We start from the raw sequence: 115,343 nt of genomic DNA on the forward strand, positions 1-115,343 counted from the left end.
AATCGGGAACGCCAATCCTGACTGTACGTGATGATTATGATGCGGAAAAACAGCAATATCATCTGCATGTGAGCCAGAAAACATTACCAACGGCCGACCAGCCGGAAAAACTGCCCTTGCATATCCCATTGGATATTGAGTTATATGACAACAAAGGCAATGTTATTGCGTTACAGAGAAATGGCTTGCCGGTTCATCATGTCCTGAATGTGACAGAAGCGGAACAGACTTTTACCTTTGATAATGTTGAACATACGCCGATCCCGTCTCTGCTGCGTGAGTTCTCTGCACCGGTTAAATTGGATTACACCTACAGTGATCAGCAACTGACTTTCCTGATGCAGCATGCGCGCAATGAATTCTCCCGTTGGGATGCGGCACAAAGTTTGTTGGCCACCTATATCAAGCTTAATGTTGCCAAATACCAACAGAAACAGCCGCTGAGTTTACCTAATCATGTGGCTGATGCTTTCCGCGCAATATTGCTTGATGAAAATCTTGATCCGGCTTTAGCCGCACAGATTCTGACATTGCCGTCAGAAAATGAAATTGCAGAGCTGTTTACCACTATTGATCCACAGGCGATCAGTGCGGTGCATGAGGCGATTACTCGTTGCCTGGCCCAAGAACTGTCTGATGAACTGTTGGCTGTCTATGTGGCGAATATCACCCCAGTCTATCGTATTGAGCACAGTGATATCGCTAAACGGGCATTGCGCAATACCTGCTTGAATTATCTGGCGTTTGGTGATGCCGAGTTTGCTAATAAACTGGTCTCTTCGCAATATCACCAAGCCGATAATATGACCGACTCGCTGGCCGCATTAGCCGCATCAGTGGCGGCACAACTGCCATGCCGGGATGAGTTACTGGCAGCCTTTGATGTACGCTGGAATCATGATGGTCTGGTAATGGATAAATGGTTTGCTCTGCAAGCAACCAGTCCGGCTGCAGATGTTTTGGCACAAGTCCGCGGGTTGCTTAAACACCCAGCGTTTAGCTTGAGCAATCCAAACCGCACTCGTTCATTGATTGGTAGTTTTGCTTCCGGCAACCCAGCGGCATTCCATGCCATTGATGGCAGCGGTTATCAATTTTTGGTGGAAATACTCAGTGACTTGAATACCCGTAACCCACAGGTTGCGGCCCGCTTGATTGAGCCACTGATTCGTTTGAAACGCTATGATTCAGGGCGTCAAGCGCTGATGCGCCAAGCATTGGAACAGTTGAAAATGCTGGAAAATTTATCGGGTGACCTGTACGAGAAGATAACCAAGGCATTAGCCGCATAAGTCGTTTTGTATCATCAATAGAGGACAGCATGCCCTCTATTGATGACTAACCTCGATCGGTAATACCACCATTCTTTCTATGGCTTTACTTCGCAAACGTTTACTTTCCTGAAAGATGAATTTACCATTCCCGCATCAACGGCTTGTCATCGCTCGCTCAGGAGATTACATGTACTATCCTCTCGTCAAAAAAGCACTCTTTCAGCTTGATCCAGAACGTGCCCATGAGTTTACTTTCCGCCAGTTAAAACGAATTACCGGCTCACCGCTTGAATTTTTGGTCCGTCAGTCTGTGCCAACCAAACCGGTAAGTTGTATGGGATTGTCTTTCAAAAACCCACTCGGCCTGGCTGCAGGTCTGGATAAAGACGGTGAGTGTATTGATGCTCTGGGGGCAATGGGGTTTGGTTTTATCGAAGTAGGGACGGTGACCCCACGGCCGCAGCCAGGTAATGATAAACCCAGACTCTTTAGGATCGTTGAAGCCGAAGGTTTGATCAACCGTATGGGATTTAATAACCACGGTGTTGATAACTTAATTGAAAACGTTAAGAAATCATATTTTGGCGGTATTTTAGGTATTAATATTGGTAAGAATAAAGATACGCCAGTAGAACAAGGTAAAGACGATTACTTGATTTGTATGGATAAAATTTATCCTTACGCTGGATATATTGCGATTAATATCTCTTCACCAAATACACCTGGGTTACGAGCTTTGCAGTATGGTGAGGCATTAGATGATCTGTTAGCCGCAATTAAAAATAAACAAACTGAATTACATCAGCGGCATCATAAGTATGTTCCTGTAGCTGTAAAGATCGCGCCGGATCTTACCGAAGAGGAATTGATCCAAATAGCTGACAGTTTGGTTCGCCATAATATAGATGGTGTTATTGCCACTAATACAACTTTAGATCGTTCCCTCATTCAGGGATTAAATTATTGCGAACAAGCCGGTGGTTTAAGTGGCCGCCCATTACAATTACGTAGTACAGAAGTGATTCGTCGTTTATCGCAAGAGTTGCAAGGACGTCTGCCTATTATCGGTGTGGGTGGAATTGATTCTGTCACGGCTGCTCGTGAAAAAATGGCAGCGGGTGCTTCATTGATTCAAATTTATTCCGGATTTATCTTCCGTGGACCAGGTTTGATTAAAAATATCGTTACTCATATCTAATTATTTATCTTCTTTACTTGCCTGGGGGTTTATTTATTCCCCCAGCTCGTCTATATTTTGTTCCTATAGATTAAATATACATCAAAGACCTTATATGAATTTAGTCTCATTTGGCGGATGAAAATCTTGCTCATTGAGTTAATGATGTTGGCGGCAAAGTGGGAAGGATAAAATATGCGGATTAAACCAGACGATAAATGGCGTTGGTATTTTGATACCGAACATGACCGCCTCATGTTGGATTTAGCTAATGGTATGATCTTTCGCTCGCGTTTCCCGTCAAAAATGTTAACCCCAGATGCTTTTGCTGACTCCGCATTTTGTGTTGATGATGCCGCGCTTTATTTTGAATTTGAAGATCAATGTCGCCAAATTAAAATGGGCCATGAGCAACGTTCAGAATTGATATTAAATGCTTTGGTCGCGTTTCGTTTTCTAAAACCTTTAATGCCTAAAAGCTGGTATTTTGCACAACAGCCAAAAGCTTGGTTGCCACAGAATGCTGAACTGGCGACAGTAAAAGTATTGGATAGCGGTGAAGATATTAGTTTGTTGGTGGTTGAATCAGGTGACTCTGCCAGCTTATGTTTATTGGCACAATCTCAGGTGGTATTAGCAGGACGTCAGTTAGTATTGGGTGATGCAATAAAGATAATGAATGACCGTTTGTTGCCGCTGGTGATTGAACAGACCTACACCGCGCCAGCTTACGACCGGGCGATGTAATATCCATTATCTTTCAAGCTACAGTCGTGGTGACTACCTTACTGAAGTAAGTTAGTCGTGGTTCTCTTATTTACCGCTGAGTGTAATATCCCCTTTAGGGATACAACTGCAACAAAGAATCGTCCCGTCATTACCGATAGCACTCTGTTTTAAAGGTGCGACATCGCCATTGATTAATGTAATTCGACAGCTGCCACATATCCCCGCCCGACAAGAGTAAGGTATACGGATATTTTGTTGTTCCAATTGCTCTAATAATACCTGTTGATTATTACCATTAAAGCGGATGCCATTATATTCAATAGACAGCGTTTTGGATTGATCCTGTGGCGCGGCTAAACTTTCAACCACAGTACCGGCACTATAGGGACGTGGAGGTTTGGTTGAAAGAATTTCGACTTCATCCCCAACCCGAATAATCCCACTGTTTCTGGCCACCATATTTTGGCCAAAGTCGATATCACCATTTTCAGCGGTTCGGAATGTCTGCAGTGTCTGCAAAGGTTCGCCTGTGGGATGCTTGCGACCACGTTCAACGCTGACCGTGGTTAATACACAGCGGCTGCATGGCTTAACCAAATCAAAGGTAATATCACCCACTCGGATAACCTGCCAACTGTCTTCAGCAAAGGCACTGGCTCCGGTGACCACTAAATTGGGGCGGAACTGTTCCAGCTTAATACTGCCAGGGCAGCGCTGCTGTAATTCTTTAAATGATGCTTCATTAATGAGCAAATAAGGGAAGCCATCAGCAAAGGAGAGTGGAATTTCCGGCATCGGTTTTACCCGGCGGGTTAATTCTGCTCCGAGCCAACGCAATTGTACTTCACGCTGAAAATAGTCGCTGAGCCAGTTGTTGATAGCGGCTGGGGCAATTAGCGCGGTAAAATGGTTGCCCCAAACTTCGGTGGGTTCCGCATTGGCTAAAAAATCATTAAAGCGGATACTGGCACTCTCGCCATCGGGGGCAGTGAGGTATAACCCGTCTGGCATTAATGCCGGGGTAAACATGACCATCTTCGGATATTGGCGTGCAGTAATAAAAGTGCCATCCGGTTCGGTAATCATAAATACGCGGTCAAAGGCCAGTCCGCTGCTGCTAACTTGAGCATGAGAAAGCTGCAAGCCGCGCATGGATTTCACCGGATGAACGTAAAGTCGGGAGAGGGTAATCACCATTGCCTCCGTGCGAGTATTAAATTAGAGGGAGCAACTTTATGACAAGCTGCTGGGATTAGCTATAATGCGCAACAATTTTCTTTTTGGTGATAGTGCGATATGAACTCTCTGTTTGCCAGCACGGCGCGTGGACTGGAAGAACTGTTAAAAAGCGAACTCGAAGCGCTGGGCGCTCACGACTGTAAAATAGTACAGGGTGGGGTACATTTTCAGGGCGACGATCGACTCATGTACCAAAGCCTGTTGTGGAGCCGGTTGGCTTCACGCATTTTGCTACCGCTCAACGAATTCAAAGTTTACAGTGACTTAGATTTGTACCTTGGGGTACAAGCCATTGACTGGCCGTCAATCTTTGGTGTGGACAAAACATTTGCCGTCCATTTTAGCGGCGTAAATGACGAAATCCGTAATAGTCAGTATGGCGCATTAAAAGTAAAAGATGCCATCGTCGATAGCTTTACCCGCAAATTGGAGCAGCGCCCGACGGTTGCCAAGCAACAACCGGATATTCGGGTCAATGTGTTCCTGCAACGGGATATGGCCAGCGTGGCGTTAGATCTTAGTGGTGAAGGTTTGCATCAGCGCGGTTATCGTGATCTGACGGGGCAGGCACCATTGAAAGAAAACCTGGCAGCGGCCATTATTCAGCGCTCAGGCTGGCAATTAGGCACACCAATGGTCGATCCAATGTGTGGTTCCGGTACGTTGCTGATTGAAGCCGCCATGATGGCCTCTGATCGTGCACCGGGTTTGCATCGGGCACATTGGGGCTTTACGGCCTGGAGCGCATTTAACGAAGAGCTTTGGCGCGAGTTAACCACCGAAGCACAAGTGCGTGCTCGTCGTGGCTTGCAAGAAACAACGTCTCGTTTCTTTGGCTCAGATATTGACCGGCGTGTCATTGAGATGGCGCGAGCCAACGCTCGCCGTGCCGGGGTATCAGAATTGATTACCTTTAATGCTAATGATGTCAGTAAGCTTGTGAATCCCTTGCCCGAAGGGCCGGTAGGTACGGTTATCAGTAACCCACCTTATGGTGAGCGGTTGGAAAGCGAACCGGCATTGATTGCCTTGCATAATATGCTCGGCCGCATCATGAAAAGTGCATTCGGTGGCTGGCGTTTGTCACTGTTCAGTGCATCGCCGGAATTGCTGAGCTGTTTGCAGTTACGTGCCGAGCGTGAATTTAAAGCTAAAAATGGCCCGTTGGATTGTGTACAGAAAAACTACCAGTTGGCCGCAAATCCACAGGGTACTGCCGGTGTGCAAGTGGCCGAGGATTATGCCAACCGCCTACGCAAGAATGTGAAGAAACTGGATAAGTGGGCGAAACAGCAGGGTATCGAATGCTATCGCTTGTATGATGCCGACTTGCCAGATTACAACGTGGCGGTCGATCGTTATGGTAGCAAAGTTGTGGTGCAGGAGTATGCGCCACCGAAAACCATTGATGCACAAAAAGCGCGCCAGCGCCTGTTTGATGTGATTAATGCCACTCTGGCAGTGTTGGATTTGCCGTCAAATCAGTTGGTGTTAAAAACACGCGAACGGCAGAAAGGTAAAAACCAATACGAAAAATTGGCACAGAAGGGCGAATTCCTGCTGGTGAATGAATATAACGCCAAGCTATGGGTAAATCTGACTGATTACCTTGATACTGGCTTATTCCTTGACCACCGCATTGCCCGTCAGATGCTGGGTAAAATGAGTCAGGGTAAAGATTTCCTTAATCTGTTCGCTTATACCGGCACGGCAAGTGTTCATGCCGGGCTGGGCGGTGCGCGTAGTACGACCACGGTCGATATGTCGCGTACTTATTTGGAATGGGCTGAGAAGAACTTGCGTGTCAATGGCCTAACGGGTCAGCAGCACCGCTTGATTCAAGCTGACTGTCTCTCTTGGCTCAGTAATACCGATGAGCAATTCGATGTGATCTTCATTGATCCACCGACGTTCTCCAACTCCAAGCGTATGGAGACCACCTTTGATGTTCAGCGCGACCACTTAGTGCTGATGAAAGAACTTAAACGGTTACTGCGCCGTAAGGGGACAATCATGTTCTCTAACAATAAGCGCGGTTTCCAGATGGATTTGGCCGGTATAGCAGCGTTGGGGCTGGAAGCGAAAGAAATCACAGCGCAGACGCAATCTGAAGACTTTGCCCGTAATCGTCAGATCCACAACTGTTGGCTGGTTACTCACGGCCACGAGGAAAAGTAAAAACTATGTCGTTAATTAGCATGTCCGGTGCCTGGCTGTCGTTCAGTGATGCACCTTTATTAGACAATACTGAATTACATATCGAGGCAAACGAGCGCGTTTGTCTGGTGGGTCGTAATGGCGCGGGCAAATCCACCCTGCTGAAAATTTTGAGCAAAGAAGTTCCCTTAGATGATGGCCGCATCATTTATGAACAGGATTTGATTGTCGCGCGTCTGCAACAAGATCCACCGCGCAATGTGGCCGGTACAGTGTTTGATTTTGTGGCTGAGGGTGTGCAAGAACAGGCCGAGCATTTGAAAGCTTATCATGCCGCATTGCACCAGGTTGAGCTTGATCCGAGTGAGAAAAACCTCAATCAACTGGCGGCATTACAGGAAATTTTGGACCATCAGGGCTTATGGCAATTAGACAGCCGTATTCAGGATGTACTGGTCCAGTTGGGCTTATCGGCAGATGCCGAGCTTTCATCGCTGTCTGGTGGTTGGTTGCGTAAAGCGGCATTAGGTCGCGCACTGGTGAGCTCACCAAAAGTGCTGTTGCTGGATGAACCGACTAACCACTTGGATATTGAAACCATTAATTGGCTGGAAGGCTTCCTGAAAGAATTTCAGGGCAGCATTGTCTTTATCTCCCATGACCGTTCCTTTATCCGCGCAATGGCCACGCGTATTGTCGATCTGGATCGCGGTAAGTTGGTGTCATGGCCGGGTAACTACGAGCTGTATCTTGCCAGCAAAGAAGAAGCACTGCGGGTTGAAGAGCTACAAAATGCCGAGTTTGACCGCAAGTTGGCGCAAGAAGAAGTCTGGATTCGTCAAGGCATCAAAGCACGGCGCACTCGTAATGAGGGCCGTGTTCGCGCCCTGAAAGCCTTGCGAATGGAACGTTCACAGCGTCGTGAAGTGATGGGTACGGCCAAGATGCAAGTGGAAGAGACTGTGCGTTCAGGCAAAATTGTCTTTGATCTGGAAAATGTTAATTATCAGGTTGATGGCAAAGTGCTGGTGAAAGATTTCACCGCTCAAGTACAGCGTGGCGATAAAATTGCGCTGGTGGGCCCGAACGGTTGCGGTAAAACCACCTTGCTGAAACTGATGCTCGGTCAGCTTAAAGCGGACAGCGGCAAAGTGCATTGCGGTACCAAGCTGGAAGTCGCCTATTTTGACCAGCATCGTGCAGAACTTGATCCAGAACGCACGGTGATGGATAACCTGGCAGAAGGTAAGCAAGAAGTGATGGTCAATGGTCGTTCACGCCATGTACTGGGCTATCTGCAAGATTTCTTGTTCCACCCGAAACGTGCTATGACACCCGTGAAAGCCTTGTCTGGTGGTGAGCGTAACCGCTTGTTATTGGCTAAATTATTCCTTAAGCCAAGTAACTTGCTGATCCTCGATGAACCGACCAACGACCTGGATGTTGAAACTCTGGAACTGTTGGAAGAAATGGTGGATAGCTATCAGGGCACCGTCTTACTGGTGAGCCATGACCGCCAATTCGTTGATAACTCAGTGACAGAATGCTGGATCTTTGAAGGTAATGGGCAAATCAGCAGCTTTGTGGGGGGGTATTATGATGCTCACCAACAACGTGCTGAGGCAAAACCTATTCGTCAGGTTGCAGCTAAAGCGGAAGAAACCAAAGTGACTGCACCCGTAAAAAACGCGGCAACCGCGGCCAAACGCCCCGGTAAACTGAGCTATAACCTGCAACGTGAGTTGGATCAATTGCCGCAGCAATTGGAAAAACTGGAAAATGAAATCAGTGAGTTACAGGCCCAGGTCAGTCATGCTGATTTTTTCTCCCGTCCACATGAAGAGACACAGCAGGTGTTGAAAGCCTTAGCAGATGCTGAACAGGCATTAGAGGTAGCATTTAGTCGTTGGGAAGAGCTGGAAGCTCAGAAAAACGGCTAAAATATGTCATTGCCGTTCTGTCAGATAAGGTGATATACGATATTATGTCTATCGTTATATTAAGCCCCTGACAAAACGGCACTCAGGAATACAGCCGTAAGGAATGAGATATTGTGTTCTGTAATTCAGCCTGAGCACTCCGGACAGTCAGGGAATGTGATCCTGTGCCGGCAGTGTGATATGTCAGTGGTCTTACCCTCCCTGCCTTATGGCACCAAAGCGGTATGTCCGCGTTGTAAAACAACCCTGACAGCGCGGTGGGATGAGCCACGTAAGCGTCCAGTCGGTTACGCGTTTAGTGCACTGTTTATGTTATTGCTGGCGAATATGTTCCCCTTCGTCAATATGCGGGTGGCGGGGATCACCAGCGAAATAACGCTGATCCAAATACCCCAAGTGATGGTGGCAGATGACTATGTCAGCATGGCAACCTTATTTATGGTGCTGGTGCAGCTGATTCCGGCGTTCTGCATGGTAGCCATCATTTTGCTTTGCCTGCGGGTGCGAATGCCAACTCGTTGGAAAGCATTCATCGCGAAAATATTATTCCAATTTAAAACCTGGTGCATGGTTGAGATATTCCTCGCCGGTGTACTGGTTAGTTTTGTCAAACTGATGGCCTATGGCGACATCGGTATTGGCAGCAGTTTTATCCCTTATTGTTTATTCTGTTTGCTACAGGTACGTGCTTTCCAGTGTGTTGATCGCCATTGGATGTGGCAGGATATTGCGCCCGCCCCAGCACTACCTTATCCACTCGTTGTGGGCCGTACAGGGTTGCGCCAAGGTCTACGCTCCTGTTCGTGCTGCACGGCGATTTTACCGCAATCCCAAGAGCAATGCCCGCGCTGCCATACTTATGGCTATGTCCGCCGTCGTAATAGCTTGCAGTGGACAATGGCATTATTAATCACGTCAATACTGCTCTATATCCCAGCCAATCTGATGCCTATTATGATTACCGAAAGCTTGGGCAGTCAGATGGGATCTACCATTATGTCTGGGGTGATTTTCTTGTGGAGTGAAGGCTCCTACCCAGTAGCGTTGGTGATTTTTATTGCCAGTATTATGGTGCCATCATTGAAAATGTTGGCGATCGGTTGGTTATGTTGGGATGCAAAAGGTAAAGGCAAAACTGACACTGAACGGATGCATTTTATTTACGAAGTTGTGGAGTTTGTTGGCCGCTGGTCAATGATTGATGTGTTTGTTATTGCAGTGCTTTCATCATTAGTCCGTATTGGGCAATTGATGAGCATCTATCCGGCGATTGGTGCGCTGCTCTTTGCGATGGTGGTGATCCTGACAATGTTTTCTGCATTAACCTTTGATCCCCGACTAACCTGGGATCGGATAAGTGAAACAACCGAAGAAGGAGCCGCAAGGTGACGGACAATAATCCCAGCCAGGGTGTGGCGGAAATTGAAAAAATCAAACGGTGGTCCCCAGTGTGGATCATCCCTATCGTCACCGTGCTGATTGGTGCATGGATACTGTTTTATCATTTTAGTCATCAAGGGCCAGAAGTGGTTATGACCACTTTGAATGCTGAAGGCATTGAAGCCGGTAAAACGAAAATAAAAAGCCGTAGCGTGGATGTTGGCATTGTTGAGCAAGTCACTCTGAGTGAAGACCTCAACCATGTTATCGTGCAAGCTCGCTTGAATTCTGGCATGAAGAATTTACTGCATAGCGACACGGTTTTCTGGGTGGTCAAACCCCAGATAGGTCGCGAAGGTGTTTCCGGTTTAGGGACACTGCTTTCTGGGGCTTATATTGAACTGCAACCCGGCGGCAAAGGTAAGGCATTAGATACATTCACCTTGCTCGACTCCCCGCCGCTGGCGGCACCTGATGCCAAAGGGGTGCGCATCATACTCGATAGCGAACGAGCAGGGCAGTTGAATGCCGGGGATCCGGTTCTGTTCCGTGGTTATCGCGTTGGTTCAGTGGAGACCAGCACTTTCGACGCTAAATTACGTCTGATGCGTTATCAACTCTTTATTGGCGCACCTTATGACAGTCTGGTGACGACCAATGTCCGTTTCTGGAAAGACAGTGGTGTGGCGGTTGACCTCTCCTCGCAAGGGATGCGGGTGGAAATGGCCTCTTTGGCGACGTTGTTCAGTGGTGGCGTGAGCTTCGATGTTCCAGATGGCCTGGATCTGGGTCAGCCAATCACGCAAGAGAAGCCCGAATTTAAACTGTTTGATGACCGCAGTAGCATTCAAAATTCACTGTACACTGAACATGAAGATTTCTTGTTGTTTTTCTCTGATTCTGTTCGTGGCTTGCAGGCGGGCGCGCCAGTTGAGTTCCGTGGGATCCGCGTGGGGACTGTCGGTGAAGTACCTTTCTTTGCCATGGGTATGAAACAGCGTGTTGATAATGACTTCCGTATCCCAGTGCTTATTCGTATTGAGCCAGGTCGTTTCCGTAATGATTTAGGCCCGGATGCGAACTTTGAACAAACACTGAAACAGGCCAAAGAGCGCGGTCTGCGAGCATCCTTGAAATCAGGAAACCTATTGACCGGTGCACTGTTTGTCGATTTGGATTTCTATCCCGATGCCAAACCGTGGAAAGGGCCGCTGGAAGTCGTGGGTTATCCATTGTTGCCGACCGTCAGTGGTGGTTTAGCGCAAATTCAGCAGAAACTGACACAAACGCTGGATAAGATTAATCATCTGCCGCTAGAGCCAATGATTAATGAAGCGACCAAAACACTGGCCGAAAGCCAGAAAACCATGCGTGACACTCAGAAAACCTTGGAGTCACTAACCGCAATCACCTCGAGCCCGGCCATGCAGAGCTTGCCGAAAGATCTGCAAAAAACGTTGGATGAGCTCAATCGCAGCATGAAAGGCTTCCAGCCAGGATCACCGGCATACAATAAAATGGTGGGTGATATGCAGCGGCTAGACCAGGTCTTGCGCGAATTACAACCAGTATTGCGCACGTTGAATGAGAAGAGTAACGCGCTGGTATTTGAAGCGGCAGGAAGTCAGGACCCTCAGCCTAAGAAGGCCAAAAAATGATGAAATGGATGGCAGTAATCGCCGCGCTGTTACTCAGCGCTTGCAGTAGCGAACCAAGCAAGACGTATTATCAGTTACCGGCCCTCAGTGCACCTGCAACGACCAGTAGCAGCGTGGCATCACGGCAGCTGTGGATTGAGCATGTTGGTGTCGCTGATTACCTGGCTGCGGCTGGTGTGGTGTATCAGACCAATGATGTGCAGTATGTGATTGCCAGTAATAACCTGTGGGCCAGCCCATTGGACCAGCAATTGCAGCAAACTTTGGTGACGAATCTGAGTAATGCGTTGCCGGGTTGGCTGGTATCCTCACAGCCACTGGACAGCAATCAGGATGTCCTCAACGTCACTGTAACCGGGTTCCATGGCCGCTATGATGGTCGTGCCATCATCCGCGGTGTTTGGATACTGAAACATCAGGGACAACTTATTAAGCAACCATTCGATCTTGAACTTAAACAGAGTGAAGATGGCTATGATGCTCTCATTCGTACCTTGGCAGAGGGTTGGCAGCAAGAAGCTAAGACGATTGCAGCGCAGTTGCAGCGAGTTAAATAATATTTTGTTCTAAATCAGTCTAACCCTCTTTCATTGGTAATAATGAATTTACTGTGAAAGAGGGTTATCAATAAATATCAATAAGTTACAACCAATCACTTCAAATCAATTAGTTAGACAATTCAGCGGGCATAGCTCACAAATATGACATTGGCGTGAATTTTGCGCATTGCTTTTCTGTTTCCTAAGGTCTATCACTTAACTGTGACCGCACATAAAGTAGTCACTGTTTTCTTTCCACCAGACCGAAAGATGAGGGAAACGAGGCATGAAGAGACAGAAAAGAGATCGCCTGGAAAGGGCGTTGTCACGTGGGTACCAAGCAGGTATTTCAGGGCGTTCAAGGGAAATTTGCCCTTACCAAGCTTTAGACGCCAGATCACATTGGTTAGGAGGTTGGCGACAAGCCATGGAGGACAGGGCTGTGACCGCCTAAGCGGCTCTCTGTCAGACTAAGGGAACACCTCCGCTTTATGCGCATATCGCGGAGGTTTTTGAAAGACTCTCGTACTTGCTGCCGCAGCTTTGTTGGCTGCTCTCATAAACCCGAATCATTGACTGGAGTCAACTCATCGGGATTTAATCGCTTACCGCCTGGCTGCAACACCAATTACTTTGAGTTATCTCTTCGTACTTGCTATCGCAGCGTTGTTGGCTGCTCTCATAAACCCGAATTATTGACTGGAGTCACTCATCGGGATTTAATCGTTTACCGCCTAGCTGTATTGAGCCATGTTCGTGCTTACCAGCGTTTCAGTAAAATACTCGCGTTGACCCCGCCGAAACCAAAGCCATTTGAAAGGGCATATGTCATTTCATGTGCTTGAGCTTTGCCCGCAATCACGTTAAGTCCTGAGGCCGCAGGATCCAGATTTTCCAGATTTAGTGTGGCGGGAACGATTTGATCCCGCAATGCCAACACCGTAAAGATGGTTTCCAATCCACCAGCAGCACCGAGCAAATGGCCCGTGGCTGATTTTGTTGATGTAATGGCTAAAGTATTGCTCTCGCCAAACAGGTGTTTAATTGCATTGATCTCACCCAGATCACCCACCGGCGTTGAGGTTGCATGTGCATTCAGATGCTGAACTTGCTCCGGTTTAATTCCTGCCTGGCGTAATGCAATTTTCATTGCACGATATGCGCCGTCGCCATCTTCCGCGCCCGAGGTCATATGATAAGCATCGGCGCTGGTGCCGTAACCGACAATCTCAGCCAATGGTTGTGCACCACGGGACAGAGCATGCTCCAGCTCTTCGATAATCAGCAGGCCAGCACCTTCGCCCATCACAAAACCATCACGGGCGCTATCGAATGGGCGAGAGGCTTTCTCTGGCGCGTCATTAGAGCCGGTTGATAATGCGCGGGCTGCAGCAAAACCGGCCAGACTGACTTTATCAATTGCGGCTTCAGCCCCGCCACACAGAGCAATATCAGCTTCATCGTTGCGGATCATGCGCACGGCATCGCCAATAGCTTGAACACCTGCCGCACAGGCAGTGACCGGAGCACCAATTGGCCCTTTAAAATGATGCTTGATAGAAACGTGGCCCGCAGCCAGATTCACTAAGAATGAGGGAATGGTGAAAGGGGACAGACGCTTGGGCCCACGGTTATCGGTCGTGCGTACTGCATGCGCAATGGATGGGAAACCGCCAATACCGGAACCGATAATCGTTGCGGTTCGCTCTTGTTGCTCTAAATTATCGGCTTGCCAACCTGCATGGGCAATAGCCTCATCAGCTGCAGCCATCGCAAATTCAATAAAGCGATCCATTTTCTTTTGATCTTTGGGCGCAACAGCTTTATCAGGATCAAAACCCGCCTCAGGATCTGCGGCAAGAGTTGGCACTTGTCCGCCAATTTTTGCCGGTAGATCGCCGACAATCTCATCTGGCAGAATGCGGATTCCAGATTGCCCCGCCAACAGACGTTGCCAGACAGTTTCGATACCACAGCCTAATGGGGAAACTACACCCATCCCGGTAATTACGACACGGCGCGTATTCATCATTTTTCCTTTCTAGACTCAATTGAATGTAGTGGGTGTCTGGCATCGACGGCTTGTTTGTCATGCATCAGCGCCAGCCGTTTATTAATTATATCGCTCCTGACAGAGCCTGCCGTGAGGGTGACATCTTGTGCACGGATAGGTTGTCGAGTGGCATTGTCCAGTAAGATAGGTTCCACCGGTGTACCGGTGCGGCGATCGGTGAGAATCACTGCGGGGCCATCTGGTGCAAAGTGTTGATTACCCCATTGAAATAGGGCGGCAATAACAGGGAAGAAATCCGTGCCACGCTTGGTCAATAAATACTCATAGCGAGCAGGGCGGGAGTGATAGAGCCGCTTTTCAAGGATGCCACTTTCTACCAGATATTTTAAGCGTCGGGTCAGGATAGTAGGGGAAAGCGACAAACTTTGCTGAAATTCATCGAATCGTGTTAGCCCCTGAAAAGCATCACGCAGAATCAGTATACTCCACCATTCACCTACTCGTTCAAGGGCGCGGGCAACCGGGCAGGGCATATCTTGCAGGCGAGTTCTTTGCATACCACTCCTTGTGTATTTCCTGTGAATAGCGCTGACTACGGACTGATATTAATTAGCGACTACATTTATTGTAGTTACTAAGGTTTAAAAAAAATGCCATTGGCATACTGATAACAATGCAGGGGATTTAACGGCCCCTGCATCAGGTCACGGCTAAAGATATTAGAAAGCAGCGGTGTCTTTAAACAGGCCAACTTTCAGGTCGGTGGCGGTGTAAATCACTTTACCATCGACTAATACCTCTCCATCAGCGACACCCATGATCAATTTACGCATGATCACGCGTTTAAAATGAATACGGTATGTCACTTTCTTGGCATCAGGCAGTACTTGACCTGTGAATTTAACTTCACCGACGCCCAGTGCGCGGCCTTTGCCTTCGCCACCTAACCAGCCAAGATAGAAACCAACCAACTGCCACATGGCATCAAGGCCCAAACAGCCAGGCATTACCGGATCACCGATGAAGTGGCAACCGAAGAACCATAGATCCGGATTAATATCCAGTTCCGCTTCCACATAACCCTTGTTATAGAGGCCGCCGTCTTCTGTCATTTTGATGACACGGTCCATCATTAACATATTGCCTGCTGGCAATGGTGGCCCACCAGCGCCAAACAGTTCGCCACGGCCAGATGCTTCAAGGTCTTCTTTTGTATAGGATTCGCGTTTATCTACCATGTTCTCAGTAAGCCTTATTTTATTGAAGTGCGCAGAATAGCGTACAGCTGTACGCTGAGCAAGTCCGATCAGCCCTGGTTGAACCAGTTCAGCCAACGTAATGGCCATGGCCAACGATGCCTGTCCTGCGGATTTACTTGTGAGATTCGTTCTTGAATTATACCTAACAAGCTCGGTTGCTGCTCATCGGCATAAACCACACCGGTTAATAATGGCAATGCTTCTGCGGCGCTATCTACAGCCCATAAATGGAACTGACCATTTTGTACTGCCTCGATCACTGACTGGTTCAAGCACAAATGACGGACATTGGTCGCGGGTAAAATTACCCCCTGATTACCCGTCAGCCCACGGCGTTGGCAAGCTTCAAAGAAGCCTTCGATCTTTTCATTGACGCCCCCAATAGGTTGTACATTACCAAATTGGTCAACTGAACCGGTCACGGCAATTTGCTGATTGATAGGCTGCTGTGACAGGGCACTGATCAAGGCACAAAGTTCGGCCAGTGATGCACTGTCGCCATCAACCTCACCATAGGATTGCTCAAAAACAATGGAAGCGGAGAAGGGAAGCGGCTGATCAAGCTCCAATTCTGAAATCAAGAAAGCTTGCATAATCATCATGCCTTTAGCATGGATATTGCCGCCCAACTCTGCTTTACGTTCAACATCAACAAATTCGCCATCGCCTAAGTGGACGACACAACTGATTCGAGCTGGCTCACCAAAGGCATAAGGATGGCCGGGATATTCCAAGACTGACAGCCCATTAATTTGACCGACAACTTGCCCTTCGGTCTCAACCAGAATTTGCCCCAGTTCTATCTCATCTTGCATCCGTTCAGCAAGGTAGCTATTGCGCCAATCACGGGCATTTAGCGCAACCTCCAGCGCGTTGGCTGTAATTGTATCTTCTTCGGCATAAAGTGCCGCCTCCGCCAGCACGCGAGTCAGCCATTGTGGGCACAGTGGCAGACTGCCTTGGTCGCCGCTATAGCGCACCGCTTGACGGAACAGAACCGGCCAGGCATCGGCAGACAGCGCAGGGAGTTGTTTTTGCTGCAATAGTGTATTGATATAACCGCACCACAAGGTCATACCATCAATATCGACCAGCGGCAGCTCTACTTCGAACTCGCCATAAATAGCCAATTCACCCAGTTCAGGTTCCATATCATGGAAATCACCTAACCCCAGACGATCGCCAACCAGAATCAGACGTAAATCCAGTGGCATTGATGGGATATGTACTGGCAAAGGACGCGTTTCATCCGGCGATAACCAATCGAAGCGCTGCTGAACAATCATCTGCTTCAGCCGTAACCACATCAAAGGCTGCGCCTGTAATGCGCGCACCGACAAGATCAAGACGCCGCCATTGGCTTGATGAACCAAACCGGGCTGTAAACTTATTTGATCTTTATGCCATCTGACACAGCCAAACAGCTGTTCGGGCTCGACCCACTCTTGATAGAGACAACGTGAGAGGGCCGCAAAGGGCTCATCACCGCGTTGTGCTGGTTGCCAAGTGACTTGGTGACCGTGTACCAGATAATCTCCACCAAACAGGGCAGAGGCCTCAGGTTGCAGCTCTTTAACAGCTTGAGCGATCAATGCCAAATACTCAGTACTTTCCTGTGCTTTGATCAGCATAAAACGCGGCTGAGATTGTGGATGACAGAATAACGTCATGCCATTTTCTAACCGGGGCTGAATCGCGGCGAAAGAAACAGGCTCCAACTGGGAGGCAGTAGCAAATAACGCTTCATATGGCGTTGTGTTCGGCAGCAGTGACTGCCATTCAAGTCTGTTATTGGTCAAAGTGATAGATGCAATCGTCAAAAAGGGAAAGTGCGATTATACAAGAATAAAGCAGACTGCATATACGTAGAGTGGTAGTTGATGGCAAGGAGTAAGAGATCGGCAGTATTCCGTACAAAAAACAAACTAATCATGTGCTTTTAGGAGGGTGAAATTCTGTGTAAAACTGTTATGCTTGAGTTAAGTTACACGGTCACTAAAGAGCTCACGATGAAATATCAGCAACTGGAAAATCTGGAAAGCGGTTGGAAATGGGCGTATTTGGTAAAAAAACACCGTGAAGGTGAGGCTATTACCCGCCATATTGAAAACAGTGCTGCACTGGAAGCAGTAGAGCAACTGATGAAACTGGAAAGTGAGCCAGTGAAAGTGCTGGAGTGGATTGATACTCACATGAATAGGCAACTGGCTAACCGGATGAAGCAGACTATCCGCGCCAGACGTAAGCGGCATTTTAATGCTGAGCATCAGCACACTCGCAAGAAATCAATCGATTTGGAATTCTTGGTCTGGCAACGATTGGCCGCGCTGGCCAGGCGTCGGGGTATTACTCTGTCAGAGACGGTTGTTCAGTTGATTGAAGATGCTGAGCGTAAAGAGAGGTATGAAAGTCAGATGTCATCCTTAAAGCAGGATTTACAGGATATTCTGGGTAAAGAGATTTAATCTATTTGAATCCGCATTGACATTAAGGTCACTATAATACGGTTTAAGTTAATGCGATATGACCTGAGTTTTGCTGAGCGAGATAATAAAAAAGACTTCATGAAAAAGAGATAAAAAAAACCCCGCAAAGCGGGGTTTTTTACGAAAGGAGTAAACTTAAGCCTGTGGCTGAGTTACAACTTCTTTGTAGCCTTTAACTTCGATCTCTACGCGACGATCTGGTGCCAGGCAATCGATCAGAGCAGCACGTGGTTTCACGTTGTCACAGGTATTGCCTGTAACTGGGTTTGCTTGACCTTCACCGCGAGCGGTGATTTTTTCAGCAGGGATACCTTTAGAAACCAGGTAATCACGCACGCTGTCAGCACGACGCTGAGACAGAGCTAAGTTAGGAGCTGGTTGACCGATACGGTCAGCAAAGCCCAGAACAACTACAGAACCGTCTTTAGGATCGATAGAGCTCAGCTGTGAATACAGTTGGTCCAGAGCTTGCTGGCCTTCTGGTTTCAGAGTTGATTTGTTGAAAGCGAACAACACGTCAGATTTCAGAGTGAAACGCTTAGTGTCAACAACTGGAGCTGGTGCTGGAGCCGGAGCTACAGGAGCTACAGCGTCATCTTGACCGAAACGGTAAGAAACGCCAACGCTCAGCATGCCGTTGTCTGGACGAGCACCAACGGTAGCTTTATCACCGATGTTGCTAACCCATTGGTATTCCATACGGGTTGCCCAGTTTTTGGTCCATGCGTATTCAGCACCCAGAGCTACCAATGGAGAAACACCGGTGTCATGGTTGTTTGAACGCAAGCCAGAAGTTGCGTCAAACGCGCTTGAATCTGCACGCCAAACCATACCACCCAGACGGGTGTACAGGTCCAGGTCCTGAGCAATAGGGTAGCTCAGTTTAGCAGCCAGTTGAACGCCCTGTGCTTTAAAGTCGCCGTTACGAACGTCGCCTTTGTAAGGCATACGGCCAAGCCAGTCGTATCCCATTTCAAAGCCCAGGTATTGGTTTGCTTGGTAACCCAAGAATGCACCAGCGCCCAGTTGGTTTTTATGGGTAGGACCGTCGTTGCCAACGTCGCCATAGATACCGCCAGTGCCAGTATCTTGATACTGGGACCAACCCAATTTACCACCGGTGTACCAGGTGTTATCTTTCGGTGCGGCTTGCGCTACTGTAGCGAAACCTGCCAGTGCCACTGCTAATGCGATAGCTGTCTTTTTCATTTTACGCCTCGTTATCATCCAAATAGGCAATGAGCTTTAAAGCCAAGCCCTTGGTTAAAATTCTTCGTCAAGGTATTCGCGCTCCCGTTAATCACGCTGCCAGTATAATTTGGCGTTTTAGAGCAACCTTGGCGATGTAAAGTCTACAACGTGGCGAGAAAGTTACAAGTGTGATGTGATAAACCGCCTGAAAAAAAACCGAAATTGTGCATAATCTTTAACGATTTAGCCGGAAATAACAGCTTTTTCTAGACGTTATTTTCTGCTGCAAGCCGCATTCTGACTCGCTTTATGCTGGTTACACAGGAGTAAGCGCTAAATATTGTAAAAATTCATGGGATAAATCCTAAATTTACTTAATGATACAAAGAAGAATGAATTTTTAACGTTGCGCACTGTCCTTGAGTCGATTTTGTGTCATCCACAGGATGCATCACAAACCCATAAGCATTTCCTAACTTTGCTGCCAAACGTAATCGACTACGATCATTTTCTGACAATTCAGGCAGCCAGCCAAGGACAACACTATAATTTCCCGTCAACAAGGCTTTTTCCATAGCATCAATCGTTGATAATGGGCTGATCTGCCTTACCTGCACAACTTTACTGATTGGCAAACCTGATTGCTGTAGCCATGAACGGCTCAATCTCTGCTGTGGTGCTAACCATAATAGCCAGCGCGATTGCTTACCAAGTTGCTGTAATAGAGGAAGCAATAGCTGGGTCACCGCAGGCTGGTTTTCACTGTACATAAGTTCACTGATAAGGCCACTATCTGTTGGAGCATCAACTCTTTCCTGTGTATCACGGGTAACAAGAGAATGATAATTAGCATGATAAGGTTTTAGTGATTGAGTATGCATTATGAACCTCGCCTGTAGTGTGCTGTATGCATATACAGTAGTCACTGTTTATTCGAAGATCAACTAAATTTTTACAAGACGCTTCGCATTATTGTGATGTAGATGGGCGTCAAACACATTTTTTGTTTGGCTCAGTTATCTATATTGCGTATTTTCTAATTAGTTGTTCCTCTTACACTTATTGCAACTGAATAGGGACGTTGGATCGGATTTTTGCTAAAGGAGTAGTCATGAAAAACGTATCAGAAAGGATGATATTGCGGGCTCAGTCTCATTTCGATTTTTTAGGTCAAATCACAGTTCGCTCACAATTTGGCGGCTATGGTTTGCTTGCCAGCGGCATTATGTTTGCTGTGGTTTCAGAGGGAGAGTTGTATTTACGTGGTAATGATCAAGTTGAAAATTTATTCCGTACCAGAGAAATGACCAATCTTGTTTATGCTAAACGTGGGCTTCCTGTTTTGCTGCGTTACTACTGGGTGGACTCTCTATTATGGGACGATGACCTTGCACTGCGCCATTTTGCTAAGTTGGCCTACCAAGGCGCTAAAGCCGAGGCATTGAGTAAGAAAGGCCCCACGGTTCGCTTAAAAGATTTACCAAATCTTAGCGCCAGTCTAGAGCGGTTATTGTGGAAAGTGGGCATCAAGAGTGCGGCGGAGTTGCGCCTTGAAGGGGCTAAGTGCTGCTATCTTAAATTGCGAGCATTGAGACGATCGCTTGGGGTGAATGTTTTGTTGTCCCTGGCTGGCGCTATCAGCGGTCACCACTATGCGGCATTGCCTCTAATGATGCGTAGCGAGCTTATAGAATGGTTTGAAATTCACATTCGCTCGCCCAAAATTGCACAATGTGAACCCGCCTAGTCGCGGGCCACTGAGAGAACGCGCCCGAGCATTAATTAGCTTGCTTGACTGATGCGCTTATTGAGCTCGCTAAGCTCAGGTAACAATTCAAGTAATAAGCCAATTTGTTGTAAAACCAATTGGTCTATACTGTCCGGATCAGGATTAGAGTCCTGTAGCCGGGCAGATAAACCGATTAGCACTCGTGCCATTTGGCTACTGTCAGGTTGTTCCTGCTCAAGCAAGCCCTCGATATAACAAATTGCGTCATTGAGTAAACTCAGTGTGGTGGCATTACTTAGTTTTTCACGATGAGCGCCTAGCGCAGATATGTAACTCAACATCGTGTGGTTCAGGCAGAGTAAACGGAATGCCGCTTCCTGAGTTTCTTTGTTGCTGTTGGGCTCTGCAGACATATTTGAGATAACTGATGCCAGCTCAGCATCGCAATTATGTGCATCGCGGCGCGCAATGCGGTAGGGCAGGCTATTATCCTTACCTTGATAATATTGCACTAAAATAGCGTCAAGATAGCGGCAGTTTGCATTCAGTGTTTTATTAACTACTGCGGGGAGATGACGGAATTTCCAATCAGGCCAGATAAAACTCACGGCAACCCAGGCAATGGCACAGCCGAGCAATGTGTCAAATACTCGTGGAACGGCGACTTCAAATCCTTCACCTAATAGGTTAAAACATAATAAAACCAGCAAGGTAATGAACATTGTTGCATGAGCATACTGAACATTGCGGAAAGCAAAAAATAGCACGCCGCTAATGACGATTAAGATCAGTTGCCCTTCAACTGAAGGCACGAAATAAAGGATAGGTAGCCCGATAAGTATCCCGGCGAGTGTACCGATGATACGCCGAGTAAGGCGGCTACGTGTCGCGTTGTAGTTGGGTTGGCAGACAAAAAGACTGGTTAATAAAATCCAATAGCCATGGCGCATACCGGTAAGCTGAATAAACGCATAACCCACACAAAGCACCACCGACATACGGATAGCATGGCGAAATAGGGCAGATTGTGGGGTCAGATGGCGGCTGATACGTAGCTTAATATCACTCCATCCGGTGAGACGGTCATCAGATAAGCGATTTTCAGGTTGTGAACCTTCTGCTAACACCTGCTCAGACTCAATACCTGCCAGTTGTGCATCAATAGCTCGCAAATTTTTAAGCAAAAGCGACAGCGCTTTTACTTGCGGCACATTCTCATTTTGAGCCATTTCTCTGGCTAGTGCGGCATCTAAATAGGTAAAAGCGCGCTCGAAACGTGGGTCATGTTGATATTTTTGCCGCATTAAAATGGATTGAGAAAGTTGCATACAGGCTCTGGCTTGCATGCTGAGTAAGCGCTGAAAGCGGAACAAAACATCGCTGTAGCGAAATTTCTCTCGAAGCAATTGATACTGAACATGTGATGAACTGGCGCGTTCATGGATATCTTGTGCCACGAAATAGTAATGAAGAGTTCGCCGAGTCTCGCGTTGCCCTCGATCACCTTTAAGTCGTGAAACCAGTGAGATTCTGGCTTGGTTCAATGTCGTTAGTAATATGCCGTTAGCCATTGCCACATCAATAAGCGGCTGATCAACATCAGACTCAATATCTGGGTCAAATAGATAGGCTTTTGCGTCCAAATAGTGAGAAAGCTGCTGATAGCAACGGGCCAGATTATCCTGCAAAGGGCGAATAGGGAAAATCAGGTGCCCACATAGGGTCAGAACGTTGTACCAAACGGCACCAATTATCAGTAACAGCGGTTGCTGGTACCAAATATGGTACATCGAGGTACCCAGCATGGTGTAGATGGCGATGAGTAATGCACCAAAGGCGATGGTGGCATAACGTTGGCCTAAAGCGCCGAGCAAAATAAAGCCGCAAGTGGATAAGGTTAGCCCAAGGGCAAAAAACCATGGATAAGGAAATAACAGTTCAATAGAGGTTGATGCGACAAAAAAGCAAATCAGTGTAATGAATAAATTACGTAACCGCCCAGCCAGGCGGTCATCAAGATCAGTCAGTGCTGCTGCGACGACACCGAGAGTTAAGGGGATGGTCAGTTTAGGCTGATCAATCCACCATGGCACCGCCGTTACTCCTGCTAATGCGATAAAAATTCGAACATGGTAGAGCAGGTTGCTGTTATAGACGTAACGACGTAAACCAGTGACGAAAGTGAGCACAAAAACCTCTAAAAACGAAAAAGTCAGCGTTGCTGATACTGGCGTTGGGCGTTGGCTATTCTTGCTTGTTGTGCCATTTCGACAGACACAACACGTCGGCCCACTGGCCATAACGCGATAGCGGCAATTTTAAAATTGGCAATCCCAACCGGAATACCAATTATGGTTATACATTGCACAATGCCGGTCGCAATATGCGATAAACACAACCACCAGCCAAACAAAATAAACCAGACAATATTCAGTAAAGAACCGCCTGCGGATAACAGAGGATTACTTTTTTCTGGGTATAATTCATTGACATGGATCGCCTCATTACCATAAGGCAGAAATGATAACTTAGTAATCTCCCAGCAAGAGCGAGTTAGTGGTAAGGTAAAAATCAAGATAACACTGACCACGGTTGCGAGTAGCCAGCCCAATGTTGTGAAGAAACCACCTAAAACAAAGTTCAAAATATTCAGTACAGTACGCATAGTAATTAATCTGCCTCGCTGAATAAAAAACCGCATTGCGGATGAATAAAAACAGGTGCCCTCTATCCTATAGGGATAGTTTCCTTAATCAACTATCGGATACCTGTTGTTTAAACTCAATTATTTTATTTACACTCTTCGATGTTACTTCAATTCACTTAATACGAGTTATGGCGCGCAGATATGGAACTTAAAGCGACATCCTTTGGCAAGCATCTGGCTCAGCACCCTTATAACCGGGTTCGCTTGCTCAATGCGGGCATCGAAGTATGCGGTGATAAACATCAATACCTGATTCCTTTTAACCAGTTGGTTAGCATTCAATGTAAGCGCGGTATTGTCTGGGGCGAAATGGAGTTTGAATTGCCAAATCAGCAAGTTGTGCGTTTGCATGGCACTGAATGGCAGGAAACTCAGCGTTTTTATCATCACTTATTGGGCATCTGGCAGCAATGGAGTGAGGAGATGAGCCTGGTTTGTGTTGAGGTTTTGCACAAACAAGTTGAATCAATTAAGCGAATTGAACAGCAGGATAAATGGTTTAAACGCAGCGAATTAGGTCAAGTGCAGGCCGCCATTCGTGAGGCTTTTGCATCACTGCCAATGCCGGTTCAGCGCCTGACCGAGTTTGAATCGTGCCGCGCAGATTATGAGCTCTGTCTGCGCTGGTTACAGCAAGGCAGCCGCAGTGTTGATCATCGTAATCAGCAGTGGACTCACCGCATGCTGGAAGAGCATCAAGACTTTTTCCAAAGTGTTGAATCGTCTCCTTTGAATGAATCGCAATGCCGGGCGGTGGTCAATGGTGAAGATTCGGTCTTGGTGTTGGCGGGCGCCGGGAGTGGCAAAACATCAGTGTTGGTGGCGCGTGCAGGTTGGCTATTACGTCGCAATGAAGCATTGCCGGAGCAAATTTTATTGCTGGCTTTTGGCCGTCAAGCAGCGGATGAAATGAATAGCCGCATTAAGCAACGGCTGGCGGTGGATGATATTCAAGCCAAAACCTTCCATGCTCTTGCATTGCAGATAATCCAGCAAGGTAGCCGCAAGACGCCAGTGATCAGTAAGCTTGAATCTGATAGCAAGGCCAGAAGGTCATTATTGATTCAGCATTGGCAGCAGCAATGCAGTGAGAAAAAAGCCCAAGCTAAAGGGTGGCGCGAATGGTTAACTGACGAGCTGGAGTGGGACGTCGCCGAAGGCGAGTTTTGGCAAGATAAACGGTTGGCCGCCCGGCTCGCTGGGCGGCTGGAACGCTGGTTAGGATTAATGCGGATGCACGGTGGTAGTCAGGCTGAAATGATAGAGCAGGCTGATGAAGAAGTGCGAGATCTCTTCCAAAAACGTGTACGGCTAATGGCTCCCTTACTCAAAACCTGGAAAGCCGCGCTGAAGGAAGAGGGCGCTGTCGATTTTTCCGGGCTTATCCATCAAGCCGTTAACTTGTTGGATAAAGGACGTTTTGTCAGCCCGTGGAAACATATATTGGTTGATGAATTTCAAGATATTTCGCCACAACGCGCCATGTTGCTGACTGCTTTGCGCAAGCAAAATAAACAAACCTGCCTATTTGCTGTTGGTGATGATTGGCAGGCTATTTATCGATTCAGTGGTGCAGAGCTTTCTCTCACCACCGCTTTTCACCAGAGTTTTGGTGAAGGAGCTGAATGCGCGTTAGATACCACTTATCGTTTTAATGACCGTATCGGCGAGATCGCTAACCGTTTTATTCAGCAGAATCCATACCAGCTCAAAAAGCCACTAAACAGCTTGAGTAAAGGCAATAAAAAGTCAGTGGTTATCTTGCCAAGTGAGCAACTCGAAACACTGCTGGATAAATGCAGTGGCTTTGTAAAGGATGATGAACGCATCCTCGTTTTGGCTCGTTATCATCATCTGCGACCAGATATTTTACAAAAAGCGGCGACCCGTTGGCCAAAGTTAGCGATTGATTTTATGACTATCCATGCCAGTAAAGGGCAGCAGGCAGACTACGTAATTATCGTTGGTTTGCATGAAGGGAATGATGGTTTCCCAGCCGTCGCGCGCGAATCTCTTCTTGAAGATGTGCTGCTACCCGCTCCAGAGGATTTCCCTGATGCGGAAGAACGGCGTTTACTTTATGTCGCGATGACCAGGGCGAAACATCAAGTTTGGTTACTGCAAGATACTACCAACCCGTCAATCTTTATAAGCCAACTCAGTGAGTTAGGTGTACCAACTCAGCGTAAGCCTTAATTCAGGTTTACGAAGCGACTCTCGATAGATGAAGCCCGGTGATTTTAACGCACCGGGCTTCATGCTTATTTCAGGCGTTGCTTTAAATAGTGATCATAATCAGGGATGGCGATGGTCACTTCACCGCTAAATAATGCCGAACCAATTAAGAAGTCTGCAGTTGAGCGATTAGTAGCTACCGGAATATTCCATACCGTTGCCAGGCGCAGCAAGGCTTTGACATCGGGGTCATGGGGGACGGCATTGAGTGGGTCCCAGAAGAAAATCAAAATATCAATTTTCTTTTCGGATATCAGAGCGCCTACTTCCTGGTCTCCGCCCATTGGGCCACTAAGCAAACAGTGGACATCAATACCTGTTGCGTTCTGTACCAAGTTCCCTGTGGTGCCGGTTGCATAAAGTTCGTGCTGCGATAAAAGGTCTCGATTTTCCATCACCCATTCGAGCAGTGATTTTTTGCAGTGGTCGTGAGAAACCAGAGCAATATGCTTACGTGCCGCAATAGTGCGGGTAGTGAGTTCCATCAAAGTATCCTTCAATAAGTGCCGACGGTTTGCAGACAGATTACTGAAATGACGATTTTGTGCATAGTAGTAGCGCAAAGAAATGCGAGGAAACAAGCATAACCTGATGTTTAAACACAGCCTTAGCACTGCCTGGATTATTTAGTTGGTGGTTTTTTTGCCCATAATAAGAACCGTTGCTGTGTTTCTTTGTCAGCTTGCAGGAACCAATATTGCAGCATTTGTTCTGCGACATTCTCACCTTGCAAGTTAGTGGTTTTCTGTGTGGTATTGGTACCGGCCACGGCAATTGTAGTACCGGGTACTGCCGTTACTGAGGAGGGAGGGATAGTGGCAAAAGAGGGGACTGAAGCACTAAATTGCCCGACATTATAGGTTGCCATGGCCGTTTCAAGTGTTGCGGCGGAATTAAGATTGTCCTGATGCAATACGTCATGGCGTACAGACAATGGGCGGCCATTATCCCCAATAAGTTGATATGCCGGGTTTTTAGAGAATTTATAACCATCTCGTTCGGTATCGATAGTTGGTAATTTTATGGCAACTGAACGAATGTTACGGGTGTTAAACACCACGACTAATGGCGGAGAGGTGTACAAGATTTTCGGGTCGGTAGGAAGCGCCTTCGCCACTTTGAACAGGATTTGGTGCTGCCCGCTATTTAACTCCAAGCTATCAGCTCCCTTCAGCAAGGAGCCCGACATATTTTTTCCATCGACCACCAACAGGTCAATTTCCGGTGCAAGTTTTAAGGTCGTGGCTATAGCTGAAGCACTACAGCAAACGGCCAAAATCCCTGCGACCACCAGACCAAATTTCATGTGCTACTCCTGAAGGCGATATCTGTTTATTTTGTCAGATCAGCTAGATTATGTGTCAAAGTCTTTCCGGTTGCCCATATTTATTTACGTTTTGAAATATTCAGTATAAATATGGCCTTTTTATCGTGATGAATTCTAAAGATAAAACAGACAATCTAACAGTTAATACTTCTCGAACTATTAAACCAAATCAATTAGGCAGCATTTATCATCGTTTTTCATCATGATGTACACTTAAGACGTCGTTCATATGTGTCAATCCATCCGGAAGCAAATGGATTGGAACATTCTTTAGCGCATCAGAGGAACTGAAAAATGCACGATAAAGACATTGCTGACATTCTTCAGCAGGTAAAAACAATTGCATTGGTTGGCGCGAGTGATAAGCCTTCACGTCCAAGCTACGGTGTCATGGCTTACCTATTACAGCAGGGATATCAGGTGATACCAGTCAGCCCTAAACTGGCTGGGACGTCATTGCTGGGTCAACAGGTTTATGCTGAATTAGCCGATATTCCTCATCCGATCGATATGGTGGATGTATTTCGTAATGCCGAGGCTGCATATGGCGTCGCACAGGAGGCTATTGCTATCGGTGCTAAGGTTTTGTGGCTGCAAATTGGGGTTATTAATGAATTGGCGGCAACGTTGGCGGCTGATGCTGGGCTGAAGGTGGTGATGGACCGCTGCCCGAAGATTGAAATACCGCGATTGGGATTAGAAAAAGCGTGATATTTTCGCTATTCATGTGATAACTATTTGATAATAAAAAACCCGGCAAAATGAGCCGGGCTTTATTGATCAGTCTCAAGACTTAGTTGCGCAGACGCGGAGCTTGTAGCTGATGGCGAATAGACGCCGCTAGCTCGTCTAATGAAGGTTGCTCCGGATGAGCATCCATATCTTCATAAGTCAGCTGTGCTTCAGCCAGGTAGGTGTGTACCGGTTGCCCCTCATCATCCTCTATGACCACATGATACCAAGGTGATGAACGCAAAATATCGTTGTTTGCGACTTCATCAGGTTCCGGTGGCTCAAGAGAATATTCAGGATCGATATCAATCACCACACCCAAATAGCCATGTAGGCTATGGCGAACCTGCTGCCCAATACCAAATTTGCTGGCGATCATGATAACCTCCTGAGAAACATACTCCGCCCTCTATATGAGGGCAGTGTAGGGCATTTCAAGTCACATTATCCGACACGCAAATCCTTTCAGGTACAAACCTTCTGGATATGTCGCGATAACAGGGTGATCCGCTGCCTGACGGAACTGTTCTATAAATTGTATATCATGACCTGCATCTAACGCAGCATCAGCCAAAATTTTCTGGAATAAATCTGTTGGCATTAGACCTGAGCAGGAGAAACTTAACAAGATCCCGCCTGGGCGTAATAGCTGTATGGCTAACATATTGATATCTTTATAACCACGACAGGCACTGGCGAGCTGGCTTTTGTTTTCTACAAATTTCGGTGGGTCCATGATAATCATGTCGAACTTTTCCCCTTGCGCGCGGTAGTTGCGCAGCAATTGGAATACGTCATCACGAATAAACTCAGCTTTACTCAAATCTAATTGGTTGAGTTCAACGTTTTGTCTGGCGATATCCAACACTGATTGTGATGTATCAACACTGATAACCTGTTGGCAATTCCCCATCAGTGCGGCAACAGCGAAAGCCCCAGTATAAGAGAAACAGTTCAAGACACGGCGGCCATTGGCGTAATTACGTGCTGCGAGGCGGCTATCTCGTTGGTCTAAATAAAAGCCGGTTTTATGGCCTTGCTGGATATCAACCAGTAATTGCATACCGTTTTCAGTGATTGGCAACAGGGCCGGAGGCATTTCGCCAAACACCGTCCCCTGAGTCAGTGGTAAGCCTTCTTTTTTACGCACTGAAACATCGGAGCGATCATAAATAGAGCATTCCGGGTAGCACTTTTGCAAGGCACTGACCAACGCAGTTCGTTGATATTCGGCACCCGCTGACAGCAGTTGCAATACCAGGAAGTTTTGGAAACGATCAATGGTGATGCCGGGCAAACCGTCAGATTCACCAGCAATCAGCCGATAGCCATTCAAGCCATCTCGTTGCGCCAACCAATCCCGCCAGCTTTGTGCTTGCTGAAGACGACGAACAAAGAATTCGCTATCAATCACTTCATCTTGTTGGAATGTCCAGACGCGTGCCAGAATTTGTGATTCTGGGGAGTAGGCGCCACGAGCCAGCCATTTACCCTGACTATCAAGAATATCGATGGTTTCACCGGGAAGTGCATTGCCTTCAATGCGTTGAACAGCCCCAGAGAAAATCCATGGATGGCGACGAAGTAAGGATTTTTCACGTCCTTTGGCAAGAATCAAGCGTACGGTCATAATTAGGTTGCTGCCAGCTAGGTAAAAAAGAGCGGTATTGTCGGAGTATGAGCCGTAAAATGCAAATTATCACGTAGATAAGGAGTCGATATGTCACAAGTATGCACTGCTGCCTATGTTTATGGTGTCGTCCAAGGTGTCGGTTTTCGCTATAGCACACAACGTCAGGCGCAAGAACTGGGGCTGACGGGGTATGCCAGGAATTGTGATGATGGCAGCGTGGAGGTAGTTGCTTGTGGCGAGCAGCAAGCCGTGGAACGTTTGATGGAGTGGATCAAGCAGGGCGGGCCGCGTGGGGCGCGAGTCGAGCGCCTACTGACCGAACCTTACCCGCCCACGCAGTTTGAGACTTTTAAAATTCGATATTAATCTGTGTACTGCGCTATAACAACTATTACCCGCAGCAGTTTGTTAAATACACTTTACCGGCTTGGGTAATCCCGCAATCTTAGTGGCTTGTTTTGCTGGCCCTTTGGGGAATAAACGATATAGATAGCGGCTACTGCCTTTTTCTTCACCATATTTCTTCGCCATCGCCTTTACTAGCATACGGATCGCGGGTGACGTGTTGAACTCTTGATAAAACGCACGCACAAAACGCACCACTTCCCAATGAGGCTCGGTAAGTGTAATACCTTCCTGCTCGGCAAGTATGGCAGCCAAAGCCTCGCTCCAGTCCGCACTGTTTTTTAGATACCCTTGTGCGTCGGTTTCAATTGCCCGACCTTCAAACTCCAACATACAACCTCAGATTCAATTAATGAAACGGTGGTTAATTTAGCAAATATTTGTCCGTTACCCAAAGAATCCGTGTTTTTACTGGGTCAGACTTCACTGATATAAAGCAAGGTCAGAGGGCTGTACAGTGAATCATCAGTCAGTATTGCGGATGACGATTAATTCAGCATTCGACAATCGAATGACGGCTTTTTAGGCGATTAAACGCAAACAAGCTTTACAAGCGGCAGTGCTCTGTTTATAGTTCGGCTCGTTGCGGAGGGGTGGCCGAGTGGCTGAAGGCAACGGTCTTGAAAACCGTCGACGGGAAACCGTTCGAGAGTTCGAATCTCTCCTCCTCCGCCATCATTTCTCTTTATCCCGCTATTTTATAAGTAATTTCCCCAATCTCTCAAAATGACGTTCTTTTATAAAGACGATATTGTGGCTGCCAGAAATTCTTGGTGATAGTTTCTCTCAGCATATCATCTGGGATCTCGATTGCGACACCGGCTAACTGAGCTTCTTTTGCAACGTTATAAGCGATGGCCTGTGTAACTTGCTGGATATCTTTAATATCGGGTAGCAGTGAGCCATACCCATCACGCGCCAGTGGCGAGAAATCGGCCAGTGTTCGACTGGCTGCCATCAACATACTTTCTGTGACACGTCGAGCCTGGCTGGCAAGAACACCAAGCCCTATACCCGGGAAAATATAGACATTATTACATTGGGCAATAGGGTAGGCATTATCCTGATAAATAATCGGCTCGAATGGGCTGCCAGTGGCGATAATGGCATGGCCCTCAGTCCAGCGCAGAATATCCTCCGGGCGAGCTTCCATACGCGAGGTTGGATTGGAAAGCGGCATAACAATAGGCTTTGGGCAGTGGCAATACATGGTACGGATCACTTCTTCACTGAATAACCCCGGCTGGCCTGTGACCCCAATCAGTACTGTAGGTTTGACGTTCTGAATAACCTCTATCAATGAGAATGTTTCATTCAGACTATCCCAGCCTGCCAGGCTTGAACGTGGTTGTGCCAGATGTTGCTGGAAAGGCGCAAGATTGGTTTGGTCGTCAGTTAGCAGGCCAAACCGGTCAACCATATAAATATTGGTGCGCGCTTGGGCGTCAGTTAAGCCCTCGGATACCATCTGTGCCACGATATGCTCAGCAATACCACACCCGGCAGAACCGGCACCAAGGAATACCACACGTTGATCCCGTAGCTGATTATTCGCGGCGCGACTTGCGGCCATTAAGGTGCCCAACGTGACGGCGGCGGTACCTTGAATATCATCGTTAAAGCAGCAGAGCTCATCCCGATAGCGGTTTAGCAGTGGTATGGCCGTATGCTGGGCAAAATCTTCAAACTGTAATAATACATGGGGCCAGCGGCGTTTGACTGCGCTGATAAACATATCGACGAACTCAAAATACTCGTCACCGCTAATCCGAGGATGGCGCCATCCCATATAGAGTGGGTCATTAAGCAGCTGAGAATTGTTCGTTCCCACATCAAGTAAAATAGGCAGTGTCTGAGCTGGGCTGATGCCACCACACACGGTATATAAAGAAAGTTTGCCTATTGGGATCCCCATACCGCCAATACCTTGGTCTCCAAGACCAAGAATGCGCTCACCGTCAGTCACAACTATCACTTTGATATTTTGCTTAGTCGCATTATGCAAAATATCATCAATCATGTGTCTGTCAGGCCAGGAGATAAAAAGCCCCCGAGCCCGGCGATAAATATCAGAAAAGTGCTCACAAGCATGGCCGACAACCGGGGTATAAATGATCGGCATCATTTCTGAAATATGCTTGCCGACCATATGGTAAAACAGTGTCTCGTTAGTATCTTGGATATTGCGCAGGTAAATATGGCGAGCAATATCGGACTTAATGTCGAGAAACTGTTGATAGGTCCGCTGCGATTGTTCTTCAATAGTTTCTACCGCAGCGGGCAACAGCCCACTTAAATTAAACGTTTCCCGCTCATAACTGGTAAAACCACTCCCCTTATTTAGCAGGGGAGAGTCCATCAATAATGTGCCCGTATAGGGGATATACAGTGATTCTTGGCTATCTTCATGAAACATATTAAATATCCAAATACTCAACAATAATGAAATGTTCTGAATCTAAAACAGCAGGTAATTGGCTATCATCATGGTGATGATGCCACCGACCGCCGGAATTAGCGTTCGTCTTACAATCATAAACGGAGAGCATTCACCGGCCTTACTGACGGCGATGATGATACCGGCTACCGGAGAAATAGAGCGGCCCATACCGGCCATTAACTGCATCGGCAGAATCATGCTAACCGCTTCTTGACCGAATTTACTGGCGATAGAGGGGGCCATACCTGAGAAGGAGAAAAAGGCAGCGACACCAGAACCCGTTAATACTGCAGTTACACCGACCAGCAGCGTCATGAGAATAGTCATGCTGGCGAAACCAAAACCGGCGTTTTGGACTGACACCAGTAAATAGTCTATCGCCCCAATTTTCTGCATCCCTTGGGCATAAATATCAGCACAAACCAGTAAAGAAACGATGCTGGTAAACATGCTTCCCATGCCTTTGAAGAAAACTTGAACCCCTTTACAACAGCTACGGAAATCACGTTTCACCAAGAGGTCACAAACAAATGCCGTCAACGTGCCGATAATCATGGCGGTGACCACATCTATTTTTATGCTATCAATAAATAACGGACTGAATATCAGAACCAGAGCAACCGGGAAGATAGGTAATAATGCGTAGAAGGTAGGTACACGTTCTTCTTCTGTGTTTTCGGCGTGACTAATATCTTGAACAACAACAGAATGGCCATCTTTTTTATCGTAATATTTGGCGGTAAAGAAGACTAACACGGACACCACTAACATCACGGCAATAGCAATCGGCATCTGATAATGGACAAAATAGATTGCGGTTTCCATACCTGCGTGTTTTGCCGCAAGGTTAGCGGTGCCCACTGCAGGACCGAGATCCATAAAAGCACAAAGGCCAATCATTGAGGCTGCCGCAGCTTTACTCACACCTAAGCGCACCAGTACCGGGAAGAAAGTCACCAACAACAGCATGGCTAACCCGGCAGCACTGGAAATTGCCACGTGCAACAACTGCGCGCAAATATAGCCAATTGCCAGAATAAGGTAGGGGGCTTTAATCAGTTGTAGAGGGCGGATACAGGCATTAACCATGGCATTGGATGCTTTGATATGATCCATGTAACTGGCAAAACCGCCGGCAGCCATAATGATCAAACCAATGCCAGCAACCTGAGTAGAGAGTGAGTTTTTTGCAAAGGCAAAAATATCAATCCAAACTGAGCCTGTCGATTTTGCTTTATCGTATAAGATATTGTGTTCTGGATAAAAAATAGCGGTGATAGTCAGCAATGAAATACCGGCTAGCAACAGCACGGTTTGCGGTTGGTAATTTTTGATGATTAACCATGCAGCAATGATAGTAATCACTATTGCGATTATAAATGCAATCATGAGATGAGCCCTTTTTATTTGTTTTCCCGAGTGAAAAACCACAGTTAAATAAATCTTTTCAGATATATCTCAGGCGGAAACGGTTAATCTGTGTGCCTGTTTGCAATGAAGCTATACTAGAAGTAAGCAATCATTGGCAGAATGAGAAAATAGTTTTCTCACAGTAATTTGTGCGCGGCGTCTCATTCCTTGAAATTCTTTGTTACATCAATTAATGATTTCATTTTACCTATGCTTTGCGTGATCATTAACAAGATATTTTTTCGAGAATATATTTATATGTTAGCTCGTCAATTTGAATGTGAAGAGGCAATAATGGATGGAAATTAATAATTTGTTGACACTTGAGAAATATATTTCACAAACTATACAATTAAGTTCATTGACAGAATCAGAATGTCGCCTTGATGCATATATCCAAGGGCATTTTAACGAACTGCCCTTTCATGGCATTGTCGATCTCGCACGTAATGCAATGGTGAGTAAAGCCACTGTTGGGCGTTTTTTAAATAAATTAGGATTTACCGGTTATTCGGCTTTCAGACGTGAGCTGGAGAAAGGACTGTCACAGCAGAAATTGGTACCGCCATTTGAGCTGGTATCACGGGCTCAAGAGAAAGCGAAGGTCACCACGGCAGAGATAGTCTCTGAATTTAATAAGAATGTGACCATGCTGTTTGAGAGCTTCAAAGATAATATTGATATCGAGAGTCTGGACGAGTTTATCAGTCTTATTTTGGATACTGACAGACATCTGTATGTTATTGGCCCTTCTTCGTCACACGCTATGGCGAAGCACTTCACTACTTTGGTTAAATACTTTAGGGACAAAGTGACGCTTCTCTCGGTGGATGTTGGTGATTTGCCGAAAGATTTGCTCAACATATCCAGTAAAGATGTTCTGATCACCTTCTCTTATTACCGGTTTAATCGAGTGGTAATTCGAGTCACTGAGTGGTTTCGCAAGAAGGACGCGGTAGTGGTGCTGATAACCAATTCAGAATCTAATCCCTATGGCAAATTTTGTAATCTACAGTTTGTCTTGCCAAGCGACGTCCAATCGGTATTTAAAAGCAGAATTATCAGTTTCTTTTTTGTTGAATTAGTCCTGCATCTGGCCTATGAAAAAGGGGAAGGAGAGGGGAACTTTGAGCAGTTGGAAGAGCTATTTGTATTTTTTGAACTTTTTTCACCACTCCCTAAATAGATGAGTCAAGATTCCCCCAAGGGCCATGCTTAGGGGAGTCTTGACTCTATCAACCGACTAAATTCTTTTCTGTGGCATCAAAGAATGCCAGCGTTTCCTCAATCAGTGCATCATTACAGCCAAGATAGGATGATGGGTCACAAGCCGTCATAATCTCCTCTTCGGTTAAGAATTCACGAATCTGAGCATTATGGAGTACTAACTGTTGTAGATCTTGGGTGCCATCAGCCTCTTTTAATAGATTTTTCATGATGTTGTAGCCTTGATCTCGGCCAATTTTATCAGCCAATCTCATTGATACCGACTCCGACATAATGAAATATTTCGAGGTATTGAAATTGTCTGCCATGCGCTGTTTATCGACCACCAAATGGGTGATAAGGCGGCAAGCACGATCAAGGCTGGTAGAGAGGCTTAACGCCGACTCAGGTAATAGAGTCCAGTTTAGTACGCGCATCGAAGCGGCTCGCACATCCTGCTGATCCAGTAGGTTGGTGGCACCAGAGGCATACATCCAACCCATACGGGACAGTGTTTGGATCATGTTACTGGCGCGAGGATTCGTTTTGTGCGGCATGGTACTGGAGCCTCCTCCCCCTTCACCCTCTCTGACTTCCCCAAGGGAGGGCCTGCCCATGGTTTCGACATCATTGGCTATCCGACATAAGGTACCGTGTACCAGGGCAAAAAACTGGACCACTTGCACCACGTTATCCTGACTGGCATTCATCATTCCGATGGGTGAGGATAAACCTAACAATTTCATTAGGTTATTTCTCGTTGCCATGCCGTCATGCCCCACGGAGGCAAGGTTACCTACCGCCCCGCCAAATAGCCCGGTAATGGCTGTTGGGTAGAGATTATCAAGACGATGAATATGTCGGGTCAACTCACTCAGATAGCTGCTGGCCTGTAACCCCCAAGTGGTGGCTGAAGCATCCACGGAATTGGTTCTAGCGACCATCACGGTAGTTTTATGTTCTTGCACCATGATTTTTAGGCACTCGCCCAGCTCAATAAGTTGGCGACGCAGCAACAGCAATGTTTGCTTTATTCTCATCGCCAGTGCGGAATCCAATAAATCTTGAGTGGTGCAACCCCAATGCAGATATTTTTTCACCAGTGGCGTACCGGCATCGGTTATTTGGTCTACCAGTGGCTTTATCGCCATGCCAACAGAACGTGTTTCGGCGGCCAGTCGCGGCCAATCAATATTTAACGATTGGCAAGTCGCGACAATTTCTTCAGCGGCCGGTACCGGAATTATATCTAATTCTGCCTGCACGCGAGCTACCGCCATTTCAAACTCCAGCCAGCAGTGAATTAAATTTTCATCAGACCAAACCTGTTTCATTTCAGGGTGAGTGAACAAGGATGAATACAGTTCTGAATCAAATACTGAACTATGACTACCCCGCATTATTGACTCCAAAATAAGTAGATGAACGATATCAGTGAGTTGTTTCTATTTATATCCGTTTGATAGCCAAAAGTCTGATCTAAATTTCTGATCATAAAAATGAGAATATGAATTTCCCTGCGACTCACCCCGTTTTATTCCTAAAAACGTGACAAACTTAACACAAAATACTTATTACAACCTTTTTATGGCGTGCGACGGGAGGATTATTACTTAACTTTTATTTATCACTTATTAAATTTAATGAAGAAATAGTGATTTAAATCCTATTTAAATAATTTTTTGCGCGGATTATCACGTTTTAAAGTGAGAAAGAAATATTCCCATATCTCACATTATTCTTTGATCTTAATAATACTCACGATAAAAATGATTTTTATCTTCTTATCAGTTGAGATCTTCTGACTGGGGTGCTTTATACGCTTTTAATTATAGGTAAATTATGAAAATTAAAATAATGCCGATTATTCTTTTAACTTGTATGAGTTCATCAACCTTCGCGATGAATGTTTACAAGGATAAAGAAACAACTCTAGATATTTATGGACGTTTGGAATATCAATTTGCTCATGGAGACTCTTCATTTGCTGGGGATGATGTACGAAATCAATTAGGTGGGCGCTTAGGTATCTATGTGACTCGCGATCTTTCGCTACTTGAAGAGACTAAAATTATCGGCCGCCTGGAGTGGCAATTACGTACCGAGAAAAACGACAATAAAACTAAAGATAGAGATCTGGATGCACGTTATGCCTGGCTCGGCTTATCTCACGCACGTTACGGTGAATTAATTGGTGGTCGTACTCAGAACCCGCTTTATCAGGTAATGAGAATGACGGATAAATATAAAAACTTTACACCAAATGTTTATAACTACGGTATTAGCACAATTGATACATCCTATCAATATAACCGTCAGGACGGTACGCTCCAGTGGAATGGCCAATTTGATGGGCATCAGATACAAGCCGCTTATGTCGCCGGTAATGCTAACAGTGATAATGAAGGGCTCGATAATGGCATGATGATTAGTTATCGAAAAATGATTAAATTTGGTGACTTGAAAATAACGCCAGCCCTTGCTGCCAGTGAGTTTAACCGTAAAGATAACCCGCAGAAAAATACTACTGATGGACGTAAGAAACACCAGCAGGTCATGGGCGGATTGCAGCTTGACTATAATGCTATGTCTTTGGCGATCACGGCAGGAAAGCTCTCCATCGAGCGTGATAATAAATCTGATAATGATTATTTCAGCTTCGATTCATTGGCTTCATATCAGTTCAAACATATTAAAATTCTAGGTGGATATAGCTTCTTAGATGAGGATGGTAAGGACATATACGAAAAAGAGGGTTGGAGAGCAGAAGCTCAGTTAACTGTGGCGAAGAATGCTTATCTCTCGCTGACCTATGACAAAGTGCTGGCGAATAACAACCTCAAAATTAACGACGATGCCATTATTCTGGGATTACGTTACGACTTCTAAGGGTAAATATAATGAAAAAGCTAATGTTATTGCTGGCATGTGGGCTAATCACGCTAGCCAGTGCCCGGGCAGATACGATTATTGCGCCACAGCCTCAGGCTAAAATGGATGGAGAAAGGAAAACATTCGCGCTCTACGGAAATTCATATATGCATTACAACAATCATGTGAATACCCGACTGCGTGATTTAAGCCGTTCACTGTTATCTGATGAGGCTAAAGGATATGCCTTCCGTGGGATAACTATTTCCAGCGGACAATTAGGCTGGCATATCCCTAATTTGAGTTTCCAGAACTCTCTTCAGACGTGGGATGTTGTTATTCTGCAGGGCAACTCGATGGAGCCTATTTCGGCTAAAGCAGACTCACGCCAATATTTTACTGACTCAGCCACCACTATGGCGGATACCGCGCATAAAGCTGGGTCTAAAGTTGTTTATTTCATGACGTGGGCCAATAAAGATAAACAAGAGCAAACAGATAAACTGGCCAAAGCCTATATCGATATTGCCAGTAAAACCGGCGGATATGTGGCTCCGATAGGTTTGGCATTTAGCCGTGCAATCAAAACCCATCCAGAGATAGATTTGTATCACAGCGATGGTAATCATCCCTCTTTAGCAGGGACTTATCTGGCCGCCAGTGTGCTATTTGCTACGATTTACGACCAATCCCCAGTTGGTGGTGCGTTGCCAGTCGATAGTGACATGACAGAACAGACCGCCCGCGCACTACAACAGGTTGCTTGGGATACCGTAACGGAGTTTCGCCAGCAAGGAAAATAAGCCCTGCAGGCCAATACCTTCTTAAAATATCCCCCTTATCTTTCATAGCTAAGGGGGATATTTTGTTTGAAAGTTGCAACGTCTCATTGGGATAGACAGAGTGTGTACCAGCGAATATTTAGACTATTTCGCTAGGAATAACCTTACGTATACAGCGAACTAAGGCCGAAACCGCAGGGGAGAGCAGGTTCCCTGACGAAAAGTCAGGCCAATTTCACGCCGGGTTGCCACCAGGTTGATACACAGTGCTATGGCTAGATTGGTGAGTCTCATTGGTGTAAGGAGGCTACTGCGGCCATATTAACCCCAACAGTATGCTCGCACCACCGAAGCTGGCTGGTGACAATGGTGCAGGGCTTCGTGTAGTGGTCATGACTGGGGTTGGTTAGAAAGTGGTGTGAGCTTAAATAATGGGTAAAAAAAACCCTTACCAATCTCATTTGGTAAGGGATGCCAATTCGGCCAACACCAGGGAAATATTATAACCGTTTATTTATCATACGATTAATTTGAGTTAATGACATGACTTAAGTCAAGTTTACCAAGATTACATTAATATGTTTAATGTTTATTAAGCCATTAAAGGTTTTTTTTTCGATCTGAGGTTACTGATAGTGTTGCGCAGGTGTGTTAATGCGTCTAATTAGCCGTACGAGGAACATAATAATGAGGTAAAAATCATGCGGTGGCAGTGGATTAAGATCAGTCGCCGTGTGACATCATTTGTTAACTAGAGGTTAAATTGACAGGATTACGATGAGAGGTAAGGTTCAGAGTTCAGAAGGATAGTCGCCATCTGAATGTAAAGCCATCCAGATGGCAGGGTAAAACCTGGTGTTGGTGGACAAAAGTCCCCTGGTGTTGGCGAAAATATATTCTTTGCAGTCTAACTTTCTTAGCATTAGTGCGCTAAGATATTAGCTCTATTATATTTAAAACTAATTCTGTAAAGCAAAAACAGTTTAATTAACATAGAGCTATAATAATAGCTAGCCTTAAGTCTAGCTTACAAAACTATCCTTTGGTCTAGGTTTTTATTGATTCAAGCGGTTAGCTGATGTCATATAAGAACTGTTTGTAGGGATATCTTATACAGTATTTTCTATTGAAAACAATGTGATAAAATTGTATTGTTGTTCTACGTATTGGGTAAATTTGGTTTGTTATGATAATTGATTATTTTGATAATGAAAGTATTAATGAAGACATCAGAAACTATATTCAAAGAAGAATAAAGTCTTATGGTGATCTTCGTTATTCTTATTTAGTAATGAATAAGCAAACACCGTTACATCCAACAATTATCTCTAATTACCCATTAGATTGGGTGAAAAAATACAAAAAAAATAGTTATCATCTTATTGATCCAGTTATTTTGACGGCGAAAGATAAAGTCGCCCCCTTTGCATGGGATGACAATTCTGTCATCAATAAGAAATCAACGGATTCGGCAGTATTTAAGTTGGCCAGAGAATATAATATTGTTAATGGCTATACTTTTGTCCTCCATGATAATAGTAACAATATGGCGACGCTTAACATCTCGAATGGTAGCGACGATAGCATTTATTTTGATGAAAGCATTGAAATAAATAAAGAAAAAATCCAAATGTTACTCATTCTAACCCATGAAAAAATGTTAGGTCTTTATCACAACAGTGCTGAAAAGAATGAGTCAGGTACTAATAAAATAGAGCGAGATATATTCTCTCCTAGAGAAAATGAAATATTATATTGGGCGAGTGTTGGTAAAACTTACTCTGAAATATCAATTATCCTGGGAATAAAAAGAAGTACAGTTAAGTTCCATATTGGTAATGTTGTTAGAAAGCTGGGTGTGTTAAATGCCAAGCATGCAATAAGGCTTGGCATTGAGTTGAAATTAATTAAATCTATTTTATGATATTGGGTACTATCAGTGGCCAGTTTTCAAGAATACCGGGCTCAACTTGATGTATTCGGCATATTTTATTTATTAACTTTTGTTGGCTATCAACATCGACACCAAGATGTAAAAGGTAAATAACCTCATTTTTCTCTGATTCACCTTGGTTCACTACTGTGATATTCCAGCCGGAACGTTTAAGAAGCACAAACATGCCGCGACTTACGACGGTTAATATTCCTTTATATCCATGATCTTTTGCGTAATTAACCATGGCTAAAAAAAGTATTAAGCTAAGAGAACTATTATTGCCTACCATATCTCTGACTAATGCTTTCTCTACAAAAAATCGGCTGGACTCAATAAATCCATCAATCGGCAAATCAACATCAGCAAAGTAAGGTGAGAATGGCCCGGTGATCATTGTCGGATATTTCATCTCAACAAACCGAACACTGCAAACAATCGTGTCGTCTATGGTGCCCAATATATAATTGGTATTCTCATCATCATATTGGTCGCTTTCTTTGCCATCAATACACGTTACCTTCCAGTCGAGTCGATCTTTAAATGTTATTTTTCTGAGCGAAAAGACCTCGTCTAACTTTCTTTCAGGCATATTATTAAAGTTTACGTTAAAGAGTTTTAACATAATAAAAACCAAAGTTATTTAATTAAAACAACATCGTACACGATCTTCGCCTGTCAGTGCAAACATTGAACGATGCTAAATCCTCAGGTAAATGGTAAATAAAAATCCACATCACTGTACGATTATTCAGCAAGTTACTCAATCACAGCAAGTTTTTGGGCTTGATATGGGCTATTGGTGCGATGTAATTATATTGCTTCAATCTTTTTAGAGAAAAAGTGACATCAGACAGGACTTTTTTGCTAGAAATGGTTATAACGAAACAATGTTTCATTTCTTTATCGAAAAGGATGTTGACGTGGACAGTAGTCCTCCGCTTTTTACCAATAAAAAATTTGTTTTTCTTGTTGCAACCTTCTGTTGTCTACTTTGGGGTAGTGCCTATCCTGCGATAAAAAATGGTTATGCGCTATTTCATATCGCGCCAGATGATATTCCGAGCAAAATGGTGTTTGCAGGTTATCGTTTTTTATTAGCTGGCATTGTATTACTTCTTTTTGCTGTTGCTAGTGGTAAAGCTATTGGTCGTCTTAAAAAAAACCAATATAAGCAGATTGCTATTCTGGGGCTAACACAGACAACTTTACAGTATGTGTTTTTCTACATTGGTTTGGCATACACCACGGGAGTAAAAGGTTCGATAATGAATGCAACAGGCACATTTTTTAGTGTGCTACTGGCGCATTACATTTATAAGAATGACCGGCTGACATTCAATAAAATCATTGGTTGTGCATTGGGTTTTGTCGGTGTCATGGTGGTCAATTTCGGCTCCGACTTGATGGATTTCAATTTTTCCCTGATGGGGGAAGGTTGTGTCGTATTGGCTGCATTTATTCTTTCGGCGGCCAGTATTTATGGTAAGCGGATCTCGCAAACCATGGATACCACGGTGATGACCGGTTACCAACTGGCTATTGGTGGGCTGGTCTTGACGATCGGTGGCTACCTGTTTGGCGGTAATTTGAGTGAGTTTGGCTGGCAAGCACTATTATTGCTGGCATATTTGGTGTTGTTGTCGTCGGCTGCTTTTGCTTTATGGAGCTTATTGCTCAAATATAACCGGGTCGGCATGGTGGCTCCATTCAATTTCCTCATTCCGGTTTCTGGCGCGGTTCTGTCGGCCATTTTCCTGAATGAAAGTATTTTAGAATGGAAAAATGCTATTGCATTGGTACTGGTGTGTGTGGGGATTATCTTGGTTAATCGGATTAAACAGAGCAAAACCTAATTTTTCACCTTGAATAACAAGACTATTCTTTAAAGTACATACATTATTTGCCTCTTTATTCTGCTCAGAACTACACTAATAAGTCACTGCCAGCAATTATTGCTAGTGATAACTATCTGGCCCACACACTACAATGATTGCGGTGTGTGGGCATCTCAAGAGGGCAAAATCATGCTGATTCAGCCTTATCTATTTTTTAATGGCAACTGCGAAGAAGCGGTTAACTTTTATGCCCAGCAATTGGGGGGCGATGTGGTTGCCATGATGCGTTATAAAGAAATTCCTAACCCTGAGAGTTGTCCTCCCAACACTGATCCTGAGTCCATCATGCATGCCCGCCTGCAAATCGGTAGCAATGTTATTATGGCCTCTGATGGTTGTCCTGATGAGGGCGGCAGCCCACATAAAGGCTACTCACTCTCAATCAATGTGGCCGATATGGCGAAAGGTGAAGATTTGTTCAAGCGTCTATCTGATGGTGGGCAGGTGATTATGCCTTTTGGTGCGACATTCTGGGCCAAAGGTTTTGGGATGTTGACCGACAAATTTGGTGTGGGCTGGATGATTAATGTCGAGTGACAGTAATTGATAAACCATATGGACATGCCGCCGTGGGTTGCGGCATGTCCAAAATAATCAGGGAGAGTCAGGCTTTATCGGTCACGATTTTAACCCCAACGCGACTGACACGATCAGATTCCATTTCGGCAATTGTCCAAGTCAGGCCATCCCACTCAATTTGGTCACCAATAACCGGTTCGCCCCCAAAGAGATAGAGCACGAATTGGCCCAGAGTTTGCTGCTTATCGACACCTGGCTCCAGATTGAGGCCATAAATCTGGGAGATATCATGAAGCTTTGCATCAGCATCAAGAATAAAATCACCAAAGAAACGCTCATCCAACTGGATGCTGGGTGACTGACTAAACAGTTTCCCCAATGCCGGTAAGTCATGCTCCTGACCAATGACACACAAGATATCGCCTTCTTTCAGGCGGGTGCTGCCGGTTGGGTGCAACAAATCCTTCCCGCGAAACAGTGCGGCAATTCGGGTTTCTTGCGGCATTTTCAAATCGCGCAAGGCAGCTCCGATGCACCATTTGTCGGAGCTCAGTTGGTATATGAATTGCTCCCACTGGTTATTCTTATCAATGTCTAAACCAATACGTGCAACCGGCGCTAGGGCAGGGGGGACCACGAGCTTTGTCTTGCGCGCGGCAAATGACAAACTGGTCCCTTGCAGTAGTAGCGAGACTAGCACGACAAAAAAGGCAACATTGAAGAACAGATTTGCATTAGGTATTCCCGCCATCATTGGGAATACGGCCAGAATAACCGGCACCGCACCACGTAAGCCAACCCACGAAATAAAGATACGCTCGCGCAGATTAAAGCTTGGGAATGGCAGCAAACCAATGAATACCGACAGCGGACGGGCAAACAGAATCATCCACAATGAGAGGATCAGTGCCGGGATGGCAATTGGTAACAACTCACTTGGGTTAAGCAGCAGCCCTAAGACCACGAACATCCCAATCTGGCTGAGCCATGCCAAGCCGTCAAAGGTTTGTAAAATACCAGCCCGGTTGCGGATTGGGCGGTTACCGAGCAACAGACCACAAAGATAGACGGCCAGAATACCGCTGCCATTCATTGCGGTGGCGAGTGAAAAGACGAGAATCCCGCCGCTAACCGCCAGCAGTGGATATAAACCATTCGGTAATTCTATCCGGTTGATCAGCAATAACAGCAAGCCGCCGCCACTTAATCCGATGAAAATCCCCAGACCAAATTGCTGAATTAAGTGCACTAAAAACATCCAGCTGAGGCTGTTTTCACCTGCCGAAATCATAGCTATCAAGGTTATGGTCAAAAATACGGCCATCGGGTCATTGCTGCCCGACTCTATTTCCAGCGTTGCACTGACACGCTCGTTGAGACCTTTCCCACCTAATAATGAGAATACGGCTGCCGCATCAGTGGAACCTATGATGGCACCGATTAATAAGCCCTGAATAATATCTAGATTGAATAGCCAGGCCGCCGCCAAGCCAGTCAGGCCGGCGGTGATTAATACACCAAACGTGGCCAAAGAGAGCGCAGGCCAGAGTGCGACACGGAAGGATGAAGCCCGGGTGCGCATACCGCCATCAAGCAGAATCACGGCTAACGCCAGGTTACTGACCAGATAGGCGGCGGGATAGTTATTGAAAGCAATGCCACCAATACCATCGGTCCCTGCCAACATACCAATGCCAAGGAAGATAACCAGGATAGGAATACCTAACCGAGAAGAGAGCGAACTTAGTAAAATACTGGCCCCCACCAGCACAGCGCCGATCAAAAAAAGGCTATTAATAGTGATGGCGTCCAAGGCGGGAGGTCTCCTGATGTAAACATTAATGAATGAAGAGTGAGCAAAATTATTATACACAGATTTGCTGGCATCAATGGGAAGATATGACCTAATTCAATGTGTTATTAACACCGTAATGGCAATGATTTTGGGGAAGAAAAGAGAAAAAGGGTAAAATCGTGCAGATAATAGACAGGTCGCTCACCTTTAATCGCCCAGCGGGGAATCAAGGGTGAGCGTTGGTTTATAAACTAGTCACGTTTTAACGTTGCTAAAGCTCTGCGTAGGGCTTCGGCGGTGACTATTTTTTCCTGTTCAGGAAGGTTATCGGCAGAAAGTTGTGAAAGCTCGTGGACTAATACACTGCGATCTTTGCCCGTGATCGCGCTATCTAATGCACCGCTAAGACGGTTCACCAAGGCCAGCAGGACGCTGAATTCGGTGGTGGGCGTGGTATCAGATGCGAGATTATTCTCAATGGATTCTTGCTTATTCATCACAATTCCTCTTTTTGTTGTCACTGTAAGTGAAACAAATCCCGCTAAGGAATCAACAGGATAGGTGCTCTTAAAATAGAGCGCACAGTGAGGCACTTGCCATCCCGCATCTACATGATGGTCGCACAGTGTAGCGGTTTTATGACCAAAACGGTATGCGGATGTATAGATTGCTTAGCAATAACATTATTCGTTTGGATAATACTTTGATTACGCCGTTTGCTGCTGTGGCTTACCCGAAAACAAGAATTTCAGCATAGGAATACGGCGATGAACCTCATATAACACAAACGAAATCAGGCAAACGAAGACCATTCCAAGTATGAAACCCAGGCCATTATTGTCAATTTTCGGCGTAATAAATGCACCATATAGTAGAGTTAATGGGTGATGCACCAGATAGATGAAGAGGGAGGCGTTAACCAGATAAGTGATACGTGATGAAGGATAATTGAGCAATCGATGTCCAAGAGAGTAAACAACGTTAGTCATGGTTACGCCCATTAATGCCTTGATAATAAGATCTAACTCAAAGGCAAAAAACTCAGAAGTATTAATATGTTGGTTTAGGTAATAAGCAAAGAACAAGAGTACTGAGGCCACTAACGCAGTGGGCGAAAACGTGAGAAATACTTGTTTAAGTGGCGGATAGATAAAACTGTAGGCACCCAATAAAAAGAAAGGTAGATAAAACAGAGTCTCCATAACAAAGAAATTGAAGACGCTATTAAAGAGTATTTCTGGGTTAAGGAGAAATATAGCTCGCCGTATCACTGAATAAATGAATACAAATAGAAACAATAATAGTGAGATTTTTCCTATATTATTCATTCCCTTTATCACTACAGGAACTGAGTGTTTTTTATTCTTTATTTTCTGAAATAGATAGAAACAGATACCGGTCAGTAATGCGAGGGTTAACAAAAACCATAAGTGTGAAACAACCTCCCAAATAGCAATATTTATTTTTTGATAAATTGTAAATGAATTCCAATCCTGCAATTTATTGGTGTAATTTTTGAGTAAGAAGAACTGTGGTAATGTAATGAGTGGGATGGCGGTGAGCAATGGGATAACCACACGTTCCAGGCGGACCTGAAGCCAGCGCTGGCGCTCATAACGCTGATATAACATGAACGAAAAATAGCCGGAAATAACAAAAAAAACCTGCATGCGAAAGGCATGAATGAAATCATTCAGTAAGGTAAATAGCAACGACGGATGGCTGCTGTTAACGGCCCAATGATTGCTTGAGTATATAAGAGAAAGATGAAAAGGAATGCCGAGTAACATCAAATAGGCGCGTATCGCGTCTAAAAAGTACTCCCGTTGGTTAGTGTTTTTTTTCATACTTATTCGCTATTTGTGATCGTAATTAGAATAACGCATCTGATCTTACTCGAGGTTTTTTCTTTATAATAAATGTTCGTTGATAACTATATACGTTATCAATGGATCAGTACGACGAGAAACACTACTATATGGGTTAATAATTTTCCATAGCGTATTTTAGCCGAGCAGGCTAGGCTTGTGGCTTAGCCACGGGTTGACACCATGAGCGAGTAGTTTAACTCTGGGCATAACAATAACCTGGACTTATCTGCTTGCCTTGCGGGATAAACCGTCAATAATTTGGCTGTTGTGATTTAGGGGGAGATGTGCAAGTTAATATTTTGTCGAACGTCAATAGAATGTCAAAAGGGTCATGCGCGACTCGTGTCAAATGGTTGGGGGTCACTCTCCTGCTATCAATATTCACTTCTCAAGCAATGGCTTTCTCATTAGATGATGTGGCTAAACAGGCACAGTCTCTGGCGGGTAAAAGCTTTGAAGCACCAAAAAGTAATCTTCCATCGCAATTTCGAGAAATGAAATTTGCCGACTACCAGCAGATTCAGTTCAACCATGACAAATCATATTGGACCAAACTGGATACGCCATTTAAGTTAGAGTTTTATCATCAGGGGATGTATTTCGATACCCCGGTGCAGATTAATGAAGTGACCGCCACCAGTGTAAAACCTATCAGTTATAGCCCGGATTATTTTAACTTCGGTTCGGTTAAACACGACCCTGAGTCAGTGAAGAATTTGGGCTTTGCCGGTTTTAAAGTACTTTATCCGATTAACAAAGCGGATAAAAAAGATGAAATCGTCAGTATGCTGGGTGCCAGCTATTTCCGCGTGATTGGTAAAGGCCAGGTATATGGTCTTTCTGCTCGCGGGTTGGCCATTGATACGGCATTGGCCTCTGGTGAGGAATTCCCGCGTTTTCGCGAGTTCTGGATTGAAAGGCCAAAACCTAATGATAAACATTTGGTGATTTTTGCCTTACTGGATTCCCCGCGCGCCACAGGTGCTTACCGTTTTGTGATTTATCCGGGCCGCGATACCACCATTGATGTGCAAGCCAAAGTCTTCCTGCGCGATAAAGTTGAGAAGTTGGGGATTGCACCATTAACCAGTATGTTCTTGTTTGGTCCGAGCCAGCCCTCTGCGGTGCTGAACTATCGTCCGGCATTGCATGATTCGAATGGTCTTTCTATTCATGCGGGCAATGGTGAATGGATCTGGCGACCACTGAATAATCCGAAACACTTGTCGGTCAGTACCTATACGGTGGAAAATCCTAAAGGGTTTGGCCTGCTGCAACGTGGCCGTGAATTCTCGCAATATGAGGATTTAGATGACCGCTATGATCTGCGCCCAAGTGCTTGGGTGGAGCCGCGCGGTGACTGGGGCAAAGGTAAAGTCGAGCTGGTGGAAATCCCAACGGCGGATGAAACCAACGACAATATCGTCGCGTTCTGGACACCTGACGTGTTGCCGGATGCGAAGAACTCATTGGATCTGAACTACCGCCTGCATTTCACCCGTGATGAAGAGAAATTACATTCACCGGAAATGGCCTATGTGAAACAGACTCTGCGTTCAACCGGGGATGTGAAACAGTCAAATCTGATTCGTCAACCTGATGGCAGTGTGGCTTTCCTGATTGATTTTGTTGGCCCAGTGCTGAAATCACTTGATGAAAAGGCACCACTGACCTCGCAGGTGAGTATCGACGAAAACGGTGAATTGATTGAAAATTCTATTCGCTACAACCCAGTCACTAAAGGCTGGCGTTTGACACTGCGGCTAAAAGTTAAGGATGCTAAAAAACCGATAGAGATGCGCGCCGCGCTGGTTAATGGCGATAAAATCCTGACTGAAACCTGGAGCTATCAGCTACCTGCCGATGAATAAGTCAAATCAATCTCCTGTACAGGATTACATTGCGGATTTGCCCCTGACTGCGCAGCAGCAAGGGGCGCTACGTGATGCTTTACCTGAGGATGTGCTACTTGATAGCACACCGGATGCCATCCCTCGGGTGCATCAGCAACTGGCAGCTAGCATATCTGAGTCTGAACTCACTTTTAGTGAGCAAGACAGTGCGTTGGCATCCGTCAATGCACGTTTGCAAGCCGCATGGCCAGATGCACTCAATGATGGCAAGTTATTGGCGCAAGATGCAGAAGGGCGCACGGTTATTCATGCTATGCCGCCGATCAAACGCACCAGTATGGCACCGCAAGCATGGCGCACCAATCCGGTAGGGCGTTTTTGGGATTCATTACTGGGTCGCAGCTCAGTTTCACGGGTACAGACCCATGAAGAAGCCGCGGCTGAGAAAAAGTGGCGTAGCGTAGGCTCGCTGCGTCGCTATATCTTGCTGATACTGATTGTGCTGCAAACGACTATCGCGACCAGCTATATGAAGACCATTCTGCCTTATCAGGGCTGGGCATTAATCGATCCTTTCGAGATCTGGCAACAGAATTGGCAGGTGTCGGTGATGCAATTGCTGCCTTATTTGCTGCAAACCGGCATCCTTATTCTGTTTGCCATTCTGTTCTGCTGGGTCTCTGCCGGTTTCTGGACCGCGCTGATGGGGTTCCTGCAATTACTGATTGGCAAAGATAAATACAGCATTTCCTCCACCATTAAAGGGGATGAGGCATTAAATCCTGCGCACCGAACTGCGCTGATTATGCCAATCTGTAATGAGGACGTAGAGCGAGTATTCGCCGGACTGCGGGCAACCTATGAGTCTGTGGCCGCGACGGGGCAGCTTGAGCACTTTGATATTTATGTGTTGAGCGACAGCTATGACCCTGATATCTGTGTGGCAGAGCAGAAAGCCTGGCTGGAACTGTGTCGCGATGTTGATGGTCATGGCCGCATTTTCTATCGCCGTCGTCGCCGTCGGGTTAAACGTAAAAGTGGCAATATTGACGATTTTTGCCGTCGTTGGGGCAGCCAGTATAGCTATATGGTGATTCTGGATGCCGATAGCGTGATGAGCGGTGGCTGTTTGACTGGTTTGGTACGGCTAATGGAAGCCAATCCAAATGCCGGGATCATTCAATCTGCGCCGAAAGCATCTGGTATGGATACGTTGTATGCCCGCGTCCAGCAATTTGCCACCCGAGTTTATGGCCCGCTGTTCACTGCCGGCTTACATTACTGGCAGTTGGGTGAATCTCATTATTGGGGCCATAACGCCATCATTCGGGTGAAACCTTTTATTGAGCACTGCGCACTGGCACCTTTGCCCGGTGAAGGCTCATTCGCTGGTGCTATCTTGTCCCATGACTTTGTGGAAGCGGCATTAATGCGCCGTGCCGGATGGGGAGTGTGGATTGCTTATGACTTACCGGGCAGCTATGAAGAATTGCCGCCTAACTTGCTGGATGAGCTAAAACGCGACCGCCGGTGGTGCCACGGCAACTTGATGAATTTTAGGTTGTTCTTGGTTAAAGGCATGCACCCAGTGCATCGGGCGGTATTCCTTACTGGCGTGATGTCATATCTGTCAGCACCGCTGTGGTTTATGTTCCTGGTGCTGTGTACTGCACTGCAAGCGGTACATACCCTGATGGAGCCGCAATACTTCCTGCAACCACGCCAACTGTTCCCGGTTTGGCCTCAGTGGCGGCCAGAATTGGCCATCGGGTTGTTCTCCACCACCTTGGTTTTGCTGTTCTTGCCTAAGTTACTCAGCATCATTTTGATCTGGGCGAAAGGGGCGAAAGAGTATGGTGGGGCAATCCGCCTGCTGGTGTCGATGTTGTCTGAAATGCTGTTCTCAGTATTGCTGGCACCGGTCAGGATGTTATTCCATACCGTATTTGTGGTCAGCGCTTTTCTCGGGTGGTCAGTGCAATGGAATTCACCGCAGCGTGATGATGATGCCACTCCCTGGAGTGAAGCGATGGTGCGTCATGGGCCACAGCTATTATTGGGTTTAGTCTGGGCGGGTGGTGTAGCCTGGCTGGATCTGCGCTTCTTGTGGTGGCTATCGCCGATTGTCTTCTCGCTGATTCTCTCTCCCGTGGTCTCGGTTCTGTCTAGCCGTCGCACTTTGGGGCTTGCCAGTAAACGGGCTAAATTGTTCCTGATCCCGGAAGAATATAGTCCGCCACGAGAATTGGTGGCGACGGAAGAGTATCTGAAGCTTAACCATCAACGTGCGCTCAGTAATGGCTTCTTCCATGCAGTGATGAATCCGTCGTATAACGCGTTGGTCAGTGCTATGGCAACTGCCCGCCATCACACTCGCGCGATTATCGAACAGGTTCGTACCGAGCGGGTAGCACAGGCGCTGGAAGCTGGGCCAGATAAACTGGCTAAATTGCAGCGGCTGGAACTGCTCAGTGATCCGGTGCTGATTACGCGTTTGCATCAGCAAGTGTGGCAGCAGCCGGAGCAATATCGGGTCTGGAACGGATATTATCGCCAGCTGGCGCATAATATGAAGGCATTCCCGGCAGCTAAGTCGCTAATCCTGTAATCAATCACCATAATCTTAAAATAGAAAACGGGCCTACAGCATGTATTGCCCGTTTTTTTTTGCAGCTAATCAGGCCGCCTCTTAACACTCGCTGTACGGCCTCTTAACACACCACTATGATAAACTACATTCAGTCCTGAATATGAAAGCGTTCATTATCTGAATGGCAAATTGTGTGAGTCCCATGTTTAAACCAATCAATCGTCGGTCTGGTACGATACCAATCTTACTGCTGGGAACAAGTATGATGCTGTTGTCCGGTTGCGGGAGCATTATCAGCCGTACAGTGCCGGGGCAGGGGCATGGACACCAATATTATCCCGGTGTGCAATGGGATATGCGTGAGGGGCCATGGAAATATGTCACGGTGATTGATGTCCCCCTATCAATGATTGTTGATACTTTTATGCTACCCATTGATGCCCGCCACGGCCCCTACGAATAACAGCAGGAGTGACATAGATGCCAATCAAACCGACTTTCTCCCATCCGCCGGTATTAGCGCCAAGCGCTGTGATGCGAATTGCCAGACCGACGGATAACCTGGCAATGGTCAGTGAGATGTACTGCTGTGGTTTGGGGTTCAGCCCATTGGGCCACTTTACTGATCACCAAGGATTCGATGGGGTCATTCTCGGCCACCCACATCACGCTTATCATCTAGAGTTTACTCATCACCGTGGTGTTGAGGTAGGGGCGGCACCCACGCAGGATAACTTATTAGTGTTCTATATCCCGGACGAGAAGCTGTGGACCAGTCAATGCCAACAAATGTTAGTTGCCGGTTTTAACGCCGTTGCATCATATAATCCGTATTGGGATGTGAGCGGAAAAACCTTTGAAGATACTGATGGTTATCGCGTGGTATTGCAGCAACGAGAGTGGACGCTATAGCTATTTCGATAGTATAAATTTGCCATAAAGAAACCCGCCACAAGGACGGGTTTTTGCATCGCGCTTGGTTAAACAATCACTATCAGGCGGCTTGCTGGCCCTGAGTATTGTTCATTAAGCGGCGGATAGGCACGATAAGCAATATCAAGACTGCAGCACAGATAACCAAAGCAATTGAGCAACGTGCAAACAGGGTTGGCAACATATCAAGCTGGTCAGCTTTAACATGACCGCCAATCAAGCCCGCCGCCAGATTACCCAGTGAGCTGGCACAGAACCACAGCCCCATGACCTGGCCGCGCATTCTGTCCGGTGCCAGTAACGTCATAGTCGCCAGCCCAATAGGACTCAAGCATAATTCACCCAGGGTTAGCAGCAGAATACTCATCACTAGCCATAATGGCGAAACACCGGCCCCACCACTGCTGAGCACATGTTGTGCGGCATACATCATTACGGCGAAGCCCGCAGCGGCACATAAGATACCAATGACGAATTTAGTGATACTGCTCGGCTGAATGTTCTTCTTAGCCAGCGCAGGCCATGCCCAGCTGAATACCGGTGCCAACAGAATGATAAATAATGCGTTTATCGATTGGAACCAGACTGTTGGGATCTCAAAGCCCATAACAGTACGGTTGGTATAATCATTAGCAAACAAGTTAAATGAGGTTGGCTTCTGTTCAAAAGCTGACCAGAAGAATGCCGCCGACACCAACAGAATAAAGCACACCAGCAGACGGGCGCGGTCTTTACGGCTCATATTGGCAAAAGCAAACAGATAAACAAAATAGAGGGTGACGGAGGCGGCGATAACATACACCAGTAAGCTGGCAATCAACACCGGGTTAATCGGGATAACACCCTGAGAAATCAACACGATAATTACCACAACCACTGCCATGATGGCGGTAACCCACTTGCCCACTCCCTGACGTTGAACGGTTGGTTTATTCCAGCTTGAGTCGAGGCCAACTTCTGCGTCATAGCGCTTCATGGCCGGGATGGCAAAACCACGAAAGATAAGTAATGCCACCAGCATACCAATCCCACCGATACCAAAGCCCCAGTGCCAGCCATGGGTGCGCAGCAACCAACCGGAGAGCAGTGGCGCAATAAACGACCCCATATTGATGCCCATATAGAACAGTGAAAAACCACCGTCACGACGGGCATCACCCGGCTTATACAGCGTCCCGACCATCACTGAGATACAGGTTTTGAACAGGCCAGTACCCAGCACAATAAATACTAAGCCAATAAAGAACAGGTCGTTACCAAAGAAGGCTGATAGGGCAATTGACAGGTGGCCTAGTGCAATCAGAATAGAGCCGTACCAAACCGCTCGCTGCTGTCCGAGCCAATTGTCAGCCAGCCAACCACCGGGTAATGCCGCCAAATACATGCTACCAGCAAAAATCCCGACAATAGCCGAGGCTTGTTCACGCGGCAGACCCATACCGCCATCGAATACAGTGGCGGCCATAAATAGAATTAAGAGGGGGCGGATGCCGTAAAACGAGAAACGCTCCCACATTTCGGAAAGAAACAGCCCGCTGAGCGGATAAGGATGGCCAAAGAAGGTACGACCGCTTTGGTTGTTAACAGAGGTTTGCATAAAGTCTTCCCATAGAATCGCCGTAAAATGAGCGAATAAACCATCATCGAATGTTACCCTTTTGGCACTACGGCCGGTTCTCAGGCTTAACACTCGTTACAGTAGAATTTAACGCAATAATAACGTCATTTTTTAGTGTCCATCGGGGTTATATCGTATTTTTAGATGAAAAGTCGACACGCATCGCATTTATCAGGGTTATGTTTCTGGCTTTAACCTGTTTTCGCTACAAAAATGTATGATATTCTCTAATGAAATATAAAATATTAATTATATTAATCAATTAGTTAAAATAAAAACTGAAAATTTTATTGGTTCAATGACTAATTATTTAACTGTCTTGTGGTTGTTGAACTTCACGTTGCCGTGCTTTTAAGGGTTGGCGCTGCAAACACCAGTAAGAATAAATCGCGTTAAACAGCACGACGACCGCCGTGACACAGAACACTGCACGGAAGCCATAACTGGCGGAAACCGCAGCACCTAATAGCGGGCCACTGACGTTACCGACATCACGAAATGATTGGTTGTAGCTAAAAATCCTACCAGCCACTTGATTAGTACAGTTATAAATTAATAACGTCTGCACCGCGGGCAGCAAGGCTCCATCCGTTGCACCCAATAAAAAGCGCAGAATCCCCAGTTGCAGCGGCGTTTGAACAAAAGCCATCGGGATCAGAATCAAGATTGATAGTGCCAGCATGGCAATCAAAATACGCTCCGGGCCGATTTTATCGCCCAACCTCCCCAAGCGAGGTGCACTCATCAGTGCAGCAACACCCGGCACCGAGGCAATCAGACCGCTGACAAATGCCAGATTATGAATATCACCCGCCAGTTCACGCACATATAACGTCAGGATCGGCGCAATAGAACCGGTCGCAATTTGGATAATCATGGTGGTGACAAACAGGCTGAGAATCAGCTTAGGATTTTTTAGCGAGTTAAAAACCTGCCGTCCATTGAGCATGTCTTTTTTCAGTACTGGCGAAAATTGCTCTTTAACAGACAACCATGTCATGGCAAAACAGGCGAACAAGACCCCCGCCGTAATAAAGAACACCGGTCGCAAGCCATAGTTATCAGCCAGTAGCCCACCAATCAATGGACCAATTAGTGCACCGCTGACCCCACCGGTTGACAGGGTACCCAATGCCCAGCCACTTCTGTTACGCGGGACTTGAGTGGCAATGAGAGCATTGGCATTAGGAATAAAGCCACCCAATAGCCCTAAGAGAGCTCGCAGTGCTAAGAACTGCCAGATGTTCTGCGCCATCCCCATCAACACCATCACTATCCCCATACCGAGTGCTGAGCGCAACAGCATGATTTTGCGACCTTTACGGTCGGCAAGGCTGCCCCAGAATGGCGCTGCAATAGCAGAAAAAAGGAAAGTGATGCTGAAGACCAAACCAGACCACATGTTTAATGACTGGTGGCCGCTCACACCGAGTTCCTCCACATAGAGTGGTAGGAAAGGCATGATTAAACTAAACGCCGCGCCGGTTAGAAAACAACCTAACCAGGTGACAAATAGATTTCTTTTCCAGTTAATAGGTTGCGGGGCCGAGGTCATAAATTACCGATTAAGCAAGTGATTGCTTTGCGTCTCTTTATTCGTCGATAGGGGCGTTTGAAGGGGCAACAAAGCACAAGAAGAAAACAGTTAGCAAGGTAAGTATGCGCCCATAGTTCATTTACATCAATGAGATGAATGTTAGTTTTTATTAAAATGAAAAGGTGGTTTGAAACTGAGAGATAAGCTTATTCTATTGAGGAATAACAGATTCGTACTCATCTGTTTTAATGTTATATTCAATATGAGTTTTATCAAAACAGAGGGAGTAAAAAACCACTCTGATAATGCTAGAGTGGCTCAGTATTGCCTTAGCCATTAACAAAGATTGCTAGCGATAAGCTTCGTTTTTGGTAATGGAATAACGACCACTACCCAGCAACATGATGGCAATGCCGCCCAAGAAATACATGGCTTCGTTTTCCAGACCCCAAGCACCTACCTGAGTCAGGGTAAAGAATTTACTGGTACCTACCATCAGTACAGCCACCAATAAATTAACCGCGTAAATAAAAGCTGCTGGGCGAGTAAATAGGCCCAGAATAATCAGCAGTGGGGTGACAATTTCGCCAATGTAAACGCCATAAGCGACAAAGCCCGGGATCCCTTGAGTTTGTAACGACGCAGCTATCCAGCTAGTACCGTGCTGAATTTTTGCCACACCATGAAATAACATTAAAATACCGAAAGTAAGGCGCAATAATAGTCTGCCGCCGTCCGGGTGGTTAGTTAACCGTGTGAACCAGAGATTGAGAGCTGCTAGCATGTGTATATCCTTATCAAGAAAAAAATAACCAGATAATAACTAGGATTAATTATTTGCATTATCAGTCAGATAAATACTATCTTTCTAGCGGATAAAACTGACAGATTGTATCAAAAAAACTGATATAAACTAATTCTCATTATCATCTTTAATATCTTTTTCTACTATAGTATTCCCGCCACATATTGGAGATATTTCGGGCAATTACTCATACAGTGACGGCGTGCCTTCTGGCCGGGTTTTAAAGCGGCGGTGCAGCCACATATATTGGTCTGTGGCCCGCATAATCTCTTTTTCCACCACTTTGTTCATAAAGGCCGCAGCCTCGACTTCACTATCCAGCGGGAAGTTATCAACCGCGGGCTGCAAAATCAGTTGATAGCCTTTGCCATCAGGCAATCGGCGTGGGGTGAACGGGATAATGGCGGGTTTACTCATGCGTACCAGCAGGTAAGTCCCGGTGGTGGTAGCGGCTTGATCGACGGCGAATAATGGCACGAAAACACTGCTGCGTGGACCATAATCATGGTCTGGGGCATACCAGATAATCTCGCCTTGCTTAAGGCTGCGAATCATTCCTTTCAGATCCTTGCGATCCAACATCGCTTTGTTTGACCGCATCCGGCCCCATGTTTGCATCCAATCCATGGCTTTATTGTCATGAGGACGATAAACACCGATACCCGGATTGTAGATACCAAAAATACGCGCACCCAGCTCCAGCGTAAGGAAATGCAAGCCAATCAATAACACACCTTTCCCTTCGTCACGCGCTTGTTGGATATGCTCCAGCCCGCTAACACTGCACCAGCGCTGAATGCGCCAGTTGGGCCAAAACCACGCCATACCGGTTTCAAATAGCCCCATACCGACGGATTCAAAATTTTTAACTAGCAGCTCTTCACGCTCCGCATGGGGCATATCAGGAAAACATAGCTCCAGGTTGCGTCGTGTTATGCGCTTGCGCCGTTTGAGAAAACGCATGGAAAAACGGCCAAGCGAAGTACCCATGGTGTAGATAACTGGGTAGGGGAGAAGCACCAGCAGGTAGAGAATACCGAGGCCGAGCCAGGTCAGCCAATAACGTGGGTGCAGTAGTGAACGATCAAAAGAAGGAACTTGCATATCTGTTCTCAGCGTCATTGTAATTCATTCGGACAGTTAACTAGCTACTATTGATGGCGGACATGATTCAGCCCTGTACCAACCTGTTCATCTGTCGTTTTAAGGTAGACTATTCTGGCATTTTTAGGGGCTTACAGGAAAAAAGACCGCACCAAAAAGCCTTTTTTATGCTTTTTTGTTGAAGTTTTCGTCAGATAAATCACACATTTGATGGTTATTTAGCCAGCACTCACGCCGCTATTTTATCGGATTGAGGATGCTGACCAGTTCAGCCAAACTGCTGACCGCCATTTTTTCCATCACTTTCGCCCGGTGCACTTCGACGGTTCTGACGGAGACAAAAGCTTTGTCGGCAATATCGCGGTTAATCAATCCCTGCATAACCCATTGAGCAATCATCTGTTCCCTGGGAGTTAGCGAGGCATAGCGCTGTTGTACTTGCCAGCGGCTCAGCAGTTGCTCTGATTGCAGCAAGCCTTGCTGTAACGCCGCTATCAATGGCGCAGTGGCGACCGGTTTTTGCAAGAAATCGACCGCCCCAAGTTTCATCTGTTCCACCGCTTGCGGCACTTCGCCATGCGCAGTAAGAAATATCACCGCCAATGTGCTGCTTAACTGGCGCATGCGGGCATAAACCTGTGTGCCATCAAGTAATGGCATACGAATATCCAGCAATAATACACCAGGCTGATGTAAGTCAGCCTGGGCGAGAAATTGTTCACCGTCATGCCACACCTTCACTTTATAGCCAAGGCTTTCCAGTAAAAAACGGCAGGCATCAGTGACGGCAATATCGTCATCAACCAGATGAATCAGAGACAAAAGTTAGCTCCTTGCTTAGGGTAAGTGGAAAGGTTAGCGTCACTTGCAACCCCATATTACCATTGGGGGCAATATGGTTACGTAATGATAGATTCCCGCCCTGACTGCTGAGCAGTCGTTGGCAAATAACCAATCCCAGGCCGAGGCCGTCACTCTTTGTGGAGTGAAACGGCGTAAAGGGTTGGTTGAGTTGTTCAGCAGTTAAGCCGCCAGCATCATCTTGCAAGGCCAGTACCGTGTCGTCGGCTTGTTGCTGGGCACTAAACCACAACTGACGGGCACCGGCCTGCAAACTGTTGGTTATCAGATTACACAAAATCTGATCCAGCAGTGTGGGAGGTAAATGCAGGTTTATATGGGGTTCGATATGGGTGTGTAACTGGCAAGGTGGCTGATGCTGCTCTGCCCCTAATAACTGCCAGAGGTGCAGCAGCAGTTCATGCAACGGCGGGTTTACCTTGAGGTTGTGGGAGGCGGGTGATGGTGCTTTTCCTGCCCATAGGCGCAGGTTGGCAATGGTATCGGCACCGCGCTGGGCCTGTTTGCTAATTTGCGCCATAACCGGCAGCAATGGATGGTCGGCTTGTTCCCTTTGCAGGCGAATGGCACAGCCATCGGCATAGTGCTGAATGGCACTGAGCGGTTGATTCAGTTCATGGGCAAATCCTGAGGCCATTTCCCCCAGAATACTCAGGCGTTGAGCCTGTTCCAAGGCACCTTCTCTAATACGCAGTTGTTGATGTAATTGCTCTAACTGGCGGCTGCGGCGACGCACCAAATAAGCGACCCAAATATGATTGGCTCCCAGCAACAATAAAGCCAGAGTGATAGCGGCAATCAATAGCCGATGTTGTTGTGCCCAGTCGATAATTTGCTGCCAAACGTGTGGCTGCTGTGGGTGTTGATTCACTGCGCGCAACAGACTTTCCACCTGACTGGTCGATGAGGCCGCTCCCCATTGTGGGGCTTGGCGATTCACAGGATTGAGTAAAACCCGCGTCACATTATCGGCGAGTTGATCAGGGATGTGTGCTAGCGCAGCAAATGACCAATTTGGATATAATTCCGTGCTGGTAAGGCAGGGGATAGTTGACTGCTTTGCCAGTAATGGCCGAAAGTCGCTGGCATGGACTAGCCCTTCGGCTTGCATATCTTCCAGTAAGCAGGTGGGGATGATGGCGGCAGAAATTGCGCGGTCGCGCAGGAGATAGACCAAAGCATCAACCGGGAAACCGGTAAAATGTAACTGAAAGTCTTGATCGGGTTGTAGCCCCACATCACGTAACGCTTTGTATCCCAATAAATAACCGCCGAACGCTTCGGGGGAAACGGCACCAACGCGCTTGCCGATAAGCGCCTGCGGCGAATGAATATCACTGTCTTTACGTACCAAAATCACACTGCCAATCACATTGCGGCTGGTGCCATCCGGTTCATGACTTGAGCGCAAAGAGACCAGCCAGCGTAGAGGATAGTGATTATCAATCTGCACATATTGCGCCGGGTTGGTGAGCAGAAAATCAATTTGATGCTGCGCTACAGCGCTCTTCATCGCAGATAAGTCCAGTGGCAATAACTGAAAATGCTGCTGCGGTAATTGCTGATTCAGACTATCGACAAGCGGCTGCCAATGGGCTTGTGCCTGTGCATCTCCGCGTAATGCCAAAACGCCAATCGTCCAATCACGGGCATGAGCGGTAGAAGCACACAACCACAGCATTATCGCCAGCACTCTGAAGTTCATGCATGTTCCTTTTTATGATCCCGATCGCGGTGCGCAATTGTCCTGGATCAAGTCCCTAAAGGGAATGTGGAAAACCACAATAGGGCTTCTGTTTATCAATTTCTACAATCCCTTTACCAAGAAGATTCTTATTAGAAAGATGAGAAGAAAATGGATCAAGGGAAAAGAGCATTTCTACAGAAACTGGGCGTATTAACTGCAGGAGCGGCGCTGGTACCACTGGCAGATGCTGGCTGGCAGATGGAGCCGGTGCGAAAACACGGTGATATCACACGGCGCTATGCCATGTTGATTGATTTGCGCCGTTGCATTGGTTGCCAAGCCTGTACAGTCAGTTGCGCCATTGAAAACCAACTGCCGCAAGGTCAGTTCCGTACCACAGTCAATCAGTATCAAATAGCACTGTCTGGTGCTGAAAGTGTGACTAACGTACTGCTACCTCGCCTGTGCAATCACTGTGATAACCCACCTTGTGTGCCAGTTTGCCCGGTGCAAGCCACCTATCAGAGGCAAGATGGCATTGTGGTTATCGACAATACCCGCTGCGTGGGCTGTGCCTATTGTGTGCAGGCTTGCCCTTATGAAGCGCGATTTATCAACCACAGCACCCAAACTGCGGATAAATGCACTTTTTGTGTTCATCGTCTTGATGCCGGGCTATTACCTGCTTGTGTGGAGTCCTGCGTCGGCGGGGCGAGAATTATTGGTGACTTACGTGATGGCAACAGCACATTACGTAAAATGCTGCTAGAGCATGCTGTTGATATCAAAGTGTTGAAACCGGAACAAGGTACCCTGCCGCAGGTGTTTTACCTCGGATTAGATGAGGTATTTACCCGCCCATTACAGGGCCAACCCGCACTCTGGCAGGAGGTCCACCTATGATCCGCGAAATTTTAGCTCGCCCACAAGATATCGCCTGGCTGCCGTGGGCGGTACAGTATTTCTTCTTTATTGGCTTAGCCTGCGGGGCGGTATTATTTGCCGGGGGGCAGCGGATGCTTGCACTCCGGGGAGCATTATCCGCGCAACAAAGCCAACTGGAGTTCGCCGCGCTGATGCTGGCAGTCACTGCGGTGGTGGTTGCGCCATTGGCACTTAATGCGGACCTTCACCAACCCGCTCGTGTCTGGCATTTTTATGCCCACTTTACCCCATGGTCGTGGATGTCATGGGGTTCCCTCTTTTTGCCGCTGTTTAGCCTCTGTGTCGTGGGTTATTTTCTGGCACTGATTTACAGCCGGCTGAAAGCAAAACCGTTGCCAGGGTTACTCAACGGATTGGCGCTGCTTTGCGCGCTTTCTGCTATCAGTATTTTGCTTTATACCGGCCGCGAGGTATCGATATTACGCGCCCAGCCACTGTGGTTCAGTTTGTGGCTACCTGTGTTTATTTTCCTGACGGCTTGTCAGGCCATCCCGCCCTTGTTGGCAATGTGGTTATGGCGTGAGCCGCAATATCAACCCTCACTGGCAGGTTGGCAATTCACAAACTTAGCGCTACTGGCGCTGGTCACTCTGCTGTGGGCCAGTGGTGATAATCCTTCAGCACAAGCTTTACGTCATTGGGCAATTCAGTCCCCACTTATCGCCGCATTCCCACTCATATTGTGGCTGGCATTGTTCGGGCTGGCCTTATTGATGTGGACCAAGAGATTACCGGTCTCCGTGGTGGCGATACAGGTCGTAGCCGCCTTGACGTTGTGCTGGTCGGTACGCTGGTTGTTGCTGATGCAGACGCAGACATTGCCTAAATACAACGTGTTAGCCAATCCTTATTCCTTGCCGTTTGGCAGCGAAGGATTGCTGGCAATTATCGGCACTTTCGGATTATGGATCGCAGCAATCATTGCTATCCGTGAAGGTGTCAGATGGCTTGAGCAAAAAGTATCAGGCACAAACCGAGCTGAAGAGGAAATACATCATGGCTAAGTCCACACGGCGTCAATGGTTAAAAGGCAGTCTGGCTTTGGGAGGCGTGGTGGCCTTCGGGGCCAGCTACCATGCAGTGGCGCGTAAGACACTGGCCGGATTGGTGGACGGTAGTGCTGGAAAGCTCACTCTTGACCCGATCAGTGCTAATGCCTTGCCGCCTGAAGGAATAATTGGCCAGCAATGGCAAGCCAACCCGCAACAGGCGGTTTCGATGACTCAGTGTTTCGGCTGCTGGACACTGTGCGGCTTGCGAGTGCGCGTTGATACTCAACAGAATAAAATCTTGCGCATTGCTGGTAACCCTTATCATCCATTATCTCATGATCATCATTTCCCTTATCAGTTACCCCTGAGTGAGGCACTGCAACGTTTGGGTGGCGAGCAAGGTCTGGCTGGGCGTTCAACCGCCTGTGCCAGAGGTGCTACTTTGCTGGAGGGGGTCGATAGCCCGTATCGCATCACTGAGCCGATGAAGCGGGTTGGGCCACGGGGCAGTGGTCAATGGCAGCGCATTAGCTTTGAGCAATTAGTTGCCGAGGTCACTGAAGGCGGTGATTTATTCGGCGAGGGGCCAGTGGAGGGGCTGCGGGCGATCCGCGATTTAGTCACCCCCATAGATGTGAAACAGCCATCGCTCGGGCCGAAAGCGAATCAGTTGCTGGTAACCAATGCCGGTGATGATGGGCGCGATGCTTTTATCAAGCGCTTTGCCAATCAGGCATTCGGTACCAAAAACCTTGGCAGCCACGGTGCCTATTGCGGGTTGGCTTATCGCGCCGGTTCTGGCGCGCTGATGGGGGATTTAGACAAAAATGCGCATGTTAAGCCCGATTGGGATAACGTGCGTTTTGCGCTATTTCTTGGCACGTCACCGGCACAATCGGGTAACCCATTTAAACGTCAGGGGCGCCAGTTAGCTAATGCCCGCCAGCGCGATGATTTTAATTATGTCGTCGTCGCGCCTGCTTTGCCGCTCACCACTACTCTGGCTAATCAGCATAACCGTTGGGTGCCAGTACTGCCCGGCACTGATGCGGCGCTGGCGATGGGGATGATCCACTGGATTATCGAACAAAATCGTTTTAATCACGATTATCTGGCACTGTCCGGCGAGGCTGCGATGCAAGCCGCTGGTGAGCGCAGTTGGACCAATGCCAGTCACTTGGTTATCACCACCGAAACGCATCCACTGGCAGGGCAGTTTCTGCGAGCCAGCCAACTGAGTGGCGAGCCAGTGGCGGAGGGAGAAGAAAGCCCAATATTAGTCCAAGTGGCTGATGGTACCTTACAACCGGCAGCACAAACGCTACAGGCGGATCTGTTTGTCACGCGGCAAGTCACTTTGCATGATGGGCAAAGTGTTGATGTGCAATCGGGCATGGCATGCTTGCAGCAAGCCGCCGACCGTTTTTCACTGGCGCAATACAGTCAACAATGCGGAGTACCGGAGGCCACGATTATCGGCTTGGCGCGTGAGTTTACCGCTTATCAGCGTCAGGCTGCGGTGATTTCTCATGGCGGCATGATGGGCGGCAATGGGTTTTACACCACTTGGGCTGTCATGATGCTGAATGCAATGATTGGCAACCTGAACCTGAAGGGCGGAGTCTCTGTCGGCGGGGGTAAATTTGATGGCTTTGCTGACGGGCCGCGCTATCAACTGGCAACCTTCAGCGGCATGGTGAAGCCAAAAGGTTTGCCGTTATCGCGCAGTAAGCAGCCTTATGAACAATCAGAGGAGTATCAGCAAAAAATTCGGCAAGGCCAGCCGGGTTATCCCGCTCGTGGGCCGTGGTATCCCTTTGTCGGCGGGCAATTGACTGAACAGTTAGCCCCAGCACTGGCCGATTACCCTTATCCATTGAAAGCCTGGATAAGCCATATGACTAATCCGCTATATGGGGTCGCGGGGCTGCGTAATTTGATTGAGGAAAAACTGCAAGACCCACGTCAGTTACCCCTGTTTGTCGCCATTGATGCTTTTATGAATGAAACCACCGCCTTGGCGGACTACATCGTGCCGGATACCCACAATTTCGAGAGCTGGGGATTCAGTGCACCATGGGCTGGTGTGTTAGTAAAAGCCAGTACCGCTCGTTGGCCGGTAGTGGAGTCGCGCACAGCCCGTACCGCGCAAGGCGAGCCGGTGGCAATGGAAAGCTTCTTGATTGCGGTCGCTAAAGCTTTGCAATTACCGGGGTTTGGTGCCAATGCGATGCAAGATAGTCAGGGTCAGTATTTGCCACTGGATCGGGCAGAAGATTATTACTTACGGGCGGCGGCGAATATTGCTTATGGTGGTGAAAAACCATTGCCACCGGCGGCGGATGATGAGCTGCGGCTAACGGGGGTGGATCGTTTATGGCCCGCGTTGCAACAGAGTTTACATGCTGATGAGCAGCGCCGGGTGGCATATTTGCTGGCCCGTGGCGGGCGCTTTGCCCCTTACGAGAAAAGTTGGAATGGCGATGCCACTGGGCCGCAGTGGAAGAAACCACTGCAAATCTGGAATGAGAATGTGGCGAAACATCACCATGCCATTACCGGAGAGCGCTATAGCGGCTGCCCGACTTGGTATCCTCCTCGTTTGGCTGATGGCTCGGATGTATTTGAACATTACCCGGCAAAGGACTGGCCACTGCGCTTGATGTCGTTTAAATCCCATCTGATGAGCAGTTCTACCGCGATGATCGAGCGCTTACGTGCAGTCAAAGCGACTAATTTGGTGGCGATCAATCCGTCTGATGCCAGTCGCTATGGGATTCAACATGGTGATGTGGTGCAACTGATGACACCGGGGGGCCAGATGGAGGTTCAGGTCAGTGTATTGGATGGCGTTATGCCGGGGGTTGTTGCTATTGAGCATGGTTATGGACATCGTGAAATGGGGGCCAGAATTCATACACTGGATGGGGTAAAAATGGCGGCAGACCCGCGCATTGGTCAGGGAACCAATTTGAATGATTTAGGTTTTACCGATCCTACGCGCCAAGTTCCTAACACTTGGCTAGATTGGGTGAGTGGCGCGGCGGTTCGGCAGGGGTTACCGGCCAAATTACAACTGATAAGCTAATGCATATAAGCCTCTAGTCGGGCGGCGGCATCGAGTGGTGGTTTTGTCATAAATGTGTATAAATCCCTCGCGGTTAAAGAGGGATTTATTATTTCTAAATCAGGATGTTTTCAGTGTATAAATTAGCGATGCTAATAATTATGGGAAAACAGCCAATGTCAGTGGCAAAACTCAGTGCAAGTTTGCTGGCGCTTGGCGGTCTGTTAGGCTATATCGGTGCCAATTGGCAGAGCAAATCGTTACTGATTGCTGCCGCAATTGCCCTGTTTGCAGGGGTTATTGCCTCCGGTTTTACTGATCGCGCTCCTCGTGGCAAATAGTCCCTGAGGCTTTAAAAACCGCTCGGTGGCCAATGAACGGTGCGATACTGTGCACAATCATTCCCACCATCACTAACCCTATTCCTAGCAGCGATAACCCCGTCGGCAGTGGGGCTGCCAGCCAAAGCATCTCACCAAGCAAAGCAAACAGAACTTCACCGGATTGGGTGGCTTCCACCGCCGCCAGTTTAGAATAATCTTTTTTAACCAGATTGGTGGCGGCAAAAAATAGCAAAGTGGCGATAACACCAGAGAACAGCGCGACCAACAAGGATTGGTTGATTTGTGCCGATGACGGCCAACCGACCTGTGACCAACCGTAATACGACAACAACAACCAGAAAGGCAAACTAGCGAGTGTCATGTTAAGCACCCGCTGTAAGGTATCCACATCACCTTGGCAGATATCCATCATTTTGCGATTACCTAATGGATACATAAATGCCGCCAATGTTACTGGCAAAATGCACCATAAAGCCTGTTGTAGACTGAGTGTTTGTGCATGTTGCCACTGCATTAATGCGACACCGAGGAGAATTAATAGTGACCAGCGCAGGTGCTTAAAGGGGATTCTTCCCCGCACCCGTTGTAGACCATCAGGGGTAGAGATTGATTGCTTAAAGAATGGAATCAGTAAAGAGCCCGCAATAATGGTCATTTGCCAGGAGCCGGCAACTAACCAGCCTTCGCCATAAGATCCTGCCAGACTAAGTGGGGCATAAAACAGCCCGAAACCGACCGTGCTCCACAGCAGATAGCCCGGCCAATATTGGTATAAATGGCGCAGACTTGGTACTAGCTGGCCGCGCAGCAATACCAATAACAACAGCATGGGAGCCATAAAAATAAAACGTAGTGCGGCGCTCCAAACCCAACTCCCACCGCCGAGATCCATGGCGCGATTAAGAATAAAAGTAAAAGCAAAAAACAACGAAGCGGCAAGGCCATAACAAATCGCGCGCATTATTTTCACTCATTAGCGCTGAAAGGAATAAAACAGGAATATCGGTAATTACCATTGGCGTCAAGTTTTGCCCCACAGCAAAAAACGTCAAAGATGTGCCATGGCGTTGTTTCGGGTATTATATGCGCCGCACGGGGTGACCGGTGCCAAAATATCAATTCTATTGCGCGATGATTTACCGTGGTTAGCTGTTTACGTAGTTACGTAACCCATTGAGCAGTAATAAACTATTATCAGTAACCTCTCTGAAAAACAGGAACGTACACCATGCCAGTGTTACATAACCGAATTTCTAATGAGGAACTTAAAGCGCGCATGTTGGCTGAAACCGAACCGCGTACCACAGTTTCTTTTTATAAATATTTCACATTGGAAGATGCGAAAACCTTCCGTGATAACCTCTATAGCCAATTCGTTAAACTCGGTGTCTTTGGCCGGGTTTATGTGGCCAAAGAGGGGATCAATGCACAAATTAGCGTACCGGCTAATCGCTACGACGAATTTAAAGTTGCACTATTTGCGTCACACCCAGCATTGGATCAAGTGCGGCTGAATGTTGCTCATGAAGATGACGGTAAGTCATTTTGGGTGCTGCGGATGAAAGTTCGCGAACGTATTGTGGCTGATGGTATCGATGATGATAGTTTCGATCCCAGTAATGTCGGGCATTATCTGAAGGCCGATCAGGTTAATCAGATGATTGATGATCCTGATACCTTGTTTGTAGACATGCGCAATCATTATGAATACGAAGTGGGCCATTTCGAAAACGCGATAGAAGTGCCTTCAGATACCTTCCGTGAGCAGCTGCCTATGGCAGTTGATATGCTCCAACATGACAAAGATAAGAATATTGTTATGTATTGCACCGGAGGTATTCGCTGCGAAAAAGCCAGCGCGTATATGCTGCATAATGGCTTTAAAAATGTCTATCACGTTGAAGGTGGGATTATTGAATATGCCCGCAAAGCCAAAGAACAGGGGTTGCCGCTAAAGTTTATTGGTAAAAACTTTGTGTTTGATGAGCGTATGGGAGAGCGGATCTCTGAGGATGTGATTGCGCATTGCCATCAGTGTGGAACTGCATGTGATGCGCACACTAACTGTAAGAATGATGGTTGCCACTTACTGTTTATTCAGTGCCCAAATTGTGCGGTAAAATTTGAAGGTTGTTGTAGCCAGATTTGCCAGGAAGAATTGAAGCTACCACAGGAAGAACAACGTTCTCGCCGGGCTGGTCGTGAAAATGGTATTAAGATTTTTAATAAATCGAAGGGATTACTGCAAACAACAATGCATATTCCAATGCCAGATAGCAGTTCAGATAAAAAATAATCATAGCGAAAGTTCTCTGTATTGTAGCTAACACTGCTGCAACTTCAAATTGAAAGGGGATACATCACTTAACCTGCTGGTGGTGCTATTAAAATAAGACGTTGTCGGTTATTTTATCCGGTAGCGTCTTTTTTTTGCCATTGTGAGCGGTGGCAGTTTCAATGCAAGGATTGATAATGACAACACCGGTGGTAAGTAACCAAGGTTTGCGGTTAGTTGCAATGTTGGCAATGCTGGTAGTGATTATGGCAGGGGTCAAGGCCGCATCACCTATCGTAGTGCCGTTTTTATTGGCGATTTTTCTCGCTATCGTCTTGAATCCTTTGGTGAAATTATTACAGAGAATAAAGATCCCCCGCACATTGGCGATTGTCTTATTGGTCACCATTATTGTGTTACTGATGGCATTACTATTTAGCCGCTTAGGTTCTTCATTAAATGAATTCGCCCGTTCACTACCGCAATATCGCGGTATGATGCTGGAGAAAATGCGCGATCTGCAAGAATTCTCGATGCGCTTTAATATTGAGTTCTCGGTGGATGACATTATGAAACATGTCGATCCCAGCACTGCCATGAACTTTATTACCCGTCTGCTTAGTCACTTGTCTGGTGCCATGGCCAGCACGTTCTTGCTGCTAATGACGGTGGTCTTTATGTTATTTGAAGTGGAACGCCTGCCTTATAAAATGCAGTTGATGTTTGACAATCCGGAACAAGGCAATGCGATTCTTAAACGCGCACTGAATGGTGTGACACATTATCTGGTCATTAAAACTATTATTAGCATTGCAACGGGGATTGTTATTTGGTTATTCCTGGCAGCAATGGGGGTGAGATTTGCTTTCCTGTGGGGGTTACTGGCTTTTGTTTTGAATTACATCCCTAATATCGGGTCAGTATTAGCAGCTGTTCCGCCGATCATTCAAGCCTTACTCTTTAATGGTTTTGCTGACGCTTTTGCTGTCACTTGCGGTTATATTCTCATTAACCTGATTGGCGGTAACATCATTGATCCACGGATGATGGGGCGGGGGTTGGGTCTCTCGACGCTGGTGGTGTTCCTGTCATTAATTTTCTGGGGATGGCTATTGGGGCCGATAGGTATGTTGCTTTCGGTACCATTGACCATTATTGCCAAGATTGCTCTTGAGTTAACACCCGCCGGTTATAAATTTGCGGTGTTACTGAGTGATGGTAAACCCATTAAAGTTGAGTCGGATAAGGTTAGCTGATAAAGCGTCCTAAAGCTGCAAAGGGCCACAGATAGATTGATATCTGCTGGCCCTGACTAAAAATCTAGAAAGATGTAGGAAAGCGTAAATTAATAGAAGAAGAAATAAATATCGAGCGCTAGTAGAATCAGCCATAAGCAGATATAGAGCACCAGATGCTGCCGTACATTATTGATAACTATTGAGAGCAATTTATTTAACATACGACTGCCTGCGGCTGAAATCATTCCCCATTATATACTCATAGAACCTGAAATTGCAGGGGGTTAGCTACATTCACTCACTAACGTTATGTATCAATTAATCCTGACCTATTTTTTATAGCGGGCTCTCTATTTATATAAACAATCTCAGTATAAATACTTAAAGACATTATAAATAAAACACAGTTCCAGACGGTTTCTAACTTTTATTTTCTCGGTAATATGACGTTTGTGTGAGTAAACAGTACTGTCGCTAATATTCAGCTTTCGAGCTATGCGATAATTAGGCATTTCCGTCATCCAATAGCACATGACTTTATGTTCTTGTGGACTGAACAGCGATGAGGAGCATGAGGGGAGTTGCTCACAGACATCGTCTGAGAAGCTGGATAACATTTTTAATAGTTCAGGCAAATGCCTTTTAGCCAAGATTGAGACTGAGTCAGTGAGAGGTATAGGTGTGTTGCTAAATGGGTATGATGCATCCAGATAAATATAAACCTTTGCCCGATTACAGCAATTGAGAAACTTCTCTAATAAAGGGCAATGTCCACCGAATCGACAATATTGCGTAAGATTAACAATTATTATCTCAGGATTAAAATCGTGAATCGCCAATGTTGCCTGTGCAACGGTAGGCACATCCATTAAATTAAGAGATATTGAGTTATTTAAATAAGTATTTACCCCTGAACGGGTATAAAAGCATTCGTCGATAATTAATATTTTCATGTGACATACATCCTTGTCTAACAGCAACCATACCTGACTGCATACAAGGATAAGGTAATCCTCTGACGACTAAGACGTCAATTCGGGATTTACGAGGTTTATTTACGGATATAACGAATAAACTACCTTATAATAATTCAAATGGCAGTATTTCATACTGAAAAGGAAATGTCAGCAAATTGAATGAAATACCGATGACTCATTTGAAATAGAAATGGTCATCGGCGATATTATGCGCGTTATTTTTGCGATCTAATATTACGAATTTGCAAAACGAGACAAGGAAAATGCTGAAATATCAATAGGTGAAACTTTGTCTTGGGCAAATAGAGCCGCGACTTCACCCAGAGCAGTGGCAAACTTAAATCCATGGCCACTTAAGCCAGTCACCACCATGATATTAGGGTTATCTGGCAAGGTATCGATGATGAAATCCTCATCAGGGCTCATATCATAACTGCATGCGGCCCCATGGAGGCAAACGCCAACGCCGGGTAAAAAGTTGCGTAAAAAACCAAATACTTCAGTGCCATCTTCAGCATAACTGCCGAAAGGTTTTCGCTGTGCGGCAGACTCAATGGGCTGCCCTCCATTATGTTTACCGAGTTTCAGCTCATCATTTTGCGAGGGGAAACCGTAATAGTGGATATTATCCGGTGTTTCGACGGTGAATGCGGGGAAATGGTTATTTTCACTGTAGCGTCCATCGGCATGATGCCAGGAAAAGACTTTGCGTACTGCCGTCACGGGCAACTCTGGAAGTAGTTCTTTGACCCAGGTTCCGGCGGTAACAACCACCTTACGGGCACTGTAGGTACCATCTATGGTCACAACATCGACACCGTCATCCAGTGGCTCAATCGCGGTGACAGGGCAGTTGAAAAGGATGCCACAACCGGCTTCAGTGACTGCTTTGATCAGTGTTTTTATGGCTAACTCGGAACGCAAGAAACCTGCTTGTGGTTCGAACACACCAATATAATTGTCTGGCACAGTAAACACGGGCCATTTCTCGCGAACCTGCGCCGCATTTAAGGTTTCTACTGGCAAATTATATTGTTGGGCGCTGTACTGGGCATTTTGCAGGAAAAGTGAATCAGCAGGCCCCAAATTAAGCACACCACTGGCCTGGAATAACGTCTCCCCGGTTTGGGACGATAGCTGATTCCACAAGGCTTGAGCACGTAATACTAAGGGAACATACTTCTCACCTTCACCATAAGCATGGCGAATGATTCTGGTATCACCATGATGACTCCCCGCTTGGTGTGGTGGCATTGCACTGTCAATCATCAGTACCTTTAAACCGGCTTGTGAGGCGTAGTAACCTGCGGCAGAGCCGACAGAACCGCTACCGATGACAATCAAATCGTAATCCATATTTTTCACCTTGGGGAATATCACTGTAGGCCTATTTAACACTCTCTGATGAGTAGCTCATAGTTATCGTGGTAATGACCAGAAATATTAAAATTAAAGCTAGCGGCTAGCGATAAAAATTAAAACGATAGTAATAGCACGGGAGTTAGAGGAGAAAAAGAGATGTTAGCTATATTAGGGGAGAGCGGTTAATAAAAAGGCACCAAGTGATATTCACGGGTGCCTTTTTATCGATTTGAAAATGAACTGGTATAAAGAATTAATGCTTACGATAATCCAAGTCTTGATATTCTGATGACTCAATTTTAGCAATGCCTGCTTCTAAGATATTTATTAATTGGCGTGCAACATCAGTCGTCAGCCAGAGTGTTCTATCAACGAGTGCATCTTCTGGCGGTTGATCCATGGAAGACAGGTAATGAAGACGTATCATCATCGCGTCATATACATCTACAGTGCTGATATCCCAACCTACGAGTGGGTGAGTCTGGATAACTTCATCATTTCTGTCCATAAAGACCCCTTATATAGTAGTTACTGACTGGAGTGACTAACGAGGATCCATGCGGCTCAATACTGGGTGAGCTTTTTTAGTATACGCAACCGTTGCTGAATTTGGAGATTATCCACAGATCTTTACAAATTATTTATTTTATGATGATTAATTAAGCGAACAGAGAGAGTGATAAGAAAAAATTAATAACGTGCAATTTAAACATGTCTATAAAAAAGCCGAGGAGCGACTCCCCGGCAAAACAGCATTAGTGTGGGTTACTCCGCATCAAACCAATCGTCAGCGCTTTCCCATATTTCTTGTAATATTTCAGAGATCAGATCTTTATCTGTTTTGGCTCCGCCTAAAACAGACAGATTATTAGCACCAGCATAACGTACTTGTACTGCAGTCGTGGTGTCCGGAAATTTGCTATTCAGTCGTTTACTCAATTCATGAGTGAGTGCTTCGATAGCACCTGCGGGTAACGGGTTTTTTTTATCAATACTGACTTCAACACGCATATTTGGCCCTCCGAATATTTATACTGTTTATTTATACAGTATAAATATTCAGGCCGCAACTAGCAGAGATAAAAATTTCACTGTAGAGAAAGATGCTTCCCGACAGTGAACGTTATCAGGCTTTCACTGACCAATTAAGAGTTTGGCCCGCGAGGAAAGGAATGACCGATTCCTTTCCTAATGGGATTTCTTCCGGTTGTTGGAACGGAGTCCGAACCAATTCAACAAAATCCTCGTTAACAGGCAGGTTATAGAAGCGTGGGCCATTTAAGGAACAGAAAGCTTCCAGATGTTGCAATGCATGCATCTCTTCAAATACGGTGGCATAAGCAGGTAATGCAGATGGCGCGTTGAAGACACCAGCACAGCCACAAGATGACTCTTTGCGATGCTTGGCATGAGGTGCAGAGTCAGTTCCGAGGAAGAAACGGTCAGAGCCGCTGGCGACTGCCTGACGTAACGCTTCCTGATGAGTACCTCGTTTCAATATAGGCAAGCAGAATAGATGAGGGCGAATCCCACCTACCAGCATGTGATTACGGTTAAACATCAAATGCTGTGGGGTAATGGTCGCCCCAAGGAAACGATTGCCTGCCAGCACATAATCAGCAGCGTCTTTGGTTGTAATATGCTCAAAGACAATTTTCAACTCAGGGAAGTTGCGGCGAATCGGTTCCAGGATTATTTCAATAAAACGTGCTTCGCGATCAAAGATATCCACTGCAGCCTCGGTAACTTCACCGTGGATCAACAGTGGCATACCTATCTTCTGCATTTGTTCAAACAGAGGATAAATTGCTGGAATATCCGATACACCGTGAGTCGAGTTAGTGGTGGCATTGGCAGGGTATAACTTGGCTGCGGTAAATACACCTTCTGCAAAACCGCGAGTCAGTTCGTTGATATCCAGCGTATTGGTCAGGTAGCAGGTCATCAGTGGTGTGAATTTATGGCCTGTTGGTGTTGCAGCCAAAATACGTTCCCGGTAAGCAATCGCGCTATCGACTGTGGTAATCGGTGGCGTCAGATTTGGCATAACGATGGCTCGAGCGAACACCTCGGAAGTATAGGGCAGCACGGTACTGAGCATTTCGTCATCACGTAAGTGAATATGCCAGTCATCTGGGCGGCGAATTTTCAGGGTGTTAGATTGTGCAGTCATTCAACGGGCTCCGCAGTCATGATGAAATATCGGGGTTTTTATGCTGTTTCTGGCGGGGTCTAAGGATAAGCGGAAAGTGCTCAGGATGCATCTGATTGTTAGGGTTAGGTTGAAAACAATATAAAAAGGGCATCTTATAGAGGGGCTCGGGGTAAAATTTGCCCAACAGGGTGAGCGATTAATTAGCCATCAAATACGCTAATTGAATGTATAACATGGGAGAATAACTATGGAAGTCCGTGTCATCGCCAGTTTAGTGGCAAAACCTGAATTTACTGCTGCGGTTAAAGCTGCGGTTCATCAAGTGATTGAACCCAGCCGTGAGGAACAAGGAAATCTGCAATATGATCTCCATGCCGAAAGCGATAAACCAGGTTCTTTTGTGTTTTTCGAGCGCTGGGAATCTGATGAAGCATTGGAAAAACATAATAAAACTGGGCACTTCAAAGAGTTTGTCAAATCGATAGAAGGCAAGCTTGAGAGCATTGAGATAAAAAAAGTGAAGCAAATTGCTTGAGCATTTTATCGAAATAAAAAACCCGCCTGCTGGCGGGTTTTTGTAGGGTTCGAACTAAACAATATGGTTGTTAGTCGACCGATTGTGGTTTGGTTGCTGGTGCTGTGGCCTGAGTTACCGCAGCATGACCACCTGCAGAACCTTTACCAGCAAAATCAAAGGCCGGGCGTTCCCAATGACCTTGACTCGTTGATGCTGGAGCATAATCAGGCGCCGGAGCTTTAGTCATCGGTGCTGAAGCATAGTGTTTGAATAACACCCCTTCAGGCTGAGCAACTACCGGCTGTTGAGACACGATAACTGTCGCTGCATCGGTTAGTGGCTCAGTAACACTCGCATCTTCAGTCACATTCTCAACCACAGTTTCACTTGTGACTTGTTGTTCAGCAATAGCCTCTTCAACAACCGTTTCGGCGGCAGCGGCTGTTTCAGCAATAACTTCTGGTGCTGCTGCTTCCACAACTGTTTCTTCGACTACAGCCTCTTCAACGACTGTCTCTTCAACGACAATGTCTTCAGCGATCGTTTCTGTAATCACAGCTTCTGGCACGATGGTTTCTTCAACCACAGCTTCTGGCACGATGGTTTCTTCAACCACAGTTTCAGTAGCAACAACCTCTTCAACTACTGGTTTGACAATGACTGGAGCCTGTTCAATTGCGGCCAAGGTTTCAGCTACCGGTGTCGCATCTGCAACAGCAATGTTTGCCGTCGTCGGAGTTTCAACAACCGCGGCTACCATTGCTGGCTCGACAACGTCAGGTGTCGGTGCCACAACAGGTGCACGGCCAGGTACGGCTGCAGCTGAAGATGAAGAACCGCCTGGTTTATGTTGTGGCGCAGGCGTTGGTGCAGGAGCGGCAATTTCTGCAACAGCGGCAACAACAACAGGGGCTGCAATAATCGGAGCAGCAACGGCTACGACTGCAGCTTCTGGCACTTGTTCTACAGGTAGTTGTTCTTCAACCGGATTCTCCACAAAAGCTCGTTCAATCGGTTGAGCAACCGGGTAACGAACCCATACTTTGCCAGAAGCCATTTCTGGCGAGGCAAAAGCACCTGCCAACGGCATAGCAGACTGTGCTGGATAACGCTCATCACGGTAGCGACGGCGACGTTGACCACTGACACGCAAATGGCGAGGTGAACGGCGAGAGCGACGTGGCATGCCATTTTCATTATTGGCGTTGCGGTCGTTAGTCACTTCATCATCAGCTTGGTTGCTTGGCTGTGGCAATAACTTCACTTCTTCCTGTACAGCTGGCGCGGCAATGTGAGTTACCGGTTCGCTGGCAGGATTTTCCACAACATTCAGCTCATCATTGGCCGATTGAATACGGACTTTCTGACTCAACTGACGACGTTGACGGCGCTGCATCACCTGCTGACGTTCTTCCTGCTCAGGCTGCTGTACGTCTTCTACAACACTGACCTCGGCAACATCAACTTTCGCTTTAACGTCTTGTGGAGCTTGGCGTTTGTCATCTTGACGGCGACGTTGACGATCACCACGACGCGGCTGCTGCTCTTCACGCTGTACTTTATCCGCATCAACGACATCAGTCTGTGCTTGTGGTGCAGTAGCTTGTTGAGTAGGGCGCTTATTACGACGTTGATCTTCACGGCCTTCGCGATTGGAATTATCACGATTCGTGTTATCACGGCCTGAACTATCACGAGAGCCATTGTTCTCACCACGACCTGAGTTATCGCGGCCTTCACGTGGTGTGCGGTCATTGCGATCTTTACGGCCATTGTTCTGACGGCGAGGATTACGGCGGTCATTACGGCGATTCTCGTTGGTTTCAGTTTTTTCAACTTCAACCGGTTTGACTTCAGCTTCTGTCGAACCACCGAAAATACCCTTCAGGCCACTGAACAGACGACTAAAGAAGCCTGGTTGTTCAGGGGCTGCGGATGCCTCAGCCTGTGGTGCGACTGCTGGCTTAACCGCGGTAGCAGCTGGAGCTGATTCTGGTGGAACTTCAGTTGGCAGAGAGAAAGTTGCCAGCGCCGGTTGTTCTGGGCGTTTACGCTCCATCGTCGCTTCTTCCAGCGGTTGCGCCATTTCTGCTTCATGCAGCTGTGGCAACAAATAACTGAGAGAAGGAACTTCTTCACCTTTACGTACGCGCAGCACCGAGTAATGTGGGGTTTGCATCTGATCGTTTGGCACGATCACCGCACGCACACCGCCTTGGCGTTTTTCGATGGCATTAACTGATTCACGTTTTTCGTTCAGCAGATACGAGGCAATTTGTACCGGCACAATCGCGTGAACTTCATGGGTATTTTCTTTCAGCGCTTCTTCTTCAATCAAACGCAGAATAGAAAGTGACAGGGATTCGTTGTCACGCACGGTACCGGTGCCGCTACAACGTGGGCACACATGGTGGCTCGACTCACCCAGTGACGGACTGAGGCGCTGACGGGACATTTCCAGTAAACCAAAGCGCGAGATGCGGCCAATCTGGATCCGCGCGCGGTCTTGACGGACGGCATCACGTAAACGGTTTTCCACTTCACGCTGGTGGCGCACGGGGGTCATATCGATAAAGTCGATAACAATCAGGCCACCCAAGTCACGTAAACGCAACTGACGGGCAATTTCATCTGCCGCTTCAAGGTTGGTATTGAAAGCAGTTTCTTCGATATCACCACCACGAGTTGCTCGTGCGGAGTTGATATCAATCGCGGTCAAGGCTTCAGTGGTATCGATAACGATAGAGCCACCGGAAGGCAGACGAACTTCACGTTGGAATGCAGATTCAATCTGTGACTCAATCTGGTAGTGGCTGAATAATGGAATTTCACCACTGTACAATTTGATTTTACTACTGAAATCCGGGCGGCCCAGTGCAGCGATATGCTCTTTAGCCAGTTCGAGAACTTTAGGGTTATCGATCAGGATTTCGCCGATGTCCGGGCGCAGATAATCACGGAAAGCACGGACAATCACGTTACTTTCCTGATGAATCAAGAACGGCGCAGGGCGACCTTCAGCGGCTTTTTTAATCGCATCCCAGTGCTTAAGACGGAATGATAAGTCCCATTGCAGCGCATCAGCAGATTTACCTACACCCGCGGTACGCACAATCAGACCCATGCCATCAGGCAATTGCAGGGAGGATAAGGCTTCTTTCAGTTCAGTACGGTCATCCCCTTCGATACGGCGAGAAATGCCACCGGCACGTGGGTTGTTTGGCATCAGAACTAAATAACTACCGGCCAGACTGATAAAAGTCGTCAGTGCGGCACCTTTATTACCGCGTTCTTCTTTATCAACCTGAACAATAACTTCCTGGCCTTCGCGCAGCACATCTTTGATGTTTGGGCGGCCATGAGAGGAATAATTACTAGGGAAATATTCGCGAGAAATTTCTTTTAGTGGGAGGAAACCATGCCGTTCAGCGCCGTAATCAACAAAAGCGGCTTCCAGGCTGGGTTCGATTCGGGTGATTTTACCTTTGTAAATATTCGCTTTTTTCTGTTCATGACCTGGACTTTCAATATCCAAATCATACAGCCGCTGTCCATCTACAAGGGCAACACGCAACTCTTCTTGCTGAGTTGCGTTAATCAACATTCTTTTCATCTTTAACTTACTCGTTATTTTTACATTGTCATTAGAACTGCGGGCAAAATAACCTCATGGTCGGGTAAACCGATGACCCCGAGTCTTCTCGCAAAGCCGTCAACCTCACGGTTGTCGCCTGCATAGGGGCGCATTATTTCGGTAAGCCTGTGTTTCTTTCTGAAAAACAGCGCTTTTATATAAAGGGCAGCTTCTGAATATAAGACAACAGAGCTTTACCCACTTGCCGACCAAGCTGCAACCCGCAGCCCGCTAATTGCTTGATTTCACATTACGTCTTACGCCATTGCTGCGTTTTTGTGTGACCAGGCAAAGTTTATTATTCCACTAGTCTCTTGGTCTAACGAGAATCAACGCAGAATTAATCACATTATTCCATTGCTGACACTGATATAGCAAGATGACTTTACCTACCTACGTAAAGATTCTTTTACTGTTTTCGCAGTGTTGGCGGCTATCGTTGTCTTATTAAACAATAAATGCACGCAAACGTTATCTTTAAATAGCTAGATTCACAGTTAAGCACATAAAAAGGGGTGGCGCTAATTCCTCGGTGTATTTAGAATCGCGCCCCATGAAAACGAATAATCCAGCAGTACAATTAATCACCATTTCTGCCGACGAAGCGGGTCAGCGGATCGATAACTTTTTGCTCACTAAATTGAAAGGTGTGCCAAAGAGTATGATCTACCGAATCGTTCGTAAAGGTGAGGTCCGTGTTAATAAAGGGCGCATTAAGCCAGAATATAAACTGCTTGATGGTGATGTGGTGCGGGTACCACCGGTACGAGTTGCTGAGCGCGAAGAGATTCAGGTATCAGCTAAACTTGATAAAGTTGCCGCACTGGCCGATTGCATTTTATTTGAAGATGACTATCTGTTAGTACTGAACAAACCTTCAGGCACGGCAGTGCATGGTGGCAGCGGTTTGAGTTTTGGTGTCATTGAAGCATTGCGGGCACTGCGTCCTGAGGCGCGCTTTCTGGAATTGGTTCACCGCCTTGACCGTGATACCTCCGGTGTTCTCCTGGTCGCCAAAAAACGCTCGGCATTACGCTCGTTGCATGAGCAGTTGCGTTTGAAAGGAATGCAGAAAGACTATTTAGCGTTAGTGCGTGGTCAATGGCAATCTCATTGCAAAGCTGTACAGGCACCGTTGCTTAAAAATATTATGCAGAGTGGCGAGCGTATGGTGAAAGTCAGCAGCGAAGGCAAGCCATCAGAAACGCGCTTTAAAATAGAAGAGCGTTTTGAACATGCCACTTTGGTCAAGGCCAGCCCAATTACTGGCCGGACACACCAAATTCGTGTTCATGCATTGCATGCCGGGCACCCGATTGCATTTGATGATCGTTACGGCGACCGTGAATTTGATCAGCAATTGCAAGGGACAGGCTTACACCGTTTGTTCCTGCATGCGGCGGCTTTGCGTTTTGAACACCCAAATACTGGTGAGACCATGCGCATTGAAGCACCATTAGATAATCAGTTGCGCCATTGCCTGTCGGTATTACGTAAAAAAGCCGCAGTTTAAACACAGTTATTTTACCAGCAATGGATTCACCCCTTGCTCAATCAACATTTGGGTGAGGGCGATTAATGGCAGGCCGATGAGTGTATTGGGATCACGGCCTGATAATTTATCAAATAATGCAATACCCAAACCCTCACTTTTAAAACTGCCCGCACAATTCCACGGTTGTTCCCGAACTAAATAGCCCTCTATTTCTGCTTTGCTTAAAGAGCGGAAATAAACATCAAATGTCTCGCAAAGACAATTATGACTCTCTGTTGCTGTATTTAGCAGTGCCAGCCCAGTATAAAAAGTGACGCATTGGCCGCTGGCTTGTTCTAATTGTTTGACTGCATTTTCATGGTTGTGCGGTTTTCCGACGATATTTCCGTTAATAACACAGACTTGATCAGAGCCAATAATTAAATGTTGCGGATAACGTGCTGCTAGCGCTTTGGCTTTTGCCAGCGCTAACCGTTGCACCAACTCACTGGCTGTTTCGGTGGGTAATGGGGTCTCATCAGCTTCTGGTGCATCAGTAATAAAGGGTAATTGCAGCTTTTCCAGTAGTGCGCGGCGATAAGATGAGGTAGAGGCAAGAACCAGTTGTGGCATAATATTTTCCATAAATCGTAGCGTAATTTAATCAGGCATTTTAAACTGTCTTCCGCTTCGGAAGCGAATATTGGTGAAAGGTGCGGTAAAAAGGCCTTTTTCTTTGACTCTCTGTCGTTACAAAGTTAATATGCGCGCCCTATGCAAAAGGTAAAATTACCCCTGACCATTGATGCGGTTCGTACCGCTCAGAAACGTTTAGATTACGCAGGTATCTATTCACCTGAGCAGGTTACACGTGTAGCCGACTCAGTGGTAAGTGTGGACAGCGATGTCGTGGCCTCATTATCGTTTAATATCGATAATCAGCGCCTGGCGGTTATTACAGGTCATGCAGACGTCGATGTAACGTTGATGTGTCAGCGCTGTGGTAACACGTTTGCACACCATGTTCATACAACGTATTGTTTTAGCCCGATCGTCAATGATGAGCAGGCTGAAGCATTACCGGAAGCGTACGAGCCGATCGAAGTCGACGAATTTGGCGAAGTTGATCTGCTGGCAATGATTGAAGACGAAATTATTCTTTCACTGCCTGTCGTTCCGGTACATGATTCTGAACACTGTGAAGTGTCCGAGGCGGACATGGTATTTGGCAAACTGCCTGAAGAGGCGGAGAAACCTAATCCATTTGCCGTATTAGCCAGTTTAAAGAAAGTAATTAAGGAGTAAGGTCAATGGCCGTACAACAGAACAAACCAACTCGTTCCAAACGTGGCATGCGCCGTTCACACGATGCGCTGACCACTGCCACTCTGTCTGTGGACAAAACTTCCGGTGAAACTCACCTGCGTCACCACATCACAGCCGACGGTTTCTACCGCGGCCGCAAGGTTATCGGCTGAGTAGTACTTGCTAATCTTTAGCAAGGCGATACCTTGACTTGTCTAACCCTAGCGTTAGATGCAATGGGTGGGGACTTCGGTCCCTGCGTCACAGTGCCTGCTTCATTGCAGGCACTGGCCTCTAATCCACAGCTTAAACTCCTGCTGGTCGGGAACCCCGACACCATCACTCCGTTACTTGTTAATGCCGATCCTTTGTTGCTGGAAAGGTTACAGGTAATCCCCGCTGAGCATGTTATTGCCAGCGATGCTAAACCCTCGCAAGCTATCCGTGCCAGCCGTGGTACTTCCATGCGTATAGCATTGGAACTGGTTAAAAACGGCGATGCCGAAGCTTGCGTGAGTGCAGGGAATACTGGGGCACTGATGGGGTTGGCGAAGATGACTATCAAGCCATTGGATGGGATAGAGCGCCCGGCGTTGATGACCGTTATACCCAATCAACAGCGTAGTAAGACTGTGGTGCTGGATTTAGGGGCCAACGTTGAATGTGATAGCACGATGCTAGTGCAATTTGCTGTCATGGGTTCGGTGATGGCAGAAGAAGTTGTCGGGATAGTAAACCCCCGTGTTGCTTTACTGAATATCGGTGAAGAGGAAACCAAGGGGCTAGATAATATCCGCGAAGCCGCCGCAGTATTAAAAAATACACCGGCGATCAACTATATTGGTTACCTGGAAGGCAATGATCTGCTGACAGGGAAGACTGATGTAATGGTTTGTGACGGCTTCGTGGGTAACGTCACTCTAAAGACCATGGAAGGTGTGATAAGAATGTTCTTGTCACTGCTCAAATCATCGGGCGATGGCGGTAAACAGTCCTGGTGGCTTAAGCTCATTGGGCGTTGGCTGCAAAAACGCGTGGCAAAGCGGTTCGGTCATTTGAACCCCGACCAGTATAATGGCGCATGTCTGTTAGGATTACGGGGCATCGTAATCAAGAGCCACGGCGCGGCGAATCAACGAGCATTTGCCGTCGCAATCGAACAGGCTGTGCAGGCGGTGCAGCGGCAAGTCCCACAGCGGATTGCCGCGCGCCTTGAAGCGGTATTACCCAAGAGTGACTGATCGTACATGTATACTAAGATTCTCGGTACGGGGAGTTATCTGCCCGTACAAGTGCGCAGTAATGCTGATTTAGAAAAAATGGTGGATACCTCAGACGAGTGGATTGTGACTCGGACAGGTATTCGTGAGCGGCGTATTGCTGGTTTGGATGAAACAGTCGCAACCATGGGTTTCCATGCAGCTGAAAAAGCGCTGGAGATGGCCGGTATTGATAAGGACGATATCGGACTGATTATCGTTGCTACCACCTCCTCAAGTCATGCTTTCCCAAGCTCGGCTTGTCAGGTGCAGCAAATGCTGGGCATTAAAGATTCGGCCTCTTTTGATTTAGCGGCAGCCTGTGCGGGTTTTACCTATGCACTGAGTGTGGCTGATCAGTACGTCAAAAGTGGTGCGGTGAAATATGCCATCGTTATTGGTTCAGATGTGTTGTCTCGTGCACTGAATCCTGAAGACCGTGGCACGATTATCCTGTTTGGTGATGGCGCGGGTGCTGTTGTATTAGGCGCATCTGAAGAACAAGGTATTATTTCGACCCATTTGCATGCTGATGGTCGTTATGGTGATTTGCTGGCGTTACCGTATCAGGATCGCCAACAACAAGACCAACCCGCCTATGTCACGATGGCAGGGAATGAAGTCTTTAAAGTTGCGGTGACGGAACTTGCCCACATTGTGGATGAGACCTTGCAGGCCAATAACCTGGATCGTTCAGCGCTGGATTGGCTGGTACCGCATCAGGCTAACCTGCGTATCATCAGCGCAACGGCTAAAAAATTAGGCATGGGGATGGATAAAGTGGTGATCACTCTTGATCGTCATGGCAACACCTCTGCGGCATCTGTACCTGCTGCGCTCGACGAAGCGGTAAGAGATGGGCGTATTCAACGTGGGCAGTTAGTGCTGCTAGAAGCGTTTGGCGGCGGCTTTACCTGGGGCTCTGCGCTGGTTCGTTTTTGATTTAACAGAAAGTCTTTTGATTTAACAGGAAAGCAAAATGTCAAAATTTGCAATGGTATTTCCAGGCCAGGGCTCTCAATCCCTTGGCATGCTGGCTGATTTGGCCGCACAATTTCCGATAGTTGAAGAGACCTTCAGTGAAGCCTCATCAGTTCTGGGCTACTCACTCTGGCAGTTGGTGCAACAAGGCCCAGCTGAAGAATTGAACAAAACGTGGCAGACACAGCCAGCATTGCTGACAGCCTCAGTTGCTATCTGGCGTGTGTGGCAACATCAGGGTGGCAAATTGCCAGCGATGATGGCAGGCCACAGTCTGGGGGAATATTCAGCGCTGGTTTGTGCTGGCGTTCTGGATTTCAAGCAGGCAGTTCGTTTGGTTGAATTACGTGGCAAGCTGATGCAGGAAGCGGTACCGGAAGGTACTGGCGCAATGTACGCGATTATTGGTTTAGATAACGATGCCATTGCTAAAGCTTGTGCCGAGTCAGCACAAGGGCAGGTTGTCTCGCCAGTAAACTTTAACTCACCGGGTCAGGTTGTCATTGCGGGTAATAAAGATGCGGTAGAACGTGCGGGTGCTGCTTGTAAAGCCGCCGGTGCGAAACGTGCATTACCGCTGCCAGTGAGTGTGCCATCTCATTGTGCGTTGATGAAACCCGCTGCGGACAAATTGGCCATTGCACTGGAAGAGATCGAATTCCAGGCGCCCTTGTTCCCTGTTATTAACAACGTAGATGTGAAAATTGAAGTGTCACCAGAAGCTATCCGTAGCGCGCTGGTGCGTCAATTATATAATCCGGTACGTTGGACTGAGAGTGTTGAATGTATTGCAGCAGAAGGTGTTGAGCTGCTGTTAGAAGTTGGGCCGGGTAAAGTCTTGACTGGCTTGACCAAGCGTATCGTTGATACTTTAGCTGCAGCACCGGTAAACGATGTTGCTACGCTGACCAGCGCGCTTGAAAACTAAGAAAGAGGATAACATGAGCTTCGAAGGAAAAGTTGCGCTGGTAACCGGCGCTAGTCGCGGTATTGGCCGTGCGATTGCAGAATTATTGGCTGAACGTGGTGCCCGTGTTATTGGTACGGCGACCAGTGAAAAGGGCGCAGAAGCCATTAGCGCCTACCTGGGCGAGCATGGCAAAGGTTTAATGCTGAATGTCGTAGATCCCGCGTCAATCGAGTCAGTTCTGGCAACGATTCGTGCGGAATTTGGAGAAGTCGACATTTTAGTGAATAATGCAGGTATTACGCGTGATAACCTGCTGATGCGTATGAAGGATGAAGAGTGGCAGGATATTATTGACACCGATCTGACTTCCGTATTCCGTCTGTCAAAAGCGGTAATGCGCGCTATGATGAAAAAGCGGTTTGGGCGTATCATCACCATCGGGTCTGTGGTTGGGACAATGGGCAATGCGGGGCAGGTTAACTACGCGGCAGCTAAAGCGGGTCTGATCGGTTTTAGCAAGTCTTTGGCGCGTGAGGTTGCTTCACGTGGCATTACTGTCAACGTTGTGGCACCTGGCTTTATTGAGACAGACATGACGACGGCGTTGACAGATGATCAACGCGCAGGCATTTTAGCCCAAGTACCAGCTAACCGGCTTGGGCAAGCAAAAGAAATCGCCAGCGCTGTTGCATTTTTAGCCTCTGACGAGGCCAGCTACATCTCTGGTGAAACGTTACATGTCAATGGCGGCATGTATATGATTTAAAAATCACGAAAGTATTTGCGTTATTTGAGGTAAAAACCGCAAAATAGCGTAAAATCGTGGTTTGACCAGCCGAGATTTAGTTGCATCTTTTTCAACATTTTATACACTACGAAAACCATCGCGAAAGCGAGTTTTGATAGGAAATTTAAGAGTATGAGCACTATCGAAGAACGCGTTAAGAAAATCATCGTTGAACAACTGGGTGTTAAAGAAGACGAAGTGAAGAACAGCGCTTCTTTCGTTGAAGATCTTGGCGCGGATTCTCTGGACACCGTTGAGCTGGTAATGGCTCTGGAAGAAGAGTTTGATACTGAGATTCCAGACGAAGAAGCAGAGAAAATCACTACTGTTCAGGCAGCTATTGATTTTATCAACGCTAACCAGCAGTAAGCGAACATGCTTTAAATTTAGATAGTTAGGCGGTCACTCGACCGCCTAAGTTTTTTTTGTCCTAAGTGTTATTTTCCCTCCTTGGAGGACAACCGTGTCTAAGCGTCGAGTTGTTGTGACTGGACTGGGCATGTTGTCTCCTGTCGGTAATACAGTCGAATCCACATGGAAAGCTGTTCTTGCCGGGCAGAGTGGCATCAGCCTGATCGACCATTTCGATACTAGTGCCTATGCAACGCGATTTGCTGGCTTAGTAAAAGATTTTAATTGTGAAGATTACATTTCGCGTAAAGATGCACGCAAAATGGATGCCTTCATACAGTACGGTGTCGCAGCTGGCATGCAAGCCATGCAAGATTCCGGGCTTGAAGTAACAGAAGCCAATGCTTCACGTATCGGTGCCGCGATTGGTTCTGGTATTGGTGGCTTGGGTCTGATTGAAGAAAACCACACCTCGCTGGTGAACGGTGGGCCACGTAAAATCAGCCCATTCTTCGTGCCTTCAACCATTGTTAATATGATTGCCGGCCACTTGACCATTATGTATGGTCTGCGTGGGCCAAGCATCTCCATTGCGACAGCCTGTACTTCTGGTGTGCACAACATCGGTCACGCAGCTCGTATCATTGCTTACAATGATGCTGATGTTATGGTGGCAGGTGGGGCTGAAAAAGCCAGTACACCACTCGGTGTTGGTGGCTTTGGCGCTGCTCGAGCATTATCAACTCGCAACGATAACCCACAGGCAGCAAGTCGCCCATGGGATAAAGACCGTGACGGTTTCGTGCTGGGTGATGGTGCAGGCATGATGGTGCTAGAAGAGTACGAACACGCGAAGCAACGTGGCGCGAAAATCTATGCGGAAGTTGTTGGGTTTGGTATGAGCAGTGATGCATATCATATGACCTCGCCACCGGAAGACGGTTCTGGCGCAGCTCTGGCAATGGTGAATGCTTTACGTGATGCGGGTGTGAGCACGTCTCAAATCGGCTATATCAATGCCCACGGTACATCAACTCCTGCTGGCGATAAAGCCGAAACGCAGGCGGTTAAGTCTGTATTTGGTGAAGATGCCTATAAAGTGATGGTCAGTTCCACCAAATCCATGACTGGGCACTTGTTAGGTGCGGCAGGTGCAGTTGAGTCTATCTTTACTGTGTTAGCTTTGCGTGATCAGGCCATTCCGCCAACCATTAACCTGGATAACCCAGATGAAGGTTGTGATTTGGACTTTGTTCCGCATGATGCTCGTCAGGTAAAAGATATGGAGTACACCCTGTGTAACTCCTTCGGCTTCGGCGGCACTAACGGTTCTTTGGTTTTCCGTAAGGTATAACCTTAGCTGTTAAGCGCCAACGGCTAAAAGGCCCGGTTTTCCGGGTCTTTTATTAAGTCCACCACGCGTTCTTCAAACATCCCGCCATAAAAATTGTCTTAAAATAGCTATTGGCTTAAATCTGATACTGTACCCATTCCATTTAAAGAGAATCTGAATGTTCTGGATTAATGGTGTTGAACAAAGTTTGATTTCAGCTTCAGACCGCTCTGTGCAGTTTGGTGACGGCTGTTTTACTACCGCAAGAGTCTCTCACGGCCGAGTCGTGTGGCTTGATAAACACATATTGCGCTTACAGCAGGCCACTGAGCGGCTACTGATGCCCACTGTCAATTGGAATGCATTGACTAAGGAAATGGTTGAGGCAGCAAATCACACTGAAGACGGAGTGCTAAAGGTCATTATCAGCCGGGGAACCGGCGGACGGGGCTACAGTGGCGCAGCATGTCAGCATCCGACCAGAATTATTTCCCTCAGTGATTATCCGGTTCAATACGATAGCTGGCGAGAACGAGGCATCGTATTAGCACTCAGCCCTATCCCTTTAGCGCGTAGCCCTTTATTGGCTGGCATTAAGCATTTGAATCGGCTAGAGCAAGTGTTAATTCGTGCGCATCTTGAACACTCAGAGGCTGATGAGGCGCTGGTACTTGACACTGAAGGCCTGCTGGTGGAATGCTGTGCGGCTAATTTATTCTGGCGCAAAGGTGATGAAGTTTTTACCCCGGACCTGCGTCAATCAGGTGTTGATGGCATTATGCGCCAGAGAATTATTGCGTGTCTGGCGGCTGTTGGCAGGCCCGTGGCGATTGTCGCGCAGCCTCCTGCGGTGCTGGTAGATGCCGATGAAGTTATCCTGTGCAATGCACTGATGCCGATACTGCCAGTGAGTCGCAGCCATGAGAAGGTGTATCACTCGCGGCAACTGTTTGATTTTCTCAGTCAGCATTGCTGTGATGTCTGAGTCATGGTTTACAAAAGTTCTGACTCTTTGTGTTTATGACTACCTTTAATTTGAAGATGGCCGCCCGATGAAAATAAAAAGCACCAGAGCACTCATCCTGTTTGTTGTGATCGGTTTGGGATTACTGCTGTTGGGTTACCAAAGAGTGCAAGACTTTGCCGACCAGCCACTGGCTATTCAGCAAGAGACCCTATTCAAGCTCCCTGCGGGGACTGGCCGGGTTGGATTAGAGAATTTACTGCAACGTGACCATCTGATTAAGAATACCCGTTGGTTCCCATGGTTACTGCGCATTGAGCCAGAATTGGCCAATTTTAAAGCAGGAACATACCGCTTTCCCCCCGGAATGACTGTGCGCGGCATGTTAGAACTGCTCGCCAGCGGCAAGGAAGCACAATTTACGGTGCGCTTTGTGGAAGGTAAGCGGCTGCGTGATTGGCTGGATGAATTACAGCAATCAAAGTATATAAAACATGTATTGGCAGGTAAGAGCGATGCGGAAATCGCAATCTTGCTGGGCTTGAAAGACACTGAACATCCTGAAGGTTGGCTCTACCCGGATACCTACTCCTATACTGCCGGCACCACTGACTTGGCATTACTCAAACGTGCTCATGTGAAGATGGAAAAAACGGTCGATGAAATTTGGCAAGGGCGTGATAAATCGTTGCCTTATAAAACACCGGGTGAATTGGTCACCATGGCGTCAATTATCGAAAAGGAGACGGCGGTCAATGAAGAAAGAACCAAGGTCGCGTCGGTATTTATCAACCGCTTGCGTATTGGTATGCGCCTACAAACTGATCCGACGGTAATTTATGGTATGGGTGATAAGTATAATGGCAACATTAGCCGTAAAGACTTAGATACTCCGACGCCTTATAATACCTATACCATTTCCGGTTTGCCGCCAACGCCGATCGCCATGCCGGGCCTGGCATCGTTAACCGCTGCCGCTCATCCGGCTAAAACGGCTTATCTCTACTTTGTGGCAGACGGTAAGGGTGGTCACACTTTCACTACCAATTTAGCCAGCCATAACCAAGCGGTTCGGGTTTATCGTCAATCGCTAAAGGATAAAAATGAACAGTAAATTTATCGTTATTGAAGGGCTTGAAGGGGCAGGGAAAACCACCGCCAGAGACACCGTGGTTGCCACGCTACGTGCCCAGGGGATTAACGATATTGTCTTTACCCGCGAGCCGGGGGGGACTCCGCTGGCAGAAAAACTGCGTGATTTGATTAAGCAAGGTATCGACGGTGAGGTTCTGACTGATAAAGCCGAAGTGTTAATGCTGTATGCCGCCAGGGTGCAATTGGTTGAAAATGTTATCAAACCTGCACTGGCCCGTGGCAGTTGGGTGGTTGGTGATCGCCATGATTTATCATCACAGGCCTATCAGGGCGGAGGCCGTGGGATTGATAGCAAGCTGATGACATCATTGCGCGACACGGTATTAGGCGAGTTTCGCCCCGATTTGACACTGTATTTGGATCTACCTCCGGTCGTCGGTCTGGCGCGTGCGCGTGCGCGTGGCGAATTAGACCGTATTGAACAAGAGTCATTGGCCTTTTTTGAGCGTGCGCGCGCGCGTTATCTTGAGTTGGCCACCGTAGATTCCAGCATCAAAACTATCGATGCTTCCCAACCTATTGAACAGGTAAGTGAATCTATCAGTCAGGTGCTTAAGCAGTGGTTAGTCAACCGGGAAACGGCGTAATGAAATGGTACCCATGGCTTACCGCACCTTACCGTCAGTGGGTAGGGCAGCAGATTGCCGGGCGTGGTCATCATGCATTATTGCTGCACTCTTTGCCCGGAAATGGCGAGGAAGCACTGATTTATGGCATTAGTCGCTGGTTGATGTGCCAACAACGGCAAGGCGAGAAAAGCTGTGGTGAATGCCATAGCTGCCGCCTGATGTTGGCAGGCAATCACCCAGATTGGTATGTACTGACGCCAGATAAAGGCAAAAGCAGTATTGGTGTTGAGCTGGTGCGCCAACAGATTGAAAAACTCTATTCTCATGCCCAGCAGGGTGGCGCAAAAGTGGTGTGGCTGCCTCATGCTGAGTTACTGACCGATGCGGCGGCGAATGCCTTGCTGAAAACGTTAGAAGAGCCGCCTGAGAAAACCTATTTCCTGCTGGATTGCCATCAACCTGCCAGTTTGTTGGCTACGCTACGCAGCCGCTGTTTCTATTGGCACTTGGCCTGCCCGGATACGACACTCAGTTTGCAATGGCTCAATCGGCAAATTCAGGCTGAACCGGTCTCGATGCTGGCCGCGCTGAAATTGAGTGAAGGCGCGCCGCTGGCGGCAGAGCGTTTGCTCCAACCTGAACGTTGGACTATCAGGATCACCTTGTGTGGCGCGCTGGGCAGTGCCCTGAACCACTCAGATTTACTGTCGTTGCTACCACAGCTTAATCATGACGACGCTCCTGAGCGCATTCAATGGCTCTCTTCGTTAGTGCTTGATGCGCTGAAATGGCAACAGGGCGCGGGTGAGTTCGCGGTCAATCAGGACCAATTACCATTGGTGCAGCAATTGGCACAAGCCGCTACGACGCCAGTATTACTTCAGTCAGCGAAGCAATTGAGCCATTGCCGTCATCAATTATTAACGGTGGTGGGTGTTAATCGTGAATTATTGCTCACCGAGCTACTGCTCAACTGGGAAACTGCCCTGACGACGGGTGCCTATTCCACCTCATCTTCATTAAATACCTAGAAAACTTGGATTATTATGTTGTTAGTAGATTCTCATTGCCACCTTGATAGCCTTGATTACCAGACGTTGCACCGCAGTGTCGATGATGTATTAGCCAAAGCGAAGGCGCGTGATGTTGGTTTTGTCCTCGCGGTTGCCACCACATTACCCGGTTTTTCGGCTATGACATCGCTGATCGGCGAACGAAAAAATGTCGCTTTCTCATGTGGTGTTCATCCTTTGAACCTTGATGGTGGCTATGATTTTCAGCAACTTGCCACTCTGGCCGCGGCAGATAATGTGGTTGCGATGGGCGAAACCGGGCTGGATTACTTCTATCAGCAAGATAATATTCCACTGCAACAAGCCTCTTTTCGCGAGCATATTCGTATTGGCCGCCAATTAAATAAACCGGTCATTGTGCATACGCGTGATGCTCGTGAAGACACATTGGCTATTTTGCGTGAGGAACAGGCTCAGGAGTGCGGCGGGGTTTTACACTGCTTTACAGAAGACAAAGCGACGGCTGCAACCTTGTTGGACCTGGGTTTTTACATCTCCTTCTCAGGGATCCTCACTTTCCGCAATGCAGAACAACTGCGAGATGTTGCTCGCTACGTGCCACTGGACAGGTTGTTAGTTGAGACAGATTCGCCGTATCTGGCGCCTGTTCCTCATCGTGGCAAAGAGAACCAACCGGCCTATGTTCGTGATGTTGCAGAGTATATGGCGGTACTGAAAGGTGTGAGTCTTGAATCCTTGGCTCAAGCCACCACAGAGAACTTTTGCCGGTTGTTTCATCTGGAAGCGTCGTTGCTCTCCACTGATATGCCCCAACTTCCTTAATAATACTTTTTTTTAAGCTCGTAATTAATCACCGAAACGAGTAATGTTCTCACCCGATTTATTGGGTGAGGGCAGGGGATATTGACGTTTTTTTACAAAAAATGCGCGATTTTAATCAGATTAGGCGCTTTCTTGAAAGAAACGTGACTGCCATCAAACATTAAGCAGGCTATTTATTTTACTCTTCGTAAAAATTAAAGGGGTGCTTTAGACACCCTTATTCGCAAAGGCTTACTCCCCCCTTTGTAACGCCAATAAACGCGAGAAAAAGCAGAAAAAGCACTATTACTCAGGAGCTCACTCACTATGTTTAAGAACGCATTTGCAAACCTGCAAAAGGTAGGTAAATCGCTAATGCTACCGGTATCCGTTTTACCCATCGCAGGTATTCTGCTGGGTGTCGGTTCCGCGAATTTTAGCTGGCTACCCACGGTAGTCTCTCACGTAATGGCAGAAGCGGGCGGTTCCGTTTTTGCTAACATGGCATTAATCTTTGCTATTGGCGTTGCACTTGGCTTTACCAATAACGACGGTGTTTCCGCGTTAGCGGCAGTTGTTGCTTACGGTATCATGGTGAAAACCATGGCTGTTGTCGCACCGCTGGTCTTGCATCTGCCAGCAGAAGAAATTGCTGCCAAGCATTTAGCTGATACCGGGGTACTGGGCGGGATTATTGCGGGTGCAATAGCCGCTTACATGTTTAACCGCTTCTACCGTATTCAGTTACCTGAATATCTGGGCTTCTTTGCGGGTAAACGTTTCGTTCCGATTATCTCTGGTTTCACCGCGATCTTCGTGGGCGTGATCTTGTCCTTCGTGTGGCCACCTATTGGCACAGCGATCCAGACATTCTCTCAATGGGCTGCTTATCAGAACTCCGTTGTTGCCTTTGGTATCTACGGCGTTGTTGAACGTGCGTTAGTACCATTCGGTCTGCACCATATCTGGAACGTACCATTCCAAATGCAAATTGGTGAATACACCAACGCAGCGGGTCAGGTATTCCACGGTGACATTCCTCGTTATATGGCGGGCGACCCAACTGCGGGTAAACTGTCTGGCGGCTTCCTGTTCAAAATGTACGGCTTACCAGCAGCTGCAATTGCAATCTGGCATTCTGCTAAACCGGAAAACCGGGCGAAAGTCGGCGGGATCATGATCTCTGCGGCTCTGACCTCATTCTTGACTGGTATTACCGAGCCAATCGAATTCTCCTTCATGTTCGTGGCGCCAATCTTGTATGTTATCCATGCAATTCTGGCCGGTCTGGCATTCCCAATCTGTATCCTGCTTGGGATGCGTGACGGCACCAGCTTCTCCCACGGCTTGATTGACTTCGTCGTACTGAGTGGCAACAGTAGCCGTATCTGGCTGTTCCCTCTAGTGGGTATCTGCTACGGTCTGGTGTACTACACTATCTTCCGTGTGCTGATTGCCAAACTGGATCTGAAAACACCTGGCCGTGAAGACAATGCGACTGAGCAAACGGTACAGGGCGGCACAGAAATGTCAGCTGCACTGGTTGCAGCGTTCGGTGGTAAAGAGAACATCACTAACCTGGATGCTTGTATCACCCGTCTGCGCGTTAGCGTGGCGGATGTATCCAAGGTTGACCAGGCGGGTCTGAAGAAATTGGGTGCTGCGGGCGTTGTGGTTGCAGGCTCTGGCGTTCAAGCCATCTTCGGGACTAAATCTGATAACCTGAAAACAGATATGGACGAGTATATTCGTAACCATTAATTCAGGTATGGGGAGTGCAAAAGGGAGGCGAAAGCCTCCCTTTTTTTGTGCTCAGAAAATTATTCTGGCTCTAGCCAGGTGGTTTGGAAATCAAACCAGCCGAGATTATTGAGGTGGGCACCTTGGGCTTGATCGGGCGCTTTTAGCCGCATCCAATGGTGGAATAGCGGCTGCAACCAACCACTGGCGATAATTTCTCTGATTAATTGTTCGGCATTGAGGGATTGATTACGCCAATCATGGAGATAGGTTTGTAAACGGATTTCATCACCGCCAGTGATGGATTGGCGCAACAGTGGTGAGCCCAATAACCAGGTTGCGACATTCCACTCTTCAGGAATGGCAAAGTTCACCGTCCCCAACCACAAATCGACATTGGCATCACCCTTAGCCCAAGTGGCGTAATCAAGCTCAGAGGCTTCCAGCCGAATGCCTTGTGCCGCCAGAATATGAGCCATCTCAGTAACTAGCATTGAGTATTCAGGATGTTGGGCATGATAAGCCAGTGTCAGTACCGGCATGTCATCTGGTTCCCGCTCTGTGTGGGTGGGGAAAGGCGAGCATTTTTCTCCTGAATCAATGCCGTGAAACCATGTGGGTAAAACGCTACTGGCAGGAACCCAGAAAGGGCGAATAGGGGCAATCAGGCGTTGAATGAGATTATAAGGATTGAGTATTTCTCGTAGCCAGCGGCGCTGTTCAATGCAGTGCCAGTAGGGTGAATGGCTATTGCACAGCAAAAAATATCCACCTCGTTCCAGGAACATCTCTTGGGTTGAGTCGGACGGTTTTCCCGTCAGACCTGCAGCGAAACCAGAAACATAATCAATATCGCTGATACTGGAGCTCAACCAGGTCGCACTTTGGATATTTGCGATACTCAATTGCTCTGATAACCCCACAGGGGCATCCGTGGTTGGATGTTCTTGTGGGCGCGCCAGATCAGGGAAAATAAGCACCTCTACTTCATCCAATAGCCCACGAAAGCCAAAATAGTGGTCAAAAGATTTCATCTGCAAATGCCAAGCGTCATTTTCTGCCACCCGATAAGGGCCGGTTCCCACGGGGTGGGAGGCAAAATCGGGTTGTGCCGCATGATCGGCTGGCAAAATCAGCGCGCTGTGGTGGGCTAGCAGCAAGGGAAGGTAAGGGTCTGGTTGGCTAAGTTCGATGACGACGCCTAACTGCCCATGCTGGCTGATGTGTTGAATATGTGAGAACAGTGGCAGCTTGGCGCAACGGGTTAAGGAGCTGACAACATCATGGCTGGAAAGCTCTCGGCCATCATGAAATTGCACTGCTGGGCGTAAATAAAAGCGCCAGTGTAGCGGGTCCAGCATCCGCCAGCGGTGTGCTAAATCCGTTGTTACCTCGCCAGTTTCCTCATCTATCCGTGTTAATCCATTGAAAATTTGCCGGACGAGGTGCAACTCAGAACGGCGCAGTGGCGTGCCGGGGTAAAGGTTCGGTATGGTGCGGTAGTAGGGGATTCGTAGCGCTTGATAGTCATCATGTACCCGGTATCCCAGTTTGGCCCGTAACAGTGGGGTGATAAGCTGCTTATCTTCCCCAAGCAGTGCAATGGCTTCATTGAAATCACCAGCATCCAGTAACTGTTCCGCTTTTTCAATCAATAGCTGATGGGTATTCCGCAATAGTTGTAAGTGTGACCGACGACCACGGCCCGCTTCTGCCTGCCAGATTAGCCAGCCCGCTTGTTGCATCTGAACCAATAAAGTCCGCATGTGGCGCTTAGTACAGCTGAGTTTATCAGCAAGTTCTTGCAGGGTAATATCAACTGCGAGCACACCAACCAGATTCAATAATCGTAAATATTGTTGTTCAAGGCGTCGGCTGGTCATAAAAGAGGAACTCAGTTAGTGAAAAGTCAGCAGTTTTTAATATCATCTTTTTAGCCGATAATTTTCACCACAGCAAGCATAATTATTTAAGGTGAAATGATGACCCGATACTTAAACAAAGACACCAAAGTGTGTATCTCTCTGGCGGCCAGACCCAGCAATTTTGGTACTCGTTTTCATAACTTTTTATACGATGCCCTCGATCTCGACTATCTGTATAAAGCCTTTACCACCACGGACTTGGCGGCGGCAATTGCTGGGGTGCGGGCGCTAGGTTTTCGTGGTTGTGCCATTTCAATGCCATTCAAAGAGGTAGTGATCCCTATGGTGGATGAGATGGACCCATCAGCCGCTGCAATCAATTCAGTTAATACCTTGGTAAATACTGATGGATATCTGAAGGCCTATAACACCGACTACATGGCTATCGCGAAATTACTGCAGACTTATCAAGTTTCGCCTGAGAAGGTTTTTGCTTTGCGAGGCAGTGGTGGAATGGCGAAAGCAGTGGCTTTTGCGCTAAAAAATGCCGGTTTTACGCAGGGTTTTATTATTGCAACCAATGAAAAAACAGGTAAACAGTTAGCTGAACAATCTGGCTACACTTATCAACCCGATATGCAGGGCATTCAGGCTGATATGCTGATCAATGCCACCCCGGTGGGTATGGCGGGGGGTCAGGATGCGGATAAAATGGCTTTTACTGAAGCTGAGGTTAATCACGCCGAGGTTATTTTTGAGGTGGTGGCACTGCCTGCTATCACGCCGCTGATAAGTTATGCTAAAGCGCAAGAGAAAACCGTGATTACCGGGGCTGAAGTCTTTGCTATTCAGGCAGTTGAGCAATTTGTGCTGTATACCGGCGTGCGCCCGGATCAGGCTTTGTTTGAAAAAGCAGCGGCTTATGCCCGTGGTTGATGATTGAGGTTGAAATCAATAGAAATTGTCGCTCATACTACGCATTCTCCATTTTTATAATGATCAAGGAAATGTGTTATGGCCGAAGAAACGATTTTCAGCAAAATTATCCGCCGTGAAATTCCTGCCGACGTGGTTTACCAGGATGAACTGGTGACCGCGTTTCGTGATATCGCCCCGCAGGCACCAACTCATATCTTAATCATTCCCAATATTCTTATTCCAACCGTGAATGACGTCACCGCAGAACACGAAGCAACATTGGGCCGAATGATCACCGTGGCTGCTAAACTTGCAAAGCAAGAAAGCATTGATGAAGATGGTTATCGCCTCATTATCAATTGCAACCGGCATGCTGGACAGGTGGTTTACCATATCCACATGCACTTAGTCGGTGGTCGTGATCTGGGTTCCTTGCTATCTCATAAATAATGACATTTAACTGAGGTAAGCCTATGCGCCGCACAAAGGCGTTTTTATTACCGGTGATTGCGCTTGTAAGCATAGCGACATTGCTGGGGTGCAGCAGCCCGAAAGGGATTGCGGTTAATAAGCAGCAAACCGTGGTAATGGATTCGTCGGTACTGACGGCGGGCATTTTGGCTTCTCAACCCACTGTTTCCACCTCTTCTGGCAATAATACGGCGCGTTCGGTGATTACCAATAGCCAAAATAAACCGATGAAAATAAACTACCGTTTTTATTGGTATGATGCGCAGGGCTTGGATGTGCCACCGCTGGAAGCGCCGCGCTCTATTATTGTGGCGCCAGATGATGATGTGGACATTCAATCAGTTAATAATAACTTTAATGCGCGCAGTGCGCGTGTTCACATATTTTTATAACAGTGAGATTGTTATGCCCAAAGAACTTGGCGTTGCAGATTGGTAGCAAACGAAATCCTGTGCAACTTCAAGTACCAAGGGGATATTATCGCGCTATTGGAGTGGGACAATGAAAAGGTATTTATCTGTGGCATTGGCGGCACTGGTGCTGACGGGCTGTATGACTCGGCCACCGGTTGAGCCAACGACCACGCCACCCGTCACCATTGAGCCGGTTACGCCACCCGTAATTGAAACACCTCCGCCGGTAGACACCGTACCGCAGCCACCCAAAATGCAGCAGTCGATTGACTGGGCTGGCAGTGTCGAGCCCTTGGTTGCACAAATGGTCAATAGTAATGAGGTCGCCAATGGCAGCATATTGCTGCTCGATAGCGTCAAAAATAACACCAATGGTGCATTACAAACGGCAAAAGCGACCTCTGCACTGCATCAGGTGCTGACATCCAATAAAAAGTTTGTTTTGATCTCGCCGCAGCAACTGGCGGTTGCTAAGCAAACACTGGGATTATCAGAAGAAGATAGTTTGGGCTCGCGCAGCAAAGCGATTGGGTTGGCCCGCTATGTCAGTGCCCAATATGTGTTGTACAGCGATGTCAGTGGTGATGTGAAATCACCGACCATTGAGATGCAGCTGATGCAGGCGCAAACCGGCGAAATCATCTGGTCAGGTAATGGCCCGGTCAAGCGCTGATCCCTCTCTGCTGGCGCTAATTGAAAGTATCAATCCGGCGGTGAAAATCGCCGATTGTCATATTAGCCCGGTATCTGGCCTAACCGGTGAAAGTTGGCGTATTTTGCACCGGTCAAATATCGGCCCGAATATTGACTGGCTGGCACGCGAACAATCAGTGCAAAAAGCTCAGTTGGGCGTTAATCGGCGGCAGGAACGTAAACTATTGCAGCATGTGGCGGGTAGCGGTTTATCGCCGGTGATTATTGCTGCCAATCAGCGCTGGTTAGTGGTCAATTGGCTTGAAGGTGACGTTGTCACTAATAAGCAATTCATTGAATTATCTAATAATGGTCAGTTGGCGCAACTGATGGCTTGCCTGCATCACCTGCCTGCCAGTGGCTATCGTTTGGACTTACGTGGTCAACTCATTCGCTATGGGCGTCTGATTGACGCCAAACGCCGCTCACCAGATTGGTGGCGACTTCAGCATGATTTCATCCGCCAGCCGCAACCGCAGCCGGTGAAGTTAGCCCCTCTGCATATGGATATTCACCCCGGTAATCTCTTAATGACGCCGACCGGGCTAAAATTAATTGATTGGGAATATGCTGCTGATGGTGATATTGCGCTCGATATAGCGGCGCTGTTTGGCGGTAATCAATGGTCGATGTCGCAGCAACAGACTTTCTTACAGCACTATTGCCACAGTGAGCAGGGCTATCATGACATTGCACGTTTATCGCGTCAGATACAGCGCTGGTTGCCGTGGATTGATTATCTGATGTTGATGTGGTTTGAGGTGCGCTGGCAACAGACTGGCAACAGTGAATTTTTACAATGGGCTGCGCCGCTACGTCAGCGATTCAATCTCTCTTTTTGATGTTAACTATAAATTTTTGGAGTTGTCGTGGGTCCAGTGATGCTAGATGTTGCCAGCTATGAGCTGGATGCGGAAGAACGTGAGATTTTAAAACATCCGCTGGTGGGGGGCTTGATTTTATTCAGCCGTAATTTTCATGATGCTGAACAGTTGCGTGAGTTAGTGCGTCAAGTTAGGGCAGCATCCCATGAGCGCTTAGTGGTGGCAGTTGATCAGGAAGGCGGCAGGGTTCAACGTTTTCGTGAGGGTTTTACCCGCCTGCCAGCGGCTCAGTCATTTGCCGCCATTAATGATGCAGCCACTGCGGCTCAGCTGGCCCAAGAGGCGGGCTGGTTAATGGCCGCTGAAATGATCTCAATGGATATTGATATCAGTTTTGCACCGGTATTGGATATTGGTCATGTCAGTGCCGCGATTGGCGAGCGTTCATTCCACAGTGACCCGCAACAAGCCATGAAGATGGCCGAATGCTTTATTCGCGGGATGCACAGTGCGGGCATGAAAACCACCGGCAAGCATTTCCCCGGTCATGGTGCAGTAACCGCAGACTCACATAAAGAAACGCCACGGGATAATCGACCACTGGCAGAAATCCGCACTCATGATATGGTTATATTTCGCCAACTGATTGCCCAGGGCTTATTGGATGCCATCATGCCCGCGCATGTGATTTATACTGAAGCCGATGCGCGTCCGGCGAGTGGTTCGGCTTACTGGCTGCAAACGATATTGCGCCAAGAGCTTGGGTTCGATGGCATCATCTTCTCCGATGATTTATCGATGGAAGGTGCCGCCATCATGGGCAGTTATGCCGAGCGCGGGCAGGCCTCTTTGGATGCTGGCTGCGATATGATTCTGGTGTGTAATAACCGTCAGGGCGCGGTAAGTGTGTTAGATAACCTGTCTCCGGTCAAAGCAGACCAAGTGGCACGCTTGTATCATTCTGGGCAGTTCAGCCGCCAGGCGTTGATGGCATCATCACGTTGGCAGCAGGCGAATAAAGCATTAACAGCACTCAGTGAGCGTTGGGATGCACATAAACAAATGTCGTAGCGAGGATAAATATGATCGTCTATTTACATGGTTTTGATTCCAACAGTCCGGGTAATCACGAGAAGGTGCTGCAACTGCAATTTATCGATCCGGATGTGCGTTTTATCAGTTACAGCACTTTGCATCCGCGCCATGATATGCAGCATTTACTCAAAGAAGTCGATAAAGCCATCCAGCAGGGTGGTGATGCCAAGTCACTGATTTGCGGTGTGGGTTTAGGCGGATTTTGGGCGGAACGTATTGGTTTCCTGTGTGGGATTCGCCAAGTTGCTTTCAATCCAAATCTTTATCCGCAAGACAATATGAGCGGAAAAATTGATCGTCCGGAAGAGTATATTGATATCGCCAGTAAGTGTGTTAATGACTTCCGCGAGAAAAACCGTGACCGCTGTCTGGTGGTGCTGTCGCGCCATGACGAAATGCTTGATAGCCAGCGTACTGCGGGTGATTTGCATCCTTATTATGAGATTGTCTGGGATGATAAACAGACGCACAAATTTAAGGATCTTTCGCCTCATCTTCAGCGGATCAAGGCCTTTAAAACCCTTGGCTAGTTAACGGCGAGTGAGTGCATAATCAGCAATCAAGGCGGTATTTTGTTAATGGTTGGTTAACTACGGTGTTGTTTATGCTTTGTGATCTGGCTTGAAAAAAGGATGCGACAGACTTTTTTCAGGCCATTTTTATGCCATCAATCTCCAGAATAGATCTATATCCCACATCAAATAGAAAAATCGGAAACTGTGACTAAACGCTAACTATTTGAATCTTCGTCCAGAAAAATTCTCTCTGCTGCCAGTTTAATCAAAAAAAGTTGATATATATCAATTTTGGTATGACCAAATAACCCTGCGTGATATTCTGACTACAGATTATTGAATTAGCATCATCGAACCCTATGTTATCTAAGGATATTATTCATTTACCCTTAGCTAACAATTGGTTCACATTTAGGGGGTCATTTTGACAACGCCGAAGAAAAAAATCGTTATTATTGGTGGTGGTGCCGGCGGTCTTGAGCTGGCAACCAGTCTGGGTCATAAACTGGGTCGCAGCAAAAAAGCCGAGATCGTTTTAGTCGATCGCAACCACAGTCACTTGTGGAAGCCGCTGTTACATGAAGTGGCTACCGGTTCTCTGGATGATGGTGTTGATGCACTGAGTTATCTTGCTCATGCTCGTAACCACTACTTCAATTTCCAGTTGGGTTCATTAACGAACATTAATCGTGAAACCAAAACGCTCAGTCTGGCTGAGATTTGCGACGAACACGGTGATGTGCTGGTGACACAACGCGAATTAACCTATGACATTCTGGTGATGGCGCTGGGCAGCACCTCGAATGATTTTGGTACGCCGGGTGTGAAAGAAAACTGTATCTTCCTGGATAACCCGCATCAGGCACACCGCTTCCATAATGAAATGCTCAACCTGTTCTTGAAATATTCAGCGCAACCGGGTGAGAAGGGCAAAGTTAATATTGCCATCGTCGGTGGTGGTGCCACTGGCGTTGAACTCTCTGCTGAGCTGCACAATGCGGTGAAACAGCTGCATAGCTACGGTTTTGAGGGCTTGGATAACCAGGCGCTGAATGTCACGCTGGTTGAGGCCGGTGAGCGCATTCTACCCGCATTACCGCCACGTATTTCCGCCGCTGCTCATCAGGAATTGATTAAGCTTGGTGTTCGTGTATTGACCAAAACTATGGTCACTAGCGCTGACGAAAAGGGCCTGAATACCAAAGATGGCGAGTTTATCAATGCGGATCTGATGGTATGGGCTGCGGGGATCAAAGCACCGGACTTTATGAAAGATATTGCCGGGCTAGAAACCAACCGTATTAATCAACTGGTGGTTGAGCCGACCTTGCAAACTACCCGTGATCCAAATATTTTTGCGATTGGTGACTGTGCTTCTTGCCCACAACCCAACGGCGGTTTCGTACCACCACGTGCCCAGTCTGCGCATCAGATGGCCAGCCGCTGCTACAGCAATATTCTGGCCTTGCTGAATGACCAGCCGCTGAAACCTTACATCTATAAAGATCACGGTTCACTGGTTTCACTGTCGAAATTCAGTACTGTCGGTAGCCTGATGGGTAACCTGATGCGCGGCTCGATGATGGTGGAAGGCCGTGTGGCCCGCGTGGTGTATATCTCATTGTATCGTATGCATCAGGTGGCACTACATGGCTATACCAAAACCGGTCTGATGATGCTGGTGGGTGGGATTAACCGGGTTATTAGACCTCGCTTAAAACTCCATTAATTGCTTTTATTCTTCTCTACCCAACGCACCTGCAACTTAAAATATGACGGGTATAACAAACCGCTGCCATTGATGATGGTGGCGGTTTTTCGTTTTGAGTCGCGCACGGAAAGCTAAGGGGATTCGCACGTAATGTTAAACTCTCAGCATAAAACTCTGCCGTAACAAATTACCATCGTCGGATTCCTCCTAAATATGTGCATTCATACCTATTATCAGGGCGTTTAGTCCATTTGTCTTATTGCTAGGCCAAAGCACAGTGTGCAGACTTCAGGTGTTTACAGACGGCGAGTCGCGCACGCCGTATTCCGGTCATAGAGGTCAATCCTCATATACCGGGCGCTGTCAGATTTTCGTTTTTTATTTTGGAATTCTGAGGCAGAAGATGCGTGGTAACACTTTCAGGAGGATTTCCTGTGAACAAATCAATGTTAGCAGGTGTGGGTATCGGTATTGCGGCTGCTCTGGGAATTGCCGCTGTCGCGAGTATGAATGTCTTCTCCGACGCACCGCAATATGCACAAGTTCTTACTGCGACACCGATTAAAGAGACGATTAAAACGCCTCGTCAGGAATGTCGTAATGTGACCGTCACACACCGCAAGCCGGTGCAGGATGAGAATCAGATAGCGGGTTCAGTATTGGGTGCTGTTGCCGGTGGGGTTCTGGGCCACCAGGTAGGCGGCGGTCGAGGTAAAGATATTGCTACTGTAGCGGGTGCGTTAGCAGGCGGATATGCCGGTAATCGCGTCCAAAGTAATATGCAGGAGAGTGATACTTACACGACAACCCAGCAACGTTGCCAAACTGTTTACGATAAGTCACAGAAAATGTTGGGATATGACGTAACCTACAAAATTGGTGATCAGCAGGGAAAAATTCGCATGGATCGTGATCCAGGCACGCAGATTCCAATCGATAAAAATGGTCAACTGATGTTGAACAACCGAGCATAATAGAAAATCTGTTGTCCAAGACCTTGCATTAAGAGCCCGTGTTTAGTGCTAATTCTGATCGTTTAACTTGCTTAATAAACGAGTGGCATTAGCATTACGCGGGTTTCTCCTATCTGAAACCCGCGTTAATTATCCTATTGTGCCACTCGATGTTGAGCAAATGATGCCAGAAGCTCACTGATAAACTTCAGCCGCTGTGCTCTATCACTCAAGTCCTGCATAAACTTCAGCTTAGTTGGCCCTTCCAGCCGGAATATCTGCGGCTGTCGTTGCAGCAAACCAATCAGATAGACCGGATCAACTTGGTTTTTCTCACCAAATTCGATGAAGCCCCCCCGTTCATTACCTTCAATACGTTTAATACCTAATTTCTGAGCTTGTTGGCGCAGTTCGGCGGTATGTAATAGATAACGGGCAGCATCGGGGAGTTTGCCAAAGCGATCGATTAGCTCGACTTTTAGCTCATCGAGTTCAGTTTCATTCCGTGCACTAGCAATACGCTTATAGAACGAAAGCCGGACATTCACATCTGGAATAAAGTCTTCTGGCAGTAAAACCGGCATCCGCATTTCAATCTCGGTTTGATTGCTGGTCAAATCCTCCAGTGACGGCTCTCTGCCTTCTTTGAGCGCATCTACCGCGCTTTCCAGTAGCTCCATATACAGTGAGAAACCAATGGTGGTCATCTGGCCGCTTTGGTCTTCGCCGAGCAGCTCACCAGCACCTCGAATTTCCAGGTCATGGGTGGCCAACGCAAAGCCCGCGCCAAGATCTTCCAGTGATGCAATAGCCTCGAGCCGCTTTTTGGCATCGGTGGTCATGGCTTTTGGATTCGGAGTGAGCAGGTAAGCATAGGCCTGATGGTGAGAACGCCCAACTCGACCTCGTAATTGGTGCAACTGTGCCAGACCGAAATGATCGGCTCGTTCAATGATAATGGTATTGGCGCTGGGAATATCAATCCCTGTTTCGATAATGGTCGTGCAGACCAAAACATTAAAACGCTGATGATGGAAATCATTCATCACTCGTTCAAGATCCCGCTCTCGCATCTGGCCGTGACCAATGGCAATGCGGGCTTCTGGCACTAATTCTGCCAATCGTTGGGTGGCTTTTTCGATGTTTTCCACATCGTTGTAGAGGTAATAAACCTGACCACCACGTAGGATTTCACGCAGAATCGCTTCTCGCACCACCAAACTATCGTACTCACGGACAAAGGTTTTTACCGCTAAACGACGCGCCGGTGGCGTGGCAATAATCGACAAATCACGCATGCCGCTCATCGCCATATTCAAGGTGCGCGGAATCGGCGTGGCTGTCAGTGTCAGGATATCGACATCAGCGCGCATGGCTTTGATTCGCTCTTTATGACGCACCCCGAAGCGATGTTCTTCATCAACAATCAACAAGCCGAGGTCTTGCCAGCGTAAGTCACTTTGCAGCAACTTGTGGGTGCCGATAATAATATCGACTTTCCCTTCAGCGGCTTGTTCCAGAATCACTTGCTGCTCTTTGGCACTGCGAAAGCGCGACATCATCTCTATCCGCACTGGCCAAGTGGCAAAGCGGTCGCGGAAATTGTCAAAATGCTGCTGAGCGAGCAGGGTGGTCGGCACCAAAACCGCGACTTGCTTATTATTCGCCACCGCCAGGAAAGCCGCACGCATGGCCACTTCGGTTTTACCAAAGCCAACATCGCCGCACACCAGGCGGTCCATCGCTAGTGGTTGGCACATGTCATTGAGCACCGCATTGATGGCCTGTTCTTGATCCGGCGTGGTCTCAAATGGGAAGCTTTGGCAGAATAGTTGGTATTGCTCGCGATCAAGTTTGAATTTAAAACCCGATTTAACGGCGCGCTGCGCATAGATATCCAGCAGTTCGGCTGCCACATCACGCACTTTCTCGGCGGCTTTCTGCCGCGCTCGGCTCCAGGCATCGCCCCCCAGTTTATGCAGTGGTGCATTTTCATCGGCGCCACCGGAGTAGCGGCTGATGAGATGTAATGATGATACCGGCACATACAGCTTATCTTCGCCAGCATAGGTCAATATCAGGTATTCAGCTTTGATGCCGCCAGCTTCAAGGGTGGTCAAACCGAGATAGCGACCGACCCCGTGCTCTAAGTGAACCACCGGTTGACCAGGGCGCAGCTCCGCCAGATTGCGGATCAGAGTATCAGTATTAATAGTGCGGCGATTATCTTGCCGACGGCGGCTCACGCGCTCGCCGAGCAGGTCGCTTTCACAAATCAGCGCCAACTGCTTATCGGTATCAAGGAAGCCGCGTTCACTGGCCCCAATCATCAGATAATGACCGGGAGCCGTGGCTTGAGATAGCTGGGTTATCAGAGTCGGGCTGATTTTTATCCGCGCCAGCAAATCTTGCAAGGTCTCGCGCCGGCCCTCACTTTCGACCGAGAACACCACACTGCCGCTGAAGGACTCAATAAAGCGCCGCAGATTATCCAGTGGGGCTTTTTGCTGCGCCTGAACCGCCAAATCAGGCAATGCCTGATAATCCAAATTGGTGTTGGCGGTTTTAGTCGGCAGCTTGTCAGTTTTAAACTGAACCCGTGGCCACTCTTTTAGCTCATTGAAGAGTGAATCAACCCGCAGCCATAACGTTTCGGGGGCCAGTAAGGGGCGCATTGGGTCAATACGGCGGCTCTCAAAGCGCTGGTTAACATCCAGCCAAAAACGCTCGGCTGAGTTCTCCAGGTCACCGGTATTAATCAGTAAGGTATTTTCTGGCAAGTAACTAAAAAGTGAGGGTAAAGGCTGACTGAAAAACAGCGGTTGCCAGTATTCAATACCGGCCGGCCAGATCCCCTTGCTAACTTGCTGATAAATATGTTCAGCATCACGGCGGACTTCAAACTGCTCGCGCCATTGGCTACGGAACAACTCAATCGCAGTCTTATCGATAGGAAACTCATGGGCGGGCAGTAAGTTTATCTGCTCAACTTCCGACAGTGTGCGCTGCGTATCAACATCAAACACTCGCAAACTATCGATATCATCATCAAAGAAATCAATTCGGTATGGTTCTTCACTGCCCATCGGGTACAGGTCTAGCAATGCGCCACGAGTGGCAAACTCACCGTGCTCCATCACCTGATCAACACTGCGGTACCCTGCTTGCTCCAACTGCGCGCGCAGCTTATCCCGCGACAGGTGCTGGCCTTTTTTCATGACCAACGCATGACCGTGCAGGAATTCATGCGGGCACACCCGTTGCATCAGAGTATTAATCGGGAGAATAATAACGCCGCGTTCCATCGCCGGAAGCTGGTACAAGCAAGAAAGGCGCGCCGAAATAATATCCTGATGGGGTGAGAAACTGTCGTAGGGCAGCGTTTCCCAGTCGGAGAGGGTGTTCACCGGGCGAGAAGAGAATTGTTGTATCTCATCACGCAGACGCAGCGCCGTTTGCATATCAGGGGTAATTAACATTACCGGGCCATCATGGCGCTCAATGATCTCTGCGCATTCGACCGCGCAAGCTGAGCCAGTCAACTGGCCTAACTGACGGGTATCTCCACGCCGCGTCGGCAATGCATAACGATGTTGTTGGGACATAAGCAGTTAAACAGTCTCTTATCTTATATGTGGTTTACCCTTCGTCCTTGAGGCTGTAGGGGTGTTTACTGGCTACCTACCTGCAACTCCAATGACTTGGGTATCATTGACCCGTGTTTCAGTATCAGCACAACAGATAACAAATTATCTCGGCGGCTATCCTAGCACGTGCGAGGGTATAGCCACAGATTGGCGCTCTGATTTGGAATAAAAGCCGGAGATATAGGCGGTTAATGGTTCCATAAAGCGGTAGTACCCTTTATTATCCTCGATCACTTTGCTTTAGCAACAGGATCTAAACAGATTTCATGTATCAACCTGTCGCCTTATTTATTGGCCTGCGTTATATGCGCGGGCGTGCATCCGACCGTTTTGGTCGGTTTGTCTCGTGGCTTTCTACCATTGGCATCACGCTCGGCGTGATGGCATTGATTACAGTTTTATCTGTGATGAATGGTTTTGAGCGTGATTTGCAAAATAACATTTTGGGGCTGATGCCGCAGGCGCTGATCACCACGCCGCAAGGTTCTCTCGACCCGAATAAAATTCCCGCATCAGCATTAAAATCATTGACGGGCGTTACCGATATTGTGCCTTTGACTACCGCTGATGTGGTGTTGCAAAGTGCGCGGAATCTGGCCGCCGGTGTGATGCTGGGTATTGACCCGGAACGGCACGAACCCCTGGCTGATTACTTGGTCAATGTGAAACTAAAGGATTTGCAGCCGGGGAGTTACAATATGATCCTCGGAGAAAAGCTCGCCGGTCAACTGGGCGTTAAGCGGGGTGAGACATTGCGTTTGATGGTGCCAAGTGCCAGCCAGTTCACTCCAATGGGCCGTATTCCTAGTCAGCGTCTGTTTAATATTATTGGCACATTCGCCGCAGACAGTGAAGTTGATGGCTACCAAATGTTGGTCAATCAACAGGATGCGTCGCGTTTGATGCGCTACCCCGCGGGTAATATTACCGGGTGGCGTTTGTTTCTGTCGCAACCGCTGGCGGTCGATAGCTTGAGCCAACAAACTTTACCGGAAGGTACGGTTTGGAAAGATTGGCGTGACCGCAAAGGTGAGCTTTTCCAAGCTGTACGCATGGAAAAAAATATGATGGGGTTGCTGCTTAGCCTGATTATTGCTGTTGCGGCCTTTAATATTATTACCTCGTTGGGCTTGTTAGTGATGGAAAAACAGGGAGAGGTGGCTATTTTGCAAACTCAAGGGTTGAGTCGCCGCCAAATCATGCTGGTGTTTATGGTGCAAGGGGCCACCGCAGGGGTGATTGGCGCACTGCTCGGTGCCGGGCTTGGCATTTTACTGGCCAGCCAATTGAATACCATTATTCCGGTTCTGGGTATATTGATTGATGGAGCCACTTTGCCTGTGGAGATTAACCCCATTCAGGTAACCGTGATTGCCCTGGTTGCTATGGCGATCGCATTGCTGTCCACGCTTTACCCTTCCTGGCGCGCTGCCGCCGCACAACCTGCCGAGGCTTTACGCTATGAGTAAACATCCTTTATTACAGTGTTTAAACCTGTGCAAGCGCTATCAGGAAGGTCAACTGCATACCGACGTTTTGCGTAATGTGTCGTTTACTATCGAGGCGGGCGAGCTGATGGCGATTGTCGGCAGCTCTGGCTCTGGTAAAAGTACCTTATTGCATTTACTGGGCGGCCTGGACTCCCCCACCTCGGGTGAAGTGATTTACCAAGGGCGTTCACTGAATCAACTCTCTTCCACCGCAAAAGCTGAGCTGCGCAACCGTGAGTTAGGTTTTATCTATCAATTTCACCATTTATTGCCTGACTTTACTGCATTAGAAAACGTCGCTATGCCGCTGTTAATTGGTGGCGCTAAACCCAATGATGCGCAAGAGAAGGCCCACGCCATGTTGGCGGCGGTTGGCCTGGAAAAACGCAGCAAACATCGGCCATCAGAGTTATCTGGCGGGGAGCGCCAACGAGTGGCAATCGCCCGTTCACTGGTGAATAACCCCTCTTTAGTGTTGGCGGATGAACCCACTGGTAATCTTGACCAGCGCAATGCCGATAGCATCTTCAATCTATTGGGTGAATTGAATGTTCGTCAGGGAACGGCATTTCTCGTGGTCACCCATGATTTGCAATTGGCTAAGCGAATGAGTCGCCAGTTGGAGATGCGTGACGGCCAACTACAGCAGCACTTGACGTTGGTGGGGGCGGAGTAATGGGCGTTTCGCCACTTTCATTGTTAATCGGTTTGCGTTTTAGTCGTGGCCGTCGTCGCGGCGGCATGGTGTCGTTGATTTCGGTGATTTCAACCTTGGGTATCGCTTTGGGCGTTGCGGTGTTGATCGTCGGCTTAAGTGCAATGAATGGCTTCGAACGTGAGCTAAAAAACCGCATTTTGGCGGTGGTGCCACACGGTGAGATAGCGGTGGTTAATCAACCGTTCAGTGGCTGGCCAGAAACCTTGCAACGTATTGAAAAAGTGCCCGGTATTGTGGCGGCGGCCCCTTATATCAACTTCACCGGCTTGATCGAAAACGCAACGCAATTGCGTGCGGTGTCGGTTAAAGGGGTAGATCCTGAGGCCGAGCAGCATCTCAGCGCGTTGCCCAGTTTTGTGCTTGGTAATGCTTGGGATAATTTCAAAGCCGGTCAACAGCAGATTATTTTAGGTAAGGGGCTGGCAGATGCTTTGGGCGTTAAACAAGGCTCATGGCTGACGGTGATGATCCCCAATAGCGATCCTGAAATGAAGCTGCTGCAACCCAAACGTATTCGCTTGCAGGTCGCGGGCGTTTTTGAGCTTAGCGGGCAGTTGGATCATAGTCTGGCATTGGTGCCTTTGGCGGATGCGCAGCAATATTTAGAGATGGGTGACAGTGTCACTGGTATAGCCATCAAAGTAGATGATGTCTACAATGCCAACAAACTGGTACGCAGTGCCGGTGAAGTTACCAATGCTTATGTGTATATCAGCAGTTGGATTGGGACTTACGGCTATATGTACCGTGATATCCAAATGATCCGTACTATCATGTATTTAGCCATGGTATTGGTGATTGGCGTGGCCAGTTTTAATATTGTGTCCACGCTGGTGATGGCGGTTAAAGATAAAAGTAGCGATATTGCGGTCCTGCGCACCTTAGGGGCTAAAGATGGCCTGATACGTGCAATATTTATTTGGTATGGCTTACTGGCGGGGCTTATTGGCAGTATTAGTGGGGCGGTAGTGGGTGTCATTGTCTCACTGCAATTGACCAATATTATCCGTGGACTAGAAAAGCTGATCGGGCATCAATTTTTGTCAGGCGACATCTACTTCATCGACTTCTTACCCTCAGAGCTCCATTGGTTTGATGTAGCCTGTGTATTGGCAACCGCACTGGTGCTGAGTTTAATTGCTAGTTGGTATCCTGCTCGTCGCGCCAGCCGTATTGATCCGGCGCGGGTCTTGAGTGGACAATAGCGCGTAGCCATTATCCAAAGAAATGGGTATTGCAGGTTGGTAGCCAGTAACCCCGACGGCTTCAGGCTCGAGGGTATAAAAATAAGTAAGGGCGAGCTGATGTATTACGGTTTTGATATGGGCGGCACTAAGATAGAGTTAGGCGTTTTTGATGCCAATCTGCAGCGAATCTGGCATAAGCGAGTCCCTACACCGCGCGAAGACTATCAGCAGTTATTACAAGCATTACAGAGTTTGACGCTGGAGGCTGACGCCTATTGTGGTGTTAAAGGGAGTGTGGGAATCGGTATCCCCGGCTTACCTAATGCTGACGATGGCACCGTATTTACGGCTAACGTGCCAGCTGCGATGGGGCAATCATTACAAGGTGATCTTTCCCAACTGATTCAACGTGAAGTTAGAATTGATAATGATGCTAACTGTTTTACGCTTTCCGAGGCATGGGACCCAGAATTCCGCCGTTATCCAACCGTGTTGGGTTTGATTCTTGGCACCGGTGTTGGCGGTGGGCTGATCGTCAATGGTAGCATTGTTAGCGGTCGCAATCATATTACCGGTGAATTCGGCCATTTCCGCTTACCCGTTGACGCACTGGATATTCTGGGCGCCGACATTCCACGAGTCCCTTGTGGTTGCGGTCATCAGGGTTGTATCGAGAATTATATTTCTGGGCGTGGTTTTGAATGGATGTATAAACATTTCAATCAGCAATCCTTGCACGCGATTGAAATTATTACAAACTATAATGCTGGTGAATCTAAGGCCGTGGCACATGTCGAACGTTTTATGGATGTGCTGGCGGTATGCTTGGGTAATTTATTGACGATGCTTGATCCCCATTTAGTGGTGATCGGCGGTGGTTTGTCTAATTTCGAGCAGATCTATCGAGAACTACCAAAACGTTTACCGCAGCACTTATTACGAGTGGCCCGATTGCCACGCATTGAAAAAGCGCGTTATGGTGATGCGGGCGGCGTTCGTGGCGCTGCTTTTTTACATTTATCTGAATAATATAACGACAATATCCAAATGTTCGCTTGAAAGGATATTAAAAAGGAAAAAGTTATGCGCATTCGCCATCGGCTATGTCGGTTTCGCAAGAATAAGCATTTGCGGCATCAACGTTTTCGCTCCCGTATTTTTCATCGGGATAGTGCGGCAACATCAGAAATGAAGAAGCCGTTTGTGGTCGTTCTGACGGGTGCCGGTATCTCGGCTGAATCAGGGATCCGAACTTTCCGTGCTGCTGATGGTTTGTGGGAAGAGCATCAGGTAGAAGATGTTGCGACACCCGAAGGATATCGTCGGGACCCTGAGTTAGTTCAGGCCTTCTATAATGCGCGCCGTCGCCAGCTACAACAGCCAGAGATTGCGCCTAATGCGGCTCATTTTGCACTCGCTGATCTAGAGGCCGTGCTGGGCGATAACTTTGTATTGGTCACGCAAAATATTGATAACTTGCATGAGAAAGCTGGTAGTAAGCGAGTTATCCATATGCATGGTGAACTACTGAAAGTACGTTGCACGCAGTCAGGTCAAGTATTGGACTGGCCAGGTGACCTCAGTGCTGATGAACGTTGCCATTGCTGCCAATTCCCATCGCCACTGCGACCGCATATTGTGTGGTTTGGTGAGATGCCAATGGGGATGGATGAAATCTATCAGGCACTGGCCGAGGCTGACTTCTTTATCTCTATTGGTACCTCGGGCCATGTTTATCCAGCCGCCGGTTTTGTTCATGAATCAAGCCTGCATGGCGCTCATACCGTCGAGTTAAATCTGGAACCCAGTCAGGTGGAAAGCCAGTTTGATGAAAAGCACTATGGTCTGGCTAGCAAAGTTGTACCAGAATATGTGCGTGAGTTTTTGACCACGCGGGGCGAGAATCGCCAGGACAACTAATTAATCTTGCTTAATGAGAGCCGCGGCGTGGTTAGCGGCTCTCAATTATGTGGATCATTTAAGTCATATTGACGGATAAACAAGCAAAATTTTTTGTCGGTTGATGAATAAATCACCAAGCACAGTTTTCATGATGCACCTTATTATTCTGGCTTAAGTTTGTCTAAAGCTGACCTGACGCAATATTTGATCACGATCACTTCCCCATAATGATATTCACTATTATGAGGGTGGGAACCATGGACAAATTACTCGACCGCTTTTTCAACTATGTTTCTTTTGATACACAAGCAAAAGCCAATGTAAAATCCGTGCCGAGCACTGAAGGGCAGCGTAAGCTTGCTCAGGCGTTGCAACATGAGTTACAAACGCTGGGCTTTGATCAGGTTAGCTTGAGTGACCATGGCTGTGTGATGGCAACATTGCCAGCAAATGTTTCCTGGCCGGTCCCCACCATTGGCTTTATTGCCCATCTTGATACCTCTCCCGACTTTTCGGGGAAAAATGTAAATCCGCAGATTGTCGAAAACTACCGTGGTGGCGATATTGCCTTGGGTATGGGGGACGAAGTTTTGTCTCCGGTGATGTTCCCGGTACTGCATCAGTTACTCGGTCAAACATTAATTACCACCGACGGGAAAACCTTGCTGGGCGCAGATGATAAAGCCGGTATTGCAGAAATTATCACTGCGATGGTGCGTTTAAAGCATAGCAATGTTCCTCATGGGGATATCCGTATTGCATTTACGCCAGATGAAGAGGTGGGGAAAGGCGCGCGCTTCTTTAATGTGGCAGAATTTGATGCTCAGTGGGCTTATACCGTGGATGGCGGTGGTGTTGGTGAGTTAGAGTTTGAAAACTTTAATGCGGCGTCGGTGACCATCAAGATTGTCGGTAATAATGTGCACCCCGGCAGTGCTAAAGGAGTGATGGTGAATGCATTATCGCTGGCGACCCGTTTTCATCAGGAGTTGCCTGCAGATGAAGCCCCTGAACGCACCGAAGGTTATGAGGGTTTTTACCACCTACAAAGCATCAAAGGCACAGTTGAACGGGCGGAAATGCACTATATCGTGCGAGATTTCAACCGAGATGGCTTCGAAGCACGTAAGAAAAATATGGTGGATATTGCCAAACGGATAGGTAAAGGCTTGCACCGTGACTGCTATATAGAAATCGTTATGGATGACAGTTATTACAATATGCGTGAGCATATTATTAAGTATCCACATATTATCGAACTGGCACAGCAGGCAATGCGAGATTGTGATATTACGCCAATTATGCAACCAATCCGCGGTGGCACTGATGGCGCACAGCTATCTTTCATGGGGCTACCTTGCCCAAATATCTTTACCGGTGGTTATAATTATCATGGTAAACATGAGTTTATTACGCTGGAGGGAATGGAGAAAGCGGTTGCGGTTATCATGCGGATTGCTGAACTGACGGCTAAACGAGCCAAAGAGGCATAAGTTTAGCAGCCCGATAAAAAACGCCCCGATAAACGGGGCGTTTTGTCTTCTAAGCGACAGATATCAGTCGATAAAATACCAATAGCCGCTATTCACCAATGTGGTCAACATCGCCAGGAACGAAGGGTCTTCCAGTGCTTCACCCAGTTTTGCAGCATCAATACTGTAATGTTGGCATAGTGCATCGGCAGCCTGTAAGTGCGGCGTATCAATCAATTCACCGTTAGCAAAACACTGCTGACCAATGCGTAGCACGCGCAGACCACTAAGTCGTTGTAATTCTTCACCTTGCTGGAGTAATTCATAAATATCCCCAGCCTGATAAGGTGGCTCCGGTGGTGCCAGATCCAGCTCATGGCGGGATTGCGAGATAAATTCGCCAAACCAACTTTGGAAATCTTCAGGCTGCTGAACTAAATCCAACATCATTGCCCGCAGCTTATCGACTTCTTGTGATTTAATTTCTGCCGGATGTTCTCGCAGTTGTAAGTCAGGGTCGCTGTAGCGGTAGCTACCTAACTCACGTGAAAGGACATAATCAGCAAAGCCGCTGACTAATTCACGCGCATTAGGTGCGCGGAAACCAACCGAGTAATTTAATGCATTTTCAAGCGCATAGCCTTCATGAGGAAAGCCCGGTGGAATATAGAGAATATCACCTGGCTCCATCTCTTCATCAATAATGGCGTCGAAAGGCCCCACTTGCAGTAAGTCTGGGTGTGGGCAATGCTGCTTCATTTCTGTTTTTTCACCGACTCGCCAGCGGCGACGACCAGTGCCTTGAATAATAAAGACATCATACTGGTCGAAATGTGGGCCAACGCCGCCACCCGGAACAGAGAAGGAGACCATTAAGTCATCCATGCGCCAATCTGATAGCGGGCGGAATGGGCGCATTAACGCGGCGGCGGGTTCATGCCAATGGTCAACAGCCTGCACAAGAAGCGACCAGTTGGTTTCACCTAAATGGTCAAAACTCTCGAATGGGCCGTGACTGACTTGCCAACTGCCATCTTCATGACTGACCAAACGGCTGTCTACTTCATTTTCCATCGCCAAGCCAGCAAGCTCATCAGGCGAAAGTGGGTCAATAAAGTTTTTAAAGCCACGTTTGAGAATAACGGGGCGTTTCTGCCAATAGCGTTGCAGAAAATCAGGCCAGTCGAGATCGAGTTGATAATCCATGTTTATTCCAGGAAGGGGGTGAACTTGCCAGTGATTATAACGGATGCCTGCCAACAGTATCAGGTACTAACCGGCAAATTTTATTAATCAGTGTGATAATCATGTTGCTGGCCAAAGGTCACCATCATTCTTGCTCCCCCCAAGGGGCTTTCAGTGATGGTTATCTTACCTTGATACTGTTCAATAATTTCTGCTGCAACCGATAATCCAAGACCTTGGCCAGGGCGTAAAGTATCGACTCGTTGACCCCGTTGGAAAATTAACTGCCGTTTACTTTCAGGGATACCGGGGCCATCATCATCAACAACAATAGTCAGTTGTTTTTCAGAGTGTAGGGCGGTTATCTCAACGAATTCCAAGCAGTATTTACAGGCATTCTCCAGCACATTGCCCATCACTTCCATAAAGTCATTTCGCTCACCAAGGAAGGTCACTTCCGGTGAGATATCGAGTGTGAGTACCACGCCTTTACGCTGATAAACTTTATTCAGCGCGCTACACAAGCTATCTAGTAGGGCAGGGACTGAGTGAATTTCACGGACTAAAACATTATGTTCGGAGCGCATACTGGCACGGTGCAAGTAATAGCCAATTTGCTGAGAAATGCGGCTTATCTGCTCCAGCATAATAGGCTCGACCTCCTCAATGGTGGTCTGCTTACCGGTGCGTAAAGAACGCAATGTTGTTTGCAATACCGCCAATGGAGTTTTGAGGCTATGGGTAAGGTCTGACAGCGTGGTGCGGTATTTGGTATAACGCTGGCGTTCATTGGTTAGCAATATATTGAGATTACGTACCAAGCTTTGCAATTCACGCGGGGGATTCTCATCTAACTGATCGCGCTCGCCTTTCTCTAGCTGACTTATCTGGCTGACTAATGCTTTAATCGGCCTTAAACTCCAATAAGCGGCTAGCCACAGTAAGGGTACAACTAACAGTAAGTTAGCCAGTAAAACATAGCTAAACCAATTCCAAACCAAGTCTGAACGCTGTAATTCTTGTGGGATCGTATCGACGACGACAATGCTGAGTTGTGGCAAGCGGGAGGTCGCAGGGTAAGTATTGACTGAGACGGAGTGCGTTAATGCGCTACTGTCAGTATCGTCATATTTTTTTAGCTGATCTTGGGCTTTGGGGTTATCACCCAGCATCATGCTACTGATATGTGTCCCGGTATCAAGCTCGTAGAAGCCCGGTTTTTGTAGCCAGCTTTTTTCGATATGAGATTCAAGTTCAGGGACATGGCGCTGACGCCAGAGAATATTGCCATCTTTATCGTAAATCAGAACCAGTGTGGGAATATTCAGTTCAAGTTCGGGAGGTACCGAGATGCTGAGGCGGTTGTCATGCCACTGCGCCAGACTGAAAAATAAATTACTTTCACCTCGATGTGCGCTGAAAGTATTTTTATCAAAACTGACAATATAGCCGACTACGGCAACCATGCCATAGGATAGCGACAGCGCTAAGATGACACCTGCTGTCGCCATAAGAAAGCGAGCACGAAGGGAGAACGGTTTACTATTTTTCCTGAGCATGTTGTCTAGTTGGCGTCAAAACGGTATCCCTGACCACGGATGGTCGTAATCACTTCACCTTCATGTTCTGCCTGCAGTTTTTTACGCAAGCGGCCCATTAGGACATCGATAGTGTGGCTTTCACGCAGTTCTGCATCAGGATAGAGTTGCAGCATTAATGTATCTTTACTGACCACTTTGCCAGCATTACGAATAAGGGTTTCAATAATGGTGTATTCGAAAGCCGTCAGTTTGATTTGCTGCTGATTGACACTCAACTCTCGTCGCGAGAGGTCAATCTGGAATGGTGGAAAATCAATGACTTGGGATGCCAGCCCGATATTGCGTCGCATCAATGCCTGTATCCGCGCAATGACTTCTTCCAGATGAAAAGGCTTGGTCACATAATCATCGGCACCTGCTTCCAATACAGCGACTTTATCTTGCCAACTTTCTCGCGCTGTCAGCACCAGAATAGGCAAATTAGTCTGATGACTACGCCAGCGACGGATAAGGCTCAAACCATCTTCACCCGGTAAGCCAAGATCGATAATTGCGATATCTGGAGCATGTTCTTGTAAGAAATAGTCTGCCTCTTTGGCATCTTCCGCTGCATCAACTTGATGGCCCATCTCGCGCATTTGCACGGTAAGGTGGTGACGCAACAAAGCATTATCTTCGACAACCAGAACCCGCATACCACATTCCTCGATAATCGTTAACCGGGTAATCTAATATTACCCGACAAGTAAAAATTAAAACAGTTACTTAGAAGTTGTAACGTAAACCGACTTGCATCGCCTGATCGCTGACTTTCCAGTTATGGTAGGTATAGCCGACTTCTGCAGCAAGGTTTTGTGTCAATGCATAATCAGTCATAACTCGCGCTTCATGGAAGGCACGACCATCATAGTTTGCTAAACGGTAAGCAACGTCCAGGCCAACATCTTGGGACAACTTGCTTTTGATACCGACTTCGCCGGTAGCACTGTTATAAGTATTGGTTTTTTTACCGTCTTTGCTGGCATCAAATACCATGGCGTGGCGACTACC

The 115,343-nt window shown here is 47.3% G+C and carries 102 protein-coding genes, 1 tRNA gene and 1 pseudogene (2 of these 104 only partly in view); 62 read left to right on the plus strand and 42 right to left on the minus strand.

Features of this window, described 5'->3' with window-relative positions:
- The 3 genes from pepN to DJ58_RS15220 all read left to right on the plus strand — a co-directional run.
- Positions 1 to 1,292, plus strand: the end of a protein-coding gene (gene pepN, locus DJ58_RS15230) for an aminopeptidase N (protein ID WP_004709977.1). 1,324 nt of this gene lie to the left of the window's left edge; the window shows 1,292 of its 2,616 coding nt (coding positions 1,325–2,616); its start codon lies off the left edge, out of view; the stop codon is at positions 1,290 to 1,292.
- A 169-nt stretch (positions 1,293 to 1,461) separates the two neighbouring features.
- A complete protein-coding gene (pyrD, locus tag DJ58_RS15225; RefSeq protein ID WP_004709976.1) occupies positions 1,462 to 2,472 on the plus strand; it encodes a quinone-dependent dihydroorotate dehydrogenase in 1,011 nt (336 codons plus the stop codon).
- Positions 2,473 to 2,646: 174 nt separating this feature from the next.
- A complete protein-coding gene (locus DJ58_RS15220) occupies positions 2,647 to 3,198 on the plus strand; it encodes a cell division protein ZapC (protein ID WP_004709973.1) in 552 nt (183 codons plus the stop codon).
- 66 nt (positions 3,199 to 3,264) lie between these two features.
- On the opposite strand, the gene DJ58_RS15215 is transcribed toward DJ58_RS15220, so the two are convergent.
- Positions 3,265 to 4,377, minus strand: coding sequence for a YcbX family protein (locus DJ58_RS15215; RefSeq protein WP_004709972.1), 1,113 nt, complete (start codon positions 4,375 to 4,377; stop codon positions 3,265 to 3,267).
- Between the two features lie 99 nt (positions 4,378 to 4,476).
- Here DJ58_RS15215 and rlmKL point away from each other — a divergent pair, with 99 nt between their 5' ends.
- The 6 genes and pseudogenes from rlmKL (at position 4,477) to rmf (ending at position 12,547) form a co-directional block, all read left to right on the plus strand.
- Complete coding sequence (rlmKL, locus tag DJ58_RS15210) at positions 4,477 to 6,597, plus strand: bifunctional 23S rRNA (guanine(2069)-N(7))-methyltransferase RlmK/23S rRNA (guanine(2445)-N(2))-methyltransferase RlmL (protein ID WP_004709969.1); 2,121 nt, start codon at positions 4,477 to 4,479, stop codon at positions 6,595 to 6,597.
- A gap of 5 nt (positions 6,598 to 6,602) precedes the next feature.
- Positions 6,603 to 8,516: an ABC transporter ATP-binding protein gene (locus tag DJ58_RS15205; RefSeq protein WP_032911305.1), complete on the plus strand. Its 1,914-nt coding sequence runs from the start codon at positions 6,603 to 6,605 to the stop codon at positions 8,514 to 8,516.
- Positions 8,517 to 8,627: 111 nt separating this feature from the next.
- A pseudogene (gene pqiA, locus DJ58_RS15200) lies at positions 8,628 to 9,915 on the plus strand (membrane integrity-associated transporter subunit PqiA).
- Complete coding sequence (gene pqiB / locus DJ58_RS15195; RefSeq protein WP_032911304.1) at positions 9,902 to 11,554, plus strand: intermembrane transport protein PqiB; 1,653 nt, start codon at positions 9,902 to 9,904, stop codon at positions 11,552 to 11,554. The pseudogene pqiA and the gene pqiB overlap by 14 nt, the downstream one beginning before the upstream one ends.
- Positions 11,551 to 12,111 carry a membrane integrity-associated transporter subunit PqiC gene (gene pqiC / locus DJ58_RS15190; protein WP_032911301.1) on the plus strand — a complete coding sequence of 187 codons (561 nt, stop codon included), beginning with the start codon at positions 11,551 to 11,553 and terminating at the stop codon, positions 12,109 to 12,111. The genes pqiB and pqiC overlap by 4 nt, the downstream gene beginning before the upstream one ends.
- A 268-nt stretch (positions 12,112 to 12,379) precedes the next feature.
- Positions 12,380 to 12,547: a ribosome modulation factor gene (rmf, locus tag DJ58_RS22585; protein WP_005170911.1), complete on the plus strand. Its 168-nt coding sequence runs from the start codon at positions 12,380 to 12,382 to the stop codon at positions 12,545 to 12,547.
- Positions 12,548 to 12,853: 306 nt separating this feature from the next.
- On the opposite strand, the gene fabF (DJ58_RS15185) is transcribed toward rmf, so the two are convergent.
- The 4 genes from fabF (DJ58_RS15185) to DJ58_RS15170 all read right to left on the minus strand — a co-directional run bounded on the left by fabF (DJ58_RS15185) (position 12,854) and on the right by DJ58_RS15170 (position 17,165).
- Positions 12,854 to 14,122 carry a beta-ketoacyl-ACP synthase II gene (gene fabF, locus DJ58_RS15185; RefSeq protein ID WP_004709962.1) on the minus strand — a complete coding sequence of 423 codons (1,269 nt, stop codon included), beginning with the start codon at positions 14,120 to 14,122 and terminating at the stop codon, positions 12,854 to 12,856.
- Positions 14,122 to 14,664: a winged helix-turn-helix transcriptional regulator gene (locus tag DJ58_RS15180; protein ID WP_032911300.1), complete on the minus strand. Its 543-nt coding sequence runs from the start codon at positions 14,662 to 14,664 to the stop codon at positions 14,122 to 14,124. The genes fabF (DJ58_RS15185) and DJ58_RS15180 overlap by 1 nt, the downstream gene beginning before the upstream one ends.
- A gap of 162 nt (positions 14,665 to 14,826) precedes the next feature.
- Positions 14,827 to 15,345 (minus strand): bifunctional 3-hydroxydecanoyl-ACP dehydratase/trans-2-decenoyl-ACP isomerase, encoded by a 519-nt coding sequence (gene fabA / locus DJ58_RS15175; protein ID WP_004709961.1) that lies wholly within the window; start codon positions 15,343 to 15,345, stop codon positions 14,827 to 14,829.
- A 68-nt stretch (positions 15,346 to 15,413) separates the two neighbouring features.
- Positions 15,414 to 17,165, minus strand: a complete 1,752-nt coding sequence (locus DJ58_RS15170) for an AAA family ATPase (RefSeq protein WP_032911299.1) — start codon at positions 17,163 to 17,165, stop codon at positions 15,414 to 15,416.
- A 210-nt stretch (positions 17,166 to 17,375) separates the two neighbouring features.
- Between DJ58_RS15170 and matP the strand changes: the two genes are divergently transcribed.
- Positions 17,376 to 17,831 (plus strand): macrodomain Ter protein MatP, encoded by a 456-nt coding sequence (gene matP, locus DJ58_RS15165; protein ID WP_032911298.1) that lies wholly within the window; start codon positions 17,376 to 17,378, stop codon positions 17,829 to 17,831.
- Positions 17,832 to 17,987: 156 nt separating this feature from the next.
- Here matP and ompA read toward each other — a convergent pair whose 3' ends face one another.
- Both ompA and sulA read right to left on the minus strand, forming a co-directional pair.
- Positions 17,988 to 19,061 (minus strand): porin OmpA, encoded by a 1,074-nt coding sequence (gene ompA / locus DJ58_RS15160; protein ID WP_004709956.1) that lies wholly within the window; start codon positions 19,059 to 19,061, stop codon positions 17,988 to 17,990.
- Between the two features lie 356 nt (positions 19,062 to 19,417).
- Positions 19,418 to 19,924 carry an SOS-induced cell division inhibitor SulA gene (sulA, locus tag DJ58_RS15155; protein ID WP_004709954.1) on the minus strand — a complete coding sequence of 169 codons (507 nt, stop codon included), beginning with the start codon at positions 19,922 to 19,924 and terminating at the stop codon, positions 19,418 to 19,420.
- A gap of 230 nt (positions 19,925 to 20,154) precedes the next feature.
- On the opposite strand from sulA, the gene DJ58_RS15150 reads away from it, so the two are divergent.
- The gene (locus tag DJ58_RS15150) at positions 20,155 to 20,790 is read left to right on the plus strand and encodes a TfoX/Sxy family DNA transformation protein (protein WP_032911297.1); all 636 of its coding nucleotides are present in this window, start codon (positions 20,155 to 20,157) and stop codon (positions 20,788 to 20,790) included.
- Between the two features lie 35 nt (positions 20,791 to 20,825).
- Here the strand turns inward: DJ58_RS15150 and yccS are convergent, their stop codons facing one another.
- Positions 20,826 to 22,961 carry a YccS family putative transporter gene (gene yccS / locus DJ58_RS15145; RefSeq protein WP_004709950.1) on the minus strand — a complete coding sequence of 712 codons (2,136 nt, stop codon included), beginning with the start codon at positions 22,959 to 22,961 and terminating at the stop codon, positions 20,826 to 20,828.
- Between the two features lie 23 nt (positions 22,962 to 22,984).
- Positions 22,985 to 23,437, minus strand: coding sequence for a YccF domain-containing protein (locus DJ58_RS15140; protein WP_004709948.1), 453 nt, complete (start codon positions 23,435 to 23,437; stop codon positions 22,985 to 22,987).
- Positions 23,438 to 23,620: 183 nt separating this feature from the next.
- On the opposite strand from DJ58_RS15140, the gene helD reads away from it, so the two are divergent.
- Positions 23,621 to 25,675, plus strand: coding sequence for a DNA helicase IV (helD, locus tag DJ58_RS15135; protein WP_004709946.1), 2,055 nt, complete (start codon positions 23,621 to 23,623; stop codon positions 25,673 to 25,675).
- A gap of 65 nt (positions 25,676 to 25,740) precedes the next feature.
- Here helD and DJ58_RS15130 read toward each other — a convergent pair whose 3' ends face one another.
- Positions 25,741 to 26,199 carry a methylglyoxal synthase gene (locus DJ58_RS15130; RefSeq protein WP_004709944.1) on the minus strand — a complete coding sequence of 153 codons (459 nt, stop codon included), beginning with the start codon at positions 26,197 to 26,199 and terminating at the stop codon, positions 25,741 to 25,743.
- 137 nt (positions 26,200 to 26,336) lie between these two features.
- On the minus strand, positions 26,337 to 27,020 hold the full coding sequence (locus DJ58_RS15125) for a DUF2057 family protein (RefSeq protein ID WP_004709942.1): 684 nt from the start codon (positions 27,018 to 27,020) through the stop codon (positions 26,337 to 26,339).
- 315 nt (positions 27,021 to 27,335) lie between these two features.
- On the opposite strand from DJ58_RS15125, the gene DJ58_RS15120 reads away from it, so the two are divergent.
- The gene (locus DJ58_RS15120) at positions 27,336 to 27,752 is read left to right on the plus strand and encodes a CoA-binding protein (RefSeq protein ID WP_004709939.1); all 417 of its coding nucleotides are present in this window, start codon (positions 27,336 to 27,338) and stop codon (positions 27,750 to 27,752) included.
- An 82-nt stretch (positions 27,753 to 27,834) separates the two neighbouring features.
- On the opposite strand, the gene hspQ is transcribed toward DJ58_RS15120, so the two are convergent.
- Both hspQ and rlmI read right to left on the minus strand, forming a co-directional pair.
- Positions 27,835 to 28,152, minus strand: coding sequence for a heat shock protein HspQ (hspQ, locus tag DJ58_RS15115; protein ID WP_004709937.1), 318 nt, complete (start codon positions 28,150 to 28,152; stop codon positions 27,835 to 27,837).
- A 60-nt stretch (positions 28,153 to 28,212) separates the two neighbouring features.
- Positions 28,213 to 29,403, minus strand: a complete 1,191-nt coding sequence (gene rlmI / locus DJ58_RS15110) for a 23S rRNA (cytosine(1962)-C(5))-methyltransferase RlmI (protein WP_004709936.1) — start codon at positions 29,401 to 29,403, stop codon at positions 28,213 to 28,215.
- Between the two features lie 90 nt (positions 29,404 to 29,493).
- Between rlmI and yccX the strand changes: the two genes are divergently transcribed.
- Complete coding sequence (yccX, locus tag DJ58_RS15105; protein ID WP_004709934.1) at positions 29,494 to 29,772, plus strand: acylphosphatase; 279 nt, start codon at positions 29,494 to 29,496, stop codon at positions 29,770 to 29,772.
- Between the two features lie 42 nt (positions 29,773 to 29,814).
- On the opposite strand, the gene tusE is transcribed toward yccX, so the two are convergent.
- On the minus strand, positions 29,815 to 30,144 hold the full coding sequence (gene tusE / locus DJ58_RS15100) for a sulfurtransferase TusE (RefSeq protein ID WP_004709931.1): 330 nt from the start codon (positions 30,142 to 30,144) through the stop codon (positions 29,815 to 29,817).
- A gap of 254 nt (positions 30,145 to 30,398) precedes the next feature.
- Between tusE and DJ58_RS15095 the strand changes: the two genes are divergently transcribed.
- Positions 30,399 to 30,486: transfer RNA gene (locus tag DJ58_RS15095), tRNA-Ser, on the plus strand.
- Between the two features lie 46 nt (positions 30,487 to 30,532).
- Here the strand turns inward: DJ58_RS15095 and DJ58_RS15090 are convergent.
- Positions 30,533 to 32,227, minus strand: coding sequence for an NAD-dependent malic enzyme (locus DJ58_RS15090; protein ID WP_004709930.1), 1,695 nt, complete (start codon positions 32,225 to 32,227; stop codon positions 30,533 to 30,535).
- A 42-nt stretch (positions 32,228 to 32,269) separates the two neighbouring features.
- Complete coding sequence (dcuC, locus tag DJ58_RS15085; protein WP_032911295.1) at positions 32,270 to 33,640, minus strand: C4-dicarboxylate transporter DcuC; 1,371 nt, start codon at positions 33,638 to 33,640, stop codon at positions 32,270 to 32,272.
- Positions 33,641 to 33,959: 319 nt separating this feature from the next.
- Between dcuC and DJ58_RS15080 the strand changes: the two genes are divergently transcribed.
- Complete coding sequence (locus DJ58_RS15080) at positions 33,960 to 34,847, plus strand: MurR/RpiR family transcriptional regulator (protein WP_004709928.1); 888 nt, start codon at positions 33,960 to 33,962, stop codon at positions 34,845 to 34,847.
- A gap of 49 nt (positions 34,848 to 34,896) precedes the next feature.
- On the opposite strand, the gene DJ58_RS15075 is transcribed toward DJ58_RS15080, so the two are convergent.
- Positions 34,897 to 36,267, minus strand: a complete 1,371-nt coding sequence (locus DJ58_RS15075; protein ID WP_032911294.1) for a class-II fumarase/aspartase family protein — start codon at positions 36,265 to 36,267, stop codon at positions 34,897 to 34,899.
- 442 nt (positions 36,268 to 36,709) lie between these two features.
- Between DJ58_RS15075 and DJ58_RS15070 the strand changes: the two genes are divergently transcribed.
- The 3 genes from DJ58_RS15070 (at position 36,710) to DJ58_RS15060 (ending at position 40,444) form a co-directional block, all read left to right on the plus strand.
- Positions 36,710 to 37,756, plus strand: coding sequence for a porin (locus tag DJ58_RS15070; RefSeq protein WP_004709923.1), 1,047 nt, complete (start codon positions 36,710 to 36,712; stop codon positions 37,754 to 37,756).
- Between the two features lie 11 nt (positions 37,757 to 37,767).
- Positions 37,768 to 38,541: an SGNH/GDSL hydrolase family protein gene (locus DJ58_RS15065; RefSeq protein ID WP_004709921.1), complete on the plus strand. Its 774-nt coding sequence runs from the start codon at positions 37,768 to 37,770 to the stop codon at positions 38,539 to 38,541.
- Positions 38,542 to 39,706: 1,165 nt separating this feature from the next.
- Complete coding sequence (locus tag DJ58_RS15060) at positions 39,707 to 40,444, plus strand: helix-turn-helix transcriptional regulator (RefSeq protein WP_004709919.1); 738 nt, start codon at positions 39,707 to 39,709, stop codon at positions 40,442 to 40,444.
- Here DJ58_RS15060 and DJ58_RS15055 read toward each other — a convergent pair.
- On the minus strand, positions 40,434 to 41,078 hold the full coding sequence (locus DJ58_RS15055) for an acyl-homoserine-lactone synthase (protein WP_032911292.1): 645 nt from the start codon (positions 41,076 to 41,078) through the stop codon (positions 40,434 to 40,436). The two genes, DJ58_RS15060 and DJ58_RS15055, sit on opposite strands and share 11 nt — an antisense overlap.
- A 298-nt stretch (positions 41,079 to 41,376) precedes the next feature.
- Here DJ58_RS15055 and DJ58_RS15050 point away from each other — a divergent pair, with 298 nt between their 5' ends.
- Positions 41,377 to 42,309: a DMT family transporter gene (locus DJ58_RS15050; protein WP_032911290.1), complete on the plus strand. Its 933-nt coding sequence runs from the start codon at positions 41,377 to 41,379 to the stop codon at positions 42,307 to 42,309.
- Between the two features lie 171 nt (positions 42,310 to 42,480).
- Positions 42,481 to 42,888 carry a VOC family protein gene (locus DJ58_RS15045; RefSeq protein ID WP_032911332.1) on the plus strand — a complete coding sequence of 136 codons (408 nt, stop codon included), beginning with the start codon at positions 42,481 to 42,483 and terminating at the stop codon, positions 42,886 to 42,888.
- A 67-nt stretch (positions 42,889 to 42,955) separates the two neighbouring features.
- Here the strand turns inward: DJ58_RS15045 and DJ58_RS15040 are convergent, their stop codons facing one another.
- From DJ58_RS15040 to mdoC, 3 genes are all read right to left on the minus strand, one after another.
- Positions 42,956 to 44,683: a potassium/proton antiporter gene (locus tag DJ58_RS15040; protein WP_032911289.1), complete on the minus strand. Its 1,728-nt coding sequence runs from the start codon at positions 44,681 to 44,683 to the stop codon at positions 42,956 to 42,958.
- A gap of 233 nt (positions 44,684 to 44,916) precedes the next feature.
- Complete coding sequence (locus DJ58_RS15035) at positions 44,917 to 45,162, minus strand: hypothetical protein (protein WP_032911288.1); 246 nt, start codon at positions 45,160 to 45,162, stop codon at positions 44,917 to 44,919.
- A 210-nt stretch (positions 45,163 to 45,372) separates the two neighbouring features.
- Positions 45,373 to 46,512 (minus strand): glucans biosynthesis protein MdoC, encoded by a 1,140-nt coding sequence (gene mdoC / locus DJ58_RS15030; protein ID WP_032913213.1) that lies wholly within the window; start codon positions 46,510 to 46,512, stop codon positions 45,373 to 45,375.
- Between the two features lie 341 nt (positions 46,513 to 46,853).
- Here mdoC and DJ58_RS15025 point away from each other — a divergent pair, with 341 nt between their 5' ends.
- The 4 genes from DJ58_RS15025 to DJ58_RS15010 all read left to right on the plus strand — a co-directional run bounded on the left by DJ58_RS15025 (position 46,854) and on the right by DJ58_RS15010 (position 51,891).
- Positions 46,854 to 48,407, plus strand: coding sequence for a glucan biosynthesis protein G (locus DJ58_RS15025; RefSeq protein ID WP_032911331.1), 1,554 nt, complete (start codon positions 46,854 to 46,856; stop codon positions 48,405 to 48,407).
- The gene (gene mdoH, locus DJ58_RS15020) at positions 48,400 to 50,997 is read left to right on the plus strand and encodes a glucans biosynthesis glucosyltransferase MdoH (RefSeq protein WP_050413902.1); all 2,598 of its coding nucleotides are present in this window, start codon (positions 48,400 to 48,402) and stop codon (positions 50,995 to 50,997) included. The genes DJ58_RS15025 and mdoH overlap by 8 nt, the downstream gene beginning before the upstream one ends.
- A gap of 184 nt (positions 50,998 to 51,181) precedes the next feature.
- The gene (locus DJ58_RS15015) at positions 51,182 to 51,442 is read left to right on the plus strand and encodes a YceK/YidQ family lipoprotein (protein WP_050130118.1); all 261 of its coding nucleotides are present in this window, start codon (positions 51,182 to 51,184) and stop codon (positions 51,440 to 51,442) included.
- Between the two features lie 17 nt (positions 51,443 to 51,459).
- Positions 51,460 to 51,891 carry a hypothetical protein gene (locus DJ58_RS15010; RefSeq protein WP_004709902.1) on the plus strand — a complete coding sequence of 144 codons (432 nt, stop codon included), beginning with the start codon at positions 51,460 to 51,462 and terminating at the stop codon, positions 51,889 to 51,891.
- A gap of 82 nt (positions 51,892 to 51,973) precedes the next feature.
- Here the strand turns inward: DJ58_RS15010 and DJ58_RS15005 are convergent, their stop codons facing one another.
- The 6 genes from DJ58_RS15005 to ttrS form a co-directional block, all read right to left on the minus strand.
- The gene (locus DJ58_RS15005) at positions 51,974 to 53,509 is read right to left on the minus strand and encodes a peptide MFS transporter (RefSeq protein WP_032911286.1); all 1,536 of its coding nucleotides are present in this window, start codon (positions 53,507 to 53,509) and stop codon (positions 51,974 to 51,976) included.
- Positions 53,510 to 53,840: 331 nt separating this feature from the next.
- Positions 53,841 to 55,085: a multidrug efflux MFS transporter MdtG gene (gene mdtG, locus DJ58_RS15000; RefSeq protein WP_004709898.1), complete on the minus strand. Its 1,245-nt coding sequence runs from the start codon at positions 55,083 to 55,085 to the stop codon at positions 53,841 to 53,843.
- 331 nt (positions 55,086 to 55,416) lie between these two features.
- Positions 55,417 to 55,851, minus strand: a complete 435-nt coding sequence (locus DJ58_RS14995; RefSeq protein ID WP_032911285.1) for a DoxX family protein — start codon at positions 55,849 to 55,851, stop codon at positions 55,417 to 55,419.
- A gap of 204 nt (positions 55,852 to 56,055) precedes the next feature.
- Positions 56,056 to 56,976 (minus strand): Kdo(2)-lipid IV(A) acyltransferase, encoded by a 921-nt coding sequence (locus tag DJ58_RS14990; RefSeq protein WP_032911329.1) that lies wholly within the window; start codon positions 56,974 to 56,976, stop codon positions 56,056 to 56,058.
- 237 nt (positions 56,977 to 57,213) lie between these two features.
- On the minus strand, positions 57,214 to 57,798 hold the full coding sequence (ttrR, locus tag DJ58_RS14985) for a tetrathionate respiration response regulator TtrR (RefSeq protein ID WP_032911284.1): 585 nt from the start codon (positions 57,796 to 57,798) through the stop codon (positions 57,214 to 57,216).
- Complete coding sequence (gene ttrS, locus DJ58_RS14980; RefSeq protein WP_004709890.1) at positions 57,776 to 59,542, minus strand: tetrathionate respiration histidine kinase TtrS; 1,767 nt, start codon at positions 59,540 to 59,542, stop codon at positions 57,776 to 57,778. Before ttrS ends, ttrR begins: the two co-directional genes overlap by 23 nt.
- A gap of 150 nt (positions 59,543 to 59,692) precedes the next feature.
- Between ttrS and ttrB the strand changes: the two genes are divergently transcribed.
- From ttrB to DJ58_RS0121660, 4 genes are all read left to right on the plus strand, one after another.
- Positions 59,693 to 60,427 (plus strand): tetrathionate reductase subunit TtrB, encoded by a 735-nt coding sequence (ttrB, locus tag DJ58_RS14975; protein ID WP_004709888.1) that lies wholly within the window; start codon positions 59,693 to 59,695, stop codon positions 60,425 to 60,427.
- Positions 60,424 to 61,473 carry a tetrathionate reductase subunit TtrC gene (gene ttrC, locus DJ58_RS14970; protein ID WP_032911281.1) on the plus strand — a complete coding sequence of 350 codons (1,050 nt, stop codon included), beginning with the start codon at positions 60,424 to 60,426 and terminating at the stop codon, positions 61,471 to 61,473. Before ttrB ends, ttrC begins: the two co-directional genes overlap by 4 nt.
- Positions 61,466 to 64,549, plus strand: coding sequence for a tetrathionate reductase subunit TtrA (gene ttrA, locus DJ58_RS14965; RefSeq protein ID WP_032913215.1), 3,084 nt, complete (start codon positions 61,466 to 61,468; stop codon positions 64,547 to 64,549). The genes ttrC and ttrA overlap by 8 nt, the downstream gene beginning before the upstream one ends.
- 113 nt (positions 64,550 to 64,662) lie before the next feature.
- Positions 64,663 to 64,869 (plus strand): hypothetical protein, encoded by a 207-nt coding sequence (locus DJ58_RS0121660; protein WP_050299234.1) that lies wholly within the window; start codon positions 64,663 to 64,665, stop codon positions 64,867 to 64,869.
- On the opposite strand, the gene DJ58_RS14960 is transcribed toward DJ58_RS0121660, so the two are convergent.
- Complete coding sequence (locus tag DJ58_RS14960) at positions 64,841 to 65,833, minus strand: DMT family transporter (RefSeq protein ID WP_032911187.1); 993 nt, start codon at positions 65,831 to 65,833, stop codon at positions 64,841 to 64,843. The two genes, DJ58_RS0121660 and DJ58_RS14960, sit on opposite strands and share 29 nt — an antisense overlap.
- 267 nt (positions 65,834 to 66,100) lie before the next feature.
- Here DJ58_RS14960 and trhO point away from each other — a divergent pair, with 267 nt between their 5' ends.
- Both trhO and DJ58_RS14950 read left to right on the plus strand, forming a co-directional pair.
- On the plus strand, positions 66,101 to 67,168 hold the full coding sequence (trhO, locus tag DJ58_RS14955) for an oxygen-dependent tRNA uridine(34) hydroxylase TrhO (RefSeq protein WP_004709669.1): 1,068 nt from the start codon (positions 66,101 to 66,103) through the stop codon (positions 67,166 to 67,168).
- Positions 67,169 to 67,344: 176 nt separating this feature from the next.
- Positions 67,345 to 68,403: an AI-2E family transporter gene (locus DJ58_RS14950; protein WP_032911184.1), complete on the plus strand. Its 1,059-nt coding sequence runs from the start codon at positions 67,345 to 67,347 to the stop codon at positions 68,401 to 68,403.
- Positions 68,404 to 68,492: 89 nt separating this feature from the next.
- On the opposite strand, the gene DJ58_RS22590 is transcribed toward DJ58_RS14950, so the two are convergent.
- The 6 genes from DJ58_RS22590 to pyrC form a co-directional block, all read right to left on the minus strand.
- On the minus strand, positions 68,493 to 68,630 hold the full coding sequence (locus tag DJ58_RS22590; RefSeq protein ID WP_004709666.1) for a DUF2770 family protein: 138 nt from the start codon (positions 68,628 to 68,630) through the stop codon (positions 68,493 to 68,495).
- A 123-nt stretch (positions 68,631 to 68,753) separates the two neighbouring features.
- Entirely contained in the window at positions 68,754 to 69,338 is a 585-nt protein-coding gene (locus DJ58_RS14945; protein ID WP_004709664.1) for a LuxR C-terminal-related transcriptional regulator, read from the minus strand.
- A gap of 258 nt (positions 69,339 to 69,596) precedes the next feature.
- Positions 69,597 to 70,718: an N-methyl-L-tryptophan oxidase gene (gene solA / locus DJ58_RS14940; RefSeq protein ID WP_032911182.1), complete on the minus strand. Its 1,122-nt coding sequence runs from the start codon at positions 70,716 to 70,718 to the stop codon at positions 69,597 to 69,599.
- Between the two features lie 259 nt (positions 70,719 to 70,977).
- Positions 70,978 to 71,232 (minus strand): biofilm formation regulator BssS, encoded by a 255-nt coding sequence (gene bssS / locus DJ58_RS14935; RefSeq protein WP_004709660.1) that lies wholly within the window; start codon positions 71,230 to 71,232, stop codon positions 70,978 to 70,980.
- Positions 71,233 to 71,489: 257 nt separating this feature from the next.
- Positions 71,490 to 71,735, minus strand: a complete 246-nt coding sequence (gene dinI / locus DJ58_RS14930; RefSeq protein ID WP_004709658.1) for a DNA damage-inducible protein I — start codon at positions 71,733 to 71,735, stop codon at positions 71,490 to 71,492.
- Positions 71,736 to 71,850: 115 nt separating this feature from the next.
- Positions 71,851 to 72,897, minus strand: a complete 1,047-nt coding sequence (pyrC, locus tag DJ58_RS14925; protein WP_004709655.1) for a dihydroorotase — start codon at positions 72,895 to 72,897, stop codon at positions 71,851 to 71,853.
- A gap of 229 nt (positions 72,898 to 73,126) precedes the next feature.
- Here pyrC and DJ58_RS14920 point away from each other — a divergent pair, with 229 nt between their 5' ends.
- The gene (locus DJ58_RS14920; RefSeq protein WP_004709654.1) at positions 73,127 to 73,414 is read left to right on the plus strand and encodes a putative quinol monooxygenase; all 288 of its coding nucleotides are present in this window, start codon (positions 73,127 to 73,129) and stop codon (positions 73,412 to 73,414) included.
- Positions 73,415 to 73,484: 70 nt separating this feature from the next.
- Here DJ58_RS14920 and rne read toward each other — a convergent pair whose 3' ends face one another.
- Positions 73,485 to 77,009 carry a ribonuclease E gene (rne, locus tag DJ58_RS14915; protein ID WP_032911179.1) on the minus strand — a complete coding sequence of 1,175 codons (3,525 nt, stop codon included), beginning with the start codon at positions 77,007 to 77,009 and terminating at the stop codon, positions 73,485 to 73,487.
- A 574-nt stretch (positions 77,010 to 77,583) separates the two neighbouring features.
- Here rne and rluC point away from each other — a divergent pair.
- On the plus strand, positions 77,584 to 78,543 hold the full coding sequence (gene rluC, locus DJ58_RS14910) for a 23S rRNA pseudouridine(955/2504/2580) synthase RluC (RefSeq protein ID WP_004709648.1): 960 nt from the start codon (positions 77,584 to 77,586) through the stop codon (positions 78,541 to 78,543).
- A 6-nt stretch (positions 78,544 to 78,549) separates the two neighbouring features.
- On the opposite strand, the gene DJ58_RS14905 is transcribed toward rluC, so the two are convergent.
- Complete coding sequence (locus DJ58_RS14905) at positions 78,550 to 79,137, minus strand: Maf family protein (protein ID WP_032911177.1); 588 nt, start codon at positions 79,135 to 79,137, stop codon at positions 78,550 to 78,552.
- 141 nt (positions 79,138 to 79,278) lie between these two features.
- On the opposite strand from DJ58_RS14905, the gene yceD reads away from it, so the two are divergent.
- The 14 genes from yceD (at position 79,279) to ptsG (ending at position 91,714) form a co-directional block, all read left to right on the plus strand.
- Positions 79,279 to 79,809, plus strand: coding sequence for a 23S rRNA accumulation protein YceD (gene yceD, locus DJ58_RS14900; protein WP_004709643.1), 531 nt, complete (start codon positions 79,279 to 79,281; stop codon positions 79,807 to 79,809).
- Positions 79,810 to 79,814: 5 nt separating this feature from the next.
- Entirely contained in the window at positions 79,815 to 79,982 is a 168-nt protein-coding gene (gene rpmF, locus DJ58_RS14895) for a 50S ribosomal protein L32 (protein ID WP_002210931.1), read from the plus strand.
- A gap of 33 nt (positions 79,983 to 80,015) precedes the next feature.
- A complete protein-coding gene (gene plsX / locus DJ58_RS14890; protein WP_071985039.1) occupies positions 80,016 to 81,050 on the plus strand; it encodes a phosphate acyltransferase PlsX in 1,035 nt (344 codons plus the stop codon).
- Between the two features lie 6 nt (positions 81,051 to 81,056).
- On the plus strand, positions 81,057 to 82,010 hold the full coding sequence (locus DJ58_RS14885) for a beta-ketoacyl-ACP synthase III (RefSeq protein WP_032911172.1): 954 nt from the start codon (positions 81,057 to 81,059) through the stop codon (positions 82,008 to 82,010).
- Between the two features lie 37 nt (positions 82,011 to 82,047).
- Entirely contained in the window at positions 82,048 to 82,977 is a 930-nt protein-coding gene (gene fabD, locus DJ58_RS14880; protein ID WP_032911171.1) for an ACP S-malonyltransferase, read from the plus strand.
- 13 nt (positions 82,978 to 82,990) lie between these two features.
- On the plus strand, positions 82,991 to 83,725 hold the full coding sequence (gene fabG, locus DJ58_RS14875; protein WP_004709627.1) for a 3-oxoacyl-ACP reductase FabG: 735 nt from the start codon (positions 82,991 to 82,993) through the stop codon (positions 83,723 to 83,725).
- A 153-nt stretch (positions 83,726 to 83,878) separates the two neighbouring features.
- On the plus strand, positions 83,879 to 84,115 hold the full coding sequence (gene acpP / locus DJ58_RS14870) for an acyl carrier protein (protein WP_002220787.1): 237 nt from the start codon (positions 83,879 to 83,881) through the stop codon (positions 84,113 to 84,115).
- Positions 84,116 to 84,209: 94 nt separating this feature from the next.
- Positions 84,210 to 85,451 carry a beta-ketoacyl-ACP synthase II gene (gene fabF / locus DJ58_RS14865; RefSeq protein ID WP_032911169.1) on the plus strand — a complete coding sequence of 414 codons (1,242 nt, stop codon included), beginning with the start codon at positions 84,210 to 84,212 and terminating at the stop codon, positions 85,449 to 85,451.
- Between the two features lie 157 nt (positions 85,452 to 85,608).
- Complete coding sequence (gene pabC / locus DJ58_RS14860) at positions 85,609 to 86,415, plus strand: aminodeoxychorismate lyase (protein ID WP_004709624.1); 807 nt, start codon at positions 85,609 to 85,611, stop codon at positions 86,413 to 86,415.
- A gap of 67 nt (positions 86,416 to 86,482) precedes the next feature.
- Positions 86,483 to 87,508, plus strand: coding sequence for an endolytic transglycosylase MltG (gene mltG / locus DJ58_RS14855; protein WP_004709622.1), 1,026 nt, complete (start codon positions 86,483 to 86,485; stop codon positions 87,506 to 87,508).
- Positions 87,498 to 88,136, plus strand: a complete 639-nt coding sequence (gene tmk, locus DJ58_RS14850; RefSeq protein ID WP_032911168.1) for a dTMP kinase — start codon at positions 87,498 to 87,500, stop codon at positions 88,134 to 88,136. The genes mltG and tmk overlap by 11 nt, the downstream gene beginning before the upstream one ends.
- Positions 88,136 to 89,149 carry a DNA polymerase III subunit delta' gene (gene holB / locus DJ58_RS14845; protein WP_004709620.1) on the plus strand — a complete coding sequence of 338 codons (1,014 nt, stop codon included), beginning with the start codon at positions 88,136 to 88,138 and terminating at the stop codon, positions 89,147 to 89,149. Before tmk ends, holB begins: the two co-directional genes overlap by 1 nt.
- 15 nt (positions 89,150 to 89,164) lie before the next feature.
- Positions 89,165 to 89,974: a metal-dependent hydrolase gene (locus DJ58_RS14840; RefSeq protein WP_004709619.1), complete on the plus strand. Its 810-nt coding sequence runs from the start codon at positions 89,165 to 89,167 to the stop codon at positions 89,972 to 89,974.
- 306 nt (positions 89,975 to 90,280) lie between these two features.
- Complete coding sequence (ptsG, locus tag DJ58_RS14835) at positions 90,281 to 91,714, plus strand: PTS glucose transporter subunit IIBC (protein WP_004709618.1); 1,434 nt, start codon at positions 90,281 to 90,283, stop codon at positions 91,712 to 91,714.
- A 59-nt stretch (positions 91,715 to 91,773) separates the two neighbouring features.
- Here ptsG and DJ58_RS14830 read toward each other — a convergent pair whose 3' ends face one another.
- Positions 91,774 to 93,576 (minus strand): SgrR family transcriptional regulator, encoded by a 1,803-nt coding sequence (locus tag DJ58_RS14830; RefSeq protein ID WP_004709617.1) that lies wholly within the window; start codon positions 93,574 to 93,576, stop codon positions 91,774 to 91,776.
- A gap of 99 nt (positions 93,577 to 93,675) precedes the next feature.
- On the opposite strand from DJ58_RS14830, the gene DJ58_RS14825 reads away from it, so the two are divergent.
- The 9 genes from DJ58_RS14825 to DJ58_RS14785 all read left to right on the plus strand — a co-directional run bounded on the left by DJ58_RS14825 (position 93,676) and on the right by DJ58_RS14785 (position 101,172).
- Positions 93,676 to 94,494: a shikimate 5-dehydrogenase gene (locus DJ58_RS14825; RefSeq protein WP_032911166.1), complete on the plus strand. Its 819-nt coding sequence runs from the start codon at positions 93,676 to 93,678 to the stop codon at positions 94,492 to 94,494.
- 78 nt (positions 94,495 to 94,572) lie between these two features.
- On the plus strand, positions 94,573 to 94,926 hold the full coding sequence (gene hinT, locus DJ58_RS14820) for a purine nucleoside phosphoramidase (RefSeq protein WP_004709614.1): 354 nt from the start codon (positions 94,573 to 94,575) through the stop codon (positions 94,924 to 94,926).
- A 23-nt stretch (positions 94,927 to 94,949) separates the two neighbouring features.
- Positions 94,950 to 95,339 (plus strand): YcfL family putative periplasmic lipoprotein, encoded by a 390-nt coding sequence (locus DJ58_RS14815; protein ID WP_004709612.1) that lies wholly within the window; start codon positions 94,950 to 94,952, stop codon positions 95,337 to 95,339.
- A gap of 109 nt (positions 95,340 to 95,448) precedes the next feature.
- Complete coding sequence (gene lpoB, locus DJ58_RS14810) at positions 95,449 to 96,033, plus strand: penicillin-binding protein activator LpoB (protein ID WP_032911164.1); 585 nt, start codon at positions 95,449 to 95,451, stop codon at positions 96,031 to 96,033.
- Positions 96,014 to 96,895, plus strand: a complete 882-nt coding sequence (gene thiK, locus DJ58_RS14805; RefSeq protein ID WP_080544640.1) for a thiamine kinase — start codon at positions 96,014 to 96,016, stop codon at positions 96,893 to 96,895. Before lpoB ends, thiK begins: the two co-directional genes overlap by 20 nt.
- Before the next feature lie 27 nt (positions 96,896 to 96,922).
- Positions 96,923 to 97,948: a beta-N-acetylhexosaminidase gene (gene nagZ, locus DJ58_RS14800; protein ID WP_004709607.1), complete on the plus strand. Its 1,026-nt coding sequence runs from the start codon at positions 96,923 to 96,925 to the stop codon at positions 97,946 to 97,948.
- 11 nt (positions 97,949 to 97,959) lie between these two features.
- Positions 97,960 to 98,502: an alpha/beta hydrolase YcfP gene (ycfP, locus tag DJ58_RS14795; protein ID WP_004709606.1), complete on the plus strand. Its 543-nt coding sequence runs from the start codon at positions 97,960 to 97,962 to the stop codon at positions 98,500 to 98,502.
- Between the two features lie 409 nt (positions 98,503 to 98,911).
- Positions 98,912 to 100,216 (plus strand): NAD(P)/FAD-dependent oxidoreductase, encoded by a 1,305-nt coding sequence (locus DJ58_RS14790; protein WP_004709603.1) that lies wholly within the window; start codon positions 98,912 to 98,914, stop codon positions 100,214 to 100,216.
- 416 nt (positions 100,217 to 100,632) lie between these two features.
- Complete coding sequence (locus DJ58_RS14785) at positions 100,633 to 101,172, plus strand: glycine zipper 2TM domain-containing protein (protein ID WP_032911163.1); 540 nt, start codon at positions 100,633 to 100,635, stop codon at positions 101,170 to 101,172.
- Positions 101,173 to 101,306: 134 nt separating this feature from the next.
- On the opposite strand, the gene mfd is transcribed toward DJ58_RS14785, so the two are convergent.
- The gene (mfd, locus tag DJ58_RS14780) at positions 101,307 to 104,756 is read right to left on the minus strand and encodes a transcription-repair coupling factor (protein WP_032913216.1); all 3,450 of its coding nucleotides are present in this window, start codon (positions 104,754 to 104,756) and stop codon (positions 101,307 to 101,309) included.
- 308 nt (positions 104,757 to 105,064) lie between these two features.
- Here mfd and lolC point away from each other — a divergent pair, with 308 nt between their 5' ends.
- From lolC to pepT, 6 genes are all read left to right on the plus strand, one after another.
- Positions 105,065 to 106,267: a lipoprotein-releasing ABC transporter permease subunit LolC gene (gene lolC / locus DJ58_RS14775; RefSeq protein ID WP_004709595.1), complete on the plus strand. Its 1,203-nt coding sequence runs from the start codon at positions 105,065 to 105,067 to the stop codon at positions 106,265 to 106,267.
- A complete protein-coding gene (gene lolD, locus DJ58_RS14770) occupies positions 106,260 to 106,964 on the plus strand; it encodes a lipoprotein-releasing ABC transporter ATP-binding protein LolD (RefSeq protein ID WP_032911161.1) in 705 nt (234 codons plus the stop codon). Before lolC ends, lolD begins: the two co-directional genes overlap by 8 nt.
- A complete protein-coding gene (gene lolE / locus DJ58_RS14765; RefSeq protein ID WP_004709593.1) occupies positions 106,964 to 108,211 on the plus strand; it encodes a lipoprotein-releasing ABC transporter permease subunit LolE in 1,248 nt (415 codons plus the stop codon). Before lolD ends, lolE begins: the two co-directional genes overlap by 1 nt.
- 99 nt (positions 108,212 to 108,310) lie before the next feature.
- Entirely contained in the window at positions 108,311 to 109,222 is a 912-nt protein-coding gene (nagK, locus tag DJ58_RS14760; protein ID WP_004709591.1) for an N-acetylglucosamine kinase, read from the plus strand.
- A gap of 54 nt (positions 109,223 to 109,276) precedes the next feature.
- Complete coding sequence (cobB, locus tag DJ58_RS14755; protein ID WP_032911159.1) at positions 109,277 to 110,113, plus strand: Sir2 family NAD+-dependent deacetylase; 837 nt, start codon at positions 109,277 to 109,279, stop codon at positions 110,111 to 110,113.
- A 239-nt stretch (positions 110,114 to 110,352) separates the two neighbouring features.
- Positions 110,353 to 111,588, plus strand: coding sequence for a peptidase T (gene pepT, locus DJ58_RS14750; protein WP_004709586.1), 1,236 nt, complete (start codon positions 110,353 to 110,355; stop codon positions 111,586 to 111,588).
- 63 nt (positions 111,589 to 111,651) lie between these two features.
- Here the strand turns inward: pepT and DJ58_RS14745 are convergent, their stop codons facing one another.
- The 4 genes from DJ58_RS14745 to DJ58_RS14730 all read right to left on the minus strand — a co-directional run.
- Entirely contained in the window at positions 111,652 to 112,773 is a 1,122-nt protein-coding gene (locus DJ58_RS14745; RefSeq protein WP_004709585.1) for a ribosomal protein uL16 3-hydroxylase, read from the minus strand.
- A gap of 83 nt (positions 112,774 to 112,856) precedes the next feature.
- The gene (gene phoQ / locus DJ58_RS14740; RefSeq protein WP_032911158.1) at positions 112,857 to 114,311 is read right to left on the minus strand and encodes a two-component system sensor histidine kinase PhoQ; all 1,455 of its coding nucleotides are present in this window, start codon (positions 114,309 to 114,311) and stop codon (positions 112,857 to 112,859) included.
- Positions 114,312 to 114,316: 5 nt separating this feature from the next.
- Complete coding sequence (gene phoP, locus DJ58_RS14735; RefSeq protein ID WP_004709580.1) at positions 114,317 to 114,988, minus strand: two-component system response regulator PhoP; 672 nt, start codon at positions 114,986 to 114,988, stop codon at positions 114,317 to 114,319.
- 70 nt (positions 114,989 to 115,058) lie between these two features.
- Positions 115,059 to 115,343, minus strand: partial view of a YPO1635 family putative outer membrane beta-barrel protein gene (locus DJ58_RS14730; RefSeq protein ID WP_004709578.1) — the final stretch only. 339 nt of this gene lie beyond the right edge of the window; the window shows 285 of its 624 coding nt (coding positions 340–624); its start codon lies beyond the right edge, outside the window; the stop codon is at positions 115,059 to 115,061.

The sequence above is a fragment of the Yersinia frederiksenii ATCC 33641 genome (assembly GCF_000754805.1).
GTDB classification, from domain to species: domain Bacteria; phylum Pseudomonadota; class Gammaproteobacteria; order Enterobacterales; family Enterobacteriaceae; genus Yersinia; species Yersinia frederiksenii.

Excerpts from the sequence above, each read along its gene's own strand:
- DJ58_RS14830 (WP_004709617.1), bottom strand. The coding sequence starts at position 93,576 with ATGACCAGCCGACGCCTTGAACAACAATATTTACGATTATTGAATCTG.
- DJ58_RS15090 (WP_004709930.1), bottom strand. The coding sequence starts at position 32,227 with ATGTTTCATGAAGATAGCCAAGAATCACTGTATATCCCCTATACGGGC.
- mdoH (WP_050413902.1), top strand. The coding sequence starts at position 48,400 with ATGAATAAGTCAAATCAATCTCCTGTACAGGATTACATTGCGGATTTG.
- sulA (WP_004709954.1), bottom strand. The coding sequence starts at position 19,924 with ATGCATACTCAATCACTAAAACCTTATCATGCTAATTATCATTCTCTT.
- DJ58_RS14990 (WP_032911329.1), bottom strand. The coding sequence starts at position 56,976 with ATGCAAGTTCCTTCTTTTGATCGTTCACTACTGCACCCACGTTATTGG.
- mltG (WP_004709622.1), top strand. The coding sequence starts at position 86,483 with ATGAAAATAAAAAGCACCAGAGCACTCATCCTGTTTGTTGTGATCGGT.
- trhO (WP_004709669.1), top strand. The coding sequence starts at position 66,101 with ATGCCAGTGTTACATAACCGAATTTCTAATGAGGAACTTAAAGCGCGC.
- tmk (WP_032911168.1), top strand. The coding sequence starts at position 87,498 with ATGAACAGTAAATTTATCGTTATTGAAGGGCTTGAAGGGGCAGGGAAA.
- DJ58_RS14745 (WP_004709585.1), bottom strand. The coding sequence starts at position 112,773 with ATGGATTATCAACTCGATCTCGACTGGCCTGATTTTCTGCAACGCTAT.
- DJ58_RS14840 (WP_004709619.1), top strand. The coding sequence starts at position 89,165 with ATGTTGTTAGTAGATTCTCATTGCCACCTTGATAGCCTTGATTACCAG.
- DJ58_RS14960 (WP_032911187.1), bottom strand. The coding sequence starts at position 65,833 with ATGCGCGCGATTTGTTATGGCCTTGCCGCTTCGTTGTTTTTTGCTTTT.
- DJ58_RS15065 (WP_004709921.1), top strand. The coding sequence starts at position 37,768 with ATGAAAAAGCTAATGTTATTGCTGGCATGTGGGCTAATCACGCTAGCC.
- dinI (WP_004709658.1), bottom strand. The coding sequence starts at position 71,735 with ATGCGTGTTGAAGTCAGTATTGATAAAAAAAACCCGTTACCCGCAGGT.
- fabF (WP_004709962.1), bottom strand. The coding sequence starts at position 14,122 with ATGAATACGCGCCGTGTCGTAATTACCGGGATGGGTGTAGTTTCCCCA.
- yceD (WP_004709643.1), top strand. The coding sequence starts at position 79,279 with ATGCAAAAGGTAAAATTACCCCTGACCATTGATGCGGTTCGTACCGCT.
- ompA (WP_004709956.1), bottom strand. The coding sequence starts at position 19,061 with ATGAAAAAGACAGCTATCGCATTAGCAGTGGCACTGGCAGGTTTCGCT.
- mdoC (WP_032913213.1), bottom strand. The coding sequence starts at position 46,512 with ATGAAAAAAAACACTAACCAACGGGAGTACTTTTTAGACGCGATACGC.
- matP (WP_032911298.1), top strand. The coding sequence starts at position 17,376 with ATGAAATATCAGCAACTGGAAAATCTGGAAAGCGGTTGGAAATGGGCG.
- ycfP (WP_004709606.1), top strand. The coding sequence starts at position 97,960 with ATGATCGTCTATTTACATGGTTTTGATTCCAACAGTCCGGGTAATCAC.
- rne (WP_032911179.1), bottom strand. The coding sequence starts at position 77,009 with ATGAAAAGAATGTTGATTAACGCAACTCAGCAAGAAGAGTTGCGTGTT.
- DJ58_RS15180 (WP_032911300.1), bottom strand. The coding sequence starts at position 14,664 with ATGCAAAGAACTCGCCTGCAAGATATGCCCTGCCCGGTTGCCCGCGCC.
- DJ58_RS15070 (WP_004709923.1), top strand. The coding sequence starts at position 36,710 with ATGAAAATTAAAATAATGCCGATTATTCTTTTAACTTGTATGAGTTCA.
- DJ58_RS14825 (WP_032911166.1), top strand. The coding sequence starts at position 93,676 with ATGACCCGATACTTAAACAAAGACACCAAAGTGTGTATCTCTCTGGCG.
- rpmF (WP_002210931.1), top strand. The coding sequence starts at position 79,815 with ATGGCCGTACAACAGAACAAACCAACTCGTTCCAAACGTGGCATGCGC.
- DJ58_RS15075 (WP_032911294.1), bottom strand. The coding sequence starts at position 36,267 with ATGCGGGGTAGTCATAGTTCAGTATTTGATTCAGAACTGTATTCATCC.
- ptsG (WP_004709618.1), top strand. The coding sequence starts at position 90,281 with ATGTTTAAGAACGCATTTGCAAACCTGCAAAAGGTAGGTAAATCGCTA.
- hinT (WP_004709614.1), top strand. The coding sequence starts at position 94,573 with ATGGCCGAAGAAACGATTTTCAGCAAAATTATCCGCCGTGAAATTCCT.
- DJ58_RS15015 (WP_050130118.1), top strand. The coding sequence starts at position 51,182 with ATGTTTAAACCAATCAATCGTCGGTCTGGTACGATACCAATCTTACTG.
- tusE (WP_004709931.1), bottom strand. The coding sequence starts at position 30,144 with ATGTTGGAGTTTGAAGGTCGGGCAATTGAAACCGACGCACAAGGGTAT.
- lolD (WP_032911161.1), top strand. The coding sequence starts at position 106,260 with ATGAGTAAACATCCTTTATTACAGTGTTTAAACCTGTGCAAGCGCTAT.
- pqiC (WP_032911301.1), top strand. The coding sequence starts at position 11,551 with ATGATGAAATGGATGGCAGTAATCGCCGCGCTGTTACTCAGCGCTTGC.
- ttrS (WP_004709890.1), bottom strand. The coding sequence starts at position 59,542 with ATGAACTTCAGAGTGCTGGCGATAATGCTGTGGTTGTGTGCTTCTACC.
- DJ58_RS15140 (WP_004709948.1), bottom strand. The coding sequence starts at position 23,437 with ATGCGTACTGTACTGAATATTTTGAACTTTGTTTTAGGTGGTTTCTTC.
- pepT (WP_004709586.1), top strand. The coding sequence starts at position 110,353 with ATGGACAAATTACTCGACCGCTTTTTCAACTATGTTTCTTTTGATACA.
- DJ58_RS15005 (WP_032911286.1), bottom strand. The coding sequence starts at position 53,509 with ATGCAAACCTCTGTTAACAACCAAAGCGGTCGTACCTTCTTTGGCCAT.
- ttrB (WP_004709888.1), top strand. The coding sequence starts at position 59,693 with ATGGATCAAGGGAAAAGAGCATTTCTACAGAAACTGGGCGTATTAACT.
- pyrC (WP_004709655.1), bottom strand. The coding sequence starts at position 72,897 with ATGACTGCACAATCTAACACCCTGAAAATTCGCCGCCCAGATGACTGG.
- fabG (WP_004709627.1), top strand. The coding sequence starts at position 82,991 with ATGAGCTTCGAAGGAAAAGTTGCGCTGGTAACCGGCGCTAGTCGCGGT.
- lolE (WP_004709593.1), top strand. The coding sequence starts at position 106,964 with ATGGGCGTTTCGCCACTTTCATTGTTAATCGGTTTGCGTTTTAGTCGT.
- phoQ (WP_032911158.1), bottom strand. The coding sequence starts at position 114,311 with ATGCTCAGGAAAAATAGTAAACCGTTCTCCCTTCGTGCTCGCTTTCTT.
- DJ58_RS14815 (WP_004709612.1), top strand. The coding sequence starts at position 94,950 with ATGCGCCGCACAAAGGCGTTTTTATTACCGGTGATTGCGCTTGTAAGC.
- DJ58_RS15150 (WP_032911297.1), top strand. The coding sequence starts at position 20,155 with ATGAAAAACGTATCAGAAAGGATGATATTGCGGGCTCAGTCTCATTTC.
- DJ58_RS15060 (WP_004709919.1), top strand. The coding sequence starts at position 39,707 with ATGATAATTGATTATTTTGATAATGAAAGTATTAATGAAGACATCAGA.
- DJ58_RS15220 (WP_004709973.1), top strand. The coding sequence starts at position 2,647 with ATGCGGATTAAACCAGACGATAAATGGCGTTGGTATTTTGATACCGAA.
- rluC (WP_004709648.1), top strand. The coding sequence starts at position 77,584 with ATGAAAACGAATAATCCAGCAGTACAATTAATCACCATTTCTGCCGAC.
- dcuC (WP_032911295.1), bottom strand. The coding sequence starts at position 33,640 with ATGATTGCATTTATAATCGCAATAGTGATTACTATCATTGCTGCATGG.
- DJ58_RS15080 (WP_004709928.1), top strand. The coding sequence starts at position 33,960 with ATGGAAATTAATAATTTGTTGACACTTGAGAAATATATTTCACAAACT.
- DJ58_RS15055 (WP_032911292.1), bottom strand. The coding sequence starts at position 41,078 with ATGTTAAAACTCTTTAACGTAAACTTTAATAATATGCCTGAAAGAAAG.
- fabD (WP_032911171.1), top strand. The coding sequence starts at position 82,048 with ATGTCAAAATTTGCAATGGTATTTCCAGGCCAGGGCTCTCAATCCCTT.
- pabC (WP_004709624.1), top strand. The coding sequence starts at position 85,609 with ATGTTCTGGATTAATGGTGTTGAACAAAGTTTGATTTCAGCTTCAGAC.
- DJ58_RS14995 (WP_032911285.1), bottom strand. The coding sequence starts at position 55,851 with ATGCTAGCAGCTCTCAATCTCTGGTTCACACGGTTAACTAACCACCCG.
- ttrC (WP_032911281.1), top strand. The coding sequence starts at position 60,424 with ATGATCCGCGAAATTTTAGCTCGCCCACAAGATATCGCCTGGCTGCCG.
- thiK (WP_080544640.1), top strand. The coding sequence starts at position 96,014 with ATGGCCCGGTCAAGCGCTGATCCCTCTCTGCTGGCGCTAATTGAAAGT.
- mdtG (WP_004709898.1), bottom strand. The coding sequence starts at position 55,085 with ATGACCTCGGCCCCGCAACCTATTAACTGGAAAAGAAATCTATTTGTC.
- DJ58_RS15025 (WP_032911331.1), top strand. The coding sequence starts at position 46,854 with ATGTCAAAAGGGTCATGCGCGACTCGTGTCAAATGGTTGGGGGTCACT.
- DJ58_RS14905 (WP_032911177.1), bottom strand. The coding sequence starts at position 79,137 with ATGCCACAACTGGTTCTTGCCTCTACCTCATCTTATCGCCGCGCACTA.
- rlmKL (WP_004709969.1), top strand. The coding sequence starts at position 4,477 with ATGAACTCTCTGTTTGCCAGCACGGCGCGTGGACTGGAAGAACTGTTA.
- DJ58_RS14885 (WP_032911172.1), top strand. The coding sequence starts at position 81,057 with ATGTATACTAAGATTCTCGGTACGGGGAGTTATCTGCCCGTACAAGTG.
- ttrA (WP_032913215.1), top strand. The coding sequence starts at position 61,466 with ATGGCTAAGTCCACACGGCGTCAATGGTTAAAAGGCAGTCTGGCTTTG.
- solA (WP_032911182.1), bottom strand. The coding sequence starts at position 70,718 with ATGGATTACGATTTGATTGTCATCGGTAGCGGTTCTGTCGGCTCTGCC.
- DJ58_RS15035 (WP_032911288.1), bottom strand. The coding sequence starts at position 45,162 with ATGAATAAGCAAGAATCCATTGAGAATAATCTCGCATCTGATACCACG.
- DJ58_RS14945 (WP_004709664.1), bottom strand. The coding sequence starts at position 69,338 with ATGAAAATATTAATTATCGACGAATGCTTTTATACCCGTTCAGGGGTA.
- DJ58_RS15205 (WP_032911305.1), top strand. The coding sequence starts at position 6,603 with ATGTCGTTAATTAGCATGTCCGGTGCCTGGCTGTCGTTCAGTGATGCA.
- phoP (WP_004709580.1), bottom strand. The coding sequence starts at position 114,988 with ATGCGGGTTCTGGTTGTCGAAGATAATGCTTTGTTGCGTCACCACCTT.
- DJ58_RS15130 (WP_004709944.1), bottom strand. The coding sequence starts at position 26,199 with ATGGAACTCACTACCCGCACTATTGCGGCACGTAAGCATATTGCTCTG.
- acpP (WP_002220787.1), top strand. The coding sequence starts at position 83,879 with ATGAGCACTATCGAAGAACGCGTTAAGAAAATCATCGTTGAACAACTG.
- rlmI (WP_004709936.1), bottom strand. The coding sequence starts at position 29,403 with ATGACCGTACGCTTGATTCTTGCCAAAGGACGTGAAAAATCCTTACTT.
- holB (WP_004709620.1), top strand. The coding sequence starts at position 88,136 with ATGAAATGGTACCCATGGCTTACCGCACCTTACCGTCAGTGGGTAGGG.
- DJ58_RS15045 (WP_032911332.1), top strand. The coding sequence starts at position 42,481 with ATGCTGATTCAGCCTTATCTATTTTTTAATGGCAACTGCGAAGAAGCG.
- rmf (WP_005170911.1), top strand. The coding sequence starts at position 12,380 with ATGAAGAGACAGAAAAGAGATCGCCTGGAAAGGGCGTTGTCACGTGGG.
- lolC (WP_004709595.1), top strand. The coding sequence starts at position 105,065 with ATGTATCAACCTGTCGCCTTATTTATTGGCCTGCGTTATATGCGCGGG.
- pyrD (WP_004709976.1), top strand. The coding sequence starts at position 1,462 with ATGTACTATCCTCTCGTCAAAAAAGCACTCTTTCAGCTTGATCCAGAA.
- DJ58_RS22590 (WP_004709666.1), bottom strand. The coding sequence starts at position 68,630 with ATGATTTCAGCCGCAGGCAGTCGTATGTTAAATAAATTGCTCTCAATA.
- DJ58_RS15125 (WP_004709942.1), bottom strand. The coding sequence starts at position 27,020 with ATGAAATTTGGTCTGGTGGTCGCAGGGATTTTGGCCGTTTGCTGTAGT.
- DJ58_RS14920 (WP_004709654.1), top strand. The coding sequence starts at position 73,127 with ATGGAAGTCCGTGTCATCGCCAGTTTAGTGGCAAAACCTGAATTTACT.
- helD (WP_004709946.1), top strand. The coding sequence starts at position 23,621 with ATGGAACTTAAAGCGACATCCTTTGGCAAGCATCTGGCTCAGCACCCT.
- bssS (WP_004709660.1), bottom strand. The coding sequence starts at position 71,232 with ATGGACAGAAATGATGAAGTTATCCAGACTCACCCACTCGTAGGTTGG.
- DJ58_RS15010 (WP_004709902.1), top strand. The coding sequence starts at position 51,460 with ATGCCAATCAAACCGACTTTCTCCCATCCGCCGGTATTAGCGCCAAGC.
- fabA (WP_004709961.1), bottom strand. The coding sequence starts at position 15,345 with ATGGTAGATAAACGCGAATCCTATACAAAAGAAGACCTTGAAGCATCT.
- cobB (WP_032911159.1), top strand. The coding sequence starts at position 109,277 with ATGCGCATTCGCCATCGGCTATGTCGGTTTCGCAAGAATAAGCATTTG.
- DJ58_RS14950 (WP_032911184.1), top strand. The coding sequence starts at position 67,345 with ATGACAACACCGGTGGTAAGTAACCAAGGTTTGCGGTTAGTTGCAATG.
- lpoB (WP_032911164.1), top strand. The coding sequence starts at position 95,449 with ATGAAAAGGTATTTATCTGTGGCATTGGCGGCACTGGTGCTGACGGGC.
- nagK (WP_004709591.1), top strand. The coding sequence starts at position 108,311 with ATGTATTACGGTTTTGATATGGGCGGCACTAAGATAGAGTTAGGCGTT.
- mfd (WP_032913216.1), bottom strand. The coding sequence starts at position 104,756 with ATGTCCCAACAACATCGTTATGCATTGCCGACGCGGCGTGGAGATACC.
- yccX (WP_004709934.1), top strand. The coding sequence starts at position 29,494 with ATGTCACAAGTATGCACTGCTGCCTATGTTTATGGTGTCGTCCAAGGT.
- DJ58_RS15120 (WP_004709939.1), top strand. The coding sequence starts at position 27,336 with ATGCACGATAAAGACATTGCTGACATTCTTCAGCAGGTAAAAACAATT.
- DJ58_RS15215 (WP_004709972.1), bottom strand. The coding sequence starts at position 4,377 with ATGGTGATTACCCTCTCCCGACTTTACGTTCATCCGGTGAAATCCATG.
- hspQ (WP_004709937.1), bottom strand. The coding sequence starts at position 28,152 with ATGATCGCCAGCAAATTTGGTATTGGGCAGCAGGTTCGCCATAGCCTA.